This window comes from Pseudomonas sp. NPDC087639 (assembly GCF_044743385.1).
Classification (GTDB): Bacteria; Pseudomonadota; Gammaproteobacteria; order Pseudomonadales; family Pseudomonadaceae; genus Aquipseudomonas.
This window is the reverse complement of record NZ_JBIUWI010000014.1, coordinates 1-99,477: the sequence shown is the minus strand read 5'-3', so window position 1 is coordinate 99,477 and position 99,477 is coordinate 1. Positions and strand designations below refer to the sequence as shown.

General features: G+C 60.1%; 83 protein-coding genes and 2 pseudogenes. 46 read left to right on the top strand and 39 right to left on the bottom strand.

From position 1 onward, the window contains the following. The 9 genes and pseudogenes from ACIOVB_RS08870 to ACIOVB_RS08830 form a co-directional block, all read left to right on the top strand. Positions 1-388 (top strand): F0F1 ATP synthase subunit gamma (locus ACIOVB_RS08870; protein ID WP_401266788.1); only part of this gene is annotated, 388 nt, incomplete at its 5' end. A 27-nt stretch (positions 389-415) separates the two neighbouring features. Next, positions 416-1,794, top strand: a pseudogene (gene atpD, locus ACIOVB_RS08865) (F0F1 ATP synthase subunit beta). 45 nt (positions 1,795-1,839) lie between these two features. Then, on the top strand, positions 1,840-2,265 hold the full coding sequence (locus tag ACIOVB_RS08860) for a F0F1 ATP synthase subunit epsilon (protein WP_016772407.1): 426 nt from the start codon (positions 1,840-1,842) through the stop codon (positions 2,263-2,265). 118 nt (positions 2,266-2,383) lie between these two features. Further along, a complete protein-coding gene (gene glmU / locus ACIOVB_RS08855; RefSeq protein WP_401266785.1) occupies positions 2,384-3,751 on the top strand; it encodes a bifunctional UDP-N-acetylglucosamine diphosphorylase/glucosamine-1-phosphate N-acetyltransferase GlmU in 1,368 nt (455 codons plus the stop codon). A 163-nt stretch (positions 3,752-3,914) separates the two neighbouring features. Further along, complete coding sequence (locus ACIOVB_RS08850; RefSeq protein ID WP_064116539.1) at positions 3,915-4,691, top strand: DeoR/GlpR family DNA-binding transcription regulator; 777 nt, start codon at positions 3,915-3,917, stop codon at positions 4,689-4,691. A gap of 2 nt (positions 4,692-4,693) precedes the next feature. Continuing rightward, entirely contained in the window at positions 4,694-6,526 is a 1,833-nt protein-coding gene (gene glmS, locus ACIOVB_RS08845; RefSeq protein ID WP_401266783.1) for a glutamine--fructose-6-phosphate transaminase (isomerizing), read from the top strand. Positions 6,527-6,600: 74 nt separating this feature from the next. Then, positions 6,601-7,527, top strand: a complete 927-nt coding sequence (locus tag ACIOVB_RS08840; RefSeq protein WP_401266780.1) for a LysR family transcriptional regulator — start codon at positions 6,601-6,603, stop codon at positions 7,525-7,527. Between the two features lie 104 nt (positions 7,528-7,631). After that, positions 7,632-8,258: a glutathione S-transferase family protein gene (locus ACIOVB_RS08835; protein ID WP_401266777.1), complete on the top strand. Its 627-nt coding sequence runs from the start codon at positions 7,632-7,634 to the stop codon at positions 8,256-8,258. A gap of 44 nt (positions 8,259-8,302) precedes the next feature. Beyond that, a complete protein-coding gene (locus ACIOVB_RS08830) occupies positions 8,303-10,333 on the top strand; it encodes a pyridoxamine 5'-phosphate oxidase family protein (RefSeq protein ID WP_401266774.1) in 2,031 nt (676 codons plus the stop codon). 16 nt (positions 10,334-10,349) lie between these two features. Here the strand turns inward: ACIOVB_RS08830 and ACIOVB_RS08825 are convergent, their stop codons facing one another. The 8 genes from ACIOVB_RS08825 to ACIOVB_RS08790 are packed head-to-tail and all read right to left on the bottom strand — an operon-like array spanning position 10,350 to position 19,338. After that, positions 10,350-11,480 (bottom strand): glycosyltransferase family 4 protein, encoded by a 1,131-nt coding sequence (locus ACIOVB_RS08825; protein ID WP_401266771.1) that lies wholly within the window; start codon positions 11,478-11,480, stop codon positions 10,350-10,352. Then, a complete protein-coding gene (locus ACIOVB_RS08820) occupies positions 11,481-12,611 on the bottom strand; it encodes a glycosyltransferase family 4 protein (protein WP_401266768.1) in 1,131 nt (376 codons plus the stop codon). Continuing rightward, positions 12,595-13,962, bottom strand: a complete 1,368-nt coding sequence (locus ACIOVB_RS08815) for a glycosyltransferase family 4 protein (protein ID WP_401266765.1) — start codon at positions 13,960-13,962, stop codon at positions 12,595-12,597. The genes ACIOVB_RS08820 and ACIOVB_RS08815 overlap by 17 nt, the downstream gene beginning before the upstream one ends. Then, entirely contained in the window at positions 13,959-15,212 is a 1,254-nt protein-coding gene (locus ACIOVB_RS08810) for an ABC transporter ATP-binding protein (protein ID WP_187677221.1), read from the bottom strand. The genes ACIOVB_RS08815 and ACIOVB_RS08810 overlap by 4 nt, the downstream gene beginning before the upstream one ends. Then, positions 15,212-16,009 (bottom strand): ABC transporter permease, encoded by a 798-nt coding sequence (locus ACIOVB_RS08805; protein WP_187677220.1) that lies wholly within the window; start codon positions 16,007-16,009, stop codon positions 15,212-15,214. Before ACIOVB_RS08805 ends, ACIOVB_RS08810 begins: the two co-directional genes overlap by 1 nt. Beyond that, entirely contained in the window at positions 16,010-17,452 is a 1,443-nt protein-coding gene (locus tag ACIOVB_RS08800) for a mannose-1-phosphate guanylyltransferase/mannose-6-phosphate isomerase (RefSeq protein WP_401266762.1), read from the bottom strand. 3 nt (positions 17,453-17,455) lie between these two features. Further along, complete coding sequence (gmd, locus tag ACIOVB_RS08795) at positions 17,456-18,427, bottom strand: GDP-mannose 4,6-dehydratase (protein ID WP_305440595.1); 972 nt, start codon at positions 18,425-18,427, stop codon at positions 17,456-17,458. Beyond that, entirely contained in the window at positions 18,424-19,338 is a 915-nt protein-coding gene (locus tag ACIOVB_RS08790; protein WP_401266759.1) for a GDP-mannose 4,6-dehydratase, read from the bottom strand. Before ACIOVB_RS08790 ends, gmd begins: the two co-directional genes overlap by 4 nt. Before the next feature lie 427 nt (positions 19,339-19,765). Here ACIOVB_RS08790 and ACIOVB_RS08785 point away from each other — a divergent pair, with 427 nt between their 5' ends. From ACIOVB_RS08785 to ACIOVB_RS08760, 6 genes are read left to right on the top strand one after another with little or no spacing between them, the layout of a single operon-like run. Further along, positions 19,766-21,343, top strand: a complete 1,578-nt coding sequence (locus ACIOVB_RS08785) for a glycosyltransferase (protein ID WP_401266756.1) — start codon at positions 19,766-19,768, stop codon at positions 21,341-21,343. After that, complete coding sequence (locus tag ACIOVB_RS08780) at positions 21,337-22,638, top strand: glycosyltransferase (protein ID WP_401266754.1); 1,302 nt, start codon at positions 21,337-21,339, stop codon at positions 22,636-22,638. The genes ACIOVB_RS08785 and ACIOVB_RS08780 overlap by 7 nt, the downstream gene beginning before the upstream one ends. Then, positions 22,635-23,789: an acyltransferase family protein gene (locus ACIOVB_RS08775; protein WP_401266751.1), complete on the top strand. Its 1,155-nt coding sequence runs from the start codon at positions 22,635-22,637 to the stop codon at positions 23,787-23,789. The genes ACIOVB_RS08780 and ACIOVB_RS08775 overlap by 4 nt, the downstream gene beginning before the upstream one ends. Beyond that, positions 23,783-24,598 (top strand): class I SAM-dependent methyltransferase, encoded by an 816-nt coding sequence (locus tag ACIOVB_RS08770; protein ID WP_401266749.1) that lies wholly within the window; start codon positions 23,783-23,785, stop codon positions 24,596-24,598. The genes ACIOVB_RS08775 and ACIOVB_RS08770 overlap by 7 nt, the downstream gene beginning before the upstream one ends. 60 nt (positions 24,599-24,658) lie before the next feature. Beyond that, positions 24,659-25,843 (top strand): DUF3142 domain-containing protein, encoded by a 1,185-nt coding sequence (locus tag ACIOVB_RS08765; RefSeq protein ID WP_401266746.1) that lies wholly within the window; start codon positions 24,659-24,661, stop codon positions 25,841-25,843. Continuing rightward, positions 25,830-27,968, top strand: coding sequence for a hypothetical protein (locus ACIOVB_RS08760; protein ID WP_401266743.1), 2,139 nt, complete (start codon positions 25,830-25,832; stop codon positions 27,966-27,968). Before ACIOVB_RS08765 ends, ACIOVB_RS08760 begins: the two co-directional genes overlap by 14 nt. Here ACIOVB_RS08760 and ACIOVB_RS08755 read toward each other — a convergent pair. Then, the gene (locus tag ACIOVB_RS08755) at positions 27,965-28,594 is read right to left on the bottom strand and encodes a LysE family translocator (RefSeq protein ID WP_401266740.1); all 630 of its coding nucleotides are present in this window, start codon (positions 28,592-28,594) and stop codon (positions 27,965-27,967) included. The two genes, ACIOVB_RS08760 and ACIOVB_RS08755, sit on opposite strands and share 4 nt — an antisense overlap. A 144-nt stretch (positions 28,595-28,738) precedes the next feature. Here ACIOVB_RS08755 and ACIOVB_RS08750 point away from each other — a divergent pair, with 144 nt between their 5' ends. Further along, entirely contained in the window at positions 28,739-29,212 is a 474-nt protein-coding gene (locus tag ACIOVB_RS08750) for an Lrp/AsnC family transcriptional regulator (protein WP_187677209.1), read from the top strand. Between the two features lie 86 nt (positions 29,213-29,298). Here ACIOVB_RS08750 and lpdA read toward each other — a convergent pair whose 3' ends face one another. After that, positions 29,299-30,699: a dihydrolipoyl dehydrogenase gene (gene lpdA / locus ACIOVB_RS08745; RefSeq protein ID WP_401266736.1), complete on the bottom strand. Its 1,401-nt coding sequence runs from the start codon at positions 30,697-30,699 to the stop codon at positions 29,299-29,301. Positions 30,700-30,911: 212 nt separating this feature from the next. On the opposite strand from lpdA, the gene hflK (ACIOVB_RS08740) reads away from it, so the two are divergent. The 8 genes from hflK (ACIOVB_RS08740) to cfaB all read left to right on the top strand — a co-directional run bounded on the left by hflK (ACIOVB_RS08740) (position 30,912) and on the right by cfaB (position 40,180). Next, entirely contained in the window at positions 30,912-32,873 is a 1,962-nt protein-coding gene (gene hflK / locus ACIOVB_RS08740; protein WP_401266733.1) for a protease modulator HflK, read from the top strand. Further along, positions 32,870-33,892 (top strand): protease modulator HflC, encoded by a 1,023-nt coding sequence (hflC, locus tag ACIOVB_RS08735; protein WP_401266730.1) that lies wholly within the window; start codon positions 32,870-32,872, stop codon positions 33,890-33,892. Before hflK (ACIOVB_RS08740) ends, hflC begins: the two co-directional genes overlap by 4 nt. After that, positions 33,889-34,950 (top strand): protease modulator HflK, encoded by a 1,062-nt coding sequence (gene hflK / locus ACIOVB_RS08730; RefSeq protein WP_401266727.1) that lies wholly within the window; start codon positions 33,889-33,891, stop codon positions 34,948-34,950. The genes hflC and hflK (ACIOVB_RS08730) overlap by 4 nt, the downstream gene beginning before the upstream one ends. Continuing rightward, positions 34,947-36,848 (top strand): heavy metal translocating P-type ATPase, encoded by a 1,902-nt coding sequence (locus tag ACIOVB_RS08725; protein WP_401266724.1) that lies wholly within the window; start codon positions 34,947-34,949, stop codon positions 36,846-36,848. The genes hflK (ACIOVB_RS08730) and ACIOVB_RS08725 overlap by 4 nt, the downstream gene beginning before the upstream one ends. A gap of 118 nt (positions 36,849-36,966) precedes the next feature. Then, a complete protein-coding gene (locus tag ACIOVB_RS08720; RefSeq protein WP_401266721.1) occupies positions 36,967-37,218 on the top strand; it encodes a hypothetical protein in 252 nt (83 codons plus the stop codon). Positions 37,219-37,283: 65 nt separating this feature from the next. Further along, entirely contained in the window at positions 37,284-38,129 is an 846-nt protein-coding gene (locus ACIOVB_RS08715) for a DUF692 domain-containing protein (RefSeq protein ID WP_401266718.1), read from the top strand. Beyond that, positions 38,120-38,908, top strand: a complete 789-nt coding sequence (locus ACIOVB_RS08710; RefSeq protein WP_401266715.1) for a putative DNA-binding domain-containing protein — start codon at positions 38,120-38,122, stop codon at positions 38,906-38,908. Before ACIOVB_RS08715 ends, ACIOVB_RS08710 begins: the two co-directional genes overlap by 10 nt. 84 nt (positions 38,909-38,992) lie before the next feature. Next, on the top strand, positions 38,993-40,180 hold the full coding sequence (cfaB, locus tag ACIOVB_RS08705) for a C17 cyclopropane fatty acid synthase CfaB (RefSeq protein WP_401266713.1): 1,188 nt from the start codon (positions 38,993-38,995) through the stop codon (positions 40,178-40,180). Positions 40,181-40,188: 8 nt separating this feature from the next. On the opposite strand, the gene cls is transcribed toward cfaB, so the two are convergent. Beyond that, positions 40,189-41,628, bottom strand: coding sequence for a cardiolipin synthase (gene cls / locus ACIOVB_RS08700; RefSeq protein ID WP_401266710.1), 1,440 nt, complete (start codon positions 41,626-41,628; stop codon positions 40,189-40,191). A 133-nt stretch (positions 41,629-41,761) separates the two neighbouring features. On the opposite strand from cls, the gene ACIOVB_RS08695 reads away from it, so the two are divergent. Continuing rightward, positions 41,762-42,280 carry a DUF3617 domain-containing protein gene (locus tag ACIOVB_RS08695; protein ID WP_187677198.1) on the top strand — a complete coding sequence of 173 codons (519 nt, stop codon included), beginning with the start codon at positions 41,762-41,764 and terminating at the stop codon, positions 42,278-42,280. A gap of 72 nt (positions 42,281-42,352) precedes the next feature. Here ACIOVB_RS08695 and ACIOVB_RS08690 read toward each other — a convergent pair whose 3' ends face one another. From ACIOVB_RS08690 to folE2, 6 genes are read right to left on the bottom strand one after another with little or no spacing between them, the layout of a single operon-like run. Next, complete coding sequence (locus ACIOVB_RS08690) at positions 42,353-43,684, bottom strand: dihydroorotase (protein WP_401266708.1); 1,332 nt, start codon at positions 43,682-43,684, stop codon at positions 42,353-42,355. Between the two features lie 3 nt (positions 43,685-43,687). Continuing rightward, on the bottom strand, positions 43,688-44,248 hold the full coding sequence (locus tag ACIOVB_RS08685; protein WP_187677196.1) for a DapH/DapD/GlmU-related protein: 561 nt from the start codon (positions 44,246-44,248) through the stop codon (positions 43,688-43,690). Next, positions 44,245-45,120: a metal ABC transporter substrate-binding protein gene (locus tag ACIOVB_RS08680; protein WP_401266705.1), complete on the bottom strand. Its 876-nt coding sequence runs from the start codon at positions 45,118-45,120 to the stop codon at positions 44,245-44,247. The genes ACIOVB_RS08685 and ACIOVB_RS08680 overlap by 4 nt, the downstream gene beginning before the upstream one ends. 11 nt (positions 45,121-45,131) lie before the next feature. Further along, on the bottom strand, positions 45,132-45,998 hold the full coding sequence (locus tag ACIOVB_RS08675; RefSeq protein WP_401266701.1) for a metal ABC transporter permease: 867 nt from the start codon (positions 45,996-45,998) through the stop codon (positions 45,132-45,134). Continuing rightward, positions 45,998-46,666: a metal ABC transporter ATP-binding protein gene (locus ACIOVB_RS08670; RefSeq protein WP_187677193.1), complete on the bottom strand. Its 669-nt coding sequence runs from the start codon at positions 46,664-46,666 to the stop codon at positions 45,998-46,000. The genes ACIOVB_RS08675 and ACIOVB_RS08670 overlap by 1 nt, the downstream gene beginning before the upstream one ends. Then, positions 46,663-47,559 (bottom strand): GTP cyclohydrolase FolE2, encoded by an 897-nt coding sequence (folE2, locus tag ACIOVB_RS08665; protein ID WP_401266698.1) that lies wholly within the window; start codon positions 47,557-47,559, stop codon positions 46,663-46,665. The genes ACIOVB_RS08670 and folE2 overlap by 4 nt, the downstream gene beginning before the upstream one ends. Positions 47,560-47,837: 278 nt before the next feature. Between folE2 and ACIOVB_RS08660 the strand changes: the two are divergent. The 3 genes and pseudogenes from ACIOVB_RS08660 to ACIOVB_RS08650 all read left to right on the top strand — a co-directional run. Next, a pseudogene (locus tag ACIOVB_RS08660) lies at positions 47,838-48,074 on the top strand (N-acetylmuramoyl-L-alanine amidase); the annotation flags it as partial. Between the two features lie 228 nt (positions 48,075-48,302). Further along, positions 48,303-49,508 carry a zinc metallochaperone GTPase ZigA gene (gene zigA, locus ACIOVB_RS08655; RefSeq protein ID WP_401266696.1) on the top strand — a complete coding sequence of 402 codons (1,206 nt, stop codon included), beginning with the start codon at positions 48,303-48,305 and terminating at the stop codon, positions 49,506-49,508. Further along, entirely contained in the window at positions 49,508-50,158 is a 651-nt protein-coding gene (locus tag ACIOVB_RS08650; protein WP_401266693.1) for a DUF1826 domain-containing protein, read from the top strand. Before zigA ends, ACIOVB_RS08650 begins: the two co-directional genes overlap by 1 nt. A 4-nt stretch (positions 50,159-50,162) precedes the next feature. Here the strand turns inward: ACIOVB_RS08650 and ACIOVB_RS08645 are convergent, their stop codons facing one another. Further along, positions 50,163-50,519, bottom strand: a complete 357-nt coding sequence (locus tag ACIOVB_RS08645; protein WP_401266690.1) for an NADH:ubiquinone oxidoreductase — start codon at positions 50,517-50,519, stop codon at positions 50,163-50,165. Positions 50,520-50,559: 40 nt separating this feature from the next. On the opposite strand from ACIOVB_RS08645, the gene ACIOVB_RS08640 reads away from it, so the two are divergent. Next, positions 50,560-51,531: a CobW family GTP-binding protein gene (locus tag ACIOVB_RS08640; RefSeq protein ID WP_401266687.1), complete on the top strand. Its 972-nt coding sequence runs from the start codon at positions 50,560-50,562 to the stop codon at positions 51,529-51,531. Position 51,532: 1 nt separating this feature from the next. On the opposite strand, the gene ACIOVB_RS08635 is transcribed toward ACIOVB_RS08640, so the two are convergent. Beyond that, positions 51,533-51,946 (bottom strand): DUF3301 domain-containing protein, encoded by a 414-nt coding sequence (locus ACIOVB_RS08635; protein WP_187677187.1) that lies wholly within the window; start codon positions 51,944-51,946, stop codon positions 51,533-51,535. A 116-nt stretch (positions 51,947-52,062) separates the two neighbouring features. Between ACIOVB_RS08635 and pdxY the strand changes: the two genes are divergently transcribed. Continuing rightward, on the top strand, positions 52,063-52,935 hold the full coding sequence (pdxY, locus tag ACIOVB_RS08630) for a pyridoxal kinase PdxY (RefSeq protein ID WP_401266685.1): 873 nt from the start codon (positions 52,063-52,065) through the stop codon (positions 52,933-52,935). Between the two features lie 101 nt (positions 52,936-53,036). On the opposite strand, the gene ACIOVB_RS08625 is transcribed toward pdxY, so the two are convergent. Then, a complete protein-coding gene (locus ACIOVB_RS08625) occupies positions 53,037-53,519 on the bottom strand; it encodes an acyl-CoA thioesterase (RefSeq protein ID WP_083349923.1) in 483 nt (160 codons plus the stop codon). Between the two features lie 280 nt (positions 53,520-53,799). Between ACIOVB_RS08625 and ACIOVB_RS08620 the strand changes: the two genes are divergently transcribed. Continuing rightward, positions 53,800-55,563, top strand: a complete 1,764-nt coding sequence (locus ACIOVB_RS08620) for a cation:proton antiporter (RefSeq protein ID WP_187677185.1) — start codon at positions 53,800-53,802, stop codon at positions 55,561-55,563. Between the two features lie 21 nt (positions 55,564-55,584). On the opposite strand, the gene ACIOVB_RS08615 is transcribed toward ACIOVB_RS08620, so the two are convergent. The 3 genes from ACIOVB_RS08615 to uvrD all read right to left on the bottom strand — a co-directional run bounded on the left by ACIOVB_RS08615 (position 55,585) and on the right by uvrD (position 59,416). Further along, entirely contained in the window at positions 55,585-55,992 is a 408-nt protein-coding gene (locus tag ACIOVB_RS08615; protein WP_003187120.1) for an SMI1/KNR4 family protein, read from the bottom strand. A gap of 138 nt (positions 55,993-56,130) precedes the next feature. Then, a complete protein-coding gene (locus ACIOVB_RS08610) occupies positions 56,131-57,006 on the bottom strand; it encodes a Tim44 domain-containing protein (protein WP_401266682.1) in 876 nt (291 codons plus the stop codon). Between the two features lie 226 nt (positions 57,007-57,232). Then, the gene (gene uvrD / locus ACIOVB_RS08605) at positions 57,233-59,416 is read right to left on the bottom strand and encodes a DNA helicase II (protein ID WP_187677183.1); all 2,184 of its coding nucleotides are present in this window, start codon (positions 59,414-59,416) and stop codon (positions 57,233-57,235) included. Positions 59,417-59,672: 256 nt separating this feature from the next. On the opposite strand from uvrD, the gene ACIOVB_RS08600 reads away from it, so the two are divergent. The 3 genes from ACIOVB_RS08600 to ACIOVB_RS08590 all read left to right on the top strand — a co-directional run bounded on the left by ACIOVB_RS08600 (position 59,673) and on the right by ACIOVB_RS08590 (position 63,919). After that, a complete protein-coding gene (locus tag ACIOVB_RS08600) occupies positions 59,673-62,546 on the top strand; it encodes a putative bifunctional diguanylate cyclase/phosphodiesterase (RefSeq protein WP_401266679.1) in 2,874 nt (957 codons plus the stop codon). A 127-nt stretch (positions 62,547-62,673) separates the two neighbouring features. Then, positions 62,674-63,540, top strand: coding sequence for a transcriptional regulator HexR (gene hexR, locus ACIOVB_RS08595; protein ID WP_007962240.1), 867 nt, complete (start codon positions 62,674-62,676; stop codon positions 63,538-63,540). A 175-nt stretch (positions 63,541-63,715) separates the two neighbouring features. After that, positions 63,716-63,919 (top strand): PA3496 family putative envelope integrity protein, encoded by a 204-nt coding sequence (locus ACIOVB_RS08590; protein WP_187677181.1) that lies wholly within the window; start codon positions 63,716-63,718, stop codon positions 63,917-63,919. On the opposite strand, the gene ACIOVB_RS08585 is transcribed toward ACIOVB_RS08590, so the two are convergent. Then, positions 63,861-64,823, bottom strand: coding sequence for a LysR family transcriptional regulator (locus ACIOVB_RS08585; protein ID WP_187677180.1), 963 nt, complete (start codon positions 64,821-64,823; stop codon positions 63,861-63,863). The genes ACIOVB_RS08590 and ACIOVB_RS08585 overlap by 59 nt on opposite strands. 190 nt (positions 64,824-65,013) lie before the next feature. On the opposite strand from ACIOVB_RS08585, the gene ACIOVB_RS08580 reads away from it, so the two are divergent. Beyond that, positions 65,014-66,429, top strand: coding sequence for an acetyl-CoA carboxylase biotin carboxylase subunit (locus ACIOVB_RS08580; protein ID WP_187677179.1), 1,416 nt, complete (start codon positions 65,014-65,016; stop codon positions 66,427-66,429). 11 nt (positions 66,430-66,440) lie between these two features. Continuing rightward, positions 66,441-68,249: a sodium-extruding oxaloacetate decarboxylase subunit alpha gene (gene oadA / locus ACIOVB_RS08575; RefSeq protein WP_401266676.1), complete on the top strand. Its 1,809-nt coding sequence runs from the start codon at positions 66,441-66,443 to the stop codon at positions 68,247-68,249. Positions 68,250-68,384: 135 nt separating this feature from the next. On the opposite strand, the gene ACIOVB_RS08570 is transcribed toward oadA, so the two are convergent. From ACIOVB_RS08570 to ACIOVB_RS08555, 4 genes are all read right to left on the bottom strand, one after another. Next, complete coding sequence (locus tag ACIOVB_RS08570; RefSeq protein ID WP_401266790.1) at positions 68,385-69,827, bottom strand: autotransporter domain-containing protein; 1,443 nt, start codon at positions 69,825-69,827, stop codon at positions 68,385-68,387. Positions 69,828-70,084: 257 nt separating this feature from the next. Next, positions 70,085-73,042: an autotransporter domain-containing protein gene (locus tag ACIOVB_RS08565; RefSeq protein WP_401266673.1), complete on the bottom strand. Its 2,958-nt coding sequence runs from the start codon at positions 73,040-73,042 to the stop codon at positions 70,085-70,087. An 85-nt stretch (positions 73,043-73,127) separates the two neighbouring features. Then, positions 73,128-73,964: an amino acid ABC transporter permease gene (locus ACIOVB_RS08560; protein WP_401266670.1), complete on the bottom strand. Its 837-nt coding sequence runs from the start codon at positions 73,962-73,964 to the stop codon at positions 73,128-73,130. Beyond that, positions 73,961-74,782: an ABC transporter substrate-binding protein gene (locus ACIOVB_RS08555; RefSeq protein ID WP_401266669.1), complete on the bottom strand. Its 822-nt coding sequence runs from the start codon at positions 74,780-74,782 to the stop codon at positions 73,961-73,963. The genes ACIOVB_RS08560 and ACIOVB_RS08555 overlap by 4 nt, the downstream gene beginning before the upstream one ends. Positions 74,783-74,895: 113 nt before the next feature. Here ACIOVB_RS08555 and ACIOVB_RS08550 point away from each other — a divergent pair, with 113 nt between their 5' ends. The 3 genes from ACIOVB_RS08550 (at position 74,896) to ACIOVB_RS08540 (ending at position 76,942) form a co-directional block, all read left to right on the top strand. Next, positions 74,896-75,795: a homocysteine S-methyltransferase family protein gene (locus ACIOVB_RS08550; RefSeq protein ID WP_401266668.1), complete on the top strand. Its 900-nt coding sequence runs from the start codon at positions 74,896-74,898 to the stop codon at positions 75,793-75,795. A gap of 403 nt (positions 75,796-76,198) precedes the next feature. Further along, a complete protein-coding gene (locus ACIOVB_RS08545; protein ID WP_401266666.1) occupies positions 76,199-76,564 on the top strand; it encodes a DUF6124 family protein in 366 nt (121 codons plus the stop codon). A 99-nt stretch (positions 76,565-76,663) separates the two neighbouring features. Beyond that, positions 76,664-76,942, top strand: a complete 279-nt coding sequence (locus ACIOVB_RS08540; RefSeq protein WP_401266663.1) for a helix-turn-helix domain-containing protein — start codon at positions 76,664-76,666, stop codon at positions 76,940-76,942. Positions 76,943-76,984: 42 nt separating this feature from the next. Here ACIOVB_RS08540 and ACIOVB_RS08535 read toward each other — a convergent pair whose 3' ends face one another. The 3 genes from ACIOVB_RS08535 to ACIOVB_RS08525 are packed head-to-tail and all read right to left on the bottom strand — an operon-like array spanning position 76,985 to position 78,748. Beyond that, complete coding sequence (locus ACIOVB_RS08535) at positions 76,985-77,656, bottom strand: GNAT family N-acetyltransferase (RefSeq protein ID WP_401266661.1); 672 nt, start codon at positions 77,654-77,656, stop codon at positions 76,985-76,987. Between the two features lie 12 nt (positions 77,657-77,668). Further along, on the bottom strand, positions 77,669-78,115 hold the full coding sequence (locus tag ACIOVB_RS08530; protein ID WP_401266659.1) for a GNAT family N-acetyltransferase: 447 nt from the start codon (positions 78,113-78,115) through the stop codon (positions 77,669-77,671). A 9-nt stretch (positions 78,116-78,124) separates the two neighbouring features. Beyond that, positions 78,125-78,748, bottom strand: a complete 624-nt coding sequence (locus ACIOVB_RS08525; protein ID WP_401266656.1) for an FMN-binding negative transcriptional regulator — start codon at positions 78,746-78,748, stop codon at positions 78,125-78,127. A gap of 92 nt (positions 78,749-78,840) precedes the next feature. On the opposite strand from ACIOVB_RS08525, the gene ACIOVB_RS08520 reads away from it, so the two are divergent. Next, a complete protein-coding gene (locus ACIOVB_RS08520) occupies positions 78,841-80,394 on the top strand; it encodes a PLP-dependent aminotransferase family protein (RefSeq protein WP_401266653.1) in 1,554 nt (517 codons plus the stop codon). On the opposite strand, the gene ACIOVB_RS08515 is transcribed toward ACIOVB_RS08520, so the two are convergent. From ACIOVB_RS08515 to aspA, 6 genes are all read right to left on the bottom strand, one after another. Then, entirely contained in the window at positions 80,351-84,949 is a 4,599-nt protein-coding gene (locus ACIOVB_RS08515; RefSeq protein WP_401266651.1) for a dermonecrotic toxin domain-containing protein, read from the bottom strand. The two genes, ACIOVB_RS08520 and ACIOVB_RS08515, sit on opposite strands and share 44 nt — an antisense overlap. Positions 84,950-85,097: 148 nt before the next feature. Next, positions 85,098-86,126 carry a histone deacetylase family protein gene (locus ACIOVB_RS08510; protein WP_401266650.1) on the bottom strand — a complete coding sequence of 343 codons (1,029 nt, stop codon included), beginning with the start codon at positions 86,124-86,126 and terminating at the stop codon, positions 85,098-85,100. A gap of 155 nt (positions 86,127-86,281) precedes the next feature. Next, positions 86,282-87,277, bottom strand: coding sequence for an AraC family transcriptional regulator (locus ACIOVB_RS08505; protein ID WP_187677164.1), 996 nt, complete (start codon positions 87,275-87,277; stop codon positions 86,282-86,284). Between the two features lie 133 nt (positions 87,278-87,410). Then, a complete protein-coding gene (locus ACIOVB_RS08500) occupies positions 87,411-88,415 on the bottom strand; it encodes an asparaginase (protein ID WP_401266646.1) in 1,005 nt (334 codons plus the stop codon). A gap of 106 nt (positions 88,416-88,521) precedes the next feature. After that, on the bottom strand, positions 88,522-89,973 hold the full coding sequence (locus ACIOVB_RS08495) for a sodium:alanine symporter family protein (protein ID WP_187677161.1): 1,452 nt from the start codon (positions 89,971-89,973) through the stop codon (positions 88,522-88,524). A 608-nt stretch (positions 89,974-90,581) separates the two neighbouring features. Next, positions 90,582-92,006 (bottom strand): aspartate ammonia-lyase, encoded by a 1,425-nt coding sequence (aspA, locus tag ACIOVB_RS08490; protein ID WP_187677160.1) that lies wholly within the window; start codon positions 92,004-92,006, stop codon positions 90,582-90,584. A gap of 180 nt (positions 92,007-92,186) precedes the next feature. On the opposite strand from aspA, the gene ACIOVB_RS08485 reads away from it, so the two are divergent. The 5 genes from ACIOVB_RS08485 to ACIOVB_RS08465 all read left to right on the top strand — a co-directional run bounded on the left by ACIOVB_RS08485 (position 92,187) and on the right by ACIOVB_RS08465 (position 95,995). Next, the gene (locus ACIOVB_RS08485; RefSeq protein WP_100846775.1) at positions 92,187-93,095 is read left to right on the top strand and encodes a LysR substrate-binding domain-containing protein; all 909 of its coding nucleotides are present in this window, start codon (positions 92,187-92,189) and stop codon (positions 93,093-93,095) included. 330 nt (positions 93,096-93,425) lie between these two features. Then, positions 93,426-93,917: a 5-(carboxyamino)imidazole ribonucleotide mutase gene (gene purE, locus ACIOVB_RS08480; RefSeq protein ID WP_401266642.1), complete on the top strand. Its 492-nt coding sequence runs from the start codon at positions 93,426-93,428 to the stop codon at positions 93,915-93,917. A gap of 10 nt (positions 93,918-93,927) precedes the next feature. Next, positions 93,928-95,010: a 5-(carboxyamino)imidazole ribonucleotide synthase gene (locus tag ACIOVB_RS08475; RefSeq protein WP_401266639.1), complete on the top strand. Its 1,083-nt coding sequence runs from the start codon at positions 93,928-93,930 to the stop codon at positions 95,008-95,010. A gap of 112 nt (positions 95,011-95,122) precedes the next feature. Next, positions 95,123-95,368, top strand: a complete 246-nt coding sequence (locus ACIOVB_RS08470) for a GlsB/YeaQ/YmgE family stress response membrane protein (protein ID WP_187677158.1) — start codon at positions 95,123-95,125, stop codon at positions 95,366-95,368. Between the two features lie 90 nt (positions 95,369-95,458). Beyond that, entirely contained in the window at positions 95,459-95,995 is a 537-nt protein-coding gene (locus ACIOVB_RS08465; protein ID WP_401266636.1) for a DUF3299 domain-containing protein, read from the top strand. Positions 95,996-96,169: 174 nt separating this feature from the next. Here ACIOVB_RS08465 and ACIOVB_RS08460 read toward each other — a convergent pair whose 3' ends face one another. Both ACIOVB_RS08460 and ACIOVB_RS08455 read right to left on the bottom strand, forming a co-directional pair. Next, the gene (locus ACIOVB_RS08460) at positions 96,170-97,069 is read right to left on the bottom strand and encodes a D-hexose-6-phosphate mutarotase (protein WP_401266634.1); all 900 of its coding nucleotides are present in this window, start codon (positions 97,067-97,069) and stop codon (positions 96,170-96,172) included. Between the two features lie 58 nt (positions 97,070-97,127). Continuing rightward, on the bottom strand, positions 97,128-97,532 hold the full coding sequence (locus tag ACIOVB_RS08455) for an acyl-CoA thioesterase (protein WP_003229628.1): 405 nt from the start codon (positions 97,530-97,532) through the stop codon (positions 97,128-97,130). 375 nt (positions 97,533-97,907) lie between these two features. Between ACIOVB_RS08455 and ACIOVB_RS08450 the strand changes: the two genes are divergently transcribed. After that, positions 97,908-99,206, top strand: a complete 1,299-nt coding sequence (locus ACIOVB_RS08450) for an MFS transporter (RefSeq protein ID WP_187677155.1) — start codon at positions 97,908-97,910, stop codon at positions 99,204-99,206. Positions 99,207-99,477: the final 271 nt, after the last annotated feature.

Below are 99,477 nucleotides of genomic sequence, written 5' to 3'. Positions count from 1 at the left end.
TGCCTACCTGGACGGCCGTATTGACCGCCTGTCCGTGGTGTCCAACAAGTTCATCAACACCATGACGCAACAGCCTACCGTGGAGCAGTTGATTCCATTGGTGGCGACCCCTGATCAGGATCTCAAGCACCACTGGGACTATCTCTACGAACCGGATGCCAAAGAGCTGCTTGATGGCTTGATGGTCCGTTACGTCGAGTCGCAGGTCTACCAGGCGGTGGTCGAGAACAACGCGGCTGAGCAAGCTGCGCGGATGATCGCGATGAAGAACGCTACCGACAACGCCGGTGATTTGATCAGCGATTTACAGCTGATCTACAACACGGCGCGTCAGGCAGCGATCACCCAAGAGATCTCGGACATCGTCGGCGGCGCTGCCGCGGTTTAACGGTTCAAATATTCAGAGGATCCAGCTATGAGTAGCGGACGTATCGTTCAAATCATCGGCGCCGTTATCGACGTGGAATTTCCACGCGACAGCGTACCGAGCATCTACAACGCGCTGACAGTTCAAAGCGCGGCCGCAACCACTCTGGAAGTTCAGCAACAGCTGGGCGACGGCGTGGTTCGCACCATTGCGATGGGTTCCACCGAGGGCTTGAAGCGCGGTCTGGAAGTTACCGACTCTGGCGCAGCCATCTCCGTACCGGTCGGTAAAGCGACTCTGGGCCGGATCATGGACGTCCTCGGTAACCCGATCGACGAAGCTGGCCCGATCGACACCGAAGAGCGTTGGGGCATTCACCGTCCAGCGCCTTCGTTCGCTGAACAGGCAGGCGGCAACGACCTGCTGGAAACCGGCATCAAGGTTATCGACCTGGTTTGCCCGTTTGCCAAAGGCGGTAAAGTCGGTCTGTTCGGTGGTGCCGGTGTAGGCAAAACCGTAAACATGATGGAACTGATCCGTAACATCGCCATCGAGCACAGCGGTTATTCCGTGTTCGCCGGTGTGGGTGAGCGTACTCGTGAGGGTCGCGACTTCTACCACGAGATGAAGGACTCCAACGTTCTGGACAAAGTGGCACTGGTTTACGGTCAGATGAACGAGCCGCCGGGTAACCGTCTGCGCGTAGCACTGACCGGCCTGACCATGGCCGAGAAGTTCCGTGACGAAGGTAACGACGTTCTGCTGTTCGTCGACAACATCTATCGTTACACCCTGGCCGGTACTGAAGTATCCGCACTGCTGGGCCGTATGCCTTCGGCAGTAGGTTACCAGCCGACCCTGGCTGAAGAGATGGGCGTTCTGCAAGAACGTATCACTTCGACCAAGGAAGGTTCGATCACCTCGATCCAAGCGGTATACGTACCTGCGGACGACTTGACCGACCCGTCGCCAGCGACCACCTTCGCCCACTTGGACGCCACCGTCGTTCTGTCCCGTGACATCGCTTCCCTGGGTATCTACCCAGCAGTGGATCCACTGGACTCGACTTCGCGCCAACTGGATCCGAACGTAATCGGCCAGGACCACTACGACACCGCTCGCGGCGTCCAGTACGTTCTGCAACGTTACAAAGAGCTGAAAGACATCATCGCGATCCTGGGGATGGACGAGCTGTCGGAAGCCGACAAACAGTTGGTTAACCGTGCTCGTAAGATCCAGCGCTTCTTGTCGCAGCCGTTCTTCGTGGCTGAAGTCTTCACCGGTGCTTCGGGTAAATACGTTTCCCTGAAAGACACCATTGCTGGCTTCAAAGGCATCCTCAACGGTGACTACGACCACCTCCAGAACAAGCGTTCTACCTGGTTGGCGGCCTCGAAGAAGCGATCGAGACAGCCAAGAAACTGTAATCCCGGCGCCCGGCAACGGTCGCTAATTTAGGTTGACGCAATCAGATGGCTATGACAGTCCATTGCGATATCGTCAGCGCGGAAGGGGAAATCTTTTCCGGCCTGGTCGAGATGGTGATTGCGCACGGTGCACTGGGTGATCTTGGTATCGCTCTGGGTCACGCGCCGCTGATCACTAATCTCAAGCCGGGTCCTATCCGCCTGATCAAGCAAGGCGGGGAAGCCGAGGTGTTCTACATCTCCGGCGGTTTCCTCGAGGTTCAGCCGAACATGGTCAAGGTTCTTGCCGACACCGTGCAACGTGCTGCCGACCTGGATGAAGCTCAGGCTCAAGCAGCTCTCAAGGCTGCCGAGAATGCCCTGAACGAAAAAGGCGCGGACTTCGATTACGGCGCCGCTGCCACACGTCTGGCCGAGGCTGCAGCTCAGCTGCGCACCGTCCAGCAGATCCGCAAGAAGTTTGGCGGTTAATCCGTCAGCCACTTGTTGTGTGATTGATAAAAAAGGGTAGCCTCGGCTACCCTTTTTTCTTTTCCGATTTTAACAACCCCGGTCGCAGTTGCTGACCACCCAGGATTGGTAGCCAGTCATGTCTCTCGAAATCGTTATCCTCGCGGCCGGTCAAGGCACTCGTATGCGCTCGGCACTGCCGAAAGTGCTACATCCGATTGCCGGCGATTCCATGCTGGGTCATGTTATCCACAGCGCCCGCCAGCTCGATCCACTGCGTATTCACGTAGTTATTGGTCACGGTGCCGATGTGGTGCGTGAGCGTCTGGCGGCTGACGATTTGAATTTCGTGCTGCAGGACAAGCAATTGGGCACGGGGCACGCCACTGCTCAGGCCGTGCCGTTCATTACTGCCGACACCGTGCTGATTCTTTACGGTGACGTGCCGCTGATCGAAGTCGAAACCCTGCAACGCCTGCTCAAACACGTTGTGCCAGGGCAGATGGGTTTGCTGACTGTCGAACTGGACGATCCAACGGGCTACGGCCGCATCGTCCGAGACGCTGAGGGCAAGGTCGCTGCAATCGTTGAGCATAAAGATGCCAGCGAAGCGCAACGCGCGATCACCGAAGGCAACACCGGTATTCTCGCGGTACCGGCCAATCGTCTGGCCGACTGGATGAGCCGCCTGTCGAACAACAACGCACAGGGCGAGTACTACCTCACCGACGTCATCGAAATGGCGGTCAGTGATGGTCTGGTGGTAGCCACCGAGCAACCGCACGATCCGATGGAAGTGCAGGGCGCCAACGACCGCAAGCAACTGGCCGAACTGGAGCGTCATTACCAATTGCGCGCCGGTCGTCGCCTGATGGCACAAGGCGTCACTCTGCGTGACCCGGCGCGCTTCGACGTGCGCGGCGAAGTCACCGTTGGTCGCGACGTGCTGATCGATATCAACGTGATCCTCGAAGGCAATGTGGTCATTGAAGACGACGTGATCATTGGCCCTAACTGCGTGATCAAGGACAGTACCCTGCGCAAAGGCGTGGTGATCAAGGCGAATTCTCACATCGAAGGCGCGATTCTGGGTGAGGGCAGTGATGCCGGTCCGTTTGCTCGCCTGCGTCCGGGTACTGTGCTGGATGCCCGTGCCCATGTGGGTAACTTTGTTGAGCTTAAAAACGCCCACATGGGCGAAGGCGCCAAGGCCGGACACCTGACGTACTTGGGTGACGCCGAAATCGGTGCGCGCACCAACATTGGCGCTGGCACCATCACCTGCAATTACGATGGCGCCAATAAGTGGAAAACCGTGCTGGGCGAGGATGTCTTCATCGGTTCAAACAACTCGTTGGTAGCACCTGTGGATATCTCCAACGGTGCGACCACCGCGGCCGGTTCGACCATCACCCAGAATGTGGATAACGCACAGTTGGCCGTCGGTCGCGCACGGCAGAAGAATATTGATGGCTGGAAGCGGCCTGAGAAGATCAAGAAGGGCTGAGTTATCCACAGCGGTTTAAAGATCAATAGATCGCAGCATTCGGCAGCTCTTCAACGGAGCTGACCGGTGGCTGCGATTTTTTTTGTCTTCCGGGTTGACGATTCATAGCCGATAGGTTTTGATTGCTTCCGTTATCTTTCGAATCGAAACTTAAGCCGCCGCCATGTCGAAACGCAACACGCCGCAACGCCGCCACAACATTCTCGCCTTGCTCAATGAGCAGGGCGAAGTCAGTGTGGATGAGCTGGCCAAGCGCTTCGAAACCTCCGAAGTTACGATTCGCAAGGATCTCGCCGCGCTTGAGAGCCATGGTCTGTTGCTGCGCCGCTACGGCGGGGCGATCACCATGCCTCAGGAACTGGTCGCGGAGACTGCGCAAAGCGTTTCCAAGTACAAACAGGCCATCGCCCGCGCAGCGGTGAAACGTATCCGCGAACACGCGCGCATCATCATCGACAGCGGCAGCACCACCGCTGCCATGATTCCCGAACTCGGCCAGCAGCCGGGTCTGGTGGTCATGACCAACTCCCTGCACGTGGCCAATGCCTTGAGCGAACTCGAACACGAGCCCGTGCTGCTGATGACCGGCGGCACCTGGGACCCGCATTCGGAATCCTTCCAGGGTCAGGTTGCAGAGCAGGTACTACGCTCCTACGACTTCGACCAATTGTTTATCGGCGCCGATGGGATCGATCTGGTGCGCGGTACCACCACGTTCAACGAATTGCTTGGCCTGAGCCGGGTGATGGCTGAAGTGGCGCGGGAAGTGATCGTGATGGTCGAAGCCGACAAGATCGGCCGCAAGATTCCCAACCTGGAACTGCCATGGAGCAGCGTCCATACCCTCATTACCGATGATCGCCTGCCCATTGATGCACGCGATCAGATTCAGGCCCGCGGTATCACCGTGATTTGCGCGGCTGTCAGTCAGGAGAAATAAGCATGTGTGGAATTGTCGGCGCAGTTGCTGAACGTAATATCACCGCCATCCTGCTCGAAGGCCTCAAGCGCCTTGAATACCGCGGCTATGACAGCGCCGGTGTGGCGGTGTACACCAACGACGAAACCCTCGAGCGCATGCGCCGTCCGGGCAAGGTCAGCGAGTTGGAAGCGGCATTGGCCGAGCATCCGTTGGTTGGCCGTCTCGGTATTGCCCACACCCGTTGGGCAACCCACGGCGCCCCGTGCGAGCGCAACGCGCACCCGCATTTCTCCGGCGACATCGCGGTGGTGCACAACGGCATCATCGAAAACCATGAAGCCCTGCGTGAGCAATTGAAAGCCTTGGGCTACGTATTCACTTCGGACACCGATACCGAAGTCATCGCCCACCTGCTCAGCGAAAAACTCAAGGCGCAGCCTGACCTCAGCGTCGCCCTCAAAGCCACCGTCAAAGAACTGCACGGTGCCTACGGTCTGGCAGTGATCAATGCCAAGCAGCCTGATCGCCTGGTCGCCGCCCGCAGTGGTAGCCCGCTGGTGATCGGTCTGGGTCTGGGTGAGAACTTCCTCGCTTCCGATCAACTGGCTCTGCGTCAGGTCACAGACCGCTTCATGTATCTGGAAGAAGGCGATATCGCCGAAATTCGCCGCGATAACGTGCAGATCTGGGACGTGAACGGCAACGCCGTAGAGCGCCAGACTGTGCAATACAGCGACGGTGCTGAAGCCGCCGACAAAGGCGAATTCCGCCACTACATGCTCAAGGAAATCCACGAGCAGCCGGCGGTGGTGCAGCGCACCCTTGAAGGTCGTCTGAGCAACGATCAAGTCTTGGTGCAAGCCTTCGGTCCGCAAGCCGCCGAGCTGTTCGCCAAAGTACGCAACGTGCAGATCGTCGCCTGTGGCACCAGTTACCACGCCGGTATGGTTGCGCGTTACTGGCTTGAAGAACTGGCCGGCATCCCTTGCCAGGTCGAAGTCGCCAGTGAATTCCGCTACCGCAAAGTGGTGGTGCAGCCGGACACCCTGTTCGTCACCATCTCCCAGTCCGGCGAAACCGCCGACACCCTGGCCGCGTTGCGCAACGCTAAAGAGCTGGGCTTCCTCGCCAGTCTGGCGATCTGCAACGTTGGCATCAGTTCGCTGGTGCGCGAATCCGATCTGACCCTGCTGACCCAGGCCGGTCGCGAAATCGGCGTGGCTTCAACCAAGGCCTTCACCACGCAACTGGTTGGCCTGTTGTTGCTGACCCTTTCGCTGGGCCAAGTACGTGGCAGTCTGGCAAATGGCGTTGAGGCCACGCTGGTGGAAGAGCTACGTCGCCTGCCGACACGTCTGGGCGAAGCGCTGGCGATGGACAGTACTGTGGAAAAAGTCGCCGAACTGTTCGCCGAGAAGAACCACACCCTGTTCCTCGGTCGCGGCGCACAATTCCCGGTGGCGATGGAAGGTGCCTTGAAACTCAAGGAAATCTCCTACATCCACGCCGAAGCCTACCCGGCGGGCGAGTTGAAACACGGCCCGCTGGCGCTTGTGGATAACGACATGCCAGTAGTCACTGTGGCGCCGAACAACGAACTGTTGGAGAAGCTCAAGTCTAACCTGCAGGAAGTACGCGCCCGTGGTGGCGAACTGATCGTGTTCGCTGACGAAAAAGCCGGGATGACCAACGGCGAAGGCACCCACGTCGTGCAAATGCCGCATATCCACAACATCCTCTCGCCGATCCTCTACACCATTCCGCTGCAACTGCTGTCGTACTACGTTGCTGTGCTCAAGGGGACGGACGTTGATCAGCCGCGTAACCTGGCGAAGTCGGTGACTGTGGAATAAGTTATCCACAGCTAAATTCGACCCAAAAAAATCGCAGCTTCGGCTGCGATTTTTGTATCTGATTCGAGGTATCCATGGATCGCTTCCAGGAAATGCAGGTATTCGCCGCCGTCGCCCAAGACCAAGGTTTCTCCGCAGCCGCGCGGCGCCTCGGCCTGTCGGCCGCCAGTGTTACCCGCGCGGTAGCAGCGCTGGAGCAGCGGATCGGTACGCAGTTGCTGATCCGTACCACCCGCAGTGTGCATCTGAGCGAAGCGGGGCAGCGTTATCTGGAGGACTGTCGACGAATTCTCGCCGAGGTGCAGGAAGCCGAGGATTCCGCGGCGGGCAGTCACGCCCAGCCCCGTGGGCAATTGACGGTGACGGCGCCGGTGTTGTTCGGCGAGTTGTTCGTTACCCCGGTGATGGCGGGTTATCTGGCGCAGTATCCGGACGTTTCGATCAACGCCGTGTTGGTTGACCGGGTCGTCAGCATGGTTGAAGAGGGCATCGATGTAGCCGTGCGTATCGGCGAGCTCGCGGACAGCAATCAGCATGCGATTCGCGTGGGTGAAGTGCGGCGAGTGGTCTGTGGTTCGCCGCAATACTTGGCAGAGCACGGCCGGCCCAACCATCCTCAGGCGTTGGCCGGTTTGTCCGTGGTGGCGACTTCGGCCACCGGTCAGATGCGGAACTGGCCGTTTCTGGAACAAGGTGAACCGCTGATCGTGCGTCCCGAGCCGCGCTTGGTGGTCACCGCCAATCAGGCCGCGATCACGGCTGCGTGTCTGGGGCTGGGGCTGACTCGAGTGCTGTCCTATCAAGTGGCGAGCAAGGTCGCGGCCGGCGAACTGGAAATCGTCCTCGCGGAATTCGAACTGCCACCGCTGCCGATCCATGTGGTGTATCAGGGCGGGCGCAAGGCGCCGGCGCGGGTGCGCAGTTTTGTTGATTTCACCGTGAACGCTCTGCGTGAGCATCCGGCGCTGAAAAACGTAGCGTTATTGCACGAGAAGAAATAATCGATTGCGAATGCTGGTGATTCTGTTGCTTCGAAGATAGGTGGAAGATGGCTTCCATCGGCGCTGCCACCCTCGGGCAGTGCGATCATCCAGCGGAGTCGACCATGCAAGCGATCAAACTCTACAACTTTCCCCGTTCCGGCCATGCCCACCGGGTAGAGCTGATGTTGTCCCTGTTGCAACTGCCGACCGAGCTGATCTTTGTTGATCTGGCCAAAGGTGAGCACAAACAACCGGCCTATCTCGCCATCAACAGTTTCGGTCAGGTGCCGGCCATTGATGACAATGGCGTGGTGCTGGCTGATTCCAACGCGATTCTGGTCTATCTGGCGCAAAAGTACGGTGAAGGTCGTTGGTTGCCAAGCGATCCGGTGGGTGCCGCACGGGTACAGCGCTGGTTGTCGGCAGCGGCCGGTCCGATCGCTTTTGGCCCGGCGGCGGCGCGGTTGATCACGGTGTTCGGCGCGAAATTCAATGCTGAAGAGGTGATCTCCCGTGCACACAACCTGCTCAAGGTGATGGACGTCGAGTTGGGCAATACGCCCTATCTGGCGGGCAGCGAGCCGACCATCGCCGACGTTTCGGCCTACAGTTATATCGCCCACGCGCCGGAAGGCAATGTGTCGCTGGATGACTACGGCAATGTGCGCGCCTGGCTGGCTCGAATCGAAGCGCTGCCCGGTTTTGTCGCGATGCCGCGCACCGTCGCCGGTCTGCAAACTTCAGTCTGATGCTCGCAATTCACACTGTGCCGACGGCGCAGGGGGAGGTCGTGATGGAACGTTCACCGTGGCACGCTGGCGAGCAACAGTTGCAGGCGCATGTCGGTGTTGCCGAACGCATGGAGGCATTCGGGCGTAAGGTGATTCGCACCTGGATGCCGGATCAGCACCGTGAGTTCTATCAGCAACTGCCTTTCATGGTGTACGGCGCGGTCGATGTTGATGGTCGTCCTTGGGCCAGTGTGCTCGAAGGCGCGTCTGGGTTTGCCCATTCGCCCGATCCTGAGCATCTGCACTTCGCAAGTCTGCCTGCTGCCGATGATCCGGCGCAGTTGCGTAACGGCGAGCCTATCGGATTGCTCGGCATCGAACTGCACACCCGTCGGCGCAATCGCCTTAATGGCCATGTCGATCATCTCGGCACCGACGGTTTCGAGGTGAGCGTCGATCAAGCGTTCGGCAACTGCCCGCAATACATCCAGCTGCGTCAATTCCAGCGCGTCCCGCTGAGCGATCCGCAGACCCGGCCTGCTCAGCATTCCGATGCGCTTGATGACGCGGCCATCACCCTGATCGAAGGCGCCGACACGTTCTTTGTCGCCAGTTATGTGGACGCCGACGGCCAGCGTGCTGTGGACGTTTCCCACCGAGGCGGCCAGGCCGGTTTTGTGCGGGTGGAAGGCAATCGCCTGACCATCCCCGACTTTGCCGGCAACCTGCACTTCAACACCCTCGGCAATCTGCTGCTCAACCCCAAGGCTGGCTTGCTGTTCATCGACTTTTCCACAGGTGACTTGCTGCAATTGAGCGGGCGCACCGAAATTATTCTGGAAGGGCCGCAGATCAAGGCGTTTCAGGGCGCGGAGCGGCTGTGGACATTTGAGGTGCAGAAACTGGTGCGGCGTCCGGCGGCGCTGGCCTTGCGCTGGCGCTTCGACGGCATGTCGCCCACCAGTCTGTTGACCGGCAATTGGGCTGAGGCCGACGCGCGTTTGCAAGCGCAGGCTTTGGGCAACCAGTGGCGGCCGTTGCGGGTAGCAAAGATTGAAATGGAGAGCCGCCACATCCGCTCGATTTACTTGGAGCCGGACGATGGCGCCGGTTTGCCGGTGTTTCTCGCGGGTCAGCATCTGCCACTGCGGTTTACCCTCGACGGCGAAGTACACATCCGCACCTACAGCCTGTCGAGTGCGCCATCGGATGGTTTTTACCGGATCAGTGTGAAGCGCGACGGGCGCGTGTCGAACCATCTGCATGAGCAGATCCAGGTGGGTGATGTGCTGGAGGCGCGCGCGCCGCAAGGGCATTTCACCGTGGCGCCGCTGGAGCGCCGGCCGCTGGTGTTGTTGGCGGCCGGGGTCGGTATCACGCCGATACTGTCGATGCTGCGTGAGGTGATTTATCAGGGGTTGCGCACGCGCAGGATTCGTCCGACGTGGTTGCTGCAGAGTTCGCGCAGCCTGGCCGATCAGCCGTTTCGCAAGGAACTGGATCGTCTGCTGGAAAGTGCTGGTGATGCGGTGCGGGTCCTGCGTTTGCTCAGTCAGCCGGAAGCGGATGCGCACGAGGGCGAGGATTTCGACCTGCACGGGCGCATCGATGAAGCGGTGCTGAGGAATCTGCTGGAGGTCGAGGATTACGATCAGATCGACTTTGTTCTGTGTGGCCCCGGCGCTTTCACCCAAGGCCTGTACGACAGTTTGCGCGAGTTGGATGTGCGCGACGCGCAGATTCACGCCGAAACCTTCGGCCCTTCGACGCTCAAGCGGCGTGCCGATGCGGACGCGATCGTCCTTGAGCAACCACCGGCTGCCACCCAATCGGTGCCGGTGGTATTCGAACGCTCAGCCAAGGAAGCACGCTGGCAACCGGACGGCGGCAGTTTGCTGGAGCTGGCGGAAAGTCGCGGATTGCGTCCGGAGTTCAGTTGCCGCGGTGGTTCGTGCGGCACCTGCAAGACGCGGCTGGTCAGTGGCGCGGTGAATTATCCACAGGTACCGGCCGAAATACCTGAGGCGGGACATGTGCTGATTTGCTGTGCGGTGCCGGCGCAGAGTGAGCAGCCGCTGGTGCTGGATCTTTAAACCTGATCCCGTGTAATCAGGCATAGGACAGCGATTTTTCTTCCAGCAACTCCTGATACAGCTCCGCCCATTTGCGGCCCATTTCATCGGCTGAGAATAACTGCCGATAGCGGGCCTCTGCTTTCACCCCCATCTCTGCCGCACGCAGCGGGTTTTCCCATAGCGTGCGCATCGCCTCGCGAAAGGCCTGTGGATTACTGGGTGGCACGACCAGACCCGTCTCGTTGTGGATATTGATGTAGCTGGTGCCGGTGCCGATCTCGCTGGAGATCATCGGTTTGCCGTACATCGCGCCTTCGAGCAGCGAGATACCGAAGGCTTCGGAGCGCAGGTGCGACGGGAAGACAATGGCGTAGCTCAATTGCAGCAACGCGACCTTGTCCTCATCACCCAGACGTCCGAGGAAATGAATGTTGCGCAGGCCCAGCGCTGCCGCTTGGGCGTGCAGTTCCTGCTCCAGCGGGCCGGCGCCAACGATCACTACCGGGTAGTCCACATCTTTCAAGGCATCGAGCAGGATATGCAGGCCTTTGTAATAACGCATCACCCCGACAAACAGGAAAAACTTATCCCCAAGCTGCTGGCGCCAACGGTTCATGCGCTCACTATCGGCTTGTGGATAACCGGCCTTGTTCAAGCCGTATGGAATCACTCGGGTCTTGTTCTGGAACTGCTGCAATACATCGCTGGTGTGCAGGTAATTCGGTGAGGCCGCGACAATGCGGTCGGCGCTGGCGAGGAAGCGGTTCATCAATGGCCGGTAGAGTTTGAGCAGGTGCTTCTGGCGGATGATGTCCGAGTGATAGGTGACCACGCTCGGTTTCTTCATGGCACTGGCGAAATGCACCAGGTCCATGAACGGCCACGGAAAGTGGTAATTGACCACGTCGGCCTCGGCGGCCATCTCGCGAAACTGCTTGAACACGCTCCAGGAAAATCCGGTGGAGGCGAACTGGATGTCGAGTCTGGCCCGGTGGACTTCGTGTTGACCGAGTTGCACAACCGGCGGATTCGGGTCGGCGCTGAGGGTCAGGACCTGGCCATCGATACCGTGTTGGGCGCCGCTTTCGCACAGTTGGAAGATCACTTGTTCGATGCCGCCGACCGAGTCAGGCAGGTACGTCTTGAAAAAATGAAGAACTCGCATTCAACCTCCCATGGCCTGGCGGTAGGCACCGGCCGTGGCCTGTGCGCAACGCTCCCAGGAAAAAAGCCGTGCCTGCTGTAATCCGGCCTCTCGGCATACCTGCCAATGTGCTTGATCGTCGATCAGTCGGCTCATCACGTCACGCAATCCGACTGCATCGTCAGCTTCAATATAGTTGCCGGCAGCGCCCGCCACTTCCGGCATGGCCGAAGAGCGGGTGATCACCACCGGTGTGCCGCTGGCCATCGCTTCAAGCACCGGCAGGCCAAAGCCTTCGTAAAGCGAAGGAAAAATCAGCGCCCGGGCGCCGGCCAACAACTGCGCTACTTGTTCATCGGGCAGATAACCGAGCAGGCACACATGCCCACTGGCCAGTGCCTGACGCAGCTCGTCGCTGAACTGTTCACGCTGCCAACCGGCCATGCCGACGATGAGCAGCGGAAAGCGCTCGCGCACCGCCTCCGGCAACAGGGCATGGGCGCGCAAGGCCAGACTCAGGTTTTTGCGCGGCTCCAGCGTGCCGACACACAGAAAATACTCCCGCGCCTTGATGGCATGTGCTTTGAGCACGGCGTCGATGGCGTTCGCCTCACGCGGATGGAATCGTTCGGCGACGCCCAGTGGCGCGACGACAAAACGCTCGGCGGGCAGCCCGAAGTAGTCCTGAGCTTCGTCGGCAATCGCCTGCGAGTCCGTCAGAATCAGCCGCGCCTGCTGTACGCCGACGGACAGGCGACGCTCGATTTCCTTCAGGCGTGGCAATGGCTGAGTGTCAGGAAAATGCAGATGTGTCAGGTCGTGCAGGGTGATCACGGTCGGCCCGTCGAAGGCCAGCGGCCATAGGCTCGGCTCGTGATACAGGTCGATGCCCTGCACGTGGCCCTGATCGAAGCGCTTCTGCTCCAGCCAGCGGCGTGCCTGGTACGCCCCTGGAATCTGCCGCAGCAGTGGCGTCAGCCGCGAATAACCGGGCATGGCGGCTACCGGCAACGCTGAACTCCAGCCCCAGCCGTGGAACAACGTCACTTCAATATCAGGTTCGCTGCGCAAGGCGTTGACCAACTCGGCGACGTAGTGGCCGATGCCGGTGCGCGGCGCTTGCAGGATCCGTGCGTTAAGGGCAATGCGCATGTTGCCTCGCTGGCGCCGCTGGCGCTTGAAGGACATTGCGGACACTGCGTTCAGCCAGTTGCAGACTGGCTTCCCGCCAGCCGATCCACTGCCAGTCGGCGACATCGCGGGCGGCGGGAAACTGGCCGGTGCGCTGGAATCCGGTGATCAAGTCGGCAAGGTTTTGCGGATCCTGCAGATCGAAGTACGCCATGAACTCGCCGCCGATTTCGCGAAATATCGCGATATCGCTGCCCATCGCCGGCAAGCCGCGCTGCATGGCTTCCACCAGTGGCAAACCAAAGCCTTCGACGAACGAGGGGAATACCAATGCAGTAGCGTGGGAATAGGCGTGTTCGAGGCTGGTGTCGTTGAGGTCGTTGAACATGAACAGACGCCGGTTCAGTTCTGGATGACTGCGCACACGGGCGAGCAGGCTGTCGCATTTCCAGCCGACCCGTCCGGCGATGCACAGCCGTGCGGTTGAACCGGCCGCCCAGGCGCGTTCGAAGGCGTCGAGCAGGTACGCGTGGTTCTTGCGCGGCTCGATGGTGCTGACCATCAGGAATACCGGCTCAGGTGCGGCGAACAGCGACTTGAGGCGCGGATCGACTGTCGCTTCGAGGCAGTGCAGATCGAGTTCGCTGCCCAGGTGAAAGAAATCGAACCAACGCTTGTCAGTCTGCTCGGCGCCGATTCGCCGCTGCAGTTCTTCGCGCACCTGATCACGCACCGTGGCGGAAATCGCCATGTAGCCGTCGGCCGTGCGGGTGATCCAGTCGAACCACTCGCTGAAAACTTCGACCAGACGTGTGTCGTAAAACTGTGGGTGAGTGAGCGGGATCAAATCGTATATCACCGCAATCATGCCGACACCGTCGCGTTTGAGCTGCTCGATGTGGGCGAAAAAATCCGAGTGCCATGACGAATCCAGCAGCACCAGTTGATCGCCCGGCCGGTGTTGCAGCGGTGAACAACGTTTGAGGAGATGCGTGCGGTTGATCTGATTGATCAGGCGCAGTGGCAGGCCGAACGCAGCGAACGCCGTCAGGCGATAGCCGACATACAGGAGCCGTCGCGCCAGTTTCGAGGTGCGGTCGGCGTCGACTCGCAGACGCCATTGCCAGAACCGATGGGCAAGGCGCTGCAGCCTTTCGCCGAAGGTCGCCAGTGCGTTGAACCCCGGGGTGTCCAACGGCGCCAGACGGGTCACCCGATAGAGTTGGCCGTTGAGCAAAATGACCGGCAAACATTCAACGCCGTCGACACTCGGCGGCAGTTGATTGATGACATTGCGCACCACCCGTTGTATCCCGGAGTTGATCCCTGGGTGTTTGAATACGTGGGTGCATTCCACCAACAATCGGCTCATGGCGCGCGCTCGGTGATCCTGGCCGGCGTATCACGGGTGATCGTGGTCTGCGCGTCCAGCCATGAACAACCGACGAAGTCTTCCTTGCGATTGTTGATTACGTGGAACACCAAGCCGTAGTCACGCCATTCAAAGTTGCGGTCCAAGTGTGAATCCAGACGCGACAGGCTCAGCGACACCGAATAATTACCCTTGCCAAGGCCCATGATGAAGGCGAAACGGTAAGTAAAACGTTCACCGGCATGCAGGTCGGTCAGCGCCTTGTTCAGACGGTGAGTGTTGATGCCGTACATCATTTGCCCCAGCCGATCCTTGAGGATGAAGCCCAGTACCAGCCGCTCGATGTCCTTGCGCACTTCAACCTGTACCTCCAGCACCACCGGTTGCCCGACCTCGGCGGCGTCGATGCTGTGATCGTGTTCATCGAGCAGGCGCACGCCGAGAATCGCCGCTTCGCCGGTGCCGGAAACGGTCTGCACTTCACCGCCAGCGAGCATTTCCTGGCGCACTACCTGACCTTCGCGTTCGGCCATCAATGCGTTGTAGTAATCGAGCACGGCTTCGGGTTTGCCGTACATGGCCATACGACCGTCCTTGAGCAGGATCGCCGAGTCGCAGATCGACTGAATGGCCGAGCGGTCATGGGACACAATCAGCAAGGTTGTCCCGGCTTTGCGGAAGCTGCGGATGCGCTCGAAGCTTTTGTGCTGGAAATAGGCGTCGCCCACTGACAGCGCTTCATCAACGATCAGAATGTCCGGGCGCCGCGCGGTGGCAACGCTGAACGCCAGTCGCATTTGCATGCCGCTGGAGTAGGTGCGCACCGGGTGATCAATGGCATCGCCGATCTCGGCGAAGTGCTCGATATCGGGCATCAGTGCTTCGATTTCTTCGAGCTGCATTCCCAGCAACTGGCCGGCCATGATCGCGTTCTGCCGGCCGGTAAAATCCGGGTGAAAGCCCATGCCCAGCTCCAGCAACGCCGCCACACGGCCTTCAAGTTCGATCTTGCCGCCAGTGGGCTGCGTGGTGCCGGTGATCATCTTCAGCAAGGTGCTTTTGCCAGCCCCGTTGGCGCCGACGATGCCCACGGCTTCTCCGGGGGCGATTTCGAATTCGACGTCTTGCAGCACCCAGTGCTGGCGATGACGGATGGGCGAGAAGGGGATCAGCCACTCTGCCAGTCGGCTCCAGCGGTTGGGGTACTGTTTGTAGGCCTTGCTCAGGCCGGTCACGCGAATATGCCCCATCAGAGTTCATCCACCATTTCGCCGACGCGCTGGCGAAACAGCCGCAGCCCGATCAGGCAGAAGACCGCCCCGGTGATGGCGATCGGCAGCAGCGAACTCCAGACCGGCCACTGACCGTAGAGAAACAGGTTCTGATAGCTGCTGAACAGGTTGGTCAACGGGTTCAGTTGCAGCAGACGCTGCACCCATTCCGGCAGGATGCTGATCGGGTACACGATCGGCGTCAGCCAGAACCAGAACTGCAAGCAGATGGCAAAGAGCTGTCCGACATCACGGAAGAACACATTGAGTACGCCGAGGACCATCCCCAGCCCTGCGCAGAACATCATCTGCAGCGCTATCAACGGTAACAACGCCATCAAGGCCATGCCTGGCCAGCGTCCAGTCACCAGCAGAAAGCCCAGAAACAGCCCGATGATAATGGCGAAGTTGATCCCGGCATTGATCAACACAATCACCGGCAGGCAGATGCGCGGAAAGCTGATTTTCTTCAGCAGATTGGCGTTGTCCAGAAACATGGTCTGACTGCGCAGGGTGATCTCCGAAAAAAGCCCCCACGCCAGCAGGCCGGCGCAGAGGTAGACGCTGTACGCCATGCTGTCGTCCACGCCGGGCAGGCGGGCGCGCATGATGTGGGAAAAGATCACGGTGTAAACAATGATCATCGACAGCGGATTGAAGATCGGCCACAAAGCGCCGAACAGCGAATTGCGGTAACGCGCTTGAAACTCTCGTTGCACGCTACCGAGGATGAATCCACGGTAGCTGTGCAGCGAGCGATACAGGGAAAGCAGCATTCAAACCGTCCTGCCGTATTGGTCTTCGAAGCGGACGATGTCGTCCTCTCCCAGGTATTCGCCGCTTTGGACTTCGATGATCACCAGATCGATCACGCCAGGGTTTTCCAGGCGATGCCGGTGGCCGGCGGCGATGAACGTCGATTCGTTCTTGGCCACCAAGTGTGTACCGGTGCCGTTATTGGTGACCTTGGCCATGCCTTCGACCACCACCCAGTGTTCGTTGCGGTGATGGTGCATTTGCAGCGACAGCTTGCCGCCGGGTTTGACCACGATGCGTTTGATCTTGAAACGCGGGCCTACTTCCAGAACGGTGTAGGTGCCCCATGGGCGGCTGACCGTACGGTGCAGGCGATAGGCTTCGTGGGATTTGTCCTTGAGCTGCTTGGCCACGCGGCGGACGTCCTGCGCACGGTCGGCATGGGCCACGAGCACGGCGTCGGCGGTGTCGACGATGATCAGGTTATCCACACCGACGGCGGCTACCAGCCGGCCTTCGCTCTGGACGAAGTTGTTGTGGCTGTCGATGAAAATCGCTTCGCCGCTGGCGCGGTTGTTGTTGGCATCGGCCGGCACCAGTGCGGCCACCGCCCCCCACGAACCGATATCGCTCCAGTCGAAACCGGCGGGCACCACCACGACTTTTCCCGAGCGTTCCATCAACGCATAGTCGATAGAGATGTCGGTGATTTCAGCGAATAGCGCGGGCGACAGTTCCTGTTGCAGGCAGCCGACGGTTTCCACCGGGGCGCTTGCGGCCATGCAGGCGCGGGTCTGCTCCAGCAGTTCTGGCGCGTGCAGTTGCAGCTCGGCAAGCACGGTCGCGGTGGTGAAGCAGAACATGCCCGAGTTCCACAGGAAGTTGCCGCTCTCCAGGTAATGCGTGGCGGTTTGCAGGTCGGGCTTTTCCACGAAGCGCTGCACCTTGGCCGCGCCTTTTGCGTCCAGCGGCGCACCGGTTTCGATGTAGCCGAAGCCGGTTTCCGGGGTCGTCGGCAGCACACCGAAAGTCACCAGATAACCGTCCCTGGCCAGATTGACCGCGTGTTCGACCGCGCTTTTCAGCGCGTCCTGATTGACGATCAAATGGTCGGCGGGCATCACCACCATGATCGCGTCGTCGCCATGCAGCGCTTGCAGCGAAAGGGCGGCGGCGGCAATGGCCGGGGCAGTGTTGCGCCCGGTCGGTTCCAGCAGGAAGTGCCCGCGATGGCGCGACACGTGGGCGGCGCAATAGTGATCCTTGCTCTGGAAGTAGTACTCGCGATTGGTCACCGTGACGATGTCGCCCCAGCCGTCCAGCAACCCTGCTGCACGCTGGTAAGTCTTGCCCAGCAGCGACTGGCCGTCGGGCAGGGTCATGAACGGCTTGGGATGGCCCTCGCGGGACACCGGCCACAAACGGGTGCCGGCACCGCCGGACAGAATCACGGGGATCAGCATGGCCTACTCCTTGGCGACGCGTTTCATGTCCGCATCCATCATCATGCGGATCAAGGTATCCAGGTCGGTTTTCGGCTTCCAGCCCAGCACGCGCTGAGCCTTGGCCGGGTTGCCGAGCAGCACTTCGACTTCAGCCGGGCGGAAGAACGCCGGGTCGATCTTCACGTAGTCGCGGTAGTTGAGGCCGACGTGATCGAAGGCAATACGGCACATTTCCCGCACCGTGGTGGTGACACCGGTGGCGACCACAAAATCGTCTGGCTTGTCTTGTTGCAGCATCAGCCACATGGCTTCGACGTAGTCGCCGGCAAACCCCCAGTCGCGTTTGGCGTCGATGTTGCCCAGGGCCAGCTCCTGCTGTTTGCCCTGTTTGATGCGGGCGGCGGCATCGGTGACCTTGCGGGTGACGAACTCGATGCCACGCAGCGGCGATTCGTGGTTGAACAGGATGCCGCTGCTGGCGTGCAGGTTGAAACTTTCGCGGTAGTTGACGGTGATCCAGTGGCCATACAGTTTGGCCACGCCGTATGGGCTGCGTGGGTAGAACGGGGTGTTCTCGTCCTGTTGCTCAGCCTGGATCAGACCAAACATTTCACTGGTCGAGGCCTGATAGAAGCGGGTGTGCGGGCTGAATTGGCGGATCGCTTCGAGGATATGAGTAACGCCCAGGCCATCGACGATGCCGGTGGTCACCGGTTGATTCCACGACGCGGCGACGAAACTCTGCGCGGCGAGGTTATAGATTTCGTCCGGAGCCGATTGAATGACCGCACGTTGTACCGAGCAGGCATCGGCCATGTCACCGTCCAGATAGACAATGTCGGCTTCGACGCCCATTTCGCGCAGGCGCCAGCGCGAATCGCTGCTGCGCCGTGCCACGAAGCCATAAACCTTGTAGCCCTTGTCGAGCAACAATTTGGCTAGATACGCGCCGTCCTGGCCGGTGATCCCTGTGATCAGTGCACTTTTTGTCATTCTTGTCGTACTCGCGTCTCCCAGTCGGACAGGATCGCCCGCAGGGATTGTTGTGTGGTGATGTCTGGCGCCCATCCTGTGGTTTTGGCCAGTTTTGCGTTGCTGCCGCAAACGCGGCGCTGATCGGCACGACGCATGCGCGCCGGGTCCTGAACCAGTTGCATCTCGACTTCGGCCAGATCCGCCAACTGCTCGATCAGGCTGCGGATGCTTTGCTCGCGCCCCGAGCAGATGTTGTAGACCTGCCCCGACTGGCCTTTTTCCAGCAGCGCGAAGTAGGCCGATACGACATCGCCGACATCGAGGAAATCACGCGTCACGTCGATGTCGCCGACTTCCAGTTGCGGCGCTTGCAGGCCTTGTTTGATGCGACTGATCTGGCGCGCAGCGCTGGCGATGACAAAGCTGTCTTTCTGCCCGGTGCCGATATGGTTGAACGGGCGCGCCACCAGCACCGGCCAGTGCTCGCTCAGGCCCCATTGCAGGCTGAGAAACTCTGCCGAGAGTTTGCTCACCGCGTAAGGGTTGCGCGGGCAGGGCGGTTGTTGTTCGGTGATCGGCAGATCGCTTTCGGCCACCTGGCCATAAACGTCGCCGGAGCTGACGTACAGGAAGGTGCCGGCAAAGCCGCGAGCCTTGAGCGCCTGCAAGAGATTGAGGGTGCCGAAAACATTGATATCGAGGGTGCGGGCCGGATCACGGAAGGCTTCGGGGACGAAGGTCTGCCCGGCCAGATGGATGACCGCGTCGGGAATCTGCGGCCACAGGTCGCTGAGGCTGCCGGCATCCGTGAGGTCGTAGGGCGATGCGGCAGGCAGCAGCTCCCACGACGAATCGGGCAAGGTCAGACGTGACTGAATATGTTGTCCCACGAAGCCACTGAGACCCGTGATGAACAGACGCTTTTTCAAACAGCGACCCCTTGGTCTTGAACTTGCGCCACTTTCCCACAGGCTTTGAGGGTAAGTCTGTCAGACCGGTAGAAAACACCGGCAGGACGACAGGCGAAGTCTTTGTTGTAGTTGTTTGTTACCAATCTGTGCCAATTGCACAGCAATTTCAACTGGCCAAACCGTGACTGGTCAGTTCTCGTTAGCGTAGACCGATTTATTCTCGCCGGGCGGTTCACGGATCCTTTGCGGATGTGTTTAGAATGACCCTCGTCGCCATTCCCGTCGGTTCGCCGTGGGCATTGTGCAACGGGGTGAAACTGACCACTAAAACAAGAACAAAGACGTGCCTGAAGATGAAGGACAAGCGCCGGTGATGCCGACTTGATCCGACGCCGGGCCGTCATAGCATGAGGCTGCCGGGATGGCGGCCTCATCGTGGGATGCCATGAATTTCATTCTTTACTCGGACGTCAACGACAGCTCCATCAGCCAGAGCCTGGGGCGTCCCGAATACAGCTACTACTTTGTGCTCAAGGCCTATCGCCCGATACTCGAGAGTCTCGGTCAGGTGCACATTGTGTCGTCCAGCGCCGAAGTCGATCCGCTTTATCGCCAACTGCTCGCCGCCGGCGAAGACAGCGTGTTCCTGTCATTCACCCCTGCGCATAAAACCCCCATGGAACTTGAGTGTCCGACGATTTGCGTCGTGGCATGGGAGTTTGACTCTATCCCGGATGAGCAGTGGGACAACGATCCGCACCATGACTGGACGCAGATGTTTGCGCGTCAGGGCCGGGTCATCACCTTGTCGAGCCACACCGCCCGAGCCATTCGCCGGGCCATGGGCGAAGACTTTCCAGTGTTGGTGTTGCCGACTCCGCTGTGGGAGAACTTCACGGCGATTCGCGAGCAACACGTCTGTAGGCCGATCAATCCCGGCGCGGTGCTTTCCATCAAGGGCTGCATCTTCGATACCCGAACGCTCGGGTTGTCGGCCGATGCTTTGATCCCGACACCACTGACCGCCGAGCAGGAAGCAGCTCTGGCCGCCGAGCTCGAGGCAACCCGACCGCCACCGCTGACCTTCAAACGCCGCCTGATCATTGCCCGGCATTACCTGCGTCTGTGGGTGCTGAATGCAGGGCGCCACGACGAGCCACCGCTGCCGCGATCAAAGTTTTTGCACAACTGGTATTGGGAGGGAGTTCGCGATCGGGTCCCGGACGTATTGCACGGCTGGCTCGAAAAACGTCTGCCGGCCATTTGCGGCCCGCAACCGGTACCGGTTATCGAACCCGAGCCGCTGAACCTGCCGGACACCTCGTCGGTGGTCGACATAGCGGTCGACGGCGTGATCTACGTCAGCGTGTTCAACCCCAAGGATGGCCGCAAGAACTGGCATCAACTGATAACCGCGTTCTGCTGGGCCTTGCGCGAAAGAGCCGATGCGACACTGGTGCTGAAGATCACCCAGAACGATCTGGCGTCTTACTACAGCGAGTTAATGACCTTGCTCGCGCAGCTTTCACCCTTTGCTTGCCGGGTGGTGGTGATGCACGGTTATCTGGACGACGCGCAATACGCCAGGCTTTATGGCGCCGCCAGTTTCTACGTCAATGCCTCGCGTTGCGAAGGGCTGTGTCTACCGTTGATGGAATTCATGTCCAGTGGCAAACCGGTGATCGCACCGGATCACACGGCCATGGAAGACTACATCGACGAGTCGGTGGCGTTCGTGGTCAAGTCCAGTGAGGAACTCACTATCTGGCCGCAGGACAGTCGCATCATCTATCGCACACTGCGTCATCGGCCCGACTGGGGCTCGCTGAAAAGCGCTTATGAAAGCAGCTATCGAATGGCCAAAACGCAGCCTGAGGATTACCAGCGCCTGTCGGCTGCTGCGATTGCCCGCATGCACGATTACTGCGCGTTCGCGCCGGTGCAAAAGCGCATGGCTGATTTTTTCGGACTGGTGCCGCGCACCCTGGATGCTGTGCCAGTGACGGATAGCGCCTCATGCTGATCATCATCCATTCTGAAACCAACCAGCACACCATCGCGCAGAACCTGGGCCGCTCAGAATACAGTTACTACTTCGTGCTCAAGGAGTATCGCCCGGTACTCGAGCGCCTCGGGCGCGTGGTGGAAGTGGCAGACCCGCAGGTCGAAGTCGATGCGCTCTATCTGGAGTGTCTGGCTCGGGGCGAGCCCTGTGTGTTCTTGTCGTTTTCCCCGCCGCATCGCACGCCGGTGAACCTGGCGTGTCCGACTCTCCCGGTGTTTGCATGGGAATTCAGCACGATCCCCAACGAACCGTTTGCCGGTGAGCCGCGTAATGACTGGCGCACCGTGCTGCACGCTTGCGGTGCTGCCATTACCCATTCCAGCTACACGGTCAACGCCGTGCGCGAAGCAATGGAGGCTGATTACCCGATTGTCGCGGTGCCGGCGCCGGTATGGGATCGCTTCGCAGCCCGCGGCGCGCAGTTGCAAGGGCAGTCGCCGGTGGCTACGGTGCGGTTGAAGATCAAAGGCCTGGTGGCCGACAGTCGAAAACTGGATCTGAATGCCTTCGGCCCGATGCATTTGCGCAGTGGCAAAGGCATCGACTTTGAGGCGCCGCTCACCGAGCAGGAGCTGCTGCTTGACGGTGTGGTGTACACCTCGGTGTTCAATCCCGGTGATGGGCGCAAGAATTGGGAAGATATGCTCAGCGCGTTCTGCGTGAGTTTTCGCGACGTCGAAGACGCCACGCTGGTGCTCAAGCTCACGCACCACGATGCCGAAGAAGCGCTGAGCGACATCCTGCATCACCTGTACAAAAACCAGTCTTATCGCTGCCGTATCGTGCTGATCTACGGCTACCTTGCCGATCCCGACTACGAGCGACTGGTCCAGGCCACTCGTTATGTAGTGAATACGTCATACGGCGAGGGCCAATGCTTGCCGCTGATGGAGTTCATGTCGTGCGGCAAACCGGCGGTGGCCCCGCGCACCACCGCGATGATCGATTACCTGAGCGCCGAAAATGCGTTCCTGATCGAGTCGACCGATGAACTCACAGCCTGGCCGCACGACCCACGCAAGGCCTTTCGTACGCTGCGCTACATGACCAACTGGGCGTCGTTGTGCGCGGCCTATCGGGAAAGTTATGCAGTGGCAAAAAACGACCCGGCGCGTTATGCCCGGATGTCGGCGCAAGCGGTCGGCAGCCTGCAAGCGTTCTGCAGCCAGGCAGTCGCTGAACAGCGGTTACGGGTTTTCTTTGCGCAGTTGTTCGAGCGCCGTGGTGTGACCGTGGAAACCCCCGGAGCATGAACAGCAAACGGATCATGGACATTGAGGTCCTGCGTGCGATCGCGGTGCTGGGGGTGCTGTTCCATCACTTGCAGGGCAGCCTGTTTACCGACCCGGTGCCGCTGCTGGTAAAAATTCACGCCTGGGCCCAGCCGTGGTGGGGCGTCGATCTGTTTTTCGCCATCTCCGGTTTTGTTATCGCCCGTGGCCTGATCCCGGTGCTGCAAGGTTGCACAACCCGCCAGGAATACTGGCAACAGACGCGCAACTTCTGGCTGCGCCGGGCTTTTCGGCTGTTGCCATCGGCTTGGTTATGGTTGGCTCTGATGCTGCTGGCGTGTGTGTTTCTCAATCGTTCGGGCGCGTTCGGTTCGCTGTACGCCAACCTGCAAGCAACGCTGGCGGGTGTGTTGCAGTACGCCAACTTCCGTTTTGCCGACAGCTTCTTCCACTACGAGTACGGCAGCAGTTTCGTCTACTGGAGCCTGTCACTGGAGGAGCAGTTCTACCTGCTGTTTCCGCTGTTGATTCTGCTCTGTCGCAAGCATCTGGTCTGGGCCTTGCTGGCGCTTGTCGCCGTGCAGATTTTCACGATGCGCACGCCATTGCTGATGGCCGTGCGCACCGACGCCCTGGCGCTCGGCGTGCTGTTGGCTATGTGGAGTGTGCAGCCGGGTTATCAGCGCTGGCAGCCGACGTGTCTGCGCAGGCCCTGGGTCGGGATTTTGGCCTTGATCGCTACCGGTTTGCTGATGAGTTTGATGGCGACCGACCGGTTCACCTTCGCCAATTACCGCATCGGTTCGATCGCGCTGCTCAGTGCGGTGCTGGTCTGGATTGCTTCTTACAACCGTGACTATCTGTTGCCCGCCGGTCATCTGCAACGGCTGATGGCGTGGATCGGCAGCCGCTCCTACGGCATCTATCTGATCCACATTCCGGCCTATCAACTGGTGCGTGAACTGATTTTCCGGCTACAGAGCTCCGGACTGCCAAGCCCTGCCGGCCATCCGATTCTAACGCTGGCAATCGCTTTCGGCCTGATCGCGCTGCTCAGCGAACTCAATTACCGTTTCATCGAAATGCCTATGCGCAACCGCGGCGCAGCACTGGTCAAACGCCTCGGTACGTCACCCACCGCCGTCCCATCCTCTGGAGCCACCTCATGCTGAGCCTTTTGAAGAAACTCACGGCGGCGACGTCTGCACAGCCTGCCGTTGCGGTCGCCGAGAAGACTGATCCGTACATGCTCGGCCTGCACGACGCGATGCTCAGCGGCTGGTTCAACCAGGCAACCGGCGAGCTGTTCACAGGCTTTCCCGTGAGCGCTGACGACACGCTGCTGGATGTCGGCTGCGGTGATGGTGGCAACGTGCATTTCTGCGGGATGCGCGGGGCGAAGATCATCATTGCCGACATCGACGGCGCCAAGGTCGAGGCGACGCGTCAGCGTCTGGGCGACACCCCGGCGCGCGATATCGAATGCCACGTCACCGACTGCAATCCGCTGCCGATTGCCGACGCGACAGCGACGCGCGTGGTGTCCACCGAAGTCATTGAACACGTCGACGACCCGGCGCAGTTTCTCGCCGAACTGGTGCGCGTCGGCAAGCCGGGCGCGTTGTACCTGTTGAGCGTGCCGCACCCGAGCTCCGAAGACCTGCAAAAAGACATCGCGGCGCCCGAGTATTTCCAGAAGCCCAACCACATCCGGATCATCAGCGAAGAGCAGTTCAAGGCCATGGTCAGTGAGGCCGGCCTTGAGATCATCAGCCACAGCCAGTACGGCTTTTACTGGTCGATGTGGATGCTGCTGTTCTGGGAAGCCAAGGTCGATTTCAGTAACCCTGATCATCCACTGCTCAATCATTGGGCCGACACCTGGCAGGCGGTGCTGGACTCGCCACGCGGGGCGCAGATCAAGCAGGCGCTGGATGCGGTCGTGGCGAAAAGTCAGGTGATCATCGCCCGTAAGCCTTGAAGCTTTTGCAACTGAGTTTTGTGTAACCTTGCAGCCCTGTGTGTCAGGGGTTTGCAAGGTATGCGCTTTATTGTGGGGCTGTTTTTTGGGGTCTTGCTCTCGGGTTGTGAACGGCATGATTCACCGCCACTCGATCAGCAACTCTACGTCTGGCAACGCCAGTGGACGTCGGCCCATGAGGCGGCGTTGCGCGATAGCCGCAGTGATTTTTCCACCTTGCGGGTGCTGGCGTTGCAGGCGTTCCCGAATGCCGGGTGGAGCCGTGCGCGTATCGACCCGCAGTTGCTGAAAAGCGATGGCCGCCCGCTGATTGCGGTGATTCGCCTCGATGGCCAACTCAAGGCGCTGGATCAGCAGCAGGTCACGGCGCAGATCCTTCAGCTCATCAATGACTGGCAGGCGCTGGGCCTGATCCTGAGTGGCGTGGAAATCGACCACGATGCCGGCAATGCGCGGCTGCCGGCCTACGCAGAATTTCTCACACATCTACGCTCGGCACTCCCGCAATCGTTGCCTCTGAGCATTACCGCGCTGCCGGCCTGGCTCGACAGTGCGCAATTGCCGAACTTGCTGGCGACAGTCGACAGCAGCGTGCTGCAAGTGCATGCCGTCAGCGACCCGCGACGCGGCTTGTTCGACGCTGAGCAGGCGCGGCGTTGGGCCGAGGCCTGGGGGGAAATCACCCGCAAACCTTTTTATCTGGCGTTGCCCGCCTACGGTGTGGCGCTGTTGCCGGATGTCGACGGCGCGCCGGTGGTGGAAAGTGAGGTGCCGCTTGAGCGTGGCGGTCAGCGCCGAGAACTGCTCGCCGATCCAGTGCAACTGAGCCAACTCGGCAAAGCGCTGCGGGACGATCCACCCGCGCATCTGGCCGGGTTGATCTGGTTTCGCTTGCCGCTGGTCAATGACCGCCGCGCCTGGAGCCTGACCACGCTGCGCGCCGTTGCGCGGGGCGATGAGTTGCACAGCCAACTCGCCCTCAGCGTCAGTGAACACAGCGGCCTCTACGACCTCCGACTCGACAACCCCGGCAACCTCGACAGCGCCTGGCCCGCACGTATCACCGTGAAGGCCAGCGACTGCGAAGGCGCCGACGCGCTCGCCGGTTATTCATTGCAACAGAGCCCGGATCTGCTTACCTTCACCCGCCTTCGCAACGGTCGCTTGCCGGCGAACGGGCAGCGCGCCATCGGTTGGGCGCGCTGTGCATTTATTGATCAAGGAGGTTCGCATGTTGACCCGTAACTGGCCCCGCCATCTGCTCTGCCTGAGCCTCTGTCTGCCGCTGGGCTCGGCGCTGGCCTGCGGCCCGGACTTCCCGATGCGCCTGCTCGACAATCGAGGGCAGACGCTGGCCGATCTGCCCGAAGGCAACTTCAACTTCGAAGTCAGCCGCTTGGGCAAAGCGATCGCCGGGCTGAAAAACCCCGCACCTGCCGCCGACAATGCGAACGCTATTTACGCCGAGCCGGCGGAACCTGCCGAGGAGCGCAACAAGGCTGAAGCCGCCGGCCTGACCGATGAACAGCAAGCACTGGTTACGCGTCTGCGCGGGCTTACCGATGCCCGCGACGCTTATACACAGGGCAGCAGTCTGCCGGCGGAAATCCGTCTGTATGTGGCGGGAGCGGTGGCCTTCAATGTCGGCGAGCATCAACTGGCGGTCGATTATTTCCGCCAACTGCTGGCGCTACCGGCGGATCAGCGCCCGTTGCGCAGTACGTGGGCAGCGTATTCCGAGGGGCGCGCGCTGTTCGCCATGAGCGCCGAGGCTGACGACATGCTCGATCCGCTGGAGCAGGCGATCTCGGCGTTTCGCCAGACCCGGCAACTGAGCATCGACGGTTTCAGCGATCCGTTGGGACTGGGTGTCGCCAGCCTCGGGGAAGAGGCGCGAGCGTCGCGTATGGCCGGTGGCTGGGACGATGCGATCAATCTTTATGCAGCGCAGAGCGTGCACGGTTCACCGGTTGGCTACACCTCGCTGAAACAACTGGCGAACGAGCTGGCCGACATGCCCGAGCCGGAATTGGCCAAGCTGATGCAACACGAAGGGGTGCAGAAACTGGTCACCGCATCGTTGCTCAGCCGCCTCGGCTGGTCGTTTGGCGATGAACCGCCGAACGAAAAGAAACTGGTCAAGCTTCTGCAAAACAGTACCCGTGGCACCTTCGACAACGCCGATCGATTGGCAGCGGTGAATTATCAGCAGGGCGACTACGCCAGCGCCAAAGCCTTTCTCGAACACGCTGGCGACGGTGGTCTCGCGTGGTGGCTGCGAGCGAAACTGGCAGTGCGCGACGGTGACAAGAATGCGGCGGCAGCCGCCTATGCGAAAGCCGCGCAGGCCTTCCCGCAAAACGAAGACTGGGGCTATCGACGCACGCCGGACTGGGCACTGGAAACGGTCCAGCCGAAATGCCGGGTCGAGGGCGAAAGCGCGATTCTGGCGTTGCAACGCGGTGAGTACCTGCAAGCCTTCGTCCAGCTGTATCGCAGCAACAGCATTTATTGGTTCGATGCCGCGACGGTCGCCGAACGCGTGCTGACCGTCGACGAACTCAAGCAGTATGTCGACGCCAACGTGCCGGCACCGCCGGCGCTGACCCAAGAGCAGCGTGACAATTACGTGCCGCTGCCCGTCGCCGCCAGTCTGCGCAATCTGCTGGGCCGGCGTTTGCTGCGCGAAGGGCATTACGCAGAGGCCGTCGGCTATTTCGACAATCCCGATCTGCAGAACAAGGCCCGCCTCTACGGCGAGCAAAGACTGAAAGCCGATTCCGCCTGGTGGCCGACCAAGCGCGCCAGTGCGCTGTACAACGCGGCGTGGACGGCACGTGAGTGGGGCATGGATATCCTCGGTTACGAGATGGCCCCGGATTACGCCACGTTCGGCGGCAATTACAGCCTGGAAACCGCCGAGCTGAAAATCGGTCCGTTGGTATCCGAAGCCGAGGTTCAACGCCAAAAGGCCAGTGAAGCGCAGCCCGATCAGCGTTATCACTATCGCTTTGTTGCCACCGCGCTGGCCAATCGCGCCGCCGACAACCTGCCGCACACGAGTCAGGCGTTTGCCGCCGTGCTGTGTTCCGCCGCTGGTTGGAACAGCAGCCTGGAAGATCAGAGCGCGTTGTATCAGCGTTACGTGAAGGAAGGCGCTTACGTGCCGTGGGCAGTGGATTTCGGCAATCAGTGCCCGTACCCGGATTTCGAAAACGCCGACAAACGCTACGTCACCCAAGTCACCGACGCTGTCCGCGCGGGCCTGCGACCGTACAAGTGGCCGGTACAGATCGGCGCGATTGTGCTGGCGGTCGGCGCGGCGTTGCTGCTGATCACTCGTCGCCAGCGCAAGACTCGCAAGGGTTAAGCCTGCTGGATGAACGTCAGGCGCACCGCGAAGCCGATCAACAGGCTGCCGAACAGCCATTGTTGAACCCGTTGCGCCGTTGGACTGTGTTGCAGCCAACGGCCCAGCGCGGCACCGGCCAGGGCGTAGATGCTGTCGAACAGCAGGCCTATGCCGACCAGTAACAGGCCGAGCAGGGCGAACTGGCTCAGCACCGGTGCGCCGTCGGTGACGATGAATTGCGGCAGCAGCACCGAGCAGAACAGCAACGCTTTGGGGTTGAGCAGATTGGTCAGCAAGCCACGGCGGATTGCTTCGCGCCATTGCCCGCGTGCCTCGGTAACATCCCCGGCATCCAGGTTCGGCACCAGCGTGCTGCGCAGGCATTGAATGCCGATCCACAGCAGATACGCCGCCCCGGCGAGGCGCACCACTTCGAACGTCCACGGCGCAGCCTTGAACAGCGCCGACAGCCCCAACGCCGCCAATACCACGTGACATGCGCGGGCAATCGCCAAGCCTATTACGGTGGCCAGCGCCGCACCGCGGCCCTGTCGGGCGCCAGTTTGCAGCAGCAGAATCATGTCCGGCCCGGGCAACAGAAACACCACCGCCAATGCCAGGAAAAACAGCCATAGACTCGCCACGTCACACTCCTTTCGTTGTCGATTCGGTGACGTCAGTCTAGAGGCGAAGGGCGAGGCAGGTGCTTGCGTAGTCCGCTTCAAAATGCCTCTGTATTGGCATAACCTGCTTTCTTTTTGCGCTCTCGCCATCAGGATCTGCCAACCATGAAACTCGACGCCTTCGACCGCAAGATTCTCGCCGCCCTGCAACGTGACGGACGCTTGAGCAATGTCGAGCTGGCGGATGAGATCGGCTTGTCGGCGTCGCCGTGTTTGCGGCGGGTGCGGATGCTGGAAGAGGCGGGGGTGATTCGCGGCTATCAGGCCAACGTGGATCGCGATGAGGTGGGGTTGGGATTGACGGTGTTTGTCGGGGTGAAGGTCGAGCGCCACAACGACGAACAGGCCGAAGCTTTTTACGCGGCCGTCACCGCGTTGCCGGAGGTGATTTCAGCGTTTCTGGTTTCGGGGGAATCTGACTTTCTGCTGCAAGTGGTGGTGCCGGATTTGCGTGCGTATGACCGGTTTCTCAGTGGGTGCCTTTTGAAACTACCGGGGGTGAGCGATATCCGCAGCAACTTTGCGATTCACACGGTGAAGACGCCGGGAGCGTTGCCGTTGGGGCATCTTCCATCCTGAAAACCGAAAAGATCGCAGCCTTCGGTAGCTCCTACAGGGTACGCATTTCAGGTAGGAGCTGCCGGAGGCTGCGATCTTTTGATCTTCTACATCTGCGTCGCCATCCCCTCCACATTCATCGCGGCCTGGCGCAACGCCTCGGAGCGAGTTGGGTGCGGGTGGCAGGTCAGGGCGATGTCCTCGGCAGAAGCGCTGAATTCCATCGCCACACAAAACTCGCCAATCATTTCGCTTACGTTGGGGCCGACCAGGTGCACGCCGAGCACTTCATCCGTGCGCTCATCAGCAAGGACTTTGGCAAAACCATCAGTCTCGTGGTTGATCTTCGCCCGGCTGTTGGCGGTGAACGGAAACTTGCCGACCTTGTAGGCGCGGCCCTCAGCTTTGAGCTGCTCTTCAGTCTTGCCGACGCTGGCCAGCTCCGGTTTGGTGTAGATCACGTTGGGGATCAGGTCGTAATTGACCTCGCCGGCCTTGCCGTGGATCTGCTCGACGCAGGCCATGGCTTCGTCTTCAGCCTTGTGCGCGAGCATCGGCCCGGACGTGACGTCGCCGATCACCCAGACCCCCGGGGCTTCGGTGCGATGTTGTTTGTTGGCGAGCATGCCGCGCTTGTCGGTGCTCAGGCCGACGTTCTCCAGGCCCAGGCCTTGGGTGTAGGGGCGGCGACCGATGGCCACCAGCACGTAATCCGCTTCCAGTAACTCAGCCGTGCCGCCCGCGGCCGGTTCGACGCTGAGTTGTACGCTGTTGGCCGAAGTGGTGGCGCTGGTGACTTTCGAGCTCAATTTGAACGCGATGCCTTGCTTGCTGAGTGAGCGTTGCAGGGTTTTGCCGGCCTCGCCATCGACGCCGGGGCAGATGCGGTCGAGGTATTCGACCACGGTGACCTGCGCGCCGAGACGGCGCCACACCGAACCTAATTCGAGGCCGATCACGCCGGCGCCGATCACCACCAGATGCCTGGGTACTTCGCTCAGGGACAACGCGCCGGTCGAATCGAGAATGCGCTGATTGTCGATCTCGACCCCGGGCAGGGGCGTGGGCTCGGAACCGGTAGCAATGATGATGTCCTTGGCAGTCAGCTCGATCTTGCTGCCCTGATCGCCTGTCACGGTGACCTTGCCCGGGCCGTCGATGTGGCCCCAGCCTTTGATCCAGTCGACCTTGTTCTTGCGAAACAGAAACTCGATGCCTTTGGTCAGGCCGGTCACGCTTTCGTCTTTCTGCTTCATCATCTGCGCGAGATTGAGCGTCGGTTTGACCTCGATGCCGAGATTGGCGAATTCCGCACCCATGGCCGCATCGTAAAGCTCGGAGGCGTGCAGCAAGGCTTTGGACGGCATGCAACCGACGTTCAGGCAGGTGCCGCCGAGCGTCGCGCGACCTTCAACGCAGGCAGCCTTGAGGCCCAACTGGCCAGCGCGGATGGCCGCGTTATAGCCACCGGGGCCGCCGCCCAGAATCACTACGTCATAGTTGCTCATGCGCTTACTCCTGGTTGAGGGATGCGGATCGCTAACGGTAGTTCTTGAGTAAAATTACGAGCGTAATATGTGCGATCCCGAACATTTCGGTCAAGGCTTCAGGCAAGCGACAGCTTGGGCGTTCTTAGATAAGCGCAATTTGTGGACGAATATTTCACGTATTTCGTTATATCGTAACGATATGAGATGAGAGCCGATGGCGTTGGGGTGATATGCAGGTCGATCTGGAGGTTGATGGCACGCAAGTGGCCGGATTGCCGCGCTTTCAGCAGGCGGTTACGCAGGGCCGCCGATTGCGACGGCTGGCAATTTCGTTGGGGGGATTGGCCGGGGCAGGGTGGGTGCTGGCGTTTTTTGTCGCACTGTTTGCGCCGCAATCGTTGTGGGTTCCGCTACTGATCAACCAGAGCGCGGCGTTGCTGGTGCTGGTTGCCGGGTTGCAATCGGCTTGGTGGGTGACGCGATGGCGGGCACGAGTAATCAATCCTGTCGTACCGACTCCTGCGCCGATGGAGCAGCCTGGCGCGCCGGATGGCTGGTACGAACGGCTGCTGGATCGACTGAGTCAACGCAGCCTGCACCTACTAAGTCTGATCGGTACGGCGACGTTATGGCTGGGTGCTTGGGCAGTGCTGGTGGTGATCAGCATTGAGCAGGTGTGGAACCTTGCCTTACCGCCCGCCGCTGTTGGGGCGTCTGCCACCGTCGGCGCGGCATTGGCCCTGTTGTTGGCGTTTGGTTTGCTGGTGCTGGAGCGGCAACTGGCTCAGCAAACCCCGGCGCAATGGCCTGAAGCAAGTTCGCTGGCGCAACTGTCGCGAGTCGCGATCATCAACCTGGTGGTGGTGGCGCTGTGTTTGTTGTTCGCCAGCGAGACCGCCTTATGGCCGGTTCGCCTTGCAGTGCTGATCGGCATCTTGCCGGGGTTGGTCGCGATTGAGTTGCTATTGCGTGCCGTTCTTTCGATATTCAGTCCCCGCCGCGAACAGCTTGAACCGACGCTACTGGCGCGCAGTTTTGTCGCCGACCTGCTGCGTTGGCCGCCTCAACCACTGCTCGCGCTGCAGCACGAATTGCACAACCGCTTCGGCATCGATCTGCGCCAGATCTGGGCGTTCAGTTACATGCGTCGTGCGTTTCTTCCGGTGTTGGCACTGGTCGCGGCGTTCGGCTGGTTGCTGACCGGTATCCACGAAATTCCCCTGCAAGGTCGTGGCATCTACGAACGTTTCGGCAAACCGGTGCAGGTGTTCGGCCCCGGTTTGCACGCCGGTTTGCCATGGCCACTGGGTCGAGTGTTGAACGTCGAAAACGGCGTGGTCCATGAACTGGCGACCAGCGTCGGCGAAAACCCGGCACCGCTGCAATTCGATCCCGCCGAAGGCCCAGCACCGATTACAGCAAATCGCCTGTGGGACGCCAGTCATGTGAACGATAAATCCCAAGTCATCGCCAGCAGTCGGGGCGAGCAACAGAGCTTTCAAATCGTCAACATGGACGTGCGCTTCGTCTACCGCATCGGTCTGAGTGATCAGGCAGCGCTGGCTGCAACCTACAACAGCGCCGACGTGCCGACTCTCATCCGCAGCACCGCCAGCCGAATTCTCGTCCACGACTTTGCCTCCCGCACCCTCGACGGTTTGCTCGGTGCGGACAGGGTAGGGCTGGCGGAAGAGATCGGCCGTGCGGTGCAAAATGATCTGCAAACACTCGACAGTGGCGTGGAGATTCTCGCCACGGTGGTTGAGGCGATTCACCCGCCGGCCGGCGCCGCGAACGCCTATCACAGTGTGCAAGCGGCGCAGATCGGTGCGCAGGCGTTGATCTCCCGCGAGCGCGGTGCTGCTGCCGAAGCGAGCAACCAGGCGCAGTTGCAAGCCAGCCTTGCTCGCGATCAGGCCAGCGCCAACGCCCGCGAAATCGGCGCAGCCGCACAGGCCGCTGATTTGAAATTCAGTGCCGAACAAAAAGCCTACGCCAGCGCCGGCCAGGCATTTGTGCTGGAGCAATACCTCAGTCAGCTCAGCCACGGCCTGAGTAAAGCCAAATTGCTGATCCTCGACCATCGCCTAGGCGGCAGCAGCAATGCGCCGACCATCGACTTGCGCACGTTCACGCTGCCGGCTGACCCGACGCCCGCGCGTACCACCGCTCAACCAGGAGTTGCCCATTGAGCCAGTCGCATACACACGATCATCATGACCACGGCGGCGGGCATCACCATCATCACGGTCACCACCACCACGGTGCGCCGGAGGAGGCGGGGCCATTCCCTTGGCGGCGCATGGGTTGGGCGGCGTTGCTGGTGGCGTTCGCCATCGCCGCAGCGAGTGTGGTGCAAGTGCGCTCCGGTGAAGCGACTGTCATTACCCGTTTCGGTAACCCGTCGCGAGTTCTGCTCGAGCCGGGGTTGAGCTGGCGCTGGCCGGCGCCGTTCGAAGCGGCGATCCCGGTGGACTTGCGCCTGCGCACCACCTCCAGCGGTTTGCAGGATGTTGGCACCCGCGACGGTTTGCGCATCATCGTCCAGGCTTACGTCGCGTGGCAGGTGCAGGGTGACCCGGACAATGTGCAGCGCTTCATGCGTGCAGTGCAGAACCAGCCCGACGAAGCGGCGCGGCAGATTCGCACGTTTGTCGGCTCTGCCCTGGAGACCACCGCCAGCAGTTTCGACTTGGCCAACTTGGTGAACACCGATGCCAGTCAGGTGCGGATTGCCGATTTCGAAGCACAATTACGTCAGCAGATTGATCAGCAATTGCTCGCCACTTATGGCGTGCGCGTGGTGCAGGTCGGTATCGAACGGCTGACGCTGCCCTCAGTGACACTCACTGCCACGGTTGATCGCATGCGCGCCGAGCGTGAAACAATTGCCACCGAACGCACCGCAATCGGCAAGCGTGAGGCGGCGCAAATTCGCTCTGCCGCCGAACGCGATGCGCGGATTGTGCAGGCGGATGCCACAGTGAAAGCCGCCGATATCGAAGCGCAATCTCGCGTTGAGGCCGCGCAGATTTATGGTCGCGCCTACGCGGGTTCGCCGCAGCTGTACAACCTGCTGCGCTCACTGGATACCCTCGGCACCATCGTCACCCCAGACACCAAACTGATCCTGCGCACCGATGCCGCGCCGTTCCGCGTGCTGGTCGATGGCCCGCCAAATCTCGACAGCAAATCCGGATCGCAGCCATGAATGAAGAAGTTCCACGTGGAACACATTCGCTGAACAGTCCGTGGATTCAGGCGGGACGCTTGGCATTTTTTGCCTTGTACGCGGTGACGGTGGTGGCCGCATTGGCCTGGGCGTTTTCCAATGTGCGGCAGATTGATCCGCAGAATCGCGCCGTGGTTTTGCACTTTGGTGCGCTGGATCGCATCCAGAACGCCGGCCTGTTATTGGCCTGGCCACAGCCGTTCGAGCAGGTAGTTCTGCTGCCAGCGGCGGATCGTGTGATCGAGCGTCGAGTAGAGAATCTGCTGCGCAGTGACGAAGCGTTGAAAGCTGAACGGGTCGCTTCATTCGCCACACCGATCAGCGATGCGTTGGCCGGCTCTGGTTATTTATTGACCGGTGATGCCGGTGTGGTGCAGCTGGATGTGCGGGTGTTTTACAAGGTCACTGACCCCTATGACTTTGTGCTTCAGGGCGAGCATGTGGTGCCGGCGCTGGATCGTTTGGTCACGCGCAGCGCCGTGGCACTGACGGCCGCTCGGGATCTGGACACCATTCTGGTTGCCCGACCGGAACTGATCGGCGCCGACAATCAGGCCGCCGAGCGCCGCGAAAGACTGCGGGGTGATCTGGTGCAAGGCATCAACAAACGCTTGTCCGAACTGAAGGCGAGCGGTCAGGGCATCGGTGTCGAAGTGACGCGGGTCGATGTGCAATCGAGTCTGCCCGATCCTGCCGTCAGTGCCTTCAACGCCGTTTTGACCGCCAGCCAGCAAGCCGACAAAGCCGTAGCCAACGCGCGCACCGATGCCGAGAAACTCACCCAGACCGCCAACGAACAAGCCGACCGCACGCTGCAAGTCGCCCACGCTCAGGCGGGTGAGCGCTTGGCCAAAGCATCTGCCGACACTGCGACGGTGTTGAGCCTGGCCAAAGCCCAACAACAAGGCACCGACCCGCAATTGCTCTTGCGTCTGTACCGCGAACGCATGCCGAAGATCCTCGGCCAAGCCGGATCGGTGACCACAGTCGATCCGAAAGACGATTCCCGCCTGATCATTCAGGGAGCCAGTCAATGAGCGCGACCACCCCAGCACCGAGCCTGTTGTCCTCGGCCGAACAACGTCGTGCGGCGAGGCAATTGACCTTGGCGATGCTCGCCCTGGGTTTGCTTGGCCTCGGCTTGATCTGGCGTTGGCTGGCGCCGGAGCAAACCGGTGTCAGCCAATTGCTGCTCGGTTTTGCTTCTTTATTAGTGGCGGTGCCGGTGATGCGTTCGGCGTGGTACAGCCTGCGTTATCCGAGCTTGCACGGCATCACTGATCAACTCATTGCTTTGGCGATGCTCGGCGCTTGGGCGACGGGTGATCTGCTCACTGCGGCTTTGCTGCCGATCATCATGATCTTCGGTCATGTGCTGGAGGAGCGCAGCGTCATTGGTTCCCAAGAAGCGATTCATGCACTCGGCCAATTGACCCGCAGCCATGCACGAAAGATTCAGGCTGACGGCTCGATCATTGAAGTGGACAACGGCACGCTGAAACCGGGCGATACCGTTGAGGTGCGTGCCGGCGATCGGGTGCCGGCTGACGGTCGAGTTCTCTCTGGCCAGGCCAGCCTCGACACCGCTTCGATTACCGGAGAGTCGGTTCCGGTAGAAGCTGCAGTGGGCATGACGGTGTTCGGCGGCGCGATCAATCTAGACGGCCTGCTGCGAATCGAAGTGAGCCGCACCGGCGACGAATCGACGCTCGGCAAAGTTATCGCTCTGATGCAAAACGCCGAACGTTCCAAACCGCCAATCACTCGATTGCTTGAACGCTATGCCGGCAGTTACATGGTGCTGGTGTTGCTGCTGGCGGCGGTCACCTGGTTCATCACCAACAACGCGCAAGCGATGCTTGCGGTGTTGGTGGCGGCGTGCCCTTGCGCCTTGGTGTTGTCGGCGCCAGCCACGGCGATTGCCGGTGTAGCGGTTGCGGCGCGGCATGGGATTCTGATCCGCAGCTCGGCGTTCCTCGAAGAACTGGCCGACCTCACATCGCTGGTGGTCGACAAGACCGGCACCCTGACTTACGGCACCTTGCGCTTGCAGTCGATCAACAGTTCGCGCGCGGATCAATCGACGGTCATGGCGCTCGCCGCCAGCCTCGGCGCGGCGAGCAGTCACCCGGTCAGTCGGGCACTGGCAGGCTTGATCAGTCAGGAAGGCTATCTGCCGCTGAGCGAAATCCACGAGCGGCAGGGACTCGGTATCGTCGCAATGACCGCGCAGGGCGAAGCAGCGCTTGGTCGGCCAGAGTTGTTCACCCAATTGAAAATCGCCACGACGAGTATTCCCGAGCATGACGGCCCCATTGCCGGCCTGGCCCTGAACGGTGAATTTCTCGCTTGGCTGTTGTTGGCCGACAGCGTCAAACCGGAAGCCCGGTTTGCTCTCAATGAATTGCGCGAACTGGGCCTCGGGCGGCAACTGTTGCTGACTGGCGACCGACAAAGTGTCGCCCAGACATTGGCGCAAGAAGTCGGCTTGCACGAGGTACAAGCCCAGGCCTTGCCCGAGGACAAACTCAATCGCGTACTCAAGGAAATCGACAACGGCTTCCGGCCTATGGTGGTCGGTGACGGCATCAACGATTCACTGGCACTGAAGGCGGGCGTAGTCGGTGTGGCGATGGGTGCGGGCGGGGCAGACATCGCCTTGGCGTCGGCGGACATCGTTCTGATAGGCAGCGACCTGCGTCGCCTCGGCACTTGCGTGCGGCTGAGTCGTCAGTGTCGTCGCACCTTGCAGGTTAACGTGATCATCGGTCTGGGCTGGACGCTGGCCATCGTGGTATTCGCCGCGTTCGGCTGGTTGGGCGCCGCCGGGGCGATGATCGCCGCGTTGTTGCATAACCTCAGTACGTTGCTGGTACTGGGCAACGCTGGGCGTTTGCTGCGTTTTCAGGAGCCGCTGCTCAAGCTCAAGGAATAAATCTGAATATTTTTTCTGACACCTCTGTAACGCCGTCGGGACCGCTCTCTCTAGTGCTATGTCGTGACTGAACACACCGTCCAGCCGACACACCTGATGATTACCGAGGATAAGAAAAATGACTATCAAGACCGCTGCTGCTGGTGCCGCTCTCGCTTTGGCTGCCGCTACCCTGTTTGCCGGTGTCGCAACCAACGCGATGGCCGCTGATGCCAACGTTCACTGCTACGGCGTGACTGCCTGCAAAGGCCAGAACGACTGCAAAACCAAAGACCACGCTTGCAAAGGCTTGGGCTCCTGCAAAGGCCAGGGTTTCAAAGCCATGACTCAAGCGGCTTGCGAAAAAGCAGGTGGCAAGGTCGGCGAATAACTGGCCGGCAAGTGCCGCCGCAGTGGCTCACGCCACTGCGGCCACTTTTAATCAGGAGTCTGCACATGTCCGCCTCTGTTCCCTTCCTCGGCTACGGCTTGGGATTGCGTAGCGCTTATTACCAGCAGATCCTCGAACAGTCGCCGGACGTGGACTGGTTTGAAGTGGTCTCCGAAAATTTCATGGTGCAGGGCGGCAAAGCCCTGTATTACCTGGACGCCATCGCCGAGCGCTATCCGCTGGTGATGCATGGCGTTTCCCTCTCCATCGGCGGGCCGCATGCCCTCGATGCGGACTATCTGAAACAACTCAAGCAACTGGCAGAACGGGTCAACCCGGCGTGGATCTCCGATCACTTGTGCTGGAGCCGCGGCAACGCCCATCAGTTGCACGATTTGCTGCCTCTGCCTTACACCCAAGAAAGTCTTGAGTACATTGCCGAGCGAGTGCGCCACGTTCAGGATGTTTTGCAGCGTCCGTTGGTGCTGGAGAACGTCTCCAGCTATGTCCGAGCCGCTTCAGATGATTTCACTGAATGGGAGTTTCTTGCTGCCCTGAGCCGGGAAAGCGGCTGCCAGTTGCTGCTGGACGTCAACAATGTCTACGTCAGCTCACGCAATCACGGCTTCGATCCGTGGACATTCATTCAAAGCCTGCCGGCGGACAAGTTGCGTCAACTGCACCTGGCGGGCCATAGCGATTACGGCGATTACGTCATCGATACCCATGACCAACCAGTGAGCGACCCCGTCTGGGCGCTGTATCAACGTACATTGGAGCACTTCGGGCCGGTGGCTACTTTGCTGGAACGTGATGATCATTTTCCGCCTTTTGAAGAGTTGCTCGATGAACTGCAGAAAGCCCGGCAGTCAGGTGACACGGTTCTGGCCGGGAGACAGCAATGCGCCTGAAAGAATGGCAATCTGCATTTGAGTCGTTTTTGCTGGATGAGGGGGCAACAGCCCATGCGCTATTGAGCACCAGCCTGATCGGCGGGCCGACACTGGATGTCGGCACCGGTCTGGCGATCTATCACAACGCCTATCTAGCGCGGTTACTGGAGGTGTTGCGCAACGATTTTCCAGCCATCTGGCACTGGATGGGCGACGAGGAATTTGACGCGCTCGCTACCGCGTACCTGCGCCAATCCCCGTCTGCGCATTACAGTCTGCGTTGGCTGGGCAAAGGCTTCGAAGGGTTTATTCGCGAGCATCTGGTGCCTGAGCAAAGTGCTCCTTTGGCTGAAATGGCAGTGGTCGAATGGGCATTCACGTTGGCTTTCGATGCGCCAGCGGGTGAGCCGTTAACCCTCGAAACAATGACGACACTGTCCGCGCAAGAATGGCCAGCGCTGCGAGTCAAACAGGCGTCTTGCGTTCAGTGGCTGGAATGCCGGTTCAATAGCTTTGCCCTGTGGCGCTCAGTCAAGGAAGAAACCGATTTCCCTCCCAGCCAGCCACTTCAAATCCCCCAGATCTACCTGATCTGGCGCAACGGTCTGAGCTGTCATTACCGCAGTCTGGAATCTGCCGAGGCCAATGCCCTGAATGGCTTGGTAAACGAAGGTTGGAGTTTCGCCGAACTGTGCGCCGAGTTAGCAGTCATCTATGGAGAGGGCGCTCCACTTCAGGCCGTGACCTGGTTGAAACAGTGGGTGCAGGACGGCCTGCTAGAGCGTCTGCAACGATAGATAAGGCTAATTAAATCGATAGCCTGCTAATTTTCCAGGATGGTCTACCCTCAGATTGGACGTCTGAAACATGGGGGATTTTCCATGCTCGTGCAACTTCCACCGGCCTTACAGAACCTGCAGCTTCCGCTTCGCCTGCGGCTCTGGGACGGCCACGAGTACAATCTGGGCCCGGCGCCCAGTGTCACCATCGTGGTCAAGGACCCGCAGATGGTCAGCCAGTTCACCCATCCAAGCCTGAACGCGCTGGGGGCGGCGTTCGTTGAAGGCAAGCTTGAACTGGAGGGCTCGATCAGCGAGGTCATCCGGGTCTGCGACGAACTGAGCAACGCTTTGCTCAATGAAGACGAAGACAATCAGCCTGTGCGGACCTTGCACGACAAGGAAACCGACGCCAAAGCCATTTCCTACCACTACGACCTGTCCAACGCGTTCTACCAGCTCTGGCTGGACAGCGACATGGCGTATTCCTGTGCCTATTTCGAGACTGGCAGCGAGTCGCTCGAACAGGCGCAGCAAGCCAAATTCCGTCATTTGTGCCGCAAGCTGCGTTTGCAGCCGGGCGATTATCTGCTGGATGTCGGTTGTGGCTGGGGCGGATTGGCGCGTTACGCTGCGCGGGAATTCGGTGCCAAGGTCTTCGGCATCACACTGAGCAAGGAACAACTCGAACTGGCGCGCGAGCGCGTCAAGGACGAAGGTCTGGAAGACCAGATCGAACTGCAATTGCTCGACTACCGCGATCTGCCGCAGGACGGCCGTTTCGATAAAGTCGTCAGCGTCGGCATGTTTGAACACGTTGGCCACGCCAACTTGGCCGAGTACTGCAAGACCCTGTTCGGCGCGGTGAAGGAGGGCGGTCTGGTGATGAACCATGGGATTACCGCCAAGCACATCGATGGCCGTCCGGTCGGGCGTGGCGCCGGGGAGTTCATCGAGAAATACGTATTCCCCAACGGTGAGTTGCCGCATCTGTCGATGATTTCCGCCGAGATCAGCGAAGCAGGCCTGGAGATTGTCGACGTCGAAAGTCTGCGCCTGCATTACGCCCGTACGCTGGATCACTGGAGTGAGCGGCTGGAGGACAACCTCGAAGCGGCCGGCAAACTGGTGCCCGATCAGGCGCTACGGATCTGGCGGCTGTACTTGGCCGGTTGTGCTTACGCGTTCGCGCACGGGTGGATCAACCTGCACCAGATCCTTGCGGTGAAAGCACACGCCGATGGCAGCCATGAACTGCCATGGACACGCGACGATATCTACCATCCTTGATGGTTTTTTCAGAGAATCGGCGAGATCAGCCGGGCGATCCGCATGCCGACCTGTTGCAGGCGGTGGATCTCTCGGCTTTCTTCTTTGGCGATCTCGTAGGCTTGCTCGAAATCCTGTTTGAGCATGTGTTCCACGTTGGCAGCGAAGTCGCTGTCGACGGTCAGCAGCATCACTTCGAAATTCAGCCGGAACGAACGATTGTCCAGATTGGCGCTGCCGATCGCGCTGATCTCGCTGTCGATCAACACCACTTTCTGATGCAGGAACCCAGGCTCGTAACGGAACACCCGAACGCCTGCACGCACAGCCTCAAAGGCATATAGGCTGGACGCGGCGTAGACGATGCGGTGATCGGGGCGCGACGGCAGCAACAGGCGCACATCGACACCGCGCAACACCGCCAGACGCAACGCCGCAAACACGGCTTCATCCGGAATGAAGTAAGGGCTGGTGATCCACACCCGCTCTGTCGCTGCGTGAATGGCTTCGACAAAGAACAGCGAACAGGTTTCGTAGGCGTCTGCAGGGCCAGTGGCGAGCAATTGGCAGAGCACGCCGTCGTCCGGGTATTCGTCCGGCAGGATCAGCGGCGGCAACGTGCGCGCGGCCCAGAACCAGTCTTCGGCAAAGGATTCCTGCATGCACGCTACTACCGGGCCACGCACTTTTACGTGAGTGTCGCGCCACGGTGCCAGCGGCGGTTTCTCGCCCATATATTCATCGCCGACGTTGTGCCCGCCGACGAACCCGACCACGCCATCGACCACGACGATTTTGCGGTGATTGCGGAAGTTGACCTGAAAGCGATTGAGCCAGCCGCTGCGCGTGGCGAACGCTTTGACCTCGACGCCGCCATCGCGCAGCGCCTGCACATAGCTGTGGGGCAGGGCGTGGCTGCCGATACGGTCGTAGAGCAGGTGAATGGTCACGCCTTCGGCAGCTTTCTTCAGCAACAAGTCACGCAGGCGTTGGCCAAGGCGATCGTCATGGATGATGAAGAACTGGATCAGCACTGCTTCCTTCGCTTGATCGATGGCCTGGAAAATCGCGTTGAACGTCTCGGTGCCGTTCACCAGCAACTGGACTTCGTTGTTCGCCAGACACGGCATGCGCCCCAGTTTCGGCATCGCACGCAAGGAAGCGTAGGCATTCGAGGCGCGCGCGGTCAGGGCTTCTTCCACCCACGGGCGCCAGTTCAGCTCGGAAATGGCCAGGCGCATCTGCTCGTTGGCCTGGCGGCGCGCTTTGATGTAGCCATCGAAGGTGCTGCGACCGAACACCAGGTACGGAATAAGCGTCAGGTAAGGAATGAAGATCAGCGACAATGCCCAGGCGATCGAGCCTTGAGCCGTGCGCACCGTCAGCACCGCATGTATGGCAGCGATCAAGCCGAGGGTGTGTATAAGGGCGATCAAATAACCGAAAATGTGCGGTCCAAAATAATCCATGGGGCAGCCTTGCTCCGCAAGATTTTGATGCCTTAACAGACCATGTTCTGTGGCGAAAGTCGCTATTTAATTGGCGCATGAACCGAAGCAATCGGCCGACGTCTAACGGCCACTACTGATCAGGAGTTTCTCGATGAACGTTCGTCTGCTGGGTTTGGCGTTGGGCCTGGGTTTGGCATTGCCGGTGATTGCGCAGGCGCAAATGCTGCAGCCGGGGTTGTGGGAAATGACGTCGAGTAATGTGAAAGTCGATGACCAGCCAATGGATGTGCAATCGATCCTGGGTCAGCTTCAAGGCCAGATGACGCCGCAACAGCGGGCGGCGCTGGAGAAAAACGGCATCAATATCGGCGGCAAGGGCATCCGCGCCTGCCTGACTCCACAGCAAGTGGCGACCAATGATATTCCGTTGGCCGATCCACAATCGGGCTGCAAACAGCAGATTACCGAGCGCAGCGGTAACCAGTGGAAATTCCGCTTCAGCTGCCCAAAAGCTCAGGGTACCGGTGTGGCGACGTTCCTCAGTGATCGTGAGTTCACCACGGTTGCCAACGGTACGTTCAATGCCATTGGCATCAACCAGAAGGGCAGCCTGGAAACCCGTGCAGTGTGGCTGGGACAGGATTGCGGCACGGTCAAACCAAGAGCTTGAAAGCTTCGCGAGTAGGCTCGCTCCCACAAGTATTGCGCTGTACCTGTGGGAGCGAGCCTGCTCGCGAAGGCATCAGCGCATAAACCGCAGTGGCAATCCCCGACACCCCTCATTCACCTGGCCCTCATGCCAGGCAATCTGCCCTGACACCAACGTCATCCTTACCCGATGCCGAAAGCTTCGACCGGTAAACGGCGTCCATCCACACTGCGACAGAACCGGTTGCCGCGACACATCCAGCATCTCTGGTTTAACCAATACCAGATCCGCCCAATACCCCTCACGCAGATAACCCCGATCCGGAATCGCAAACAGATCCGCCACTCGGTGGCTGATCTTCGCCACCAGCGTGGTGATCGGCAGCACACCCTCCGCCACGAGTTCCAGCAACGCCGGCAGGGCGTGCTGCACCAACGGCAACCCCGAGGGCGCTTCGGCATAGGGACGCTGCTTTTCGTCCCACGTATGGGGGGCATGATCACTGCCGATCACATCCAGTCGATTGCTGTTTAACGCTTCACGCAATGCATCGCGGTCGGCCTGAGTCTTGATCGCCGGATTGCATTTGATCAGGTTGCCGAGGCTTGAGTAGTCGCGATCATCGAACAACAAATGGTGCAGGCAGACCTCGGCAGTGATGCGTTTTTGCGCCAGGGGTTTGTCCTCGAACAGTTCCAGTTCACGGGCGGTAGTCAGATGTAAAACATGCAGGCGCGTGCCGTGACGTCTCGCCAGATCCACGGCCAGTGAGGAGGAGCGATAACACGCCTCGGCATTGCGAATCAGTGCATGAGCCGCAGTAGGCAGATGAATACCAAACCGTTCACGCAGGTTGGCCGCGTTGGCGTCGATACTCGGCGTGTGCTCGCAGTGGGCCAATAGAATTGTCGGTACTTCGGCGAACAGTCGTTCAAGAATCTTCGGATCATCCACCAGCATGTTGCCTGTAGACGCGCCCATGAACACTTTGACCCCGGCCACTTCATAAGGATTGAGCGCGGCAACGGTGTCGAGATTGTCCTGGCTCACGCCAAAGTGAAAAGCGTAATTGGCCACCGAACTGATTGCCGCACGGCGCTTCTTATCCGCCAGCGCTTGGAGGGTGAGGGTGGCCGGATTGGTGTTGGGCATGTCCATGAAACTGGTGATGCCACCCGCGACCGCCGCGCGGGATTCGCTATGTATGCTGCCCTTGGCCGGCGCGCCGGGTTCGCGAAAATGCACCTGGTCATCGATCATGCCCGGCAGCAGCCATTGTCCTTTGGCGTCGATTTCCATGCGCGCGGTTTCACCTTCGATGCTGCGGGCAATCTTGACGATGCGGCCATTGCTGACCAGCAAATCTGCGTCGAACTCACGCCCCTCGTTGACCAGTCTGGCGTTGCGGATCAGTACGCTGCTCATGGTTCAGAACTCGTTCTGCAAGGCTTTGTAGCCGCGCACCAGATCGACGTTGGTCCGCGCCACATCTTCGGAAAACTCCGAAGCGCTGACGCTCACCGGCGGGAATAACGAAAGGTCGGTGTTCGGCCCGATCCGGGTAGTGGAGGGCACGTAGAACGCGTCCGGCAAATCACGGCCGTCGACCACCGAGTTATGCCGCACCACGCAGCCGTCGCCGACCACGCAATTGAACAACACGCTGTTGAAGCCGATGAACACCCGGTCGCCCACCACGCAGGGGCCATGGACGATCGAGCGGTGGGCGATGGAGCTGAATTCGCCGATGGTCACCGCCGCACCGGATTTGGAGTGGATCACCACGCCGTCCTGGATATTCGAATTGGCGCCGATGGTGATCGGCTCCATGTTGCCCGAAGCGTCCACTTCGTCAGCGCGGATGACTGCGTAAGGACCGACGAAGACGTTTTCGCCAATCACTACTTTGCCACAGATGATCGCGGTTTTATCGACGTAGGCCGACTCGGCAATTTGGGGCAGATCGCCTGAAGGATTCTTGCGGATCATGGTTGGCTCAGCGCGTTGTAAAGGGTGTTGAGGTTGTATTCGAACAGCCCGGTGAAGGTGCTGGCCGGGCCGCTCGCGGCGAGGGCATCCGAGTAGAGCGTGCCGCCGATGTGGGCATCGCTCTCGTCGGCGATCTGTTTGAGCAGTCGTGCGTCCTTGATGTTTTCGATGAACACCGCTTTGACTTTGGCTTGGCGGATTTGGGTGATCAGCGCAGCGACTTCTGCAGCGGAAGGGTCGCGTTCTGTGGACAGACCTTGCGGGGCTATGAAGTCGATGCCGTAAGCCTGACCGAGATAACCGAACGCATCGTGGCTGGTGACAATTTTGCGGTTGCCTGCTGGCAGCGATCCGAGCTTGGCCTTGGCTTCGGCGAGCAGGGCGTAGATTTGTTTCAGGTAGGTTTTACTGTTGCGCTCGTAGTCGGCCTTATTCGTCGGATCAGCGGCGACCAGTGCCTTGGTGATGTTGGCGACGTACAACTCGGCGTTGGCCAGATTGTGCCAGGCGTGCGGGTCGGGAATGGTTTCACCGTCCTCATCGAGTGAACGTGGAATCACGCCATGGCTGGCACTGATGACTGTGGTTTGGGTGTCGGTACTGTTCACCAGGCGATCCAGCCACGGCTCGAAACCCAAGCCATTCTTGATGATCAGTTTGGCTTTGAGCAGCGCTTTGGCGTCGTCCGGAGTCGGCTCATAGGTGTGAGCGTCAGCGTCAGGCCCGACCATGTTGATGATCTGAATATGCTCGCCGCCGACCTGATGAACCATGTCGGCGAGGATGCTGAAACTGGTGACCACCGGCATTTTCTCCGCCGCCGATAAGGACATCGACAGCATCAGACTGAACAGCACGAGTAGAGCGCGCATCGGGAAACACCTCATTGGGATGTGAGCAAAGGCGGGCGGCGCAGCAGGCCATGGACCGGCCCGAACACCACGGACAGCAGATAACCCGTGCCAGCGACCAGCACGATGGCCGGGCCGCTAGGGAGCGAGTAATAGAAAGAGACGAGCAAGCCGAACCACACCGAGACGCAACCGATGATCGCCGCGATGGCAATCAGGTTCGGCAATCGGCGGCTCCAGAATCGAGAAGCCGCAGCGGGCAGCATCATCAGGCCGACCACCATCAACGCGCCGATCGCCTGGAAACCGATCACCAGATTCAGCACAACCAGGGTCAGGAATACGCCGTGGGCGATCGGACCGAGGCGGCTCACGGTTCTTAAAAACAATGGGTCGAGGGTGTCGAGCAATAGGGGTTTGTAGATCAGCATCATCGCGATCAGGCTGAATGCCGAGACCCACAACATGCCATTGAGGGTTGGTCCGTCGACGGCCAATGCCGAGCCGAACAGTAGATGCAAGAGGTCGAGGCGTTTGCCGGCGATGCCGAGAATCAACACGCCACTGGCCAGCGATATGGGATAGATCGCCGCGAGGCTGGCGTCTTCGCGCAGGCCTGTGCGGCGGGTAATCCAGGCGGCGAGGCCGGCCATGCTCAGACCCGCGGCGAGACCGCCAAAGGTCAACGCGGGCAGACTCAGCCCGGCGAACCAGAAGCCCAATGCGGCGCCGGGAAGGATGCCGTGGGCCACGGCGTCGCCGATCAGACTCATGCGCCGCAGGATCAGAAACACACCCAGTGGCGCAGTGCTGCAGGCCAATACCAGGCCACCGAGGAGGGCGCGGCGCATGAAGACGAACTCGGTGAACGGTTGCCAGAAGTGAGCGAAGGTGAGCATCAGGCCACCTGAGTGTGAGGTGACTGCTGGATGAGTTCTGCGCTGGCGCCAAATACGCAATCGCCGTTTTTGATTAACAGCGTTTTTGGGATGTGTTGGCGGACGGCGGCGAGGTCATGGCAAACCACGACCAATGTTCGACCTTCGCCATGCCATGCGTGGATGTGTTGCCATAGCAGCCGTTGGCCTAGCTCATCAAGTGCAGCATGGGGCTCGTCGAGCAGCAGCACAGGTGAGTCGGTCAGACTCAATCGAGCGAGCAGGGCACGTTGTAATTCTCCGCCGGACAGGGCCATCAGCGGACGATCTTCGAGTCCACTCAGGTGCCAGTTTTCCAGTGCCGCAGCGAGGCGTTGAGCGCGCAATTGCGTGGACAGTCGTCGTCCCCAGAAACCAGCGGCTACCAAATCTTGGAGACTGATGGGGAACTGGCGATCCAGATGCTGTTGCTGGGGGAGGAAGGACAATCCGCTTTGGCGTGGAACACTCAGGGTGACGTTGCCTGCCAATGGCTTTTGCAGTCCGGCGATGACTTTCAGCAGACTGCTTTTGCCACAGCCGTTCGCCCCGATGATTGCCGTGAGACTACCGCTGTCGAGTTCGAGACTGAGGGGGGATGTCAGCGGTTGACCGGGTGCGCCCCAACTCAATGATTGGCAGCGAATCATGCGTGCTCCCGATGCCAATGGCTTTCAGCAACGGCATCGTGTGCGTGCAAGCTTTCGGCGTGGATCACCCGCAGATGAAAAGCACTGACGCCGGGGGAGCGACGCAGTGCCAGACTCAGTCGACGCGCGGCGTCTTCGCAGAACATCAGATTCTGTCCATTGGCGAGTGCGAAGGCTTGTTCGTCAGCGCGTTTTACGGCGGTTTGGACGGCTGTTCCGAGTGCTGCTTCTGCGTCATTGATGAGTGCACTCAGCGGCAACTCATCGATGAATTCATCGAGATGAACATGCAGTTGTGCGGTGCTGCGTTGGCTGTGGGGCGTGGCGATGATGCCCTGGGTCGAACCGAGCCAAGTTAAAACGTCGGCGTGTTGTAGCGGCTTGTTTGCGAAGTCGTCGATGAATTGTTGCTGGATCAATTGTCTTGCGAGGGCTGCAGAACAAGGGCACGTCGAAGAGTAGGGCACATCGATTTTGAGTTCCACGTGGAACATTTCGTTTTTCAGACTGGCTGAAATGGTCGCTTGATACGATTTCCAACCGGCCAAAGGACTGACCAGTGCAGGCCTTTTCAGCAGAATCTCTGTGTGGATATTCAGGTACGCGTTGTTGGATAAACCTTCATGGCTATCGACGAAACGCTGGAGTACGTAACGCAGCAAAGTAGGGCAAAGGTTTTCCCGCTCAAGGGTCTCCAGTGCCAGATACAGTCGTGACATATGAATGCCGCGAGCATCGCCGTCATCAAGGCTCACACCTGCATCGACTTTGGCATTCAGCCGTTGGCTCTCTAACAAGACTGGCAAAGCGATGCCGCGCATGCCCACCCATTCGAGTGTTAACGCTTGGCGCGCAGCCTGCGCAGCGATATCCGGAAGTGTCAGCGAATTCATGTTCGGGACCATCGTGTTGATTGAATTTGATGTTATATTATAACAATTCAGATCACGACGCATTTTTCATGAACAGGCTTTCATATTCACAGATGCCACTTGCTCAATCTGATCCTCGCTGCCGTGTTCGCTTTACCTTTCACTGTCTCAGCCGCAAAGACAAAGATCCGCACCGTGAGACTTTGGCGCTCGGCGACACGATGATTCGTTCGAACAATCAGGCACTTCCGACACTAGAGGTTCCACGTGAAACACCTGGGGATAGACTCATCCGAAGAGCGACATCGGCGACTGCGCGTTTCATGGCACAGCGAGAGGACGGTGCGGATCTGCTCGGTGCGACCAGTTTGCTAAATCTGAAGGACAAGGATCCGATGCTCGCCGGTGTGATTCTCGACATCTCAATGAACGCTACCATCGCCGTGAGTTTGCAACTGGGAAGTACGATTCTCCGCAGTCTGGCCGGCATCACCACGTTGCATCAGAAGCGCGTGGAACAGCATTTCTACGCAATTTTCATCACATTTCCCAAGCGATGCACTGATGGCAGCTTCTGACTCTTTATCTCTAAGGGGCAAGAGCAAGGCTGGCTAATTTATGTTGTTATACTATAACATTAATTTGAGCTAAGCCTGATTCAGCCGATTTCAAGCGTTTACCTTCTACGAACCGTCGTATGAAGCCCAGAACGTCACGCGCTACGCAAAAGTGCAGATCGGCTGCTACCTGAAGAGGATTACCCAATGTCAGCCGAACTGCCCGTCACCGTTCTTTCCGGATTTCTCGGCGCTGGAAAAAGTACACTTTTGAATTACGTACTACGTAATCGCAAGGGATTGCGCGTAGCGGTCATCGTCAACGATATGAGCGAGATCAACATTGATGGCAGCGAAGTTCAGCGCGATGTCAGCCTGAACCGCGCCCAAGAGAAACTCGTGGAAATGAGTAACGGTTGTATCTGCTGTACGTTACGCGAAGACTTGCTCGAAGAAGTCAGCAAGCTCGCTCGCGATGGTCGCTTCGATTACTTGCTGATCGAGTCCACCGGTATCTCCGAGCCACTGCCGGTGGCAGAGACCTTCACCTTTCGCGATGAACAGGGACAAAGCCTCGCCGACATCGCGTGCCTCGACACCATGGTCACTGTAGTCGACGGCGTGAATTTCCTGCTCGACTACCAGGCTGCCGAAAGCCTCGCCTCTCGCGGTGAAACCCTGGGCGAAGAGGACGAACGCTCCATCACCGATTTGCTGATCGAGCAGATCGAGTTTGCCGATGTACTGCTCATCAGCAAGATCGATCTGATCAGCCAACATGAGCGTGAAGAGCTGATCGCCATCCTCAAACGTCTCAATGCACACGCCGAAATCATCCCGATGGTGATGGGCGAAGTGCCGCTGGAGAAGATCCTCAACACCGGCCGTTTCGACTTCGAGAAAGCCGCGCAAGCGCCCGGTTGGTTGCAGGAATTGCGCGGCGAGCACGTCGCGGAAACCGAGGAGTACGGCATCGCCTCAACGGCCTACCGCGCGCGCCGGCCCTTTCACCCACAGCGTTTCTTCAGCTTCATCGACCGCCCATGGCTGAACGGGAAACTGTTGCGCTCCAAAGGTTTCTTCTGGCTGGCGAGCAAGCCTACAGATGCGGGCAGTTGGTCGCAGGCCGGCGGTTTGATGCGCCATGGTTTTGCCGGGCGCTGGTGGCGTTTCGTGCCGAAAAACCAGTGGCCGCAGGATCAGGAAAGTACCCAGGCGATCATGGAAAACTGGACGCCGAGCGTAGGCGACTGCCGCCAGGAGTTGGTATTCATCGGCCAAAACATCAATTTCCTACAGCTCTCTGCCGAACTGGATGGTTGTCTGCTGACCGACGATGAAATGGCGATCGGTGTTGAAGGCTGGCGATTGCTGCTGGATCCGTTCGGCCCTTGGCACGAAGAGGCCGCCTGATGCTCGCATTGAAACTCCAGCAAAACCGCACACGCCATCAGCATCAAGGGCCGACGCCCGAAGTGCTGACACGAATCCTTGAGGACGACACCAACCTCGCCGTCTGGCAGCGACAACTGCCGCTGCACATCGCCGATTTCGCTCACTTGCTGCTGTCACTCAACGAGCCTCTGGCCGAGTCGCGCTGCCTGGAGTTATTCGACGAGGAGGCAGAGCCGGATCTTACCGGGCTAGCCTTGGGATTTCGCGATCTGCAAGGCTATGACGGCTTTATCGCTGATGTGAAATGGCTCGTGAGCGCCTTCGCGTGCCTGCTCGGCGCCCGGCGGATCGGCCTGCGCCTGCGGGTGTTGGATAAAGCGATGTGCCCACGCTTTCACGTCGATCATGTACCGGTGCGCCTGATCACCACCTACGCGGGAGTCGGCAGCCAGTGGCTCAGGGAAGGCGCGATGGATCGACAGCAACTGGGCGAGGCCAACGCCGAGCCTCAGGAAGCAGGGCAGATCCAGCAACTCAAAAGCGCTGATGTGGCGTTATTGAAAGGCGAAAAATGGCACGGCAATGAGGGCTTCGGCCTGATCCATCGCTCGCCGCAACTCGCTCACGATGAGCGTCGACTGATCCTGACCCTCGACTGGCTCGGCTAGCGGCTCAAGGCTTGAGCCAAGCACCCTGGCTCTGGCCTTCGCAGTAAGGTTTCAGATACGCGGCATCGGTGGCAACGCCGTAATAGTGCATGTCTTGGCGATAGGGCATATTGGCGACTTGCGCGTTGCTGCACACGCCGAAAGCTCCGGTCGGGCATTGATCGACGTACTGCACGTCGACTTTCTGCCCGGCTAGTGTGGGCTGGCAAAAGCCGTCGTTGAACAGCTTTTCCGGGATGTTGCGGTTTTGCTGGCAGACTTTGACGTCGAGCCGCTCGCCCTGACTGTGCACCACGCAGGCCTGGGCCAACACTTCGCTCGACATCATCATTAACAGCAACGACCATCCCATCCAACGCATCTTCAACCTCCTCAGAAGCTTTCCTCAGAAAATACCCACCATGTTGCAGAACATTCCTACTCATGTCATTGCAGGCCCGTTAGGCGCCGGCAAGACCAGCCTGATCCGCCATCTCATGGCGCAACGGCCGGAAGGCGAGCGCTGGGCGGTGCTGATTAATGAGTTCGGCCAGATCGGCCTCGACGCCGCACTGCTGACCCGCGACGGCGATGGTATCGCACTGGGCGAAGTGGCCGGGGGTTGCTTGTGTTGCGTCAATGGCGCGCCGTTTCAGATCGGCCTCGGGCGGTTGCTGCGCAAGGCCAGGCCGGATCGGCTGTTTATCGAGCCATCCGGGTTGGGCCATCCGGCGCAATTACTCAAGCAACTGAGTGAAGCGCCATGGCAGGGGGTTCTCGCAGTTCAGCCGTGTGTGTTGGTACTGGATGCTCAATCGCTAAGCGCGGGGAAAGCGCTGCCGGCTGCGCAACAGCAAGCGATGGCCAGCGCCGGTTTGTTGTTGCTGAACAAGGCTGAAAGCCTGGATGACGTCGCTCGACAGAAAATATCCAGTCAGTTGCCACCCGTCAGGCTGATCTGGACGCAACAGGCGCAACTGTCCTTGAGCGAACTGCCAGGTCTGGCCATTCAAGCGGTGGCGGGTGTGGATAACTGGGTCGTGCCCAAAGGATTGGCGCAGATGCCGACGGTCTGGAGCGATCCGACGCAACCCATTTGCCTGATTCAGGCGCAGGAGGGCGGTTGGAGTATCGGATGGCGCTGGCATCCGAGTCAGCAGTTAGACATGCATCGAATGGCCGTTTGGCTTGAAAGCCTTGTGTGGGCACGGGCCAAACTGGTTATCCACAGCGCGGACGGCTGGGTTTCGGCGAATGCGCTGGATAACTCAATGCTGAACTGGACAGCCAGCGAATGGCGTAAGGACTCGCGGATCGAGCTGATCTTCGCCGATCCGCAAAATATCGATCAATTACAGGCTGGACTGGCGCAGTGCCGGATTCAGGCAGGCTGACTCACGGCTTCCACTTGGTATGTTCCTGCCGCCACTGACTGAGCTCGATCACTTCAGCCCGAGGCTTATGCACCTCAACCACTGGCGGCGTGTCGTCGAACGGGGCCGGGTAGGGCGCCAGTTCGATCTGCGCGCTATGGGCGCCGAATTGGGTGATGGTGCCGTTGTGTCGGGTTTCGCCGGTCACGGTGAATTCGAAGTTATAGACCCGCGCCAGGCGTCGCCGACCACTGGCATCCTTGATCAAACCAATTTTCTTCAACGCGACGTTACCGTCCAGCAGCTCGACGCCGACGTTGGTGCAATGCTGTTTGACCCGCTCCAGCGCCCGCTCGCGCAAGCCGTGGTTGTGCCAAAGCCACGCGCCGGCAGCGGCGAACAGCATCAACACGAAGATGTTTTCGAGGGTCAGCATCAACAAGGGACTCCAAAAGATAGCGTCAGCTTAACTGCGTCGCCGGTCTGTCGTACAGGCTGCGTTTCGTCGCATACTGCGCGGCTTGAATTTCAATCGTTTTACGGAAAACCCGAATGAAACGTACGCCTCATCTGCTCGCCATTCAGTCCCATGTGGTGTTCGGCCACGCCGGTAACAGCGCCGCTGTATTTCCGATGCAGCGGGTCGGGGTGAATGTCTGGCCGCTCAACACCGTGCAGTTTTCCAACCACACCCAGTACGGCCAATGGACCGGCGAAGTGCTGGCGCCGCAACAGATTCCCGAGCTGGTCGAAGGTATTGCGGCCATTGGTGAGCTGGGCAACTGTGACGCGGTGCTATCCGGTTATCTGGGTAACGCAGCGCAGGGTCGGGCGATTCTCAGCGGCGTTGCACGCATCAAGTCGGTCAACCCGAAGGCTCTCTATCTGTGCGACCCGGTGATGGGCCACCCGGAGAAGGGTTGCAGCGTGCCGGCCGAGGTCAGTGATTTCCTGCTGGAAGAAGCAGCGGCTGTGGCTGACTTCATGTGCCCGAACCAACTGGAGCTGGACAGCTTTTCCGGGCGCAAGCCGCAATCGCTGTTCGATTGCCTGGCGATGGCGCGGGCGCTGCTGGCGCGCGGACCGAAAGCGGTGCTGGTCAAGCATCTGGACTACCCGGGCAAACCGGCGGAGGCTTTCGAGATGCTGTTAGTGACTGCCGAGGGTAGTTGGCATCTGCGCCGTCCGTTGCTGGCGTTTCCGCGTCAACCGGTGGGTGTGGGCGATCTGACGTCCGGCCTGTTTCTGGCGCGGGTGCTGCTGGGCGACAGTCTGGTAGCCGCGTTCGAGTTCACGGCGGCAGCGGTGCATGAGGTGCTGCTGGAGACCCAGGCGTGCGCCAGTTATGAGCTGCAACTGGTGCGGGCGCAGGATCGTATTGCGCATCCGCGGGTGAAGTTCGAGGCTACACCGATCAGTCTTTAATCGTTTAAAAGCGAAAAGATCGCAGCCTGCGGCAGCTCCTACAGGGTGGGCGTTAATCCTCTGTAGGAGCTGCCGCAGGCTGCGATCTTTTGCTTTTGATCTTAGGCGTCGCCTTTTATTTCCTGATAACGCTTTTCCAGCTCCTGACGAATCTGCCGGCGCTGCTGGGCCTGTATGTAGCGGCGTTTGTCTTCGCTGTTCTGCGGCTGCAGCGGCGGCACTGGAGCCGGTTTACGCTGATCGTCGACCGCGACCATGGTGAAAAAGCAGCTGTTGGTATGGCGCACCGAGCGCTCGCGGATGTTCTCGGTCACCACTTTGATACCGACTTCCATCGAGGTGTTGCCGGTGTAGTTGACCGACGCCAGAAAGGTTACCAGTTCGCCGACATGAATCGGCTCGCGGAAAATCACCTGATCCACCGACAGCGTCACCACGTAGCGGCCGGCATAACGGCTCGCGCAGGCGTAGGCCACTTCGTCGAGGTATTTGAGCAGGGTGCCGCCGTGGACATTGCCAGAGAAGTTGGCCATGTCGGGGGTCATCAGTACCGTCATCGACAGCTGGGCGTTTCCGGGTTCCATAACGTTCTCACGGATCAAGGCGGGTTTGCTGGAAGCACCTCTGCGGGTGCCTGGTCGCTTTTCAAAAGTACCGTTATCGGGACGCCGGGCGACGGGCCGCCGTCACGCCGGGATCGATCTGTTTCCTTATATTGCACCGCCTTCCTGCCGGAAGTCGCGGTGTTACCCTGCAAAAGCCCGCCTCAAGGGCAATTCCCACACGAAAAGCGGATTTTTACCCAGCTCGCTCAGACTTTTCTGATGTCTGACTGCGAGCCTCGTCATTCAAGGAGCCCACGCCATGCATGCCATCAGTTTTATTCAGGACCTGGCAGTGATCATGTTGGTCGCGGGTGTGGTGACCGTCCTGTTTCATCGCTTCAAGCAACCAGTGGTGCTTGGCTACATCGTCGCCGGGTTTATCATCGGCCCGCACACCCCGCCGTTCGGCCTCATCCACGACGAAGAAACCATCAAGACCCTCGCCGAGCTGGGGGTGATCTTCCTGATGTTCTGCCTTGGCCTGGAGTTCAGCTTGCGCAAGCTGTTCAAGGTCGGTGCCACGGCATTTATCGCGGCGTTCCTCGAAATCGTGCTGATGATCTGGATCGGCTACGAAATCGGCCGCTGGTTCGACTGGAACACCATGGATTCGCTGTTCCTCGGCGCGATCCTGGCGATTTCCTCGACCACCATCATCGTCAAGGCGCTCAACGATCTGAAGATGAAGAACGAGCGCTTCGCGCAGTTGATCTTCGGCGTATTGATCGTCGAGGACATCCTCGGCATCGGCATCATCGCCTTGCTGTCGAGTATCGCGGTCAGCGGCACTGTTAGTTCCGGCGAAGTATTTTCCACGGTCGGCAAGCTGTCGCTGTTCATGATTGTCGCGCTGGTGATCGGCATTCTGCTGGTGCCGCGTCTGTTGGCTTACGTGGCGAAATTCGAAAGCAACGAGATGTTGCTGATCACCGTATTGGGCCTGTGTTTCGGTTTCTGCCTGTTGGTGGTCAAGCTCGAATACAGCATGGTGCTGGGGGCGTTCCTGATTGGCGCGATCATGGCCGAGTCGCGGCAACTGCTGAAGATCGAGCGGTTGATCGAGCCGGTTCGAGACCTGTTCAGTGCAATCTTCTTCGTCGCCATTGGCCTGATGCTCGACCCGATGATTCTCCTGCAATACGCGTGGCCGATCGCGGTGATCACCGTCGCCGTGGTGCTCGGCAAGATTCTGTCCTGCGGCCTTGGTGCCTTTATCGCCGGCAATGACGGACGAACCTCACTGCGGGTAGGGATGGGGCTGTCACAGATTGGCGAATTTTCCTTCATCATCGCCGCGCTGGGCATGACCTTGCAGGTCACCAGCAACTTCCTCTATCCGGTGGCCGTGGCAGTGTCGGTGATCACCACACTGCTGACGCCGTACCTGATTCGCGCGGCGGATCCGCTGTCGATCAAGCTGTCTGCCGCCATGCCCAAGCCTCTCGCACGGGTATTCGGAATGTACGGCGAATGGCTGCGCAGCATCCAGCCGCAAGGCGAGGGCGCCATGCTGGCGTCGATGATCCGGCGGATTCTGTTGCAGGTCGGGGTCAATCTGGCCCTGGTGATTGCGATCTTCTTTGCCGGCGCGTATTTCGCCGAGCGCATCTCGCTGTCGCTGCAAGACTGGATCAGTGATTCGAGCTGGCAGAAGGCGTTGATCTGGGGCGGGGCATTGCTGGTGTCGCTACCGTTCCTCATCGCCGCCTATCGCAAGCTCAAGGCGCTGTCGATGCTGCTGGCGGAAATGGGCGTGAAGCCGGAGATGGCCGGGCGGCACACGCAGCGAGTGCGTCGGGTCATCTCAGAAGTGATCCCGATTCTCTCGCTGCTGGTGATTTTCCTGCTGCTGGCAGCCTTGTCGGCCAGTATCTTGCCGACCAACAAGTTGCTGGTGCTGATCGCCGTGGTCGCGGCCGCTGTGGCGGCGCTGCTCTGGCGATGGTTCATCCGCGTGCACACGCGGATGCAGGTGGCCTTGCTGGAAACCCTCGACAACCACAAGGAGTCGTCGGGGCACTGACCAACCGGGGCGTTTGGCCGATCAGCTTTCCAGCCAAACGTCCCGTGCCCAGTGCCACACCGACTCCCAGGTTTCTTCGGCAATCAGTTCTTCTTCGGCCTGCCACAGCACCACGGTGCCGTCTTCTTCGACGCAGTAGTAGTCGTCGCCGTCCTGGCAAATTGGGATCAGGCTGCGATCCACGCCGGCATCCCAAGCGTTGGCGGCGACATCCGGCAAGTAGGTGTGCGATTGCGGGTCGGTGACAGTCACCGGTTCCAGGCTGCCGTAAACCACATCGCTGACCGTCAGCAAAAACTCTCTGAAGACAAACGGAATGTCGATGAACAGTTGTTCTTCGATTTCGACCAGCAAGTCTTCGTCAGGCAACTCCAATGGAACCGGTACGGGTTCGTTGGCTTCGCGCAGTTGTTCGATGATTTCTTCCACGTCCGGGATCCTCTTGCTTGAATGGCGCGGTTTATATGGGCCGGTTTATACAGTAGCTCGCTATAGATGCAACCGCGAAATAGAAAAACCCCGGACAAGTCCGGGGTTTTCGTTACCGCATGCTTAAGGCAGAGGGTATCAGCCGTTCTGGCGGATACCAGCCACCAGCCAAGGCTGGTTGTCGCCCTGCGGACGTTCCATGTTCCAGCTTTCGCTGAACACTTCGCCCTGGTCGAAACGCGAAGTCTTCGACACGCCGCTGAAGGTCAGGGTGGCGATGGTCTTGTCCGCACGGTCATCCACGCCATCCAGTTGCACCTGGAGATTGTCGATGTAGGTCGACTGGAAAGCGTCGCCCAGATCCGCACGCTCACGCTTGAGGAATTCAAGCATTTGCGGGGTCACGAACTCGGCGATCTTGTCCATTTCGTTGGCGTCCCAGTGCTGCTGCAGCGACTGGAAGTGGCTACGGGCTGCTTCAAGGAAGTTCTGTTCGTTGAACCAGGCCGGTGCGTTGATTACCGGACGGGCGGCGGCAGGTGCAGCCGAACCACCGAAGATCGAACCCATGCCGGCAGGCTTTTGTTCGAACACTTCACGCTGCATTGGCGCGCCGGCCGGAGCCAGTTGCTCCTGCTGCTTGCGACGACGAGCGGCGATGAAGCGGAAGATCACGAACGCGATCACGGCCATGATCAGGATGTCGAAGATCTGCATACCCTGGAAGCCGCCGCCCATGAACATGGAAGCGAGCAGACCACCGGCGGCGATGCCGGCCAGAGGGCCGAGCCATTTCGAAGCGCCGCCAGCCTTGGCAGCAGCGCCAGCGGCACCGGCAGCACCAGCGGTCGCTGCAGCGCCGCCCACGCCTGGGGAAGAAGGAGCCATCTGGCTGGTCTGGTGCGTCGGCGCAGCGCCGGCGCTTTTGCCACCACCAAAGCGCTTGGCGTTGGCGTCGAGGCACCGCGTCAGGCCGATGCACAACGCCATGGCGATGCTAAGAAAACGTTTCATAAAGGGAATTCCCGTTTGTGGAGACACGCGCGCCATGTTGCACAGCTGAACTGTTGCTGGCTAGCGAGAGAGTGTTTCGGGCTTTTGCCTGACAGGTTACGTTCAGCTCGGTCGCGGCAATAAGGCCATGTACTTTTGGCTGTAGGAAAAGTCGATAGGTTCAGAAAGAAATCGATCCCTGTGGGAGCGAGTAGGCTCGCTCCCACATTTGTTCTACGCGTGAACGTCAGATCGCTTCCAGCTTCGCGTAACCCAGCATCAGCCACTTGCTGCCTTCGCTGAAGTTCACCTGCACCCGAGCCTGGGCTCCGGCGCCTTCGAAGTTGAGGATCACGCCCTCGCCAAAGATCGAGTGACGCACCGCCTGACCCAGGCTGAAGCCGGTTTCCGGAATCTCGCTGCCACTGAACAGGTTGCTGCCGCTCATCGACTGGTTGCCGCCGAATGGTCGGCTGACGCTGTTCGACAGGCGCACTTCCTGAATCAGGCCTTTCGGCACTTCACGTACGAAACGCGAGACCTTGTTGTAGGTCTCGCTGCCGTACAGGCGTCGGGTTTCAGCATAGGTCATCACCAGATTCTGCATCGCCCGGGTGATGCCGACGTAGGCCAGGCGCCGTTCTTCTTCAAGACGCCCCGGCTCTTCCAGGCTCATCTTGTGCGGGAACAGGCCTTCTTCCATGCCCACCAGGAACACGTAAGGGAATTCCAGGCCTTTGGCGCTGTGCAGGGTCATCAGCTGAATGCTGTCTTCGTGTTCGTCGGCCTGAGTGTCGCCGGCCTCCAGCGAAGCGTGGCCGAGGAATGCCGCCAGTGGCGTCAGTTCTTCGTCTTCTTCGGTGTTCTCGAAGTTGCGTGCTGCGCTGACCAGTTCCTCAAGGTTTTCTACCCGAGCCTGGCCCTTCTCGCCTTTTTCCGCTTCGTGGTAGGCGATCAGGCCGGACTGCTCGATGACGGTTTGCGTCATCAAATGCAGCGGCATCTCCATGCACTTGGCCGCGAGGTTTTCGATCAGCTCGATAAACGCGCCGAGTGCACCGGCCGCGCGACCGGTCAGGCCTTTATTGGCGACGAGTTGGCGCATGGCTTCCCACATCGATACATCGCTGTGGCGTGCATGCTCGCGAATGGCTTCGACGGTTTTCTCACCGATGCCGCGCGCCGGGACGTTGATCACCCGCTCCAGTGCCGCATCGTTGCCGCGACCTTCGAGCAAGCGCAGGTACGCCATGGCGTTCTTGATTTCCGCCCGCTCGAAGAAGCGCTGGCCGCCATAGATGCGGTACGGAATGCGCTCGCGCAGCAAGGCTTCTTCCAAAACGCGGGATTGGGCGTTGGAGCGGTACAGAATCGCGATATCGCTGCGAGCCAAGCCGGTTTTCAGCGCGCTTTCGATGGTTTCGACAACGTAGCGTGCTTCGTCGTGTTCGTTGAACGCGGCGTACAGGTTGATCGCCTCGCCGTCGCCGCCGTCGGTCCACAGTTCCTTGCCGAGACGGCCGGTGTTGTTGGCGATCAGGGCGTTGGCCGCTTTGAGGATGCCGGCGGTGGAGCGGTAGTTCTGCTCCAGACGGATGGTCTCGGCGTCCGGGAAGTCGGACGAGTACTGATGAATATTCTCGATTTTCGCGCCGCGCCAGCCGTAGATCGACTGGTCATCGTCGCCGACCACCATCAGGCTGTCGCCGCCCTTGCCGAGCAAGCGCAACCAGGCGTACTGCACGGCGTTGGTGTCCTGGAACTCGTCCACCAGAATGTGCCGGAAGCGTTTCTGATAGTGCGCAAGCAGGCCCGGGTGATCACGCCACAAATCGAGGGCGCGCAGCAGCAGTTCGGAGAAGTCGATAACGCCCGCGCGCAGGCAAGCAGCCTCGTAAGCTTCATAAATGCCGCGCATGGTGGCCAGGTACAAGTCGCCGCTGGCCTGAATGTGTTGCGGACGCAGACCTTCGTCTTTCTGTCCGTTGATGAACCACTGGGCCTGACGGGCCGGCCAGCGTTGCTCGTCCAGGCCCAGCTCGCGGATCACCCGCTTGACCAGGCGTTGCTGGTCATCGCTGTCGAGAATCTGGAAAGTCTGGCTCAAGCCCGCTTCCTGCCAGTGCGCCCGCAACAAGCGGTGCGCCAGGCCGTGGAAGGTGCCGACCCACATGCCGGCCGGGTTGAGGCCCAGCAACTGCTCGATGCGGTGACGCATCTCGGCAGCAGCCTTGTTGGTGAAGGTCACCGACAAAATGGAGTGGGGCGAGGCGTTTTCGACCTGGATCAACCAGGCGATACGGTGCACCAGCACTCGGGTTTTACCGGAGCCAGCACCGGCCAGGACCAACTGACGGCCAACGGGGGCTGCTACGGCCTGGCGTTGGGCATCGTTGAGGGAGTTCAGCAGAAGGGAGAGATCATCGCGCATCGGGGCATTCTAGGGTGCGCCGCAGGCCCGGGCAAACCGAGCTTTGCATTAGCCGATGAAACTGCTGCCGATGACGACCGGTCGGTCACTGGCTACAAGCGTCAGCCCGTCTCGCTTTGCGGGTTTTGTCGGTGCCACGGGGGCGAAAAGTTTCGCTGAAATTATGATCCGGGGCAGTTTGGCAAAGGGGTTGGCTTGTGTATGCTCCGTTCACGTTTCGGGCGCACGCCCCCTTATAAGAACAAGAACGTTGCCCATGACCCTCAGCGCCGAACTGTCGGGCCCCTCTGTGGAACCCCGGGTTATCCGCAAGCACTATGCCGTCGAAATGGCAGTCGAGCGCACGCGCCTGCTGTATCAGGGCTCCTTGTTGCCCACCCTTTTCATGTTGATCAATGGTCTGGTCTGCGCCGGTTTGCTCTGGAGCCCGCAGCGCTACTTCGTGGTCAGCGTCTGGCTGGTGTGGCTGTTGTCGCTGGTGGCGCTGCGGGTGATTCAGGTCGCGGCGTTCGATTCGGCGATCCCTGATCGTCAGGCCCAGCCGATCTGGTTCCGCATGTTTCTGATCGGTTCGACCATGACCGGGTTGACCCTGGCAGGAGCCGGCATCGCCCTCGTGCCCGCCGACAACTTTATGCAGCAGGCCTGGGTGTTCGGCCTGATCGGCGCGGCGACCCTGTCGGCCAGCGTCGCCTATGCGGTGAGCCTGCCGGCGTTTCTGTCCTTTACCTTACCGTGCCTGCTGCCGGCGATTGGCTTTCTGTTCTGGGGCGGTGATGACATGGCGCGGGGCTGGGGCTGGCTCGGGTTGATCCTGTTGGGCTCGCTGAGTGTGGTGGCGTGGCAGGTCAATCGGCTGATTGATCGTGGCTTGTTACGGCGCTTTCAGAATCAGCACCTGATCGAACACCTGCAACAGACGCAAGCTCGCAGCGAGCAGCTCAATCAGGAACTGGCCAAGGAAATCGAACACCGTCGCTGTGCCGAGGGCAAATTGCGCGAAGCCCAGGTTGAGCTGGAAGACCGCGTTGCCCTGCGCAGCCGCGAGCTGGACGCGGCCAATCAGGCCTTGAGCAAAAGCGAGGCGCGTCTGGCGCTGGCGTTGAAGGCCAGTGAATTGGGCCTGTGGGACTGGAACCTGCAAACCGACGAAGTCCATCACACGCAGATTCAGGAGTTGGTCGGCCTTGCCCCGGGATACGTCACGGCGATCCTGCGCGACCTCAAGCCGCGGCTGCACCCGGAAGACCTGCCGTCGCTCAAGCACGCGCTGATAGAGCATTTGAAGGGCCGCACCGAGGACTATCAGATCGAATACCGCGTGCGCCACGGCGATGGTCATTGGGTGTGGATCGAAGACCGTGGCCGCGCCGTGGAGCGCAGCGACAGCGGGCGAGTGATCCGCATGCTCGGCACGCGGCGCGACATCAGCGCCAGCAAGCATCTGGAAGAGCAGCAGCGATTGGCGGCAACGGTGTTTGAAGCTGCCAGCGAAGGCATCGTGATTCTCGACCCGAACTACGCATTGATCGCGATCAACCAGGCCTTCAGCCGCGTGACGGGTTATGACATCGACGACATGCTCGGGCGCAACGTCGTCGAACTGCCGTGCAGTCGCGATGCCCGCCGCCATTACGTCGCGATCCGCCATGCGCTGGAGCAGCACGGCAGTTGGCAGGGCGAACTGGTGGAAACCCGCAAGAACGGTGAGCTGTATCCGCAGTGGCTGCAACTCAACGCGGTGCGCGATAGTCGGGGAAATGTTAGCCATATCGTCGGCTTCTTCGCCGATCTGTCGGCGCGACGCGAATCCGAAGAGCGCATGCGCTATCTGACCCATTACGACGAACTGACCGGGCTGGCGAACCGCTCACTGTTCCGCGAACGCCTGCACGAGGCGCATCAACGGGTGCGGCAGGGCGGGCGGCGCAGTCTGGCATTGCTGCACATCAATCTCGACCGCTTCAAACTGCTTAACGACAGCCTCGGCCATGAAGTCGCAGACCAGTTGTTGCAGAAAATGGCCCGACGGCTGGTCAACGCCTTACCGGAAGCCGACACCATCGCCCGGCTGTCCGGTGATGAATTTGCGGTGTTGTTCGATGCTTACGGCAACCTGTCGAGTCTGGCGCGCGTCGCCACACGACTGTCGACCAAGCTGCGGCTGCCGCTGACGGTCGAAGGGCATGAGTTGGTGGTCAGCGCTTCAATGGGCATCAGCATGTTGCCGGACAACGCCCGGGAGATTTCCGCGCTGGTCAGTCAATCGAACATGGCCATGCAACATGCCAAACACTTGGGCGGCAACAACTTCCAGTTCTACACCGAGAGCTTGCAGGCCAGCACGCTTGAGCGTTTGCAGCTGGAAAACCAGTTGCGCAAAGCCATCGATGAGAAGCAATTGAAGGTGTTCTATCAGCCGAAGCTGTGCCTGGAAACCGGGCGCCTGAATGCGGCGGAGACGCTGGTGCGCTGGGATCATCCGACGATGGGCCGAGTGCCGCCGGGAGATTTCATCGGGCTGGCCGAGGAAACCGGTCTGATCGGCCCGATCGGCGAATTCGTACTGCGTCAGGCCTGCTGGCAGGCATGCGAATGGCAGCGTCAGGGGCTGGCGCCGATCCGTGTTTCGGTGAACCTGTCGGTGCATCAGTTGCGCCAAGGCAAACTGGTCAGTCTGGTGCGCCAGGTGCTGGAGGAAACCGGCCTGGCGCCGCACTACCTTGAGCTGGAACTGACCGAAAGCCAGTTGCTCGACAGCGTTGAGCACATCATCGCGACCTTCCAGCAACTGCGCGATCTGGGCGTGAAGCTTGCCATCGACGATTTTGGCACCGGCTATTCGTCACTGAGTTATCTCAAGCGGATTCCGGTGGATTACGTGAAGATCGATCAGGCGTTCATTCGCGGTTTGGGCGAGGGCAGTGAAGATGCGGCGATCACCCGCGCGATCATTGCCATGGCCCATGGACTGTCGCTGAAAGTGGTGGCCGAAGGCGTTGAACGGCAAGAGCAGCTGGAATTTTTGCGCGCAGAGCGATGCGATGAAGTGCAGGGCTATCTGATCAGTCGACCGGTGGAGGCCGCCGGTCTGGCCGGGCTTTTGCGCGAACAGGGAAATCCGCTTTAAGGGCTACATGCACCCCATCGCGCCTGATATGGGGACATGGAGTTACGCATTGAGCAGGCAAAAAGCCAATTCATGTAGTATAACTACAAGCTTGCTACATCCCCGACCATAACAAGAGTCCAGCCCCTTGAATCTGCTGCAACACATCGCCCAGTCACGTCACCTGTTACGCAAGTCGGAGCTCAAGGTCGCCGACCACGTGCTGCTTGACCCTGCGGCAGTGATGCACAGTTCCATGGCTGACCTGGCGCACAGCGTCGGCATCAGTGAGCCGACCATCGTGCGCTTCTGTCGCGCCATCGGTTGTTCCGGTTTTCAGGATCTGAAACTGAAACTGGCGCAGAGCCTGGCCGCCGGTGCCAGTTTTGGCCAGTTCGCGATCCATGAAGACGACTCGGTCGCCGATTACAGCCTGAAAATTTTCGACACTACGTTGCACACCCTGATGGAGGTTCGCGAGAAGCTCGATCCGGTGGAGTTGCAGCGCGCGGTGACGCTGATGTCCCAGGCGCAGCGTGTCGAGTTCTACGGCTTCGGCGCGTCGGGCGCGGTGGCGGCGGATGCCCAGCACAAGTTCTTCCGTTTGCTGCTGACCGCAGCGGCGTATTCCGATCCGCACATGCAGGCGATGTCGGCAGTGACGCTTAAACCGACCGACGTGGCGATCTGCATTTCCCAGTCCGGGCGTTCGAAAGATCTGCTGATTACTGCCAACCTGGTGCGTGAGAGCGGCGCTTCGCTGATCACGTTGTGCCCGAGCCAGACGCCGTTGGCGGAACTGTCGACGGTCAACCTGGCGATCGATGTGCATGAAGACACTGAAATCTATACGCCGCTGACTTCGCGCATTGCTCACCTGGTGGTGATCGACGTGCTGGCGATGGGCGTGGCCATGGCGCGGGGTCCGAGCCTGGTCAACCACCTGAAGAGCGTGAAGCGCAGTCTGCGTAGCCTTCGACTGTCCCCGAAAGCCGTGAAGGCTCTCGACGATTAAGATCAAAAGATCGCAGCCTTCGGCAGCTCCTACAGAGATCGGTGTAGGAGCTGCCGAAGGCTGCGATCTTTTGCTTTTCGATGGAAATTTTCATCGGACTGTCATCCCCTCGCCGCCAAATCGTCATCCCCCACGCCTATCGTGAAACTCCCGTAAACGCCTTGGGAGACTCGAAATGGCTCAGCCTTACGAAGAACGCAACAGCGCCGCGAAAACCCGTCGTCAGCAGGAAGACCAGCGCCGCATGGAGTTTCGCCGCGCGATCGAAGATCGCTTCGAACTCCGTCAGCTTCAGGCCGAAATCGGCGATTTTCCCGAGATCAATCACTGGCAGGCAGCACCGGCAGCTTCCCGTCGAAGCGCTCAACCAGCGCACTGATCTGCACGCGCTCGCTGCGGATAAACGCCAGGAAGGCGTGCGCCACCGGTGACAGTCGTTTCGCTTTGGCTTGCACCAGGCACCAGCTACGGAACAGCGGCAACTCTTCGACCGGTAACTCGACCAGGCCGCCGGTCGCCAGCTCCAGGTTCAGGGCGTGGCGCGTCAACAGCGCCAGGCCCAGACCCGCCACCACGCATTCGCGCTGAGCTTCGGCCGAGGCCACTTCCTGGGTCTGGGTGAAGTGCACGCGTTTCTCTTTGAAGTATTCCTCGCAGGCCAGTCGCGTGCCTGAACCGGGTTCGCGGATCAGCAACGTATACGGTTCAAGATCCTGCAAGCGCAGCGGCCCCATATGCGCCAACGGATGATCCGGGCGCGCCGTGGCCACGATGGGGTTGTTCAAGAACGGCAGAAATTCCAGGCCCATGTCCTGCGGCACCATCGACATGATCACCAGATCGTCGCGGTTGTCCGAGAGACGCCGGATCACCTGGCCGCGGTTGACCACGGTCAGTTGCAGATTGACTTCCGGATGTTGGCGCTTGAACGCCGCGAACAGGTGCGGCACGAAGTACTTGGCGCTCGATTCCACCGCCAGTTTCAGCTGACCCTGCAACGAACCCTGCATGTCCGACAGCTGCATATCGAGGTTTTCCAAGCGCCCGAAAATGTCTCGACTGGCACGTTGAAGGGCTTCGGCAGCTTCGGTCATGTAGAGTTTTTTGCCGACGTAATCGAACAATGGCTGCCCGATCAGCTCTTCCAACTGACGAATCTGTAGGCTGACGGCCGGTTGTGTGAGAGACATTTCATCGGCTGCGCGGCTATAAGAACGTAAATCGCAAACCTCGTTGAAGATCTGCAACTGACGCAATGTCATACGCATCAAGGACTTACGCATTTTCTACAAGCTCTGAACGCTAGATGATGCGCTGACTATAAGTCTTTACTTATGGCTAACCCAATTTTTATTCATTTTTGTTAATCCCTTGTGGGCGCTAGTGTGGGGTCGCGACTAAATTGAAACATTTGGTCACGCGTCGGCCTGGGTCTAGCAGGTCGTGGTGCCACCGGCTCAAGGGAACCTCCAAGTGATAACAAAGATCCTGATCGCCAACCGTGGTGAGATTGCCGTACGAATCGTGCGAGCCTGCGCCGAAATGGGCATTCGCTCGGTTGCGATTTTTTCCGACGCCGACCGGCATGCGTTGCATGTGAAGCGTGCGGACGAGGCCCACAGCATCGGTGCCGAGCCACTGGCCGGTTACCTCAACCCGCGCAAGCTGGTGAACCTGGCCGTGGAAACCGGCTGTGATGCACTGCACCCCGGTTACGGTTTCCTCTCGGAAAACGCCGAACTGGCCGACATCTGCGCCGAACGCGGAATCAAATTCATTGGCCCGTCGGCAGAAGTCATTCGCCGCATGGGCGACAAGACCGAAGCGCGCCGCAGCATGATCAAGGCCGGCGTGCCGGTCACGCCGGGCACTGAAGGCAACGTCGCAGGCATCGAAGAAGCGCTGATCGAGGGTGACCGCATCGGTTACCCGGTGATGCTCAAGGCCACTTCCGGTGGTGGCGGTCGCGGTATCCGTCGCTGCAACAGTCGCGAAGAGCTCGAACAGAATTTCCCTCGCGTTATCTCTGAGGCCACCAAGGCCTTCGGCTCGGCGGAAGTGTTCCTCGAAAAATGCATCGTCAATCCCAAGCACATCGAAGCGCAGATCCTCGGCGACAGCTTTGGCAACGTCGTGCACCTGTTTGAGCGTGACTGCTCGATCCAGCGTCGCAACCAGAAGCTGATCGAAATCGCGCCGAGCCCGCAACTGACCCCGGAACAGCGCGCCTACATCGGCGACCTGTCGGTGCGTGCGGCCAAGGCTGTCGGTTACGAGAACGCCGGCACCGTGGAGTTCCTGCTCGCCGAGGGCGAGGTGTACTTCATGGAGATGAACACCCGGGTGCAGGTGGAACACACCATCACTGAAGAAATCACCGGGATCGACATCGTCCGCGAACAGATTCGCATCGCCTCCGGCCTGCCGCTGTCGGTGAAGCAGGAAGACATCCAGCACCGTGGTTTCGCGTTGCAGTTCCGCATCAACGCCGAAGACCCGAAAAACAACTTCCTGCCGAGCTTCGGCAAGATCACCCGTTACTACGCCCCCGGTGGCCCGGGCGTGCGAACTGACACGGCGATCTACACCGGTTACACCATCCCGCCGTTCTACGACTCGATGTGCCTGAAACTGGTGGTCTGGGCGCTGACTTGGGAAGAGGCCATGGATCGTGGCCTGCGCGCCCTCGACGACATGCGACTGCAAGGTGTGAAAACCACCGCCGCCTACTACCAGGAAATCCTGCGCAACCCGGAATTCCGTAGCGGCCAGTTCAATACAAGCTTCGTTGAAAGCCACCCTGAACTGACCAACTACTCGATCAAGCGCAAACCCGAAGAGCTGGCCCTGGCCATCGCCGCCGCCATCGCCGCCCACGCAGGCCTGTGAGGAATAGAACAATGACTAAAAAGATTTTTGTAACCGACACCATCCTGCGCGACGCTCACCAATCGCTGCTCGCCACCCGCATGCGCACCGAAGACATGCTGCCGATCTGCGACAAGCTCGACAAAGTCGGCTACTGGTCGCTGGAATGCTGGGGCGGCGCGACGTTCGACGCCTGCGTACGTTTTCTCAAGGAAGACCCGTGGGAGCGCCTGCGCCAACTGCGCGCTGCACTGCCTAACACGCGTCTGCAAATGCTCCTGCGCGGGCAGAACCTGCTGGGCTACCGCCACTACAGCGACGACGTAGTGAGAGCCTTCGTCGCTAAAGCCGCCGTTAATGGCATCGACGTGTTCCGCATCTTCGACGCCATGAACGATGTGCGTAACCTGCGCGTGGCTATCGAAGCGGTGAAAGCGGCGGGCAAACACGCCCAAGGCACCATCGCCTACACCACCAGCCCGGTGCACACCATCGACGCCTTCGTGGCGCAAGCCAAACAAATGGAAGCCATGGGTTGCGACTCGGTGGCGATCAAGGACATGGCCGGCCTGTTGACCCCGTATGCCACTGGCGAACTGGTCCGGGCGCTGAAAGCCGAGCAGTCGCTGCCGGTGTTCATCCACTCCCACGACACGGCCGGTCTGGCGACCATGTGTCAGCTCAAGGCCATCGAAAACGGCGCCGACCACATCGACACCGCGATCTCCAGCTTCGCCTCGGGCACTAGCCACCCGGGCACCGAATCGATGGTCGCCGCGCTTAAAGGCACCGAGTACGACACCGGTCTGAACCTGGAGCTGCTGCAAGAAATTGGCCTGTACTTCTACGCCGTGCGTAAGAAGTACCACCAGTTTGAAAGCGAATTCACCGCCGTCGATACCCGTGTGCAAGTCAACCAGGTGCCGGGCGGGATGATCTCCAACCTCGCCAACCAGTTGAAAGAGCAGGGCGCGCTGAACCGCATGGCCGAAGTGCTGGCGGAAATCCCGCGTGTGCGTGAAGACCTCGGTTTCCCGCCGCTGGTGACCCCGACCTCGCAGATCGTTGGTACTCAGGCGTTCTTCAACGTCCTGGCCGGCGAGCGCTACAAGACCATCACCAACGAAGTGAAGCTCTACCTGCAAGGTGGTTACGGCAAGGCACCGGGCGTGGTCGACGAGAAGCTGCGTCGTCAGGCCATCGGCAGCGAAGAAGTCATCGACGTGCGCCCGGCCGATCTGCTCAAGCCGGAAATGACCAAGTTGCGTGCCGACATCGGTGCTCTGGCCAAGTCCGAAGAAGACGTGCTGACCTTCGCCATGTTCCCGGACATCGGCCGCAAGTTCCTTGAAGAGCGTGCCGCCGGCACCCTCACGCCGGAAGTGCTGCTGCCGATTCCAGAGGCGGGCAGCGTCGCGTCGGCGGGCGGCGAGGGTGTGCCAACCGAGTTCGTCATCGACGTCCACGGCGAAACCTACCGCGTTGATATCACCGGTGTTGGCGTGAAGGCTGAAGGCAAGCGTCACTTCTACCTGTCCATCGACGGCATGCCGGAAGAAGTGGTGTTCGAACCGCTCAACGAATTCGTCAGCGGTGGCAGCAGCAAGCGCAAGCAGGCCTCTGCACCGGGCCACGTCAGCACCACCATGCCGGGCAACATCGTCGATGTGCTGGTCAAGGAAGGCGACACCGTCAAGGCTGGCCAGGCTGTGCTGATCACTGAAGCCATGAAGATGGAAACCGAAGTGCAGGCGGCCATCGCCGGCAAGGTCACCGCCATTCATGTCGCCAAGGGCGACCGGGTGAATCCGGGCGAAATCCTGATCGAGATCGAAGGCTGAGATAACGGCCGCGATCCAACGCTTTAAACCTCGGGGGGGCATGTGCTCCCCTTTTTTTCGCCTGAAATTACTGACTCACACAAATCCCCTGTGGGAGCGAGCAAGCTCGCGCCCACAGGGACAGTGTTCAGACCATCAGAACGCCATTCGCCACTGGCCCATCACACCCTGATTGCGGCTCTCGGTACCGTACTCGCCGGTGACACCCACGCCCAATGTGTGGTTGGCCGACAGTCCGAGATCGAGACCGGCGTCGATGCCCAGGCTGTTGCGATCCAGCGCGGCACCGGCCACTTCGAAGCGCTTGCCACCCTTGACCAGTTGCTGGCGAGTATCGCTGTCGAGCTCGCCGAAGGTGTGTTTCCAGCCGGCACTGAATCGAGGTGTCAGGCTCATGCCGTTATCCAGGCGATTGAGTTTTGCCGTGCGCAGGCCAAAGGTACTGCTGAGGTTATCGCGGGTTTGCCCAGAAACTTTCAGCGCTGCATCGCCGCCTTTTTCGCTGTAGCTGTCACGTTGATAACGTTGATAGCCAAGGCTGGCGAATGGCTCAAGCGTGACGTTGTTACGACCGAGGTTGAAGCCCAGTTCGGCAAAGGCTTGCTGGGTGTTGGCGTCGTAATTGCCTTTGAGGCGATCGCTGAATCCATTGAACGCCACCCGACGTTTGCTGCTGCCGTCATGGCTGGCATAGGTGGCACCGAGGCGCAGCGCCAGCGGCCCGTCCTGACGTACGGCGTAGGCGCCGAGGTGCCAGCTGTCGAGGTCGCCATCGTACTGGCGGGCATCCAGTTTCGTCTGGGATTTACCGCCCAGCAGGCCGACATGCCATTGCTCATCGAGCCGCCAGTCAGCGCCCACGACCAGACCCTGGGTGGCGTGTTTCAGGGTGCTGTCAGCTTCACGATCAACCTTGCCGCCATGGCCCAGCGCCTGAACCCAGACGCGTCCGGATTCTGCGCTCCCGGCAGCCTGTCGAGGTGAACTGCCAGAGCCAGACGCAGCGCCCGAGCGGCTATCCAATTGGCGCATGGCGGAAAGCATGCTCGCGGTTATAGGCGTGATGCTGCTCAGTGTGGCTTTGGCGAGGTTGGCGTTGCTGCCGGCGGCGAGTTGTTCGAGGGCCATACCAGCCTTCTGTTCATCGGTGTTGAGCAGGGCCGAGACAGCGCTATTCGACGGTGCTGCAGGGCTGATAGCGTTCGCCGGTTGCTCGGATGCCTCAGGTTGTTGGGGTTTTTCAAGTGGAGAGGGGTTTTCTTCAATGCTGAGTTCGAGCGCCCGAGCATTCGGGCTGGATGCCAAAGGCTCGACCGTCGCGTCCCTGTCGGGCGCCAGCCCACCTCTGGTGTCGGGAGAGGTATCGCTCAGCAACTCCGTAGGCGGCACATGACCCGGCGGTTGAGTGGATTGCCGCCCAGGGCTCTGATCAATCCCTTTATCAAGGGTGGAGAGACTGCCTGAATCAACTGGCGCTTTGGGCGTTCGTTTCCTTGGTTTTTTGAGTTTTCCTTCAGTAGCATTTTCGATGGCCTGGATGTCCGGCTCTTGTGCGAAGGAAGCCCCCGTCCATCCCATTGTCAGCGCAATCGCTAATGCCAGGTGGTGGGGGCGGAACGTGTAGTGAATGGTCATTGAGTTGAGCCTCGTTGAACTGGAGACCCAACTCTATGAAGGCACCGAAAATTCCGATGTCGGCTGCTTCCCGCAGCCTTGCAGGCGACATCGCATCGTGGTGTCGAAATCTTCCACCAGATCCGGAACCGGTGTTTTTAACCCGCGGCACCGGCTCTTTTTCCTACGCGCAATCAAGCCCCCCGCCGGCTATTCAATAATCAAAAACTCATCTGCCACTGCCCAATCAAGCCGTGGTTACGACTGTCGCTACCCATTTCACCGCTGTAACCCACACCCAGCGTATGCCGCGCCGAAATGCCCACATCCAGCCCGGCCTCCAGCACCAGACTGTCCCGATCCAGCGAACTGCCATCGACACTGAACGCCGTGCCGCCGACCACGAAGGCCTGACGCGTCGAGCTGCTGACGTCGCCATAGGTGTGCTTCCAGCCCACGGCCATGCGCGGGGTCAGGCTCATGCCGTTGTCCAGGCTGCTCAGGTGCGCCAGGCGCAGGCCGAAGGTGCTGCTGAAGTTGTCCTGGGTCTGGCTGTCGACTTGCAGCGCCGCGGCGCCGCCCTTTTCCCGATAGCTGTCGCGGTGGTAGCGCTGGTAGCCGAGGCTGGCGAACGGTTCGGCGCTGAGACGACCGCTGCCCATGGCATAGCCGAGTTCGGCGAAGGCTTGCTGGCTGTCGGCGTCGTAGTCGCCTTTCGGGCGATCGCTGAAACCGTTGAAGGCGATGGTGCGTTTGCTTTCGCCTTGATGGCCGCTGTACGCCGCGCCGAGGCGCAGAGAGATCGGGCCGTTCTGATGCAATGCGTATACGCCGGCATGCCAGCTCTCGACGTTGCCATCGACGCCGGTAGCGTCCAGATCGGTTTTCGAATAACCACCGAGCACGCCTAGACGCCATTGCGGATTCAGAGACCAGTCGGCACCGAGTACGCTGCCCTTGGTGCGCTGTTCCAGACCGCTGCTGCCGTGTTCGCCGTCGAGCTTGCCGTAGCCACCGATGCCTTGCAGCCAGAGGCGGCCGCGCGCGTTCGGATCATTCAGGTTACGCGCTGCGGATGGCACGCCGTTGGCCGCCAACACGGGTGTATCGCGCTGATCGAGGCCGACCATCAGTCCCGGGCTGCCGCCGATCTGCTGCATCGCCGAGAGCATGCTGCTGCCGACCTGGCTGCTGGCGCCGAGGGTCGCGCTGGTGAGGTTGGCGTTGCTGGCGCCGGCCAGTTGCTCGATCGCCGCGCCGGCCGTGCTTTGGGTGGTGTTGAGCAACGCGTTGTACAGCGCGTTGTTCTTGCCCATCGAGGCCAGGCTGTTGGCGGCGTTGCTGCCGTTGCCGGTGGCGGCGAAATCATTGAAGGCTACGTCGTTGCGGGTGTACGTCAGATCGACTTGAGTCGGCGTATAGGCCAGCGTCGGCGTGAGAAACGCGTAGTCGCTGGTGACGTTGCCGAAGGTGCCGTTGACCTGTGAGCTTTGCAGCACGGTGTAATGGCTCTGCCATGGATAAGTGCCGCTGCCGGGGTTTACCGCCAGGTTCGCGCCGTTGAGATTCGCGGTGCCGCCGACCTGCACTGACGCGCTGCTGCCGTCGGCGTTGACGCCGTAGGCGAGGGTGGAGGCGCTGCCCATGTTCAGGTCATGAACAATGGTCGCGCGGCCGAGGCTGGTGTCGGTTCGCAGCGTGCCGTTGACGTTGAGGCTGCCCACCGAACCACCGCCGGCATATACACCGCCGGCATCCACGGTCAGGTTGCCTGCGATACTGCCTTGGTTGATCAGCGTCGCGTTGTCACGCACCGCACCGCCATCACTGAAATCGCCAGTACCGGTCAGCGTCCACGCGCCTTGCTTGACCTCCAGCCATTCAAAGTTGCGACTCTCGCCGAAGCTGCCGCCCGCCGCGTCGTCCATCACCACCCGGTCGTACCCGCTACCGCCATCGACCCTACCGACGAAGCGACTGCCATTGCGCAAGTTCAGGCTGTCATCGCCGCCGCCCAGATCCAGCGCCAGGCCATTGCTGCCGCTGATCGTGCCGCCGTTGATGACGTTGTCGGCGAACTCTCCGACAAGCTTCACGCCGAAACCGTCGAGGCCCTGGATGGTGCCGAAGTTCTCCAGCGTGGTCGCCGCCAGCCCCGAGCCACCGCTGCCGTCATCCACCAGAATGGCACTGGTGGCGCCGCTGATCATCGCGCCGCTGGCGTTGAGAATGTAGCCGCCGCCGAGGGCGATGCCCTCACTGCCATTGGCAAAACCACCCTTGTCGACACCGCCCGCGCCGACGCCTTGGATGGTGCCGTAGTTTTCGATGTGGGCGATCTTGTCGATGTCCACGCCGTCGCCGTCACCGTTGGGTTGCAGCCCGGAATAGGCGCCGGTGATGGTGCCGTGGTTGATCACCGTGCCGTCGCCATCGGAGCCGAAGCCGGAGCCATTGCGGCCGGTGATCTGCCCGTAGTTGATCAGTGTTGCGCCGAGGTCGGTGGTGATGCCGTGGCGGCCGCCGGAAATGACGCCGTAGTTGGTCACGCTGACACCGGTTGCGGTGTCGATATCGATGCCGTCGAATTTCTGATCGGCGTTGTTCGAGTCACCGGTGGAAATCTCGCCGTAGTTGGTAATCGTCGCGTTGGCGCCGGTCTTCATGCCGTCGCTGGCGTCGCCGCGAATCAGTCCGCCTGTGCGGTTGATGATCGTGGTTTTCACCCCGTCGCTGCGCAGTGCATCCAGATCCAGCCCTTGGCCGGTGGTGGAGCGGATGATGCCGCTGTTATCAATCAACAGGCTGCCGCTGACGAAGTTGCTGTCGATGCGCAAGGCATCGTTGGCGCCGAGAATCTGCCCGCCGCTGCGGTTGTAGAGGGCGTAGTTGCGCGCCTGGGTCAGGCCGCCGCTGCTGTCGATGGCCCGGCCACCGGTTGAAACGATTTTGCCGGCGTTATCGATCACCACCCCGGCGCCGCTGGTGCTGTCCTTCAGGCTGACGGCCTTGCCACTGTTGGTGATGCTGCCCGGCGCCGAAATTGTCAGCGTGTCGCTGCCGCCCAGGGTTTGCGAGGCGGTGGTGGCAGTGTCGATCTGCACGGTTTTACCGTGAGCGGCCGTGGTGGCGATCAACAGAGCGATGGCGAGGGACAGGCGCTGAGGCGGGAAGGGCATGGACGGACGGCCTTTTGTTATAAGCGGGCCGTCCTGTATAGCGGTGGGTTTTTACAGAATGATGTCTGTGGTGTTGCAGAACACCTTAAGTTCGGCGCTCGTAAGCCTTGCCGTAATGCCGTTCCATGCGCGCCTGGATCAGCTCCAGCCCGATCGACATCACCCAGTAAATGATCGCGGCGGTCGTGAGCATTTCGATGTAGCGATAGCTTGAACGACCATACGACTGCGCCAGAAACATCACTTCCCAAACGCCCATCACCGAGATCAGCGACGAGTCTTTGAGCATCGAGATGAATTGGTTGGTGGTCGGCGGGATGATGGTGCGCATGGCTTGGGGCAGGGTGATGCGCCAGAAAATCACGCTCTCGCGCATGCCCAGCGCCAGCGACGCTTCGCGTTGGCCGTAGGGAACGCCGAGGATGCCGGCGCGGAAAATCTCGCTGAGATAGGCGCCGTAGTTCAGCGACAGCGCGATGATCCCGGCAGCGATGGCGCCGGGCACGATGCCCAGTTGCGGCAAGCCGAGGTAGATCAGCAGGATCTGGATCAGCAGTGGCGTGCCGCGAAAGAACGAGGCGTAGAAACTGGCGATGCCGAAGGCCACGGCGCTTTTCGACAGTCGCGCCAGAGCGGTAACGAAGCCCAGCAATGACGAGGCGACAATCGAGCATACGCACAGAAACAACGTCAGCGCCGCGCCTTGCAGAAAGCCATTGGGTGCGAGTTTGAGGCCGACCAGGTTGGGCAGTTTGTCGAGGATGATCGAGAACTTCAGGTCGAAGCTCAGGAAGAACCCGGCGAACAGGCAGAGCATCACCGCCCATGTCAGGTACAGCCGCGTACGAAAACCGAAGAGTCGGCGCAGAAGTGATTCAGCCACCGGTTGAGGTGGCTGTGGAGGTGTCGGAAAAGAAGTCATTGACTGATATCGGCGCCGATCCATTTTTGCGAGAGCTTGCTCAGGGTGCCGTCCTGCTTGAGCTGCGCAAACACCTCGCGCACTTTCGCATCCCACTGGGCATCACCCTTTTCGATGGCCACCGAGTTCGGCTCCGAGTACAGCGCCTCGCCGGCCAGTTTGAAGCGTTTGTCTTCGTTCAGGCGGGGTTGCGCAGTGACGAGGTTGGTGAGGATCGCATCCAGTCGCACGCCAGCGCCCAGGCCCAAGTCCTGGAAGGCAACGTTGTCGGTGTCATAAGGGGCGATCTGCACCTCTTCGAACGGGTACTGCAACTGCGTGTCTTCGGCGCCTTCGATGACCAGATTCTTGTTCAAATAACTTTCGTAACTGGAGGCGCTGGTCAGGCCGACTTTCTTGCCGCTCAGATCCTTGGCACTGTGGATGCGATCGTCTTTGGCGTTGACCACGATCACGGCTGGCGAAGCGTAGTACTCGACAGGGAAATCGAACACCTCGGCGCGGGCCTTGCTCGGGGTCATCGAGCAGATGCAGATGTCGTAGCGCCCGCTCCAGCGCCCGGCGGCAATGACGTCCCAGGACGGTGTTTCGAGGCGCAGTTTCACGCCCAGTTTGTCCGCCACGGCTTTGGCGACGTCAACGTCGAAGCCGTCGAGCTGGTTTTGCTCGTTGAGAAACGAGAAGGGCGGGTAGCTTTCCATCAGTACGCCGACCAACTCTTTTTTCTGCTCGACGCGATCCAGCGTGGCGCCGCCGAAGGCTTGGGTGGAGGCGGCCAGAATCGTCAGGCCCAGGGCCAGTAGCGGTTGAAATTTCACAGTCGATCCCTGGTTAAAAAAGAGGTTGTTATTAACGGAATGGTGCGTATTAAATAGTTATAAGAACGACTCTGATAGTGAGTTATTTTCATAAGCTTATGAGTGAAAGGCATATGGGCGCAGCAAACACGATTATTCTCGATGGCGGCATGGGCCGTGAGTTGCAACGCGCCGGTGCGCCATTCCGGCAGCCAGAGTGGTCAGCCCTGGCGCTGAGCGAAGCGCCGCAAGCAGTGCAAGCGGTACACGCCGCCTACATCGCCAGCGGTGCCAATGTGATCACCAGCAACAGTTACGCAGTGGTGCCGTTCCACATCGGCGAAGAGCGCTTCGCCGCTGAAGGGCAGGCGCTGGCGGCGTTGGCCGGTGAACTGGCGCGGCGTGCGGTAGAGGCTTCGGGCAAAGCCGTGCGGGTGGCCGGTTCCTTGCCGCCGTTGTTCGGTTCTTATCGCCCGGATCTGTTCGAGGCGTCCCGTGTGACCGAGTTGCTCAACCCGTTGGTCAAGGGCCTGACCCCGCACGTTGACCTGTGGCTGGCGGAAACCCAGAGTTCGATCGTCGAGGCGCGGGCCATCCACGCCGGGCTGCCGCAGGACGGCAAGCCGTTCTGGTTGTCGTTTACCTTGAAGGACGAAGACACCGACGAAGTGCCGCGCTTGCGCTCCGGCGAACCGGTTGCCGAAGCCGCTGCGGTGGCCGCCGAGTTGGGCGTCGAGACGCTGCTTTTCAATTGCAGCCAGCCGGAAGTGATCGGCGCGGCGATTGACGCGGCGCGCGAAACCTTCGAACGTCTGGGGGTGAAGATTCACATCGGCGCGTATGCCAATGCGTTTCCGCCGCAGCCCAAAGAAGCCACGGCCAATGACGGACTCGACCCGTTGCGCGAAGATCTCGACCCGCCGGGTTATCTGCATTGGGCGCTTGATTGGCAGCAGCGTGGTGCCAGTCATTTGGGCGGTTGCTGCGGGATCGGCCCGGAGCATATTGCGGTGCTGGCGCAGAAACTCGGTTAAGAGAAGAGGCCTGATACGACAGAAAAATCGCCAATTATTCTTGTGCAGTAAACCTCTGCCGTCGCTCTTGTTTAAAGCCTGTTGGCTTTACGTCTTGCGACCTACAAAACCTTGCGCCGCTGCCTACGCATGCACCAGAATCCGCCGGCTTGTGCGCCCTGGGCGGGCTGCGTAACTTGATCGGGTCACTGATTCCCAGTGATCGGGTTTAGCAGCCCGGCTTCATTTCATTCCGGCCGTACAAGTCTCATCCAGTCTGGCATTTGCCTGCGCTTGATGGTGGCTGTGCGCATGGCACCTTCGGGTGCGCCGGGTTTCGGAATGACCGGTCTGCTAACTTGCGCATAGCCGCCACCCTATCGTTTAGCAGCGGGATGGGGCGGCCTTACAAAGGTACATTCCGATGTTCAAAGTAACGCCAAACCCGCCGGTCACAGACCCGGCATCCCCCTACGAATCGCCCGATTCAAAGAAATTCCACGAAGCCGCCGAGCGCGCCCTCGACCACTATCTCGGCCCATCGGCGGCCGACATCATGGCCGCGCCTTACAAACCCAACACGCTCTACATGGCAAGCCCCGAGGCCGACAACGAGTCCTTGCTGGTAGATGCCAGTGAAACCCTTGGCTCGGCCACCGTCATGATCAACAACCATATCGCGCAGGTTGAAGGTACCCACCGCAAAACCCTGCAAGGCATCGCGCAGGTGGTGATGCTGGCAGAGCTGGCGGTCAATCGGGTGCTGGACAGGTTAGTGCCAACGGAGTGATCAACGCGCTGGCGGCGCATGCGTATGTGCTGCCAGCACATTGGCTGGGACAAACGGTATTGATGCGTGAATGACAAGTGATTGAAAGTGGGATCTGAAATGAGCCTGACCGTTGCCGAACGCACTGTGCTTATTGAAAACATAAAAGAGGCGCTCGCTCAGGGAACGCTTGAGATCGGTGAAGCCGTTCGCCGCTTGCGTGTGGAAGTGACGGGTTTGCATCAGACCCAATTCGCGAAAATGTGCAAAATTTCGGTTCGTACCTTGGTGCACATCGAACACGGTGAAGGTAATCAGACGCTGAAGTCGCTGAACGCCGTGTTTCGTCCGTTTGGGATGAAGATGGGCGTTGTGCGGATTCGGCGAGATATCAGTTAAAGATCAAAAGATCGCAGCCTGCGATCTTTTGCTTTTAAAAGGTTAAGAACGGCACTCGACCAACCCCTTCACCTGCCCATCAGGCGTCTGGTTTTCATCCGACAGCCACCGCTCAAACCCCGCCGCAATCGCCGGCCACTCACCATCCAGAATCGAATACCACGCGGTGTCGCGGTTCTGACCCTTGACCACCATGTGCTGGCGGAACACGCCTTCGAAGCTGAAGCCCAAGCGTTCGGCCGCGTATTTGGAGCGGGCGTTGCCGTTGTTGCACTTCCATTCGAGGCGACGGTAGCCGAGCTCAAATGAATACTTCGCCAGTAGATAAACCGCCTCGGTGCTTTTTGGCGAGCGCTGCATCGGTGCGCCGAAGGTGACGTGGCCGATTTCGATGCGGCCCTGAGCCGGAACAATCGACATCAGGCTGAGGATGCCTTGCACCTGATTTGTCGCGCGGTCGATGACGCTGAAGAAATACGGATCGCTGCTGGCCGCGTGATTGTTCAGCCAGGCATTGAACACGCTGCGCTCCGGGAACGGGCCGTAGGGCAAGTAATCCCAGAGTTTCGGGTCGGCACCGGCGCCTTGCAGGGCGTTGAACAGCTCGTCGGCGTGGCGCGCCGGGTCGAGTCTTTCCAGGCGGATGAAGCGACCTTCGAGCAGTTTGGTGGTCGGGGCGGGGACGCCTTTCCAGTCGGCAAGTGAAGCAGTCATGAGCGTCTCTCCTTAAAGGGCTTTGCGAAACTGGATGAACCCCGGGCGCTCGGCGATGCGCTCGTAGAGCTGGATCGCGGTGGCATTGGTTTCGTGGGTCAGCCAATGGACTTTGCAGCAACCGTCGGCCTTGGCCGTGGCGTAGACGTGTTCGATCAGCAGGCGACCGACGCCGCTGCCGCGAGTGTGTTCCTCGACCAGCAAGTCTTGCAGGTAGCAGGAGTTTTCGATGCTCCAGTTCGAGCGATGGTAGATGTAATGCACCATGCCCACCGCTTTGCCGTCAGCCCAGGCGAGCGCGGCATGAGTCGGCTCGCTCGGATCGAGAAAGCGCTGCCAGGTGCTGTGCGTGACGGCGTCCGGCAGTTCGCCTTTGTAGAAGGCCAGGTAAGCCTGCCACAGCGGCAGCCAGGCGGCGTGGTCGCCGGCGGTAACTGGGCGGATATCGATCTGACTCATGTGTTTTCCTTAACGCATCAATTGGGCGAGGGTTTGATCATTGACTTCGGGGCTGGCCGCGAGCCCTTCGCGCACACCGGCAATGTCCTCGGGGCTGCGGTTCTGGCTGAGCTTGCGTTTGCCTTCGAGACGGTCGATGGGAATGGCGAAACCGACGATGGCCTTGAGCATGCCGTCGATGTAATCAGCGGGGGCGTCGTCGACCTTCCACGGTTGCGCGCGGCCGGCTTCATGGCGGTCGGTGAGGGTGCTGACGATGTCGAGCAGGCGTCCGCCATCACTGAAAGTTTCGGCGTGGCCATAGGCGTGGACGGCGACGTAGTTCCAGGTTGGCACCACTTTGCCGTGTTCGGCTTTGCTTGGGTAAAAGCCCGGGCTGACGTAGGCGTCCGGGCCGGCAAAGATCAGCATCGCTTCGGCGCCGTCGCGCAAGTCTTTCCACTGCGGATTAGCCTTGGCCAGGTGCCCGTAGAGCGTGCCGTTTTCGCCTTGCTCGCAATGCAGCAGCACCGGCACATGGCTGGCTTGCAGACCGGTTTCGCCGTGGGTCACCAGAATGGCGAGGCGGGTGGCGAGGATCAGTTCGTGGAGCTGCGACAACTCGTCGATGGCAAAGGCGCGTGGCGTGTACATGGAGATATTTTCCTTGGCGAATGCCAGCATCGTAGGCAGGCTATTGGTCTGTTGTAAGAGCCATTGATGACCAATTTCATAGGTCCATTGCCATGCCCGATTCGAGCACGCTGTCGCTTTCCTTCAACCCGGCCGGTATTGAACTCGACCGTCGCCAAGGCTTGAGCCGCCAGCTCTATCAAGCGTTGCGCCTGCGCGTGCTCGACGGTCGATTGAGCAGTGGCACGCGGCTGCCGGCCAGTCGTGATCTGGCGGCGGCACTGGCGATTTCGCGCAACAGCGTGGTTCGTGCCTACGATCAGCTCTACGCCGAAGGCTTTATTGAGGGACGAGTGGGCGATGGTACTTACGTGGCGCAATTGCCCGGTGAACAACTCTCGGCAAAAAAACTATCCACAAAAGTATCCACAGGGTTTTCAACAGGCTTACCCACAGCCTTATCCACAAATTGGCTGGATTTGCCTGTTGATCCATCCAGTAAAGTTATCCACAACGATCCGCTGAGTCGGGTGAAAAACAACCATTTATCCAAACCTCCCAGTGGCCCGCCACGGGCATTTCGCGTCGGCGTGCCGGCCTTCGATCTGTTTCCGTTTGACGTCTGGGCCAAGCTCAACGCGGCTTTCTGGCGTAAACCGGATCTTCAGCAGCTCTGTTACGGCGACCCGGCGGGCGACGCGCGGTTACGCGGGATGATCGCCGCTTATTTGCGCAGTTCGCGCGGTATGCAGTGCTCGGCTGAGCAAATTGTGATCACCAGTGGCGCACAGCAGGGCATTAGCCTTTGTGCACAGTTGCTGGTGGAGCCGGGCGATGGTGTCGGCATCGAAAATCCGGGGTACCGCGCGGCCGGTCATGCGTTCGCTGTGGCGGGTGGCCGGTTGCGCGGGATTGCTGTGGATGAAGAGGGTATGGATTGCTCGGCATTGTCGGCGGCCACTGATTGCCGCGTGGCTTATGTCACGCCGTCCCATCAATACCCGACGGGCGTGGTGATGAGTCTGGCGCGACGTCTTGAGTTGCTGGCCTGGGCTGAACGCACCCAAGGCTGGATCATTGAGGATGACTACGACGGCGAGTACCGCTACACCGGCGCGCCATTGGCTCCGTTGGCGGCGCTCGATCGCCAGGGGCGCGTGCTGTATGTCGGCACCTTCGGCAAGGTCGCGTTCCCGGCGTTGCGCCTGGGTTATCTGGTGCTGCCACCGGGGCTGGTGGAAGCGTTTTCGCAACGCCGGGCGGTGGACGTCCGGCATTCCGAGGTGAGCACGCAGGCGGTAATGGCTGAATTCATGGCGGCCGGGCATTTCCAGCGGCATATCCGCCGGATGCGCCGGGCCGCGCTGAGTCGTCGCAATACCCTGCTCGACGGTTGGCCGACAGCCATCGCCGGTGTCGGCAAGCTGCCGGCGGTGTCTGCCGGGTTGCACCTGACGGTGGCTGTGGACAGCATCGAGCGCGAGCAGCAACTGGTTGAGCAGGCTGCTCGCGTGGATGTGGAGATCAACGGTTTGAGCAATTACTGGTTGCCTGACTCATTGACCGCGCCCGACCAGCGTGCCGGCCTGGTACTGGGTTTTGCCGCCGTGCCGGAGGCTGCGATCAAAGCGGCGCTGACCCGGTTGCAACAGGCTTGGCGAGAGTGAAGAACACGTTCTCGGCGAGCTGCGTTGAAATCTCGCTGCGGTAAATATCAATGACTTGCTGATTATTGAGGCCGCGCAGTTCATAGGCGCCACCGAGGTGACGCTGTGCGACGGTTTTCATGTGGCCGGCTTCGAACGCAATGTCCGGGGCGCTCACGCTGGTGTAGTGAAAGTGCGCATAACACAGGACCTTTCGGGTCTTGACCTCGCGTACTTCGTACTCGTCCAGAAAGTCATTGGGACGGCTTTGGAGTTTGCGTCGCGTAACGGTTTTGTAGATGTAGACCTCATCTTTGCTTTTAAGCCACTCGACCCCGGCAGCCGATGGCGGTTGTTGTTTGATCATGCGGATGCGGGTGCTGGTGCCTTTTTCATACAGGCGGGTCGCGGCGTCGCTGAGCGCGTGACCGAGGGCTTCAGTTCCGGCGGAGGAGCCGGCGGTGAGATTGCTGGCGGTCAACGCCTCATCTATTGCTGCATTGGCTCTGGTTAAACGGTCGGCATGGCGGTGGTATTCCTCCTCAATCTCGACGGGTACTCGTCGATCTCGTTTGATGCGGGCTTCGATCAGTCGATGAAACGCCGCCAGCCCGTCGATCAAGGCCTGACCCTGCGCGAGGCTTCTTTTGAGATTCGGTCTGGCCTTGGCAGGCTGCGAGTGTGTACTGCCCTGTTCGACCCATTCCCCCGGCGACTTCTCATGAAACGTAGCGATCACCCCTGTGAGCTCGCTACGCACTTCAACCAGGTCAGTGTCTTGACCATCAACACTTTTTTTCCGCTCGCCGACCAAGGTGCCCTTGAACTTGGTCTTGATGATTTTTCGCCCGGAGGCTGAACCGGAGGAGGGTCTCGACGGCCCGGGCAAGGGGTCGAGTAAATGTTTGTTGCGCAGCAGATCCGCCAGGCGCACATCTGTTCCCGCCTTGAACTCGCTCACCCGCGTGCGTATGTGTCTGAGTCGATCAGTCTGAATCTGGTTGGCAAACTCTGCGGTGAAGTCGGCAAAGCGTTGATCCACCGAGCTGAACTGCTCGGAAACATTGCTCAGGGCTTCGATCCGTTCACGCAGGTTGCTCAGGCCATCGTCGGCGGTCAGATTCAGTGAGCTCTGAATATTCAGCGCAGCATCTTCGATCAGGGTTTCCAAAGCCTGTTGTGCCTCGACCCGGAAGGCGTTCTCGCCGGGCTTGAGGCCGATTTCCTGCCCGAGGCTGATCTGTAAAAGCTTGAGGTCATTCAGGTCGTAGGTCGGCAACGCCTTTCGATAAAGGGCCAGGGTTTCCACGGCGTCCTTGCCCAGCAGTTCCAGTTCCTGGAATCGGCTATGAGCCGACTCGACCTTTTCGATGATGCTCTGGGTCTGATCGGTCATTCGTTCGCAGGCCTGGACAAAGGCCTGCCGTTCGACATTGGCGTCGTCAGCAATCATCGCCATCGTCGCGGTCACGTTGGTTTGATAGTCGGTGGCGTTTTCAGTGAGCCACTGCTGGCCGAGAAACAACTGCATTTCCAGCCGCTGGATCATGGTGGTGCGGTAGTTGGGAATGTTCTGCACCAGGTTCAATGCCTTGATCTGCTCGATGTTCGCGCCGTACGCCTTGCTCTGTGAGTCGAGGGTGTCCAGATACTGTTGGCGTGCCACGTCAACGGCTTGTGGCTGAGCAGCGGTCATTGCGCTGTGGGCCTGGTCGAGCCGGGCTTGCTTATCCTCCATGGTCAGGTCGAAAGCCTTGAGGTCGGCGGTGAGTTTTTCGGCTTGTTTGTCGCGTTTGCTTTTGGCTTCCTTGCGGCGATTGCGCAGCCCGCCTCCGCGCAGGCGCAAGCGAAGATCGAGGACCCATTGACCGCCGGCGGTGCGGGTCAGCAAGGGGCCTTTTAATGGCAGTTGCTGACGTGAGTCGATGATCTGCACGTCTTCGTTGTCATTGATCTCCACTTCAAACCAGCGTTTGCCGACGGGGGCATACCATTTGTTCTCGTGTGCATAGAGGTGCTGATGCCGACCTGTACTGGCCGCCTCCCCGAGCCCTTCGGGTTTGGAGATATTGAAGCTGTCGAGCAGGGCGGTCAGCGCAAGGGGCGAGCGCAGTAGCGCGGCGATGGCGTTGACGGAGGTCTCGTGGGCGGCGGGCAACTCGGTACTGGTAATGTCAGGCAAACGGAGCGGTTTGATCACCTCGGAGGGTGGGGTTATTGCCTGCGGTTCTTCCTCCGGCACCAGGGGGAGCGATTCGCTGGCTGGCCTGTCACCGACCGCTGCGCGATGAGCAAGCACCATACCCAGCGCGAGGAAAATATCGGCCAGCGCCGTCCAGGCCACCTTGCCGGACTCTTGATTGGCGACGTCGCTGATCTCCTGCAAGTCGTCCATGATTTGCCATATCCATGCCGCCGTACCAACACTGCGGCCCAGAAACGGTAATGCCGCATTGAATAGCATCCAGCCGCCGCGCTTGAGGCTGGCCCAGCGTGCTTCAGCATTGGAGACGGACTGGCGATCGGCCTGGTTGATGACTGCCTGAACGTTGGTGGTGTGCAGTGTCGCCAGGATATCGCCTTCGATCACTGCAGCGCCGAGTGTCACAGGGCCGGACATGTCGAGGGCGGTGAGCGGGTTGACCAACAGTTGCGGAATCGTCCACACCGACGGCAGTTTGGCGGTGAACACGAACTGGCTGTAGTTGAATCGCACATCGTCCGGCAACCAGGCCAGAACCGATTCACGCAGTTGCCGGGAATGCTGGATCGCATACAGCAGGTTGGCGTGGCTGGGGTACTGAATCAGTGCCATTTGGAACAGCGGTCGATAAAGCACGCAGGGGCCTTTGTCCGCGTCGCGCGGGCCGATGACGAACATGTTGGTCACGGTGTCGGTCTGTGAACCGCTGCGGTGGGCAGCGAACGCGAGCGGCCGGATGACGATCTCATGCCCATCGACCTGACGCGCCTGGGCACTGCTGTTCAGGGCGGCAACCACATACCGGTAACCGAGTTCGTTGATACCGGCATTGCCACGGATCTTGTGTTGCAGCGCCAGAAGCGGCAGCTCGAGGGATAACTGGCAGGTGTACAACCTCTGCAAGGCCGCCGCGTGCACCGCATCGTCCACCAGCAGCTTTTTCAAGTGTGCGGGGTAGGTTTTGCCAATATCGACGCGGCTGACCAGTTGTTCGAGGTACGTCACGGTCATCCAGTCCGGCAGGGCGCTACCGTCCTTGTAATGCACGGTTTTATTGCCCAGCGGCAGGCCCGCCAGGTTTTGCAGGGCAAGCTCGGTCAGCGACAGGCTTTTGATCTGAATATTGCCCGGCAGGACGAACGTGCCCCACACCTCCAGGCTGGCAATGCTGATTTCGATCTTGTCGATCTTCAGATCTTTTGCTGTCGGGTGATCCTCGAGCATTTGTCGGCTCAGGGCATCGCGAGTAAAGGTCTGCAGGCTGGCAACCTGCTCCTGAAACGACTTGCCCTTGTTCGAATGCTGCAACACCGTCAGGTCCAACAGATAACGACTGTAGGCGGCCTGGTCTGCGGGCGCGGCCTCATCCAGCCAGACTGGCAGTATCGGACGCATGCGATCGATATGCGGTTTAAGGTTGGGTGGTGGTTGCCGAGGTTTACCGGTGTGCGGGTAGAGCTGATCGGTTGTCGAGCTCCCAAAGAAATTGATCTCCCCGAGGGCGTCGCCTTCCAGGGCGATCAGTGTGCAGGCCTGGTGGTCGAAAAAGTTGCCTTCCGGTTCCAGTAACCGCCACTTGAGCGGGCTGCTGGAGGTTCTTTGCCAGGATTTGCGCGGCAATGCGTCGCCGAGTTCATCCAGGGAGTCGAAACTCTGGAAACCGTGGATCACTGAATAGGTGAGGATTATCGTGCGCTCGTCGACGCTACCGATCAGCACTGCGCTGTCCAGCAGGGTCAGATGCTCGTTGCTGTCGCCGTCACCCTGGTCGAGGTCAATCAGGCAGGCGCGGGTCTTGTATTTGTCATTGGGCAAGCGCTGTTGTTTGTCCGGGACCTTGAAAACGGCATGGGCCATGGCCCGTTGTTCGGCATCCCAGCCTTGGCGGGCGTCGACGTTCCACAGGTTGCGCAGGGCGTCCGACATTTGCTGCCAGCGCGGCCGCTCCGGGGCGATGAAGGTGCCCCAGTAAGCGATATGTTGTTCTTTGAAGGCGACGAACATCAAAGGCGCAAATTCATTGAGCAGGCGGCCGACCGCGTCGATCTTCACGGGCAGCTGGATTGCCGACCGGCCGGGCTGCAAGGTCAGAAAGTGCTCTCCGTCGAGGTAGTTCACCGTGGTGCCGCTCAGCGTGAGTCGTACCAGAACATCGGTCAGAGACTCGATCTGCTCGCGGCCGGGCACGACTTGCTCGCCTTCGATGACCCACGTTGGTGTCACCACCATGGCCTGTTGCGGATCGATGTGCAGGGTCGGGTACAGCGTCTTGAGCGCCGGTTGCAGCGTTTTCGAGGCGACTTCGCGCAACGAAGGGCCGGTCACCAGTTGTGTCACGACATCAACGGCGCTGGGTATGGAAGATTCGGGCATTGGCAATTCCTGATCTGACGAAAGAGGCGCGCCGCAAGGGCGTCATATCAGGGCAAGGTAGAGGTCACGTTGTGGCGCTGTGCGGTACATAAATGTTGCGGGCAAAAAAAGACCCGCGAGTGCGGGTCGTTTACGGCTGCGTTGCTCTCTACGGGTTTTCAAATCCTTCGAGGACGTTCACCGCGTTGATGCCGATTTCTTCCACGGCGTAGCCGCCCTCCATGACGAACAGGGTCGGTTTGCCAAGGGCGGCAATGCGCTTGCCCATCGCCAGATAATCCGGGCTGTCGAGTTTGAATTGCGAGATCGGATCATCCTTGAAGGTGTCGACACCCAGCGACACGACGATGATGTCGGCGCCGTAGCTGTCGATCTCGTTGCAGGCCTGATCCAGCGCTGCGCTCCATGCATCCCAGCCAGAGCCGGCCGGCAGCGGATAGTTGAAGTTGAAACCCTCACCGTCGCCTTCGCCGTGTTCATCGTCATAGCCGAGGAAGAACGGGAATTCCGCTTCCGGGTGGCCATGAATCGAGGTGAACAACACGTCGCTGCGCTCATAGAAAATCGACTGCGTGCCGTTGCCGTGGTGATAGTCGACGTCGAGGATCGCGACTTTTTTATGGCCCTGATCGAGGAACGCCTGCGCGGCAATGGCAGCGTTGTTGAGGTAGCAATAACCACCCATCAAGTCGCCGGCGGCGTGGTGCCCCGGTGGACGGCAGAGGGCGAAAGCAGCGCGTGCGCCACGCTGGATGGCCGCCTGCGCAGTCAGGGCAACTTGCGCTGCGCTGTACGCTGCTTGCCAGGTGCCGGCGGTTATCGGCGCGCCGCCGTCGAAGCTGTAATAGCCGAGTTGGCCGTGCAGGCTGGTCGGCTTGATCGCACGCAAGGTGCGCGCCGGCCAGGTGTAGGGCAACAAATCGCCGTCGGTGTTGAATTCGGTCCAGCGCGCCCACGCGCCTTTGAAGAAATCCAGGTAGTCGCGGCTGTGGATGCGGGCGATCGGTTCGAGGCCGAAATCCTTCGGCGCTTCCACAGGCCCCAGGTGCTGGTGTTGCACCCGTTGCAGCACATGGTCGGCGCGCGACGGCATCTCGAAGCACGGCTTGAGCTGGCCATCGATCAATTCGCAGCGGCCATGGTGCAGGTGGTGATCGTCCGAGTAGATCGTCAGCATTTGTTGTTCTCCGCAGGGCTGAATCGGGTTGCACCCAGTGTTGCGGCGAGAGGCGATTCGGAGAACGGCAGGAAAGGCCAAAAGGGGATTGATCTGGCCAAAAATTCTGACCGCTATTCGCCCCTCGCTGGAGCAGCCTGCCCCCACAGGGTTTATCAGTGCGGCCGGAACTGACTCGGCGCCACGCCGCTCCAGCGCACGAATGCATGGCGGAAACTCGCGGTCTCGCTAAAGCCCAATGTCTCGGCGATACGGTAGATCGGCAACTGATCTTCGCAAAGCATCTGCTTGGCCCGTTCGAAGCGCAGTTCGTCGAGCAGCTCCTGATAACTGCTGCCCATGTCCTTGAGGTGTCGGCGCAAGGTACGAGGCGAGCACTTCATCTGCTGCGCCAAGCCTTCCAGCCCCGGGGCCGCGTTCAACTGGGCGCTGAGCAACTGACGGATGCGCCCGAGCCACGCCTGACGCCCGGTGAACTCGAGGTTCTGCTTGCGGCAGCGTTCGGCCATGGCTTGATGGGTGATGGCATCGGCCAGCGGCAGCGGCTGATCGAGCCAGTGCCGGTCGAAGGCGAAGGCATTGTCCTTGGCGGCGAAGTGCAATGGGCTGGCGAAGTGCTCGGCGTAGCTGTCGCGGTAATCCGGCGCGGCGTGTTCGAACCGCGTGGCGAGTAGCGGCAGCGGATGGCCAAGCAAGTCATCGCAAATGACTTTCAGCGAAACCAGACAGAACTCGGCATTGAACACCGCCATCGCCGGGCTCTCGCGATAGTCGGCTGCGACGAACCAGACGCGTTCGCCGTCCTCTTCCAGGCTCAGCTCGAAAAGTGTTCCCAACAGCGCCGGATAACGGATCGCCAGACGCAAAGCGTCACCGAAGGTGGCACAGGTGAGCAGCGCGTAACCGAGCATGCCGTAGCAGGAAACGTGCATGCGCCGGCCCAGTTCCAGGCCGATGTCGTGCTTGAGCGCGACAGCGTTGGCGCAGACCTGCATTTCCTGATTGGTGGTGATGCGCGTATCAGCACGGTTCAGATCCGCCGCACTGATGCCGCTGCCGGCCAGCAGTGCTTCGCTCGGCAAGCCTTCTTCGTTGAAGGTTTTGAGAATCAGGGAGACGGCATTGAGGGTGGTGAGGTGGGAGTGGAGCATGGGGTCTTCCAGCCTTGGGAATGGCTGGAGTGCAGCAAGTTGTATGCCGAACGAAGATCCCGATGCATGCGCTCTATTGTGGCGAGGGAGCTGCCTCGCCACAAAGGCTCACTCCTACAGGGGATATGTGGAGTCAGATCAGTTCGCCACACAGGTCGAGTTCGACCAGTCGGCGGACTTCAGCGGTTTCCAGGCCTGCCCCCAGCAACCCATGCAACTTGCCGAACGCCGCTTCGCGCGTCATGCCGCCACCGGACAGGACACCGACGCCGCGCAAACGGCTGCCAGCCTCATACACATCCAACTCGACCCCGCCTTCATGGCACTGCGTGACCGCGACCACCACCACACCGTTATCCCGTGCACGGCCGAGGCTGGCGAGGAATTCCGGGTTGTCGCTCGGCCCGGTGCCGCTGCCGTAGCATTCCAGCACCAGCCCCTGAATGCCGCTGTCGAGCAGGCCGTCGAGGATCTCGGCGCCGATGCCGGGGAACAGCGGCAGCACGGCAACTTTCGCCAATTGCTTTGGCTGGTTGTAGTTCAACGCGGCTGGAATCGAAGTGGCTTTCACGCCGCCGCCCTGACGCTCCAGACGTTTGAACGGGTGACGGCCGAAGCTGCGCACTTTCGCGCAACGGGTTGGCGCCAGCAGTTCGCCGTGAAAGTACAGGTGCACGCCCGGCGCCAGGCCTTGGCCGAGGGCGACCAGCGCACCGCCGAGGTTTTCCCAGGCATCGCTGTCGGTCACGCCCGCCGGCAACATGGAGCCGGTGAAGCACACGCGGGCGTGCAGGCCGAGCAACTGGAAGCTCATGGCTGCGGCGCTGTAAGCCAGGGTGTCGGTGCCGTGCAGGATCAGCACGCTGTCGCAGCCCTGCACGTCCACGGCATCGACCACCGCTTCACGCAGTTGCTGCCAATAGGCCGGAGTCATGTTGGCGCTGTCGATCAGCGGCGACATCTCGCGAAAGCGCCACTGCGGCACGACCAGTTCAGGCTGGCTGTACAGGTACTCGCGCATCCGCGCTTCAAAACCGGACGCCGGGGCCAGGCCATTTGCGCTGGCCTGCATGCCGATGGTGCCACCGGTGTACAAAACCATGACGTGCTGGGCGGCAGGATAAGTCGACGAATTCATGAGGATTCTCCGAGAGGAAGAGTTCCTGTGGGAGCGAGCAAGTCGGCTCCCACAGTTTTTCGAACTGTAACTGACGGGCGCAGAGGATGCGTCCGTCATTTACCCATCAGCGTTGCGCTGCGGGTACGCCTTGCGGCTCGGCGCAAGTATTGCCGGCAGCGGCAGGCGGGTTGGCCGGCCAGGCTTTGCGGTCCAGGTCCAGATCCGGGAATTTGCTCGAATCGAACACCGGGGTCTTGATGCCGGCAGCACGCTGGTCATCGTAGTCACGCAGGATGCGCATGCCGACCTTGAACAGCAGGAACAGCGCGATCAGGTTCACAAACGCCAGCATGGTCATGGTGATGTCGGCGAAGGCGAACACGGTGCCGAGGTTTTCGATGGCACCCCAGAAGATCAATACCAGTACCAGTGCGCGGTAGCCGATCAGCGCCTTGCGGTTTTCACCGATCAGGAAACGCAGGTTGCTCTCGCCCAGGTAGTAGTTGTAGAGGATCGAGGTGAACACGAACAACGCCAGTGCCACCGAGATGAACATCCGGCCCCATTCACCGACCACGGCGGCCAGCGAGTTCTGGGTCAGGGCAATGCCGTCGCCTTCGAAACCCGGGGTGTAGAAACCGGAGAGCAGGATCAACAACGCGGTGCAGGTGCAGATCACGAAAGTGTCGAGGAACACGCTGAACGCTTGAACCACACCTTGTGCCACCGGGTGCTCGACCGAAGCCACCGCCGCCACGTTCGGCGCACTGCCCAAACCGGCTTCGTTGGCGAACACGCCACGCTTCACGCCCATGACAATCGCGCTGCCGATCAGGCCGCCGAACGCCTGGTCGAGGCCGAAGGCGCTCTTGACGATGGTCATCAGCATGGCTGGAACGTGGTCGAATTGCAGCACGATCACGTAGAGGGTCACGCCGATGTAGACCAGGGTTTTCACCGGCACCAGCAGGTCAGCGACCTTGGCGATGCGCTTGATCCCGCCGATGAACACCAGACCCAGCAGTACCGCCAGCGCGAGGCCGGTGTAAGTGGTGTCGAGGCCGAAGGCGTTGTTCAGCGAGTGAGTCACGGCGTGGGCTTGCAGGCCGTTGAAGGCGAAACCGAAGGTCACCAGCAACAGGAACGCCATGACCATACCCAACCAGCGCTTCTGCAGGCCGTGCTGGATGTAGTAGGACGGGCCGCCACGGAAGGTGCCGTCCGAATCCGTGCGTTTGTACAGCTGACCGAGGGAACACTCGAAGAAGCTGCTGGACATGCCGACCAGTGCGGTTACCCACATCCAGAACACCGCACCTGGCCCACCAAGGGTCACGGCGATGCCGACACCGGCGATGTTGCCTGCACCAACGCGGCCGGCGAGGCTGAGCATCAGGGCCTGGAAAGAGCTGAGCTGCCCGGCGCTGCTTTTCAGGCTGTCGCGGAACACCGCGAACATGTGGAAAAAGTGACGCAATTGAACGAAACGCGAGCGAATCGTGAAGTAGCTACCGAGCCCGACAATGAGCACGATCAGTACTTTCCCTGAGAGGAAGTCGTTAATGACTTCGAGCATGGATTTTTCCTCGCTGTTTTTTGTGTAAGCAAATGCTGGATGTTCGGAAACATCGCGTTACACCGGTTTGCGCGCGGCACAACAGGTGGGGCGAAGGTTTCGTCCCGGTTCCATTTCGCGGGTTTGTTATTAGTTCGGGTTTCGCATGGGTTATGGCCTCGTTACCGACGACCGCTCACGCGAAGAGGGGCGGCACTATACCGATCAGTGGCGCGCCCGTCTGCACGGTAGTGGTGCAAGCGACGAAACGAAGCTTTGAAACACCCGGCGTTACCGGCGCCGGGCTTGTGTGGGAACTGCTTTTTTGTTGACGCAAACCCTGTGGCGAGGGGATTCATCCCCGATCGGCTGCGAAGCAGTCGCAAAACCGTTCGGCGCGGTGCACCGGATACATTGCGATTGCAGTTTTTGGGGCCGCTTCGCGACCCATCGGGGATGAATCCCCTCGCCACAAGGGCTCACCTCCACATGAAGCAATCCCCAGACATACGGGTCTCAGGATCAAAAAGTTAAAAAAAAGGGCCTGGGGACTGATCCCCAGGCCCTCAAAAGGTGAGAGGTGTCTAGTCCCTCGACCTGGTGAGCGGTGCTACAAACAACACGTCGGTTCAGCCTTTGAGCGGAACCAGACGCGGAGCAATCATGTTTTCCGGGCGCAGGATGTCGGCGAGACTGGCTTCGTCGAGCAGACCTTCTTCGCGCACCAGTTCCAGCACGCCGCGGCCGCTTTCAAGAGCGATACGGGCGATGCGGGTGGCGTTTTTGTAGCCGATGTACGGGTTCAGCGCGGTGACCAGACCGATCGAGTGTTCGACCAGTTCGCGGCAGCGGGCTTCGTTGGCAGTGATACCGACAATGCAGTGCTCGCGCAGCATGTCCATGGCGCGTTGCAGCAGGCGGATCGAGTCGAAGATCTTGAACGCGATCAGCGGCTCCATCACGTTCAGTTGCAACTGGCCGCCTTCAGCCGCCATGGTCAGCGCCAAGTCGTTACCGATGACCTGGAAAGCCACCTGGTTAACGGCTTCCGGGATCACCGGGTTGACCTTGCCGGGCATGATCGAGCTGCCTGGCTGACGCGCCGGCAGGTTGATTTCGTTGATACCGGTGCGTGGGCCGCTGGACAACAGACGCAAGTCGTTGCAGATCTTCGACAGCTTGACCGCGGTGCGCTTGAGCATGCCGGAGAACAGGACGAAGGCACCCATGTCGGAGGTGGCTTCGATCAGGTCGGCTGCCGGTACCACCGGTTGACCGCTGATCAGCGCCAGACGCTGTACAGCCAAGGCCTGATAACGCGGGTCGGCGTTAATGCCGGTACCGATCGCGGTGCCACCCAGGTTCACTTCAGTCAGCAGTTCCGGGGCCAGCGTCTTCAGACGGGCCAGGTCTTCGCCCATGGTGGTGGCGAAAGCACGGAATTCCTGGCCGAGGGTCATCGGCACAGCGTCTTGCAACTGGGTACGGCCCATTTTCAGGACGTGATCGAATTCTTTGCCCTTGGCCGCGAATGCCTGAATCAGGCTGTCGAGGCTGGCCAGCAGGGTGTCGTGACCCAACAGCAGACCCAGGCGGATGGCCGTCGGGTAGGCGTCGTTGGTCGACTGCGCCATGTTCACGTCGTCGTTCGGGTGCAGGTACTGGTACTCGCCTTTCTGGTGACCCATCGCTTCGAGCGCAATGTTGGCGATCACTTCGTTGGCGTTCATGTTGGTGGAAGTACCGGCGCCACCTTGAATCATGTCGACCACGAACTCTTCGTGGAAATCACCGCGGATCAATCGGGCACAGGCTTCGCTGATGGCAGCGTGCTTGGCTTCGCTCAGGTGACCCAACTCACGGTTGGCGTCAGCGGCGGCCTGTTTGACCATCGCCAGACCGACAACCAGTTTCGGGTAATGCGAAATCGGAACGCCCGAGAGGCGGAAGTTATTCACCGCTCGCAGGGTCTGGATGCCGTAATACGCTTGAGCCGGTACTTCGAGGGCGCCAAGCAGGTCGTTTTCTGTGCGGAAAGATGCAGCGGAGGACATGATAGAAATCATCTCGATATGGACCCGGTCGATGCCGGAACGCTGCGAATGCTAGGCTTGTGGGAGATTTTGGGCCAATGCTGTTCAGCACTAACCTATGCACATTCGGCATAATGCCCGTGTGACGCCGCGTGCGCGGCAGACGTGTGACCTGTTTTGGTGCGTGTCCGGGAGGACGTGATGAATCTGGAAAGCAAATGGCTCGAGGACTTCAGTGCTCTGGCCGCCACCCGCAGCTTCTCGCAGGCCGCCGAACGACGCTTCGTGACCCAGCCGGCCTTCAGTCGGCGGATACGCAGCCTGGAAGCCGCGCTGGGGCTGACGTTGGTCAACCGCTCGCGCACGCCAGTCGAGCTGACGGCGGCGGGGCAATTGTTTCTGGTGACCGCGCGCACCGTGGTCGAACAGCTCGGTGAAGTGCTGCGCCATCTGCATCATCTGGAGGGCGGGCAGGGCGAGGTGATGCAGGTTGCCGCCGCTCACTCCCTGGCACTGGGTTTTTTCCCGCGTTGGATCGCGCAGTTGCGCAATGAAGGCCTGAACATCGCCACGCGACTGGTGGCGACCAACGTCGGTGACGCCGTGCACGCACTGCGCGAAGGTGGCTGCGACTTGATGCTGGCGTTCTACGACCCGGACGCGGCGATGCAGATGGACCCGGAAATTTTCCCGTCACTGCATTTGGGCCAGACCGAGATGCTCCCGGTGTGCGCGGCGGATGCCGATGGCAAGCCGCTGTTCGATCTGGAAGGTGACGCCAGCGTGCCGTTGCTGGCGTACAGCGCCGGGGCGTTTCTCGGACGTTCGGTGAATGGTTTGCTGCGTCAGCGACAGCTGCGCTTCACCACGATCTATGAAACCGCGATGGCCGACAGCCTGAAGAGCATGGCGCTGGAAGGCCTCGGGATTGCCTGGGTGCCGCAGTTGAGCGTGCGTGCCGAACTGGCCCGGGGCGAACTCGTCGTTTGCGGCGGTCCGCAATGGCATGTGCCGCTGGAGATTCGTCTGTACCGCTGCGCGCTGGTGCGCAAGGCCAACGTGCGGTTGTTGTGGCGCAAGTTGGAAGGAGGCGCTGCACAAAACTCTTGAATCCACCCGCAGTCCCTGTGGGAGCGAGCCTGCTCGCGAAAACGGTGTGCCAGACAACATCAATGTTGACTGACACCCCCTCTTCGCGAGCAGGCTCGCTCCCACAATGGAATTTAGGGTGTGTCTTGGCTGACCTTCAAGTCAATAAAACCGGGCTTTTGCGGCAGGTGACAGATGGTCGTGACGGGGGCTGTTTATTGCTTTCTTTGCGGTATACTGCGCGGCCTTCGGCCGGTACGTCCGGCCATTTTTCCTACAACAAGCCACGCATTCTGCGTGGCTTGTTGTTTTTGACGCGCCTGCGGGCGCCCAGAGAGAAGAGGCGCGACGATGAGTGCACTGGTTGGCGTGATCATGGGCTCCAAGTCCGATTGGTCCACCCTTAGCCACACCGCCGATATGCTGGAAAAGCTCGGCATCCCGTACGAGGTCAAGGTGGTCTCTGCCCACCGCACCCCGGATTTGCTGTTCCAGTACGCCGAAGAGGCTGAAAGCCGCGGCATCGAGGTGATTATCGCCGGTGCCGGCGGCGCAGCCCACTTGCCAGGCATGTGTGCGGCCAAGACCCACCTGCCGGTGCTGGGTGTTCCGGTGCAATCGTCGATGCTCTCGGGCGTCGATTCGCTGCTGTCGATCGTGCAGATGCCGGCCGGTATTCCGGTCGCTACCCTGGCCATCGGCAAGGCTGGCGCGATCAACGCCGCCCTGCTCTCGGCGAGCATCCTCGGCGCCAAGCATCCACAGTTCCACTCGGTACTGAAAACCTTCCGTGCCGAGCAGACAGACAGCGTCCTGGACAATCCAGACCCACGTATTGCCTGAGGTTGTTGAGATGAAGATCGGTGTCCTCGGTGGCGGCCCGTGGGGTCGCATGTTGGCGCTGGCGGGCACCCCGCTGGGCAGGAACTTCGCTTTCCTCGACCCTGCGCCGCACGCTAGCGCCGCTGCGCTGGGCGAACACCTGCGGGCCGATTACGGCGATCAGGATCATCTGCGTCAACTGGCTGATGAAGTCGATCTGGTGACCTTCGAGTTCGAAAGCGTCCCGGCTGAAACCGTGGCGTTCCTTTCGCAATTCGTGCCGGTTTATCCGAGCGCCGAAGCCCTGCGCATTGCTCGCGACCGCTGGTTCGAAAAGAGCATGTTCAAGGATCTGGGGATTCCGACCCCGGCCTTCGCCGACATCCAGTCGCAAGCCGATCTGGATGCCGCCGTAGCCTCGATCGGTCTGCCGGCCGTGCTGAAAACCCGCACCCTGGGTTACGACGGCAAGGGCCAGAAAGTCCTGCGCAAACCCGAAGACGTGGTCGGTACCTTCGCCGAACTCGGTAGCGTGGCCTGCCTGCTGGAAGGCTTCGTGCCGTTCACTGGTGAAGTCTCACTGATCGCCGTTCGCGCTCGCGATGGCGAAACCAAGTTCTACCCGTTGGTTCACAACACCCACGACAGCGGCATCCTCAAGCTCTCTGTGGCCAGCACCGATCACCCGTTGCAGGCCTTGGCCGAAGACTATTCCAGCCGCGTGCTCAAGCAACTGGACTACGTCGGCGTGATGGCGTTCGAGTTCTTTGAAGTCGACGGCGGCCTCAAGGCCAACGAAATCGCCCCGCGCGTGCACAACTCCGGGCACTGGACCACTGAAGGTGCCGAGTGCAGCCAGTTTGAAAACCATCTGCGTGCCGTTGCCGGTCTGCCGCTGGGTTCGACGGCCAAGGTCGGCGAGAGCGCGATGCTCAACTTTATCGGTGTGGTTCCGCCGGTAGAGAAGGTCATCGCCATCGAAGACTGCCATCTGCACCACTACGGCAAGGCCTTCAAGGCCGGGCGCAAGGTCGGTCACGCCAACCTGCGCTGCGCCGACAAGGCCACGCTTGAAGCGCAGATCCTCAAGGTTGAAGCGCTGATCGCCGAGTAAAACAGTTTCATGTGGCAGCGGCGGAACCATTCAGGGGCCGCCGTTCTCTGATGGCAGGATGCCAAAGTCTGTCTAGGCTTTGGCATAGCCAATTCACACAGAGGGAAATGCCATGGGAATTATCGGAACCATCTTTATCGGCTTGATCGTCGGCCTGCTGGCTCGGTTCCTGAAACCGGGCGATGACAGCATGGGCTGGATCATGACCATCCTGCTCGGTATCGGCGGTTCGCTGGCAGCCACCTACGGCGGCCAGGCCCTGGGCATCTATCGGGCGGGCGAGGGCGCAGGTTTCATCGGCGCACTGGTTGGCGCGATCGTGTTGCTGGTGATCTACGGCCTGATCAAAAAGAAGTGATCCAAAGCGACAAAGCCTTCTCTGCCAATCGGGCAGGGAGGGCTAGAATGCTCGGCGATTTATAGTCCTTTCCTTTGTCCGAGCACCTTCATGCGCCGTCTTTTGTTGACTCTCCTTTTACTGGGCAGCGGTTTGGCCCACGCCGGCGAACTGCCGGAAACCGACTGGCTCGAACTGATGCCCAAGTCGGATCAAAAGGCCCTGGAGGCCATGCCCGACATCGACCACAACTCCCCGGAAGCCACCGGCACCTTCACCGAGAAGGGCGGGATGAAACAGGCCAAAGGTCTGCCGGCGGTGATGTACTCGACCAAAACCGTGGCGTCGATGAACGACAAGCACATCCGCATCGGTGGTTATCCGGTGCCGCTGGAATCCGATGCCAAGGGTCGCAGCACCCTGTTTTTCCTGGTGCCGTACCCGGGCGCGTGTATCCACGTGCCGCCACCGCCGCCGAATCAACTGGTACTGGTGCGCTATCCGAAGGGGCTGAAGCTGGAAGACATCTACACGCCGCTGTGGGTGACCGGCACGCTGAAGGTCGAAAAGGTCAGCAACGATCTGGCCGATGCGGCGTATGCGCTGGAGGCGGACAAGGTGCGGGTGGTGCAGGAGTCGGATCTCTAGGACCTACACAAATTAACTGTAGGAGTGAGCTTTTGTGGTGAGGGGATTTATCCCCGATGGGTCGCGAAGCGGCCCCGGCTTTTCAAATCAAGAGTCGGGGACTGCTGCGCAGTCCATCGGGGATAAATCCCCTCACCACAAAAGCTCGCTGCTACCTTGGTTGTGCGGCGTGGACTAGAGCGGTTTTGAACCGATGCTGACACCCATGGTATGGCTCCCATCCGGCGCCAGACTCACCACATCATCCATCACATTCGCCGTCTCGATGCACAGCATGCGTTGCCAGCCATCGTTATCCATATCGCTGAGCGCTGCGGCGCGGTCGATCCACGGGTTCCAGATCACCGCAGTGCGCGAGCCCCTGCTGGTGAGGACAATGTGCCGCTCCCACGTCGGGTCGACGATGCTCAACTGCGGCGGGGCGTCGAGGTAGATGCGGTCGGTTTCGCCGGCAAAATGCAGGTCGCCTGTCTGGGCGTTGGTCTTCCAGTCGTCCAGGGTCTCGATGTAATTCAAACCGTCCACACCTTCGACATGCACATTGCGCACATCGCTGACGGCGAAGTAGGTGTGCAACGCCTGGCTGAGGCTGACAGTGTCGCCGCCACGGTTGTGGCTGGTCAGGCTGAGGTGCAACTGATCGTCCAGACGCAGGGTCAGGGTCAGATCGACCTGATGTGGCCAGCCCGGCAGGCCACCCTCGGGGCAGGGCAGTTTGAACTCGACCTTGAGGCCATCGCCTTCGGCTTCTATGCCGCCCAGCTCCCAATCCATCGCCCGCACAAGACCGTGCGCGGGTGCGGGTTGCCCACCGGTGTACATGGCCTGGACGTTCTGCGGGTTGCGTTCGAATTTGCCGAACCACGGCCAGCACACCGGCACGCCAGCACGGATGCTCTTACCGGTCTTGAACTCGGCCTTGTCGTTGAGCCAGATGATCGGCGGCTGGCCGTCAACCTGATAACTGAGGATGTGCGCGCCTTGCTGGGCTACCAGCACTTCGGCCTGACCGTGGCGGATGCGCCAGCAGTTCAGTTCATCCAGTTTCACGGCTTCAACGTTGGGCGTGCTCATGGGACAGCTCTCGATCAGACACTAGGGACAACTATCGACCGTGAAACGGCCGTGAGGTTTAGCGTGCGCGCGGCGGAACCGACCGGGTGCGACCACTGCCGTCGATGGCGACGAAGACAAACACTGCTTCGGTCACTTTACGCCACTCGCTGGACAACGGATCGTCGCTCCACACTTCGACCATCATCTGGATCGAGCTGCGACCGATTTCCAGGGTCTGGGTATAGAAGGACAACTGCGCGCCAACGGCGACCGGAACCAGGAACGCCATGCGGTCGATAGCGACGGTGGCCACGCGGCCTCCGGCGACACGGCTGGCCATCGCGGTGCCGGCCAAATCCATCTGTGCCACCAGCCAGCCGCCGAAAATATCGCCAAAGCCGTTGGTTTCACGCGGGAGAGCGGTGATTTGCAGGGCCAGGTCGCCTTGCGGGATTGGATCTTCTTGTTCGAGCTCTATCATGCCGGGGGTGCCTCTGACCCGTGACTCTTGTTGGTATTGCTGGTGGTAGCCGTCTTCAGGAAAAACGATTCAGCACCGAACATACTACGTTCGTCACGTCTTCCATAAGGCGCCTAAAGGGAAACTCTGCGAAACCGGCTGCGCCGTTCAAAGGGCGGGCCAACGACGTTTTCGCACAGCAACCCCCTACAAACCGGGGCAAGGTTGCGAGTATATCGGTCGGTAGACTCCGCGACGACCACCCGGTTCTGATTTTGACCGTCAAATACGCGCCTCTATGTGCTTTTTCGAACAATTTGCTATGGTGCCGAACCTGCCAAAGCTCCAGCCAGCGTTGTTGGAGTCGCAGATCCGCCTATAAGAGAAGCCCTTGCCATGACCACAGCGCCTTCGAGCCTCGCGCAGCCCGACCAACCCGCACGACCATTGACCCGCAATGACTACAAGACTCTGTCGCTATCGGCCCTGGGCGGTGCGCTGGAGTTTTACGATTTCATCATCTTCGTATTCTTCGCCACCGTGGTCGGCAAGTTGTTCTTCCCGGCCGACATGCCTGAGTGGCTGCGCCTGATGCAGACCTTCGGCATCTTTGCCGCCGGTTACCTTGCGCGGCCGCTGGGCGGCATTGTCATGGCGCACTTCGGCGACCTGCTGGGGCGCAAGAAAATGTTCACCCTGAGCATCTTCATGATGGCCGTGCCGACCCTGATCATGGGTCTGCTGCCGACGTATGCGCAGATCGGCATGTGGGCGCCAATCCTTTTACTGCTGATGCGGGTGATTCAAGGCGCGGCGATTGGCGGTGAAGTACCGGGGGCATGGGTCTTCGTTTCCGAACACGTCCCGCAGAAGCACATGGGCTACGCCTGCGGCACCCTGACCAGCGGCCTGACCGCCGGAATTCTGCTCGGCTCGCTGGTCGCCACGGCGATCAACAGCATCTATACGCCGACCGAGGTTGCGGATTACGCCTGGCGGATTCCGTTCCTGCTCGGTGGCGTGTTCGGTCTGTTCTCTGTTTACCTGCGCCGCTGGCTGCACGAAACCCCGGTGTTTGCCGAGCTGCAACTGCGCAAGGCGCTGGCCGAAGAAGTGCCGTTGCGCGCGGTGCTGCGTGACCATCGCGGGGCGATTGCGATCTCGATGCTGCTGACCTGGCTGCTGTCGGCCGGGATCGTCGTAGTCATTCTGATGACCCCGACTGTGCTGCAAACCGTTTACCACTTCTCGCCGACCACCGCGCTGCAATCCAACAGCCTGGCGATCGTGTTCCTGAGCTTCGGTTGCATCATTTCCGGTGCGCTGGCGGATCGCTTTGGCGCCGGCCGGGTGTTTGTGTTCGGTTGCCTGGGCTTGCTGATCAGCTCCTGGACCTTCTATCACAGCCTCGCCGATCACCCGAACTGGCTGTTCCCGCTGTATGCGTTGACCGGTTTGCTGGTCGGCACCATTGGTGCGGTGCCCTACGTGATGGTCAAGGCGTTCCCGCCGGTGGTGCGTTTCAGTGGGTTGTCGTTCTCTTACAACGTGGCGTACGCAATCTTCGGTGGCCTGACGCCGATGATCGTCAGCCTGCTGCTTAAAGAAAGCGCGATGGGCCCGGCCTACTACGTGGCAGTGCTGTGTGCGATGGGGATTCTGGTGGGGGCGTGGCTCTGGAAGAAGGGTCGCTAATCCGAAATCTCCTCAGTAGTCACGGCCATTTCGCGAGCAGGCTCGCTCCCACATTGGAATGCATTTCAAACGGTGGGAGCGAGCCTGCTCGCGAATGGGGGCACCACGAATCATCCAGTAAAACCTTGGATGCTGGCCTTTCATCCAATTGTCATATTTCAGCCATAGAGTGTTCACACGGCCTGCTGATACTTGGCCCCGACTTAACACACCCTATCTGCTAGGAGTAAGGCATGAAACTGAAGCGTTTGATGGCGGCAATGACTTTTGT

Excerpts from the sequence above, each read along its gene's own strand:
- oadA (WP_401266676.1), top strand. The coding sequence starts at position 66,441 with ATGACTAAAAAGATTTTTGTAACCGACACCATCCTGCGCGACGCTCAC.
- ACIOVB_RS08600 (WP_401266679.1), top strand. The coding sequence starts at position 59,673 with ATGACCCTCAGCGCCGAACTGTCGGGCCCCTCTGTGGAACCCCGGGTT.
- ACIOVB_RS08770 (WP_401266749.1), top strand. The coding sequence starts at position 23,783 with ATGCTGAGCCTTTTGAAGAAACTCACGGCGGCGACGTCTGCACAGCCT.
- ACIOVB_RS08680 (WP_401266705.1), bottom strand. The coding sequence starts at position 45,120 with ATGCGCGCTCTACTCGTGCTGTTCAGTCTGATGCTGTCGATGTCCTTA.
- ACIOVB_RS08820 (WP_401266768.1), bottom strand. The coding sequence starts at position 12,611 with ATGCGCATTGCCCTTAACGCACGGATCCTGCAAGCGCCGCGCACCGGC.
- ACIOVB_RS08780 (WP_401266754.1), top strand. The coding sequence starts at position 21,337 with ATGCTGATCATCATCCATTCTGAAACCAACCAGCACACCATCGCGCAG.
- ACIOVB_RS08750 (WP_187677209.1), top strand. The coding sequence starts at position 28,739 with ATGAAACTCGACGCCTTCGACCGCAAGATTCTCGCCGCCCTGCAACGT.
- ACIOVB_RS08610 (WP_401266682.1), bottom strand. The coding sequence starts at position 57,006 with ATGAAACGTTTTCTTAGCATCGCCATGGCGTTGTGCATCGGCCTGACG.
- ACIOVB_RS08670 (WP_187677193.1), bottom strand. The coding sequence starts at position 46,666 with ATGATTCGCTGCCAATCATTGAGTTGGGGCGCACCCGGTCAACCGCTG.
- ACIOVB_RS08860 (WP_016772407.1), top strand. The coding sequence starts at position 1,840 with ATGGCTATGACAGTCCATTGCGATATCGTCAGCGCGGAAGGGGAAATC.
- ACIOVB_RS08645 (WP_401266690.1), bottom strand. The coding sequence starts at position 50,519 with ATGCGTTGGATGGGATGGTCGTTGCTGTTAATGATGATGTCGAGCGAA.
- ACIOVB_RS08650 (WP_401266693.1), top strand. The coding sequence starts at position 49,508 with ATGCTCGCATTGAAACTCCAGCAAAACCGCACACGCCATCAGCATCAA.
- ACIOVB_RS08560 (WP_401266670.1), bottom strand. The coding sequence starts at position 73,964 with ATGACTTCTTTTCCGACACCTCCACAGCCACCTCAACCGGTGGCTGAA.
- ACIOVB_RS08840 (WP_401266780.1), top strand. The coding sequence starts at position 6,601 with ATGGATCGCTTCCAGGAAATGCAGGTATTCGCCGCCGTCGCCCAAGAC.
- ACIOVB_RS08585 (WP_187677180.1), bottom strand. The coding sequence starts at position 64,823 with ATGCGTAAGTCCTTGATGCGTATGACATTGCGTCAGTTGCAGATCTTC.
- ACIOVB_RS08505 (WP_187677164.1), bottom strand. The coding sequence starts at position 87,277 with ATGCTCCACTCCCACCTCACCACCCTCAATGCCGTCTCCCTGATTCTC.
- ACIOVB_RS08760 (WP_401266743.1), top strand. The coding sequence starts at position 25,830 with ATGTTGACCCGTAACTGGCCCCGCCATCTGCTCTGCCTGAGCCTCTGT.
- ACIOVB_RS08530 (WP_401266659.1), bottom strand. The coding sequence starts at position 78,115 with ATGAGTCAGATCGATATCCGCCCAGTTACCGCCGGCGACCACGCCGCC.
- ACIOVB_RS08805 (WP_187677220.1), bottom strand. The coding sequence starts at position 16,009 with ATGCTGCTTTCCCTGTATCGCTCGCTGCACAGCTACCGTGGATTCATC.
- ACIOVB_RS08850 (WP_064116539.1), top strand. The coding sequence starts at position 3,915 with ATGTCGAAACGCAACACGCCGCAACGCCGCCACAACATTCTCGCCTTG.
- ACIOVB_RS08450 (WP_187677155.1), top strand. The coding sequence starts at position 97,908 with ATGACCACAGCGCCTTCGAGCCTCGCGCAGCCCGACCAACCCGCACGA.
- ACIOVB_RS08815 (WP_401266765.1), bottom strand. The coding sequence starts at position 13,962 with ATGAGCCGATTGTTGGTGGAATGCACCCACGTATTCAAACACCCAGGG.
- aspA (WP_187677160.1), bottom strand. The coding sequence starts at position 92,006 with ATGTCCTCCGCTGCATCTTTCCGCACAGAAAACGACCTGCTTGGCGCC.
- ACIOVB_RS08465 (WP_401266636.1), top strand. The coding sequence starts at position 95,459 with ATGCGCCGTCTTTTGTTGACTCTCCTTTTACTGGGCAGCGGTTTGGCC.
- ACIOVB_RS08500 (WP_401266646.1), bottom strand. The coding sequence starts at position 88,415 with ATGAATTCGTCGACTTATCCTGCCGCCCAGCACGTCATGGTTTTGTAC.
- ACIOVB_RS08715 (WP_401266718.1), top strand. The coding sequence starts at position 37,284 with ATGTCCGCCTCTGTTCCCTTCCTCGGCTACGGCTTGGGATTGCGTAGC.
- ACIOVB_RS08545 (WP_401266666.1), top strand. The coding sequence starts at position 76,199 with ATGTTCAAAGTAACGCCAAACCCGCCGGTCACAGACCCGGCATCCCCC.
- cfaB (WP_401266713.1), top strand. The coding sequence starts at position 38,993 with ATGCTCGTGCAACTTCCACCGGCCTTACAGAACCTGCAGCTTCCGCTT.
- ACIOVB_RS08775 (WP_401266751.1), top strand. The coding sequence starts at position 22,635 with ATGAACAGCAAACGGATCATGGACATTGAGGTCCTGCGTGCGATCGCG.
- ACIOVB_RS08725 (WP_401266724.1), top strand. The coding sequence starts at position 34,947 with ATGAGCGCGACCACCCCAGCACCGAGCCTGTTGTCCTCGGCCGAACAA.
- ACIOVB_RS08710 (WP_401266715.1), top strand. The coding sequence starts at position 38,120 with ATGCGCCTGAAAGAATGGCAATCTGCATTTGAGTCGTTTTTGCTGGAT.
- uvrD (WP_187677183.1), bottom strand. The coding sequence starts at position 59,416 with ATGCGCGATGATCTCTCCCTTCTGCTGAACTCCCTCAACGATGCCCAA.
- ACIOVB_RS08475 (WP_401266639.1), top strand. The coding sequence starts at position 93,928 with ATGAAGATCGGTGTCCTCGGTGGCGGCCCGTGGGGTCGCATGTTGGCG.
- ACIOVB_RS08535 (WP_401266661.1), bottom strand. The coding sequence starts at position 77,656 with ATGACTGCTTCACTTGCCGACTGGAAAGGCGTCCCCGCCCCGACCACC.
- glmU (WP_401266785.1), top strand. The coding sequence starts at position 2,384 with ATGTCTCTCGAAATCGTTATCCTCGCGGCCGGTCAAGGCACTCGTATG.
- ACIOVB_RS08810 (WP_187677221.1), bottom strand. The coding sequence starts at position 15,212 with ATGGGGCATATTCGCGTGACCGGCCTGAGCAAGGCCTACAAACAGTAC.
- ACIOVB_RS08590 (WP_187677181.1), top strand. The coding sequence starts at position 63,716 with ATGGCTCAGCCTTACGAAGAACGCAACAGCGCCGCGAAAACCCGTCGT.
- ACIOVB_RS08455 (WP_003229628.1), bottom strand. The coding sequence starts at position 97,532 with ATGATAGAGCTCGAACAAGAAGATCCAATCCCGCAAGGCGACCTGGCC.
- ACIOVB_RS08685 (WP_187677196.1), bottom strand. The coding sequence starts at position 44,248 with ATGATCCGCAAGAATCCTTCAGGCGATCTGCCCCAAATTGCCGAGTCG.
- gmd (WP_305440595.1), bottom strand. The coding sequence starts at position 18,427 with ATGACAAAAAGTGCACTGATCACAGGGATCACCGGCCAGGACGGCGCG.
- ACIOVB_RS08640 (WP_401266687.1), top strand. The coding sequence starts at position 50,560 with ATGTTGCAGAACATTCCTACTCATGTCATTGCAGGCCCGTTAGGCGCC.
- ACIOVB_RS08635 (WP_187677187.1), bottom strand. The coding sequence starts at position 51,946 with ATGCTGACCCTCGAAAACATCTTCGTGTTGATGCTGTTCGCCGCTGCC.
- ACIOVB_RS08550 (WP_401266668.1), top strand. The coding sequence starts at position 74,896 with ATGGGCGCAGCAAACACGATTATTCTCGATGGCGGCATGGGCCGTGAG.
- pdxY (WP_401266685.1), top strand. The coding sequence starts at position 52,063 with ATGAAACGTACGCCTCATCTGCTCGCCATTCAGTCCCATGTGGTGTTC.
- ACIOVB_RS08835 (WP_401266777.1), top strand. The coding sequence starts at position 7,632 with ATGCAAGCGATCAAACTCTACAACTTTCCCCGTTCCGGCCATGCCCAC.
- purE (WP_401266642.1), top strand. The coding sequence starts at position 93,426 with ATGAGTGCACTGGTTGGCGTGATCATGGGCTCCAAGTCCGATTGGTCC.
- hflK (WP_401266727.1), top strand. The coding sequence starts at position 33,889 with ATGAATGAAGAAGTTCCACGTGGAACACATTCGCTGAACAGTCCGTGG.
- zigA (WP_401266696.1), top strand. The coding sequence starts at position 48,303 with ATGTCAGCCGAACTGCCCGTCACCGTTCTTTCCGGATTTCTCGGCGCT.
- hflK (WP_401266733.1), top strand. The coding sequence starts at position 30,912 with ATGCAGGTCGATCTGGAGGTTGATGGCACGCAAGTGGCCGGATTGCCG.
- ACIOVB_RS08510 (WP_401266650.1), bottom strand. The coding sequence starts at position 86,126 with ATGCTGACGATCTACTCGGACGATCACCACCTGCACCATGGCCGCTGC.
- glmS (WP_401266783.1), top strand. The coding sequence starts at position 4,694 with ATGTGTGGAATTGTCGGCGCAGTTGCTGAACGTAATATCACCGCCATC.
- folE2 (WP_401266698.1), bottom strand. The coding sequence starts at position 47,559 with ATGAATTCGCTGACACTTCCGGATATCGCTGCGCAGGCTGCGCGCCAA.
- ACIOVB_RS08520 (WP_401266653.1), top strand. The coding sequence starts at position 78,841 with ATGCCCGATTCGAGCACGCTGTCGCTTTCCTTCAACCCGGCCGGTATT.
- ACIOVB_RS08495 (WP_187677161.1), bottom strand. The coding sequence starts at position 89,973 with ATGCTCGAAGTCATTAACGACTTCCTCTCAGGGAAAGTACTGATCGTG.
- ACIOVB_RS08690 (WP_401266708.1), bottom strand. The coding sequence starts at position 43,684 with ATGAGCAGCGTACTGATCCGCAACGCCAGACTGGTCAACGAGGGGCGT.
- ACIOVB_RS08540 (WP_401266663.1), top strand. The coding sequence starts at position 76,664 with ATGAGCCTGACCGTTGCCGAACGCACTGTGCTTATTGAAAACATAAAA.
- ACIOVB_RS08825 (WP_401266771.1), bottom strand. The coding sequence starts at position 11,480 with ATGCGAGTTCTTCATTTTTTCAAGACGTACCTGCCTGACTCGGTCGGC.
- ACIOVB_RS08565 (WP_401266673.1), bottom strand. The coding sequence starts at position 73,042 with ATGCCCTTCCCGCCTCAGCGCCTGTCCCTCGCCATCGCTCTGTTGATC.
- ACIOVB_RS08695 (WP_187677198.1), top strand. The coding sequence starts at position 41,762 with ATGAACGTTCGTCTGCTGGGTTTGGCGTTGGGCCTGGGTTTGGCATTG.
- cls (WP_401266710.1), bottom strand. The coding sequence starts at position 41,628 with ATGGATTATTTTGGACCGCACATTTTCGGTTATTTGATCGCCCTTATA.
- ACIOVB_RS08785 (WP_401266756.1), top strand. The coding sequence starts at position 19,766 with ATGAATTTCATTCTTTACTCGGACGTCAACGACAGCTCCATCAGCCAG.
- ACIOVB_RS08470 (WP_187677158.1), top strand. The coding sequence starts at position 95,123 with ATGGGAATTATCGGAACCATCTTTATCGGCTTGATCGTCGGCCTGCTG.
- ACIOVB_RS08515 (WP_401266651.1), bottom strand. The coding sequence starts at position 84,949 with ATGCCCGAATCTTCCATACCCAGCGCCGTTGATGTCGTGACACAACTG.
- ACIOVB_RS08525 (WP_401266656.1), bottom strand. The coding sequence starts at position 78,748 with ATGTACACGCCACGCGCCTTTGCCATCGACGAGTTGTCGCAGCTCCAC.
- ACIOVB_RS08625 (WP_083349923.1), bottom strand. The coding sequence starts at position 53,519 with ATGGAACCCGGAAACGCCCAGCTGTCGATGACGGTACTGATGACCCCC.
- ACIOVB_RS08830 (WP_401266774.1), top strand. The coding sequence starts at position 8,303 with ATGGAACGTTCACCGTGGCACGCTGGCGAGCAACAGTTGCAGGCGCAT.
- ACIOVB_RS08485 (WP_100846775.1), top strand. The coding sequence starts at position 92,187 with ATGAATCTGGAAAGCAAATGGCTCGAGGACTTCAGTGCTCTGGCCGCC.
- ACIOVB_RS08675 (WP_401266701.1), bottom strand. The coding sequence starts at position 45,998 with ATGCTCACCTTCGCTCACTTCTGGCAACCGTTCACCGAGTTCGTCTTC.
- ACIOVB_RS08720 (WP_401266721.1), top strand. The coding sequence starts at position 36,967 with ATGACTATCAAGACCGCTGCTGCTGGTGCCGCTCTCGCTTTGGCTGCC.
- ACIOVB_RS08570 (WP_401266790.1), bottom strand. The coding sequence starts at position 69,827 with ATGGGATGGACGGGGGCTTCCTTCGCACAAGAGCCGGACATCCAGGCC.
- ACIOVB_RS08460 (WP_401266634.1), bottom strand. The coding sequence starts at position 97,069 with ATGAGCACGCCCAACGTTGAAGCCGTGAAACTGGATGAACTGAACTGC.
- lpdA (WP_401266736.1), bottom strand. The coding sequence starts at position 30,699 with ATGAGCAACTATGACGTAGTGATTCTGGGCGGCGGCCCCGGTGGCTAT.
- ACIOVB_RS08765 (WP_401266746.1), top strand. The coding sequence starts at position 24,659 with ATGCGCTTTATTGTGGGGCTGTTTTTTGGGGTCTTGCTCTCGGGTTGT.
- ACIOVB_RS08620 (WP_187677185.1), top strand. The coding sequence starts at position 53,800 with ATGCATGCCATCAGTTTTATTCAGGACCTGGCAGTGATCATGTTGGTC.
- ACIOVB_RS08800 (WP_401266762.1), bottom strand. The coding sequence starts at position 17,452 with ATGCTGATCCCCGTGATTCTGTCCGGCGGTGCCGGCACCCGTTTGTGG.